The sequence below is a fragment of the Variovorax sp. J22R115 genome, from assembly GCF_030317005.1.
Taxonomy (GTDB): Bacteria; Pseudomonadota; Gammaproteobacteria; order Burkholderiales; family Burkholderiaceae_C; genus Variovorax.
Window position 1 is genome coordinate 1 of record NZ_JASZYM010000022.1, and the last position, 107,425, is coordinate 107,425.

Genomic DNA, 107,425 nt, shown 5'->3' on the forward strand with positions numbered 1-107,425 from the left:
CCCAAGGTGCCGGTGTGACGCCTTTTTAGACTTCGTCGTCCCCATGGGCTGTCGCGAAGCTTCGCGAGGAAACACCTCGCGCTCGCTTGACAAAACGGGCCATATCAGCCCTTTCTCACCACCGAAGTGGCAATGGCCTGTGTGATGGTCATCTTCATCTGGTCGCCGACCTTGACGCCACTCAGCATCGACGGATCCTTCAGCTTCACTTCGGTGAAGTGACCGAACGGACCCCGGACCATCACGGTGCCCTTGGCCTGGTCGATCGCCCAGATGTTCGACAGTAGCGTTGTCTGCTTCATTGCTGCTCCGCCGGGAAGCTGTCCGACCTGGGCGCGGTCGACAGCGCTCGTTTGTGTCGCCACACGGATCCCGTCGCCCTTCTGGAAGTCGAGCGCCACGGACTGGATGTAGGTGGCGTCCACCATGTCGCCGACCTTGACCAGGTTCAGGTTCTTGACCCTCGCGTCGACCATCACCGCGAATTCATTCCCCTCTGGCCCCTTGAGGGTCACGATGCGGTTCTTCGGGTCGATCGCCGTGACCAGTGCGGAGATCTGGATCTCCTTCATGATCTCTCGGACGTCCAGCACCTTGGGATTGGCTGAAGGTGTGTTGGGCTGCGCCAGCGCCGGCACGGTGAACGTCAGGGCCGAAGCCAATGCCAGAAGTGCGTAGTGGGTCGCTTTCATTTCACGTTTCCTTTCACGTTCAGGTAGATCGGGTGGACGGAACGCGTTCGCCACGTGCGACTTCGACGAGATCGGACCTCCGGCGCAGTGATCGCTTGCACTCCGGTCGATGATTCTCACCATTGCCGCGCGTCGCGCCATCCGCACGGCCACGCACGAACACGTACGTGCCGGGGCTCGGCCTTTCAAGCGGACTGAACCAGGCGGGGCCATTCCAGTGCCAGGGCCTGGCATTCGCGTATCGCCAGGTCCGCCGCCGGCGACAGGGTGCGGCCGCTCAGCCAGATGACGTGGATGTCCGCGAACAGCGCCGATTGCGCCGCAGCGATGGGCAATCGGCGCAAGTCCATGCCGAAGTCGCCAGTCAGTCCTTGAGGGAGCAGTGCCAGCAGGTCGCCCTCCAGTGCCAACCTGGACAGCGTGTGCAGATCGTCGCATTCGACCGCCAGTGGAAACGTCTCGATGTTGTCGAAGCCGAGCGTTTGCGCGACATGAAGAAGAAGGTCCGACCTGGCAGAGACCATTCCGATGCCATAGCGGCGCAGGTCCTCGGGCGTTGCCGTGCTCTGCTGCAGGAGTGGATGGTCGGGCCGGCCATACAGCCCGCCGACAATCTTCATGAGCGGCACCATGTCCAGCCGGGTCTCGCGAACGATCAGGCGTGGATCTGCGACGAAGAAGTCGATCGCTTCGGCCTGCAGTAGCGCCAGCAGGCTTTCGACGTTGCCGTTGCGGACTCGCGCGATCACCTTCGGGGCCTTGCGGCGCATCTCGGCGAGCAGCCGTGGCACCAGGACAGCGGCCGGAATGGGCCCGACGCCGAAGCAGAGTTCGCCCAGTTCGCCCTGGCGCAGCAACTGGGCATCGCGTTCCAGGCACCGGCTGTCGAACATCAGACGTCGGGCCCGTTCGACGAGGGTACGGCCGGCCGGCGTCAGGGTGGCGCCCTGCGGCCCGCGTTCGAACAGACGCAATCCGAAATGCTCTTCGAGCGACTGGATGCTTCGGCTGAAGGCGGCCTGGCTGAGATGCACTCGCTCAGCCGCGGCAACGAATCGGCCTTCGTCGGCCAGCGCGATCAGATGGCTCAGTTGCCGCAGATTCATCATGCGCTCCACGCAATGAATGCTTCTTCATTATGCATTGGACGCCTGCATGTCCTTTCGGCATTCTTCGGGGCTACGGCCCGGACAGCGGCCCCCAACAGACTATTCAGGAGACTTCCATGACGCCATTTCTCAAGGCGCCGCTCGCGGCGGCACTCATCCTCATGCTGGGCGCTTGCGGCCAGGGCGGTGGCGCAGCGTCGGGCGACGCGACGGCTCCGACCATCGCGGCCAACGCGGTCTTCGAGGAGATCCTGCCGTTGAACGAGCGGCAAAGCTTCGAAGACGCGCAGCGTGGCTTCATCGCCCGCCCCGAAGGCAAGATCATGGGCGCCGATGGCAGCGTGCTGATCGACTTCGACGCGTTCAAGTTCGTCGATGGCCCCGCGCCGTCGACCGTCAACCCGAGCCTGTGGCGCCATGCCCAGTTGAACGCGCAGATCGGGCTGTTCAAGGTCACCGATGGCATCTACCAGTTGCGTGGCTTCGACATCGGCAACATGACGCTCGTCGAAGGCAAGACCGGCTGGATCGTCATCGACACGCTGACCGCCAAGGAAACGGCGGCGGCCGCGCTGGCCTTCGCGCGGAAGCACCTGGGCAACAAGCCCGTCACCGCGGTGGTCTTCTCGCACAGCCACATGGACCATTTCGGCGGTGCGCTGGGCGTGATCTCTCCCGAGGAGGCCGCTGCGCGCAAGGTGCCCATCGTCGCTTCGGCCGGGTTCATGGAAGAGGCGACCAGCGAGAACGTGATGGTCGGCACGGCCATGGGGCGGCGCTCGAGCTACCAGTTCGGCAAGGACCTGGAGCGGTCGGCCAAGGGCCTGGTCGACACGGGCCTCGGCAAGGCGGTGGGCTACGGCACCTTCGGCATCCTGCCGCCGACCACCCTGGTCACCCAGCCGACCGAGGCGATGGAACTCGACGGGGTGCGCTTCGTGTTCCACAACGTGCCGGGCGCCGAGGCGCCGGCCGAGATGACCTTCTCGATCCCGGCGCTGAAGGCCTACGGGGGCGCCGAGAACCTCGCGCAGACCATGCACAACCTGCTGCCCGTTCGCGGCGCGAAGGTGCGCGATTCGCTGCGCTGGGCCGACTACATGCAGGAGGCGCTCGACCAGCTCGACGGGGCCGAGGTCTACTTCGGCCAGCACAACTGGCCGATCTGGGGGAACCAGCGCATCGTCGACTTCATCACCAAGCATCGTGACGTCTACAAGTACACGCACGACCAGACGGTGCGCCTGATCAACGCCGGCCTGACGCCGCGGGAAATCGCCGAGAAGGTGAAGCTGCCGAAATCGCTGCAGACTCACTTCGGGGCGCGGGGCTACTACGGCGACCTTCGCCACAACGTGAAGGCGGTCTACCAGTTCTACCTTGGCGCATACGACGGCAACCCCGCCAACCTCGATCCGCTGCCGCCGCAGGAATCGGCCAAGCGCTATGTCGCGCTGGCCGGCGGCGCCGACAACGTCATGAAGGCGGCGCAAGCAGCCTTCGACAAGGGCGACTATCGCTGGACGGCCGAACTGCTCAATCACGTGGTGTTCGCCGACAGCGGCAACAAGGCTGCAAAAGAGCTGCTGGCGCGCACCTACGAACAACTCGGCTACGTGGCCGAGGCTTCCACCTGGCGCAACAGCTACCTGAGCGCCGCGGCGGAGCTGCGCCAGGGACCGCCGAAGAAGGGCGTCGATCGCTCCGGCTTCGTCGACATGCTGACGCACACACCGGTGGAGCGCTTCCTCGACGCCATGGCGGCCGGTCTCGACGGCCCTGCCGCCGAGGGCAAGGACATGAAGATCAACCTGGTCTTCAGCGACACCAAGGAAAGCTTCCAGCTCTGGATCGAGAACGCCGTGCTGCACCATCGCAAGGCCGCGCCGGCCTCCGATGCCAACGCGACGCTCACGCTGACCAAGCCGATCTTCGTCAAGATGATGGCCGGTACCGCGGGCGTGAAGGACACGCTGCTGTCCGATCAGCTGTCGATCGACGGCAGCAAGATCGACCTCGTGCGTTTCCTGTCGCTGATCGACAAGGCGCCGGGCACCTTCCAGATCGTCACCCGGTAGTCTTCCTGGCCATGGCCGGCGCAAACCGCTGCACCAGCAAGGGCCCGAGGATGGATGTGACCGTCCACGTACGTGCTCGATCGGGCCCGAGGCTGCCGGCGAATGCGCGTCGGACGAACAGGATGAATCGCCTACGTACGTGGTGCTGCGTGGCTGCCGGGATAGGCATATCGCGTGGTAGAGACCACCATTCACGGGGTCCAGTTCGGCAAATGTGATTGGAGAGCCGGTCTCCCTCTACGCCTCGCGAGACGAACGCCTGAAGCCATGTCCACCATCGTCCACGTCTTCGGTTTCAAGCCGGATGAGCGCGTGTGGATCGAATCGGCACTCGGGCGAAGCGTCGAGTCCGTGGCCTTCGTGGATGACGGCGAAGCGTTGCTTTCCAGTGTGCCGGGCGCTGCGGGCCACTGCCTGATCGCGTCGGCCGATGTCGACGGGGCGGCAACGCTCAAGCTGGTGCGTGACTTGAGGAACCGCGGCGCGTCGCTGCCGGTGATCGTGCTGGGTCCGCATACCGCCTTTCGCACCGCCATCGACATCGCGCGACTCGACGCGACCGACTTCCTGGAACGACCGGTGAGCGTGCGCCAGTTGCGATCGGCCGTGCGACGCGCGTGCATGGATGCCAAGTGAGGAAGGACGAATCTAGGCTGGAACCACCGGGGAGATCGACATGCCCGAAGTGAAGTCATCGGTGCCTGAGCCCCTCAAGTACCCGGTCATCTATGTCAGGGGCTTCGCGTTCAGCGCCGACGAGCGCGACGACACCGCCGCGGACCCTTACTGCGGCTTCAACGTGGGCTCCACCGTGTATCGCGCAACTGCGGACAAGGAAAAGCCGAAGTCCTACTTTTTCGAGTCTCCGCTGGTGCGCCTGTCGTCCGAATACGGCTACCACGTCCTCTACAAGGACGGCATGGAGATCGTCGATCCGGCGTTCGCAAGCGGCGAAGCGGGAAAGAAGCGGCTGGAAGAGGGCATTCCGATCGCATCGATCATCATCCATCGGTTCTACGACGCGGGGTCGAGGCTGCGTGGAACGGGGCAGACCTCCTCGATCGAAGACTACGCCAAGGAGTTGGCGAGCCTGATCGCCATGGTGCGGGAACTCGTGCGGCCCACGGCGCGCGCCGTGGCCAAGGCCGACGGGCGGAATGCGACGGACGAGGAACTGGGCGCCGCATTCCGCTGCTATCTCGTGGCGCACTCCATGGGCGGGCTGGTGGTGCGCACGCTCATGCAGAACGACAGGAACGACGTACCCGAGCTCGAGATCGACGAGGTCAGGAGGATCTATCCGAAGGTGAGGGGCTGCGTCGCAAAGGTCTTCACCTATGGCACGCCACACAACGGCATCGATTTCGCGGGCCTGAACGTCCCGGCATTGCCAGGCTTCCTGAAGGACGTAGGCACCTTCAATCGCGACACCATGAGGGCCTATCTCGACCAGGTGCCCATCGGCGGCAAGGTGAACTACCTTCCTGCCGACGTGATCCCGCCGCCATCGCATTGGTTCTCCATGATCGGGACCAACCGGATGGACTACGAAGTGGCAAAGGGCCTGCCCGCACCTTCGTGGGCCGGGGAAGCGACGGACTCGTGCGCATCGACAACGCAACGCTCTGGTATCAAAAGGAAGGGGCGGGAAGAAAACGGAGGAGCCGGTGGCCTGCGCCTATGCCTACCGCTGGCATTCCGGCTACTTCGGCATCGTCAACAGCGAAGAGGCCTACCAGAACCTGGTCCGCTTCCTGTTCGGGAACTTCAGGGTGGACCTCTGGCTGGACATCGAGGGAGTCACCTTGCCCGATGGCGTGCAGGCCGAGGAAAAAAAAGGGCGGAAGGTCGATGCCGTCTACCAGATCGAGCTGGTCGTATCGACGCATGGCAAGACGTGGTCGCTGAGCAGGCGAAAGGCGGAGGAAGACTCGCCCGCGTGCAGGACCTACCAGGGGTTGAAGGCCCAGGCGCCTGCTGTCGACCCGGTCCACCTTTCGACTGTCTTCATGATGAAGGCGGCCAAGGTGAAGGCGGACAAGCCGGGCATCTCCTACAGCGTCACGCTCGGCATCAGGGCTCCGGACTACGAAGTGGCCAAGGCGTTCTGGCCCGATGGTCACTTCGAAGGCGTCTCGCTGTTTCGCGATTCACTCATCGTGACCTTGTTCGACCCGGATGACCTGCGACAGCTGGATCCGAACCAGGGCCCCGCGAAGGACTGGATGGTGCGCTACACCTGGGCTGAGCACGGCGGCGCCGTGGACAAGCGCTTCACCCCGGTCGACATCACGCAGCCCATCGTCGTGGAGGTTTCCTTGCCCGCGCCCATTGCGGCCGTTGTGGCACGCAACGGCGCCGTGACAGCCAAGCTGAGGATGGAAGCCCGCGCCTGGCGATAAGGGGCGTGCCCGACGGCGCGCCAGCATCGCTGCGCTCAGAGCGCCATGCGAATGATGGTGAAGTCGTCCTCGAGCGCCCCGGGGCCATGCACGTCGCGCGCGCAGTCCAGCAGGCCATCCAGCTCGGACTGCCCCTCGCGCACCGGCCGCGTGAGCATCTCGGCGAAGGCGGCGTAGTCGAGCATCGAGCCATCCGGCCGGGTGATTTCGTAGGCGCCATCGCTGAAGACGAAGAGCCGGGCCGGCGAAGGCAGCACGCACTGCTCGTCCTGGTAGCGGGCCGCCGGGGAAATGCCGACGCACGGGCCCGATGCCGGCAAGGGTCGGCCATCGCCGATGGCGTCGCAGGGGCCGCTCACGAGGATGGCCGGCGGGTGGCCGGCGGAGGCATAGCGAAGTCGACCGGTCGCACGGTGATAGACGCCGTACCAGACGGTACAGAACAGCTCGCCGTGGCTTTCCATCTGGTAGGCCAGATTGAGTGCGGCGAGGACCTCCGCGGGGTTGCGGAAGTCGGTGCGCGCCAATGCCTCCGAGCGAAGCGTGTCGGCGACCGCTACCGAGAGCAGGGCGGAGCCCACGCCATGGCCGCAGACGTCGATGAGATAGAGCGCGAAGTGCTCGTCGTCGATCCAGTGGTAGCCGAAGGAATCGCCGCCCAGTTCGGTGGAGGGAACGAAGCGCCAGTCGACGGCCAAGGGCTCCGACACCGGCGCAGGCAGCATCGCGCGCACGTAGCGTTCGGCGTCGCGCAACTCTTGCTGCAGCCGGTCGTGGGTGAGCTGCAGGGTCTCGCGGGATGCGGCGAGTTCGCCGTGGGCGCGCGTCAGTTCCTGGTTGGCGGATTCGAGCTGTGCGATGAGCCGGGCCTCGCGCTGGCTCAGCAGGGTCATGTCATAGGCCTTCTGCTGCACCAGCCGGGCTTCTTCGTATTCCGCCGTGACGTCGAGCAGCAGGACCCATACGGTGCCGTCGTCCGCGAAGAAATGGATGTCCGCCACGCGGCCGCTGGGCATTTCCATGGAGCGGATGAGGAAGGGCGTTTCCACGAGCGGCAGCAGGCCTTCCAGGAAAGGAATCTGGTCGCTCGCGGGGCCGCCGGATTGCAGGCCGTCCAGGCCGTAGTGTTCGAGGTGTCCACCAGCCTGGACCAGGTTCTGCGCATCGTCGATGACCAGATGCGCAAGCACGCGCTGCGCATGCAGCAGCATCAGCAGCGAGTCGGAAATCCGCGGGGGCAGGTCGAGCATGACGGGATCGCCGACTAGCGCGCCAGTTGGGCCGCCAGTTCCGCGAAGGTCTCTTCGACGCCGTCGCCCGTCTTGGCGCTGGTGCGGCGAAAGGTCCAGCCCGCAGCCTCCAGCGTCGCGATGCGCTCGGGCGGGATCGCCCAGTCCTCCTGCAGGTCTGCCTTGTTGAGCAGGGCGAAGAACGGCACGGCGCCGATCTCGGCGTTGACGCGCGACTGGATCGAGGCCGCGGTGTCCAGCGTCTCGGGTCGCGTGCCGTCGACCACGAGCAGATAGCCAGCCGCGCCGCGCAGGTAGCTCACGCGCACGGCCGCGACCTCGTCCTCGCCGGCGATGTCCCAGAGGATCAGCGCCACTTCTTCCGCGCCGACGGTCAGCACCTTCTTGTCGATCTTCACGCCCACCGTCGTCAGGTAGGCATCCGAGAAGATGGTGTGGACGTAACGGCGCACGAGGCTGGTCTTTCCCACGCCGAACGCGCCGAGCAGGCAGATTTTCTTTTGCATCATGGCTATTCGCCGGAGCTGACGACGAAGGAAACGCGCCGGTTCATCGACAACTCGTCCTCGCTGGCGCCAGGCTTCAGCGGCTCCAACGGGCCGGCGCCGCGCACGGCGAGGAATGTCGGGTCGACGCCGCGCGTGCGCAGCATGGAGCGAACGACTTCCGCGCGCCCCAGGCTGAGGGCGAGGTTGGAGTTTTCCTTGCCGGTGGCATCGGCGTGGCCGACGATCGTAACCTTCACCGGGAATCCGAAAGTGCGCGACACCTGGATCAGCTCGCGCACTTCGGCGGCCACGGCGTCGAGCATGCCTTCCTGGTTGGGCGCGGGCCGCGCGACGTTGTTCTCGAAGTGAATGAGGCGGGCCTGGATCGCGTCGTGCAGGCGGACGTATTCCGGATCCTGCACATCCTGCAGTGCACTCAGATCAACCTTGGGCGCGCCGGCAGGCAGGGTCAGCAGGAAGGCACGCGCCTTGTCCATCCAGTAAGGGGTGGCGCTGCCCGTCGCGCGGACACCGCCCGCCTCCTGTGTGAGGGTGACCGTCGGCGGTGGGTTGAGGGTCGCCTGCAGCCGCTTCAGGATGATGGCCGGATGCAGCGCCTGGTAGGGCTCCCAGCGGCCGGCGACGCGCGACGGGTCCAGGCGTGTCTGCGCCAGCAAGCTTTCCGGCGGCGTGGCGAGCGGGTCACGCAGTCCGGACACCAGCCACTTCCCGTCGCGGCGCTCCGAGCCTGTCACGACGATGCCGGGCTGGTCCTGCAGCGCCGCGATGTAGGCGTTGACGCGCTGGCGCTCGATGACCCGCTGCGTGATCCAGTAGCCCAACGCCACCAGCAGCGCCAGCGGGATGGCCCAGAGCAGGGGCGAAACTTTCCTGCGGGACTCCGCGTCCTGCGACAACAGGCAGGGGCGCAGCCGTCCGGCGGTCTCTTCGAAGGGTGCGGTGTCGCCGTTGAACTCTTCGAGCGCCGTGCGCCATTGCTCGTGGACGGCGCCCAGCGTCTCCCCCAGTCGCGTGCGAATCATCGCAGGGGGATTGCCGTGGATCACCGCGGCGAGAAAGGCCTGCGGCCCTTCCTCACACCACAGGAGCAGATCGCCGAGGCGCAGGCTGTCGATGCTGCGGCCGCTGGTGCCGCCGGTGCCCGATTCATCGAAGGAATCGCGCACGAAATCCTGGATCGCGGAGAGCATTGCGGACACCAGCTGCGGGTCGCGTGTGGTCGCATCGTCGCGCGCGACGTGCGTGAGCAAGAGGCCCGTCTTGCGGTGGATCAGGAAGAGGTGTTCGACGCGGAAGACGGCCGTGTGCTGGAGCACCACTTCGCCAAAGGTGCTCCCGCTGCGCCAGGCCTCGATGCGCCATTTGAGGCCGCGCCATGAGAGGCTGTGCTTGAGCGCCTGGTTGACCGATTGCAGCGAGCCTTCGACGCTCTCCGCAATCGCCTTGCGGATCGCCGGCCCCATGACCGGGTACAGGATGTCCACCATGGTGCCCGGGTTCTTCTGAATCGACGCCTGGGCCGCGCGCTCGACGGTGGGAGCGATCGCATGGCCGAGTTGGGCGTCCTGTGCCGCCAGCGTGAAGGCGGCGGGCAGCACGGCGCCCACCGCACTGGCGAACTGACGCGGGTCATCCACCTTGTGCTGCAGCCTCGCGAGCGCCACCTGCTCGCGTTCGAACAGCACGCCGCGCATCGCCTCCAGCCGCGGATCTTCCTGCAGGCGGCTCGGGACTTTCGCGGCCACCTCCGGATCGACGCAGCGCGCCAACTCCAGCAGCAAGCTGGCGAGCCGCTGGTTCGGGTCTTCATCGGAAGCGCTGCCGGGCGCACTCGTCGCGGTCAGCGACAGGCGCGCGTTCACCGCGCCTCCGCTCCGGCGCGCGATCGGTCGAGTCGAGCTGTCGCGCCGGCAGCGCGCATCAGCCGCGCTCGATGCCGTTGCCGCCCTTGGGTGTGACGTCCTGGTTCAGGCATTTGGCGATCTCGACGAACAGGCCCGCGAGCAGGTTGCGATCGGTCTTGACGTTGCTGAGCTCGGCGAACATGCGCTCGGTGGTGGCGCGGCTGTCGTCCTGGCGCCGCTTGATGTCCTCGCGCAGCGCCTGGACCTCATGGCTCAGCCGGTCCGTGAACTCGCGCTCGTGCCGCGCGAGCTGCTCGGACACCTGGGCGAGGCGCTTCTCCAGCGCCTGCGTGTGATCGCGCAGGCTGCGCTCCAGCTCCTTGTCGGCATCGGAGCGCAGGTCCTTTTCCTCGCGGAACTGGCCGGCGACCGACTCGAGCTGCTTCTTCATCGTCGATTCGAGGCTGCCCAGGCTGCGGGTCGACTCCGCCTCCAGGTCGCGCAGCCTTTGCTGGAAGCGATCCTCGAGGATGGAAAAGCGCTTGTCGTAGTCCTGCATCTGGTTGCCGAACAACAATTCGCGCATCTTGTCGACGCCGGAGCTTTCGCCCGCGCCGTTGGGTTGGCCGGCGGCGAGCGCCGCCTGAGCCGCCAACGCGCTTTGCGCATCGATGGTGGGTGAGTTTTTGGCTGCCGTTCCCATTTGAGAAGTCTCCTCGGTGGTGATTGACGGGGTTGGTGAAAGTCGATCAGTGCGGCGGCGACGCCCGGAACAGGAGCGTCAGGCAATTGCGTCCGTCTTCGTGGCGGTAGCGCACGCCATCGGAGAAGTGGCGAACGATGGGAATGCCCCAGCCGCCGATGCGCGCGTCCTGAAGTTTGGTGGGCCGAGGCGGCTCGGGGACCTGCCTCGGATCGAACTCGCCGCCCTCGTCCTCGACGTCCAAGGCCACGTCCTCGCCTTGCCAACCCAGGTGCAGAAAGATGCGCTGCGCGCCTTCGCTGCAGGCGTAGGTCATGATGTTCGTGAGCACCTCGACGGAGCAGAGGTCAAGGTTCTGCGCGACCCGTGCTGGAAGGTGCTGATGCTCGGCCCAGTCGTGCACCCAGGCGCTGACGCGCGGGAGTTCGCGCAGCTCGCTGCCGACGATCAGGGATGCCTGCGGCTCCCCGTCGATGGAGGACATCAGCGGCTTTCGGCTGCCGCCATCAGCGCGCTGCAGGCGGTATCGACATCGGGGTAGACAGGAATGATCGTGTCGATCCCTGCCATCTTGAGCACCTCAGCCACCAAGGGCTGAGGGTTCGCGAGCGCCATCACGCCACCGCGCGAGGACTGGGCCCTCGCATTGATGACAAGGGTGCGAATACCAATGGATGCCAGAAAGGACACCTCGGACATATCGACCACGGCAAGAAGCTTTCGGGTGGCGACGAGTGCGGCGAAGCGCATATCGATGTCATGGCCGCCGATGCTGTCCATGCGTCCGACCAGACTGATCTTCTCGACGCCGTCGGCCAGTTGCTCGCTTCTCAGGTCCATACGTTCTCCGCAATCGATATCGATGGGGTCCGAAGTGGTTCTTGCTGCAAGAACTGTCTCGTTTGTGAGTTGTTCTTGTTTCTAAAACCAAACAAGATCGCCTTACGAGCAACAGATAGAACCTTTTTCTAGCTTACGCCCAAATTGAGGGCGCGTCGACAAATCGTCCTACACCGAAATGTGGATGCGTCCGATGGTCGGATCGACCGTTCAGCGATCTTTGCGCGCAGGCACGTTGTGCAGGGCCTCGACCAGGCGGTCGACCCGGATCGGCTTGGTCAGATAGTCGTCCATGCCCGCCGCGAGGCACATCTCCTGGTCGCCCTGCATTGCATTGGCGGTCATCGCCACGATGCGCGGGCGCTGCGCCGGCGCCAGCAGCGTGCAGATCTGGCGCGTGGCGTCGAGCCCGTCGAGTTCGGGCATCTGTACGTCCATCAGCACCACGTCGTAGGTCTGGCGCTGCACCGACTCGACGGCTTCGATGCCGTTGGATGCGAGGTCCGCGCGATAGCCCATCTGCTGCAGCAGGCGCATCGCGAGCTTCTGGTTCACCGCGTTGTCTTCGGCCAGCAGAATGCGCAGCGGATGGTGCGTGGCCATTGCCGGATCGATCTGCGGCTTGGCCGCAACGCTCGGTGCGGGCCGTGCAGCCGGCTCGTGTGCCAGCAGGTTAACGAGTGTGTCAAAAAGTTGTGACTGGTGAATCGGCTTCGACAGGTAAGCGTTGAACAGCGATTCGGCATCGCCCGCTTCGCGCCGCCCCAGCGAACTGAAGAGCACGAGCGGCAGCGTCTTGTCGTTCACGCGGATGCGCCGCGCCAGATCGACGCCATCCATCTCCGGCATGTGCATGTCGAGAATGGCGATGTCATAGCGCTCGCCCTGTTCGAGCCAGCGAAGGGCTTCGGCAGGCGATTCGGTGTCGCGTGAATCCATGCCCCATCGGCCGGTCTGGAGCGTGAGCACGCGGCGGTTGGTGGCGTTGTCGTCGACGACGAGCACGCGCTTTTCCTGCAGGTCGACCTGCACGCCGGTGACGGCGGGGCGCCTGCTCGGCGGCGTGTCCGCGATCTGCGCATCGATGGTGAAGAAGAAGGTCGAGCCGGTGCCCGGACCATCGCTCTCGACCCACATCGTCCCGCCCATCAGTTCGGTCAGCCGCTTGCTGATGGCCAGTCCCAGGCCGGTGCCGCCGTACTTGCGCGTGGTGCTGGAGTCGGCCTGCGAGAAGGACTGGAACAACCGGCTCATGCCCTGGGGCGACAAGCCGATGCCGGTGTCCCGCACCGCAAAGGTCAGTGCGACCTTGCATGCGGAGACGGGCTCCGCGCTCACGGTCAACACGACCTCGCCGGCCTCGGTGAACTTCACCGCATTGCTCAACAGGTTCAGCAGGATCTGCCGCAGGCGCGTCAGGTCGCCGTTCACGCCCACCGGAACCTCGCCTTCGAAAACGTAGGCGATGTCGAGGTGCTTCTCGGTTGCGCGGGAGCTGACGAGGTCGAGTGCCGACTCCACGCACTCGCGCAGGTCGAAGGGGTGCTCCTCGATGTCCATGCGGCCCGCCTCGATCTTGGAGTAGTCAAGGATGTCGTTGATGAGCGTCAGCAGCGCATCGCCCGAATCGCGGATGGTCGAGACATAGTCCTGCTGCTCGGCGTCGAGTGGCGTGTCGAGCAGCAGGCCGCTCATGCCGATCACCGCATTCATCGGTGTGCGGATCTCGTGGCTCATCGTCGCGAGGAAGGCGCTCTTGGCCTCGTTCGTGGCCTCGGCGGCAGCGCGGGCTTCCTTGGTCTCGTTGAACAGGCGCGCGTTCTGGATGGCGATCACGGCCTGGTCGGCGAAGGTTTCGAGCAGCCTGATTTCCTTGTCGGCAAAGGGCCCCGGCGGCTGGCGCGCGACGTGGATCGAGCCGATGTAGCGGCCCTCCCAGGTCAGCGGGGCAATCAGGACCCCGTAGTCGCCGATCTGCTCGGCGACCTCGCGCATGAACAAGGGAAGCTGCGGCTCGGCGAGCGCATCCGGAATGTGGACGACCTCGGGGCCGGCCATGGCATCTCCGATGGGCGAATGGTCGATGGGCCGGGGATAGAAGCGCTCGAGCGTTTCGCGGGCGGAGCCGCGATGCGCGCCCAGGTGGACCAGCCCGTCGTCGCCGATCAGCGAAATGCCGAGCTGGGTGCCGGAGAACAGGCGCTGGCAGCTCTCCAGGATCTTGTTGAACACGGGCTGCGCGTTCTCCATCGATTCGCTGATGACCTGCAGCACGTCCGCCGTCGCGGTCTGGCGTTCGAGCGCCTCACGGGTTTCGTGGATCAGCCGCACGTTCTCGATCGCGAGCACGGCCTGGTCGGCGAAGAGCTGGAGCAGGTCGATCTGGCGTTGGGGCGTTTCGCCGGGCGCGGGCCAGGCGGTGGTGATCGCGCCGATCGGCACGCCGTCCTTGAGCATGGGCGCGCAGATCATCCGGCGCCGGTTGCCGCTGTTCGCCAGCCGGCGGTCGTAGGTTGGGTCGGACCACGCGTCCTCGATGCTCAGGGGCCTCCGCTCCAATATCACGCGGCCGTTCAGCTGGCGCGGGTCCGGCGGCGCGGGCCACACGGTGCGCGCTGCCTCCAGCGCCTCCGGGGACCAGTTGCGGGTCGCGGCCAGATGAACCATGCGGCCGTCGAAGCTGAAGATCGCGGAAGCCGGGCCCTCGAACAACCACATGGTGCAGTCCAGGATGGCCTCGAACACCGGCATCACGTCGGTGCGTGATTCACTGATGACGCGCAGCACGTCGCTGACGGCGGTCTGGTATTCGAGCGACTCGGTCAACTCGGCGGTGCGGACCTCGACCTTGCTCAGCGCCGCCTGTGTCTCGTTGAAAAGCTGCGCGTTCTGGATCGCGATGACGGCCTGGTCGGCGAAGGTCTTGAGCAGCGCGCGCTCACCGGGCCGGAACGGACCGACCTTGGTGCGCTGCATGCTCAGGATGCCGATGCCGCGGCCTTCCCAGATCAGCGGTGCGGAAAGGTTCGCGAAGCTCATTCCCGCCACCTCGGCATTGCGCCGCAGTACCAGCGGCGCCGCGGGGTCGTCGAGCACGTCGGCGAACTCCACGAGATCGCCCGTGCGGAACGAGAGCTCGGCCGATGTACCCGAGATCGGCATGGGGTAGTTCGACTTCATCGACGCTCTGATTTCGGCCAGCCGTTCCTCGCTGATCGCCGCGCGTCCGGCGGCCGTCATCACCCACCGCGTGAGCGCGAGCTGCCCTTGGTCGTCGACCATCATCAGGGCGAAAGAACTGACGTCGAACAGCCGCTCGCAGCACTCGAGGATCTTGTCGAACACGGGGCCGGGGTCGGCCACGGAACTGCCGATGACCTTCAGCACCTCGGCGGCGGCGGTCTGGTGCGCGAGCGCCTCGTGCATCTCGCGGCCGTGGCGCTGCGTCTCGTCGAAGAGGCGAGCGTTTTCGAGCGCGAGGCCCATGTTCGCGGCCACGGTTTCGAGCAGGCGGATCTCGTGCGGGCCGAACGCATATTCGCGCTCGTGGTTCTGCAGCGCGATGATGCCGAGGGCGCGGTCGCTGCCGATGATCGGCACGGCGGCGATCGAATGCGCCCAGTCGGTTCCCGGCGCGGGATGGAGGCCGACGCGGGTCTGCTCCTCGCGAGTGTTCGCGACGCCGATCTTGCGTTCGAGCAGTATGCGTACCAAGGGTTCGCCCGGCTTCAACGGGCGTGCCGGCGGAAGCGGCAGGGGCCGGTTGTGCTCGTAGCGGTACAGCACCTGCACGAGGTTGGTCTTGTCGTCCCACCACACGATGTTCAGGTCGCCGGAGCCGAACAGCTCGCGCAGCCTGTCGCCCACGAGGTCGACGATGGCCTGAAAGCCCAGCTTGGCTGCCATGCCCTGTTGGATGCCGTTCACGAGCGTCAATTCTTCGGCGCGCTGCATGCGCTCGCTCTTGCAATCGGACAGCTCGCGCTGAAGGCCTTCGCTCATACGGGTGTGGGCCAGGGCGCCGGCGGCCTGGCGCGCCAGTGTTGCGAGCAGGTCGCGATGCACCTGCTCGAAGCGATCGAATCTGCCTTCGATGTCGGCGTAGAGGTAGCCGATCAGTTCCCGCTGCGCGACCAGCGGTGCGATCAGGCAGGAGCGCTGTTCGGCCTCGGCCGCACCCTCGGGCCCGTGCCGCAGGCTCGGCTTGCGGGTGCGGCGGGTTTCGTCGAGCCATGGCGCGATGGCGCGGAGCAGGTCGCCGGCGTCTTCGGCGGGCGGGAGCATCGCGCCCGCATGGCGCAGGCCGCTTTCGGTGTCGAGCACCAGCAGCACGCGCTGGGCGCCGATGAGTTGGGTGGCTTCGTCGACCAGGAGGTCGCACACCTCGCCGGTGCTTCGCAGTTCGTTCAGCCGCACACCGGCGTCGGCTAGCCGCTCGAACGGGTCGCGCAATGGGCTGCCCGCACGCGGCGCGTGCTTCGACAGGGGTCGAGACCGGGACTCAGCCATGGGCATTTGCCTTCAGCGATCAGCGGGTTGATGCGCGATCGGCGCGCGCCACGGCGTGGAGTCTAGCGGTGAAGGGGCAATCTCTGCACGCGGGCGCTCGCCCCGCTGGGCATTGGCCCGCTCAATCGAAGTTCAGCAACACCTTCATCGCCTGCGACCGGTCCGCCGCCAGGGCGAAGGCGCGCGCCGAATCGCGGTACGACAGCGTCGCCGAGATCAGAGGCTTGACGTCGACCAGCCCCTTGTTGAGCAACTCCACCGCGACTGCGAATTCCTCGTGGAAGCGGAAGGCGCCGCGCAGGTCGAACTCCTTGGCGACGATCGTGTTGATCGGCAGCTGGATCTCGCCACCGGCCAACCCGAGCTGCACGATGATGCCTCGCGGGCGCAGCGCCTCGAAGGCGCCGACCAGGGCCCGCGGGTTGCCGCTGGCCTCGAGCAGCACGTCGAAGCTGCCCTTGTCGGCCGTGAAGCGCCGCAGGCCCTCGGGCTCTTCGGCCACGTTGATCACCTCGTCGGCCCCGACCTTCAGCGCCTTGTCGAGCGTGAGGGTGCCGACATCGGTGGCCACGATGTGGGCGGCGCCCGCGCGGCGAGCCGCAATGATCGCCAGCGCGCCGATCGGCCCGCAGCCGGTCACCAGCACGCGCCGGCCCAGCAGCGGCCCCGCGCGCCGCACCGCGTGCAGCGCCACGGACAAGGGCTCGGCCATCGAGCCCTCGCCATCGCTGAGCGAATCCGCGAGCTTGTGCGCCTGGTGCGTCTCGACCACGATCTGCTGGCGGAACGCCCCCTGCACGTGCGGCGTGCGCATCGCGCTGCCGTAGTAGCGCATGTCCAGGCAGTGGTTCTGCAGACCTTGCTGGCAGTAGCGGCACAGGCCGCAAGGCCGGCTCGGGCTGATCGCGATGCGCTCGCCGGCTTGGAAGCCCGTGACGGCCGAACCCACCGCCTCGATCATCCCGGCCACCTCGTGGCCCAGCACCATCGGCTGCTGGATGCGCACGGTGCCGAAGCCGCCATGCTGGTAGTAGTGCAGGTCCGAGCCGCAGATGCCGCCGCAGCGCACGCGCACCTGCAGCTGGTCCGCGCCGAGCTCGGCGGTCTCGATCTCCTCGACGCGCAGGTCGCCGGGGGCGTGGATGACAAGTGCTTCCATGGTCTCTCTCAAAGGGTTGCGGTCACGCCGCCATCGACGTACAGGATGTGGCCGTTGACGAAGTTGGAGGCATCGCTCGCCAGGAACACAGCCGCGCCCACCAGGTCTTCCACATCGCCCCAGCGCCGCGAGGGCGTGCGGCCGACCAGCCACTTGGTGAACTCCTCGTTGTGGACGAGCGCCTCGGTCAGCTCGGTCTTGAAGTAGCCGGGGCCGAGCCCGTTGACCTGGATGCCGTGCTGGCCCCAGTCGATGGCCATGCCCTTGGTCAGCATCTTCACCGCGCCCTTGCTGGCGGTGTAAGGCGCGATGCCGGGGCGGCCGAGCTCGCTTTGCACCGAGCAGATGTTGACGATCTTGCCGCGCCCGCGCGGGATCATGCGCTGCGCCACCGCCTTGCCGACCAGGAACACGCTGTCGACGTTGGTCTTCATCAATTCGTGCCAGTGGGCTTCCTCGAACTGGTCGAGCGGCCCGCGGCGCTGCATGCCGGCGTTGTTCACGAGGATGTCGATGGCGCCGACCTCGGCTTCGATGCGGCCGATGGCGGCGTTCACCGCATCACCCGAGGTCACGTCGAAGGCGGCGGTCAGCACCTGCAGGCCCTCGCTGCGCAACACCTCGGCAGCGCCTTCGAGCTTCGCCGCATTGCGCGCGTTGAGGATCACGCGGGCGCCGGCACCCGCGAGGCCGCGCGCGAGCGCGAAGCCGATGCCGGCACTCGATCCGGTGACGAGCGCGGTGCGCCCGGTGAGGTCGAACTTCTTGAGGATGGATTGCAACAGGATCTCCAGCAGTGAAAGAGTTCAGGAAGAAAGCCCGGCCGCCCATCGGGCCACACCGTCGAGGACTTCGGTCAGCACCTCGTCATCATCGCGCCCCGAGCGCTTGAGGACGTGGAAGGAATGGTCCGCATGCTCGATCACCATCAGCGTGGCGCGTGAGTCCAGTTTCGCGACGACCGGGCGAAGGTGCTCCAGGTCCGCCAGCTTGTCCTGCGTGCCCTGGACGAAGAGCATCGGTATCTGCACCTTGGAAAGATGGTCCGCGCGCGAAGTCGCGGGCACGCCGGAGGGGTGCAGGGGAAAGCCGAGGAAAACCAGGCCTTCGACCCGGGGCAGCGGCTCGATCGCCTGCGCCTGAGAGGTCATGCGGGCACCGAAGGACTTGCCGCCGGCCAGCAGGGGCATCGGCCCGAACATCTGCGCCGCGTACGCCACCGCCGCGCGAACCGCGGCGTGGGCCGTGGGCGGCAGGTCCGGGCGCTTCTTGCCGAGTTCCATGTAGGGGAACTGATAGCGCAAAGTGGCGATGCTGCGTTGGGCCAGGCCATTGGCCACGGCAGTCATGAACGCATGGTCCATGCCCGCGCCAGCTCCGTGAGCGAACACGTAGCAGGCGCTCGGGTTCGGCGGGGCCTGCACGATGCCCGAGACGCTCAGGTCATCGTTGATTCGGATCGAGACTTTCTGCATGTCGGGTCCAGTGTCGTGCGGATCAGTTGAGGCGGGCTTCCTTCAGGCGCTGGAGTTCCGCCTGCTCCTCGGCGAGTTTGCTCCGGCGGCGCGCGATCTTCTCGGCGCTGGCGTTGCGTTCGGCTTCCCTCAGCTCGCGTTCCCTCGCGGCGACCTTCTTCTCCTGTTGCGCGACACGACGCTGATGCTCGGCCTGCAGCTTCTCGTCGCTGCAGTTGCGGTTGACCTCCTTCAGCGCGCGCTCCAGGCCCCGGACCCGCTGCTTCTGGCCCTTGGCCTTGGCATCGTCGAGGTCGCGGCTGATGGCCTCGTGCTTGGCGCGACAGGTTCCGCCCGGTGCCGCTTGCGCAGCGGCCCCGAAAGACGATGAGGCGAGCGCTGCGGCCAACAGGAAAGTCGGGATCTTCATGGATGCTCCGTGTGCGGGGTGCCGAAGCCTCCATCATGAATAATGGAAGTTCTGTAACAAGGAGTTTCAAACGTGACTTTGAGGATCCCTCCCACTGGCGTCGCCATCGCAGCCGCCGTGACGGTCTTGCTCGCTGGCTGTGCCGCACAGCACGCGCCTTCCGAGGGTGCTGGACCCGCTCCCGCGCCGGCGCCCGCCCCGGCAGCCCCCGTTGCCGACACCATCGCCCGCAAGGGTCCGGCCGCCATGACCTACGGAGAAATCACCCAGACGGTAAGCGACGGCGCCGCCAAGGCGAAGAAGGCGCTCGTCGGAAAGGTCGTGGCGCTGAACCTCACGAAGGCCTCGACGAAGGGTCTCCCGGCGGGCTTGTACGAAGTCCAGGCGGATGACGACACCTATTTCCGTTGCAAGGCCTCGGCTTCGGGATTCAAGGGTGGCGAAGTCACGGCCAAGGTCAGCAACTACAGCTTCACGCAGAAGACTAACCGGTCGGTCGTCGAACTCGATCGCTGCGCGGTGACCGTGGCCGAAGCAAGCGCCCCGGTGGTGGCGGCAGCGCCCGCACGGGCGGCCGCGGCTCCCGCGCCGGCAGCGGCGCCAGCGCCTGCACCCGCCGCTGCAAAGGGCGGCGCCAAGCCCGGTATGGACGGCCAGGGCAACGTGATCGATTCCACCAAAGTGGAGGCAGGCGGCGGACGCACCGTCAAGGGCATGAACGACTACGAGGGCGAGATCACCGGCAACCCGGCCAGGAACTCGAAGTTCACGCAACTGCAGATCGGCATGTCGTGGAAGCAGGTGGTGGACCTCGCCGGCGAGCCCACGGACAGCGGTGCCTACATGACCGGCAAGGCGTGGATCCCGTTCTACTTCGGCGGCGACCGCCATCGCCTTGAGATGACCTACAAGGGCCAGGGCCGCCTGATCTTCGCGGGCGGCAGCCTGGGCAACGTGTCCGGCGGCAACTTGATCTGGATCATCCACAACCCGAACGAAACCGGCTACCGTTGATTGGGCGCGCTAGCATCCTCGTCTGGTAGGCGACCCAGCCTGCCTTCCAGCACAAGGATGTGTGATGCGATACCTCGATCTTCCCGGCGGTTCGTCGATCCCTACGCTGGGCCTCGGCACCTGGCACATGGGTGAAGCCGCCGGGGACCGCAAGGCCGAAGTGGCCGCGGTGCGCGCCGCCATCGACATGGGCTACCGGCTTATCGACACCGCCGAGATGTACGGCGAGGGCGGTGCCGAGGAAGTCGTCGGCCAGTCCGTGGCCGACGCTCTTCGCGCCGGCGACGTCCGGCGCGAAGACCTCTTCATCGTCAGCAAGGTCTACCCCCACAACGCAAGCCGCAAGGGCACCCCCGCGGCCTGCGATCGGAGCCTGTCGCGCCTGGGCCTCGACCAGATCGATCTCTACCTCCTGCATTGGCGCGGCGAGCACCCATTGACCGAGACATGCGACGCTCTGCGCGCACTGGTCGCGAAAGGCCGCATCCGCCATTGGGGCGTCAGCAATTTCGACATCGACGACATGGAAGAACTCGCCACCGTCTCCGGCGACGTAGCGGGCTGCGCGGCAAACCAGGTCTATTTCTCCGTCAGCGAACGCGGCCCCGAGTTCAGCCTGTTGTCCTGGCTACGAGAAAGCGGAATGCCCCTGATGGCCTACAGCCCCATCGACCAGGGCTCACTGGCCGCGGACGCAGGCCTCTTGAAGATCGCGCAGCGCCTCGGCGTCACCGCCGCGCAAGTCGCGCTCGCATGGGTACTGTCGCGACCGGGCGTTGTCGCCATACCGAAGGCCGTGCGGGAAGCCCATCTCCGGCAAAACCTCGCGGCCGCCGACCTGGAACTGAGCCCGGACGACCTCGCGGAAATCGACCTCTTACACCCACCCCCGCGCCGCAAGAGCCCACTGGCAATGATCTAACCCAAAGGCCGGCGAAGCCCGGCCGCCCCTTCGTGAAACACCGCGGAACCGGCTTCGCCGGGCCGCAGGTGTTGCCCCCGGCAGGGGGCGGGCGGCTACACGAAGTGAGCAAGGCTGGGGGCGAGCAACAGTCAATGCGCTTCGGCCTGCTTGGCCGCAGCGATGATCGCCGTCTCGTCGTGCTTCGCGCCATTGAGGAACAGGTTGAGCAGCACCGCACTGATCGACGCCAGCAGGATGCCCGATTCCACCAGCGAGTGGATCGCGTGCGGCATCCACTGCTTGAAGTTGGGTGCGATCAGCGGAATCATGCCGATGCCGATCGACACCGCGACGATCATCGCGTTGTGGCGGTTGCCCTTGAAGTCCACGCCGGAGAGGATCCGGATGCCGGTGGCGGCCACCATGCCGAACATCACCAGGCCCGCGCCGCCCAGCACCACCGTGGGCAGCGATTCGACCAGCGCCGCCATCTTCGGCAACAAGCCAAGCACGATCAGGATCACGCCACCGGCCACGCAGACGAAGCGGCTTTTGATGCCCGTCACCGCCACCAGCCCCACGTTCTGCGAGAAGCTGGTGTAGGGGAAGGTGTTGAAAACGCCGCCGATCAGCGTGCCGAGACCGTCGGTGCGCAGGCCGCGGGCCAGGTCCTGCTGCGTGATCTTGCGGTCGGTCATCTCGCCGAGGGCCAGGAACATGCCGGTCGACTCGATCATCACCACGATCATGATCAGCGACATCGTGAGGATCAGGATCGGGTCGAACTGCGGCATGCCGAAGTGGAAGGGCATCACCACGTCGAACCACTCGGCCTTGCCGACCTTCTCGAAGGTCATGAAGCCGAAGATCGTCGCGACGACCGCGCCGATCACGATGCCCAGCAGCACCGAGATGTTGGCGATGAAGCCCTTGGCGTACTTGACGATCACCAGGATCGACACCAGCACCAGCGCGGCGATGCCGAGTCCGCCGAGGTCGGCGTACTTGGGGTTGGGCACCGAGGGCACGATCGACAGCCCCTTGGGCACGGGCGGCACCGAGGAGCCCGGCGAGGTCACCTCGGCCAGCCACTTCGCATAGACCGGATCGACCAGCGCCGGTGCGGTGGGCCCGACCGGGTTGCCGAAGATCCAGTTGATGCCCACGCGCATCAGGCTGATGCCGATGACCGCGATGATCGTGCCCGTGACCACCGGCGGAAAGAAGCGCAGCATGCGCGACACCATTGGCGCGATCAATATCGAGATGATGCCGGCGCCGATGATCGCGCCGAACAGCAGTTGCGCGCCGGCCTGGCCCGGGTTTGCGTTGGCGATGGCGACCATCGGCGCGACCGAGGCGAAGGTCACGCCCATCATCACCGGCAGCTTGATGCCGAACCACTGTGTGGCGCCGAGCGCCTGGATCAGCGTGGCGACGCCGCAGCAGAACAGGTCGGCGGAGATCAGCAGCGCAACCTCCTGTGGACTGAGCTTGAGCGCGCGGCCGACGATCAGCGGCACGGCGACCGCACCGGCGTACATCACCAGCACGTGCTGCAGGCCAAGAGCCGTGAGCTTGCCTGCCGGCAGGCGCTGGTCGACCGGGTGGATGGAAGGCGAGGCAGCCGTCATTGCGTGATCTCCTGATGCGTCGGAACTTTAGCGAGATGATGGGGCGGAAGGTGTGTGCAGACAACCGTCCACCGTTCTGTACGCCAAACTGTATACACATCAGGCGTCGCGCTGTATGGCGGAAAACCCGGGGCGACCGACGTCCGGCAGGTCAGGCCCGCGTTGTCGTGCCGGGGACGACAATGCCCCGATGAAGGCACCCGCAGGCCCGTCCGGTGAAGTTGCTCGCCCAGTGAGCGGCGCATGGCACCGTGCATGGCTCATCTCCGGCATCGTGCTGGCGATGATCGTCCTGCTGCTTGCCACGGCCGTGGTCGCGCTGCGGCGGGCCTATCCGCCGGATCGCTTGGCTGCCCTGCTCTCCGAACAGGTGACGGCCGCGACGGGGCGCGCCTTTCGGATCGACGGCGACCTGTCGATCCATCTGCTGCCGACCATCGCGGTGAAGGCGAACGACATCGTGCTCGGCAATGCCGAGTGGGGCTCGCAGCCGGACATGATCCGGCTCCGGCGCGCGGCTTTCGAGGTGTCCCTTCGGGACCTGCTGGATGGGCAGATCCGCATTCTCAGCGTCGACATGGAAGAAGCGGACGTGCTGCTCGAATCTGACGGCGCCATGCGGTTCAACTGGCATCTGGCCCCGCGCCGGTCATCGGGCGGCAAGGCGGCAGAACGGGTCGCGCTGGAGGGGATCTCTGTCTCTGTTTCCAACGCACGCATCATCTATCGAGACGGCAACAAAGGCGTGCTGGGCACGGTCACCATCGACATGCTCGACGTCCATGCGCAGGGCGGGCAGACGAGTTTGAGCGCGACCTTCAAGCTCGGATCCCGGCCATGGAAGGCCGAAGGACAGATCGGGGCCATGGGTGAGTTGCAGGCGGGCAAGGGGGAATGGCCGTTCGATCTTCGTTTCACCACGGATGGCACGACTGTCTCGGCGGCAGGCAACATGGGGACGGGGCCGCGCGCGGGGCTTCTGGAGGCCAGGCTATCGGCTCGCCTGGACACCGCAGCTGCGCTTTCCGAGTTTTCCGCTGCCGCAGCCAACTTGCCGATGCCCGTCGAGGCCAGTGCGACGGTGCGGCGAGATGTCAGCGAATGGCGAGCAGAGTCGATGCAGTTGTCGATGGGCGGACAGATGCTGACCGGCCAGGTCAACTTCCACACCGGACCGTCATCGCGTCTGGATGCGGATCTGTCGGCGGCCTCCATCGATCTCGCCAAGTGGCACATAGGCAAGGCCGGGACCAGGACGCCGGCGGCGGCTTCCGCGCAGCGGGCGCAGTTCTTCGGCGACACGCCGCTGCCGTTCGATGCGTTGCCGCAATTCCCCATGCAGATTGCGCTGAAGGTGGCGCGCCTCGACATGCCCGGCACGCCGACGCTGTCGGCGCTCAACCTGCGGTGGGTGTCGGAAGCGGGGCGGGCGACGGTCGAGCCGCTGTCCTTTGCAGCTGCGGGCGGCGAGGTCCGGGGCCGGATAGACGTCGCGCTGCCAAAGAATGCGCCGCCGCGCACCGACCTGCTGGTGAACGCCAAGTCGCTCTCCGTCGAGTCGCTCGATGCGCAATGGGGCGGGGGCACGCACTTCAAGGGCGGTCGCGCGAATCTTGATCTGAAGCTGGCCATCACAGGACGCACGCCGCGAAGCCTTGCTGCCTCGTCGACCGGTGAGGTGCACTTGACGATGCGCGAGGTCTCCCTCACGGGCAAGGCAGCCGCGCTCGATCGCGACATCGTGGCGCGCCTGCTCGAAATGCTGGTGCCTAGACAGGGAGGGCGTCCGGATCTGATCGTGCAGTGCGCCGTCGCGCGCCTGCCCTTGCGCAATGGGGTTGCCGTGATCGACCGGTCGATCGCCATGGAGACGTCGCAGCTCGCCGTCACGGCCAGCGGCGAACTGAATCTGGCGAAGCAAACGATCGAGCTGGCGTTCCGGCCGAGGGTGAAGAAGGGACTGGATCTCAACCCGGCCAGCCTGGTTCAACTCATGCTGGTGAGGGGACCGCTGGAAAGGCCCGAGTTGAGCATCGACCCGAAGGGCACCGTGCGCCAGGCCGCTGACTATGGCGTGGCCGCGGCGACGGGCGGCCTGTCGCTGCTGGCGCCCGCCTTGCTGGGAGGGGGCGCCGAGGCCGGAGGGTGTGATTCGGCGGCCAAGGCGCCCGGCCCCGGTGCCAAGCCGAAGACGTCGACCGCGAGCCGGGGTCTGAAGCTGCCGCGGCCTTTCTCGGGCCTCAAGCAAGCAGCGCCTTGAGCCGGGTGGCCCGAGCGGCCGCGTTCAGTGCGAAAAAGCAAAGTAAGAAGAAAGTCCAGGAAATATCTTGTTACTTCGCTGCAGATTAGGCACAATGTATTACATGGAATCAGAGAATTTTTCCAAGCTGCAATGGTCCTCGTCGGGGCTGCTGGGGCTCCTGCGATCCACCCTGCAATCCGTCGACGAGGCCGCGGCGAAGCGGGAGGTCAGCGCGCCTCCCGAGCGTCTCAGCAACGCCCAGCTGTCCGAAGTAGCCAATGAGTGGCGCCACCGCGCTTCGGATGGCGACCAGGGTGCCGAGTCCGTGGCACAGGCGCTCGAACTCGTGGCGAGCCATCGTTCGCAGGAAAAGCAGAAGCGGATTCACGCCATGGGGCGTCGACTGTCCGAATTCATGGGCTTGAATTGAGCTGCCCGTTGACCGCCCGCGTCCGGCAGCGATTGGGCAGAATCCGCCGATCACGATTCCCTGAAAACTCTTCGACGCACATGAAGACTCAAATCGAAGCAATCCATGAAGGCTACGACGTCGACTTGTCAGGCCCCGGCCGGCCCATGGGTGCGCGCGGCAAGTATCCGGAGTTCGAAGTGATTCCATTGCTGACGGACATGGAGGCGGAACTGCTCAACACGCTGAGCCTCATCCGAAAGCTGCTCACCGAGGGAACACCGACCAAGGAGTCCCAGGAGGGCGTGGTGCTCGCGATCGACGGACTGCTTTCCGTCGCCCGTTCCTGAAGCGCCGACACTTCCTTCCAGGGAACAACCATGAACACCTATCCAACCGCCAGCCAGGCGACCGGTGTTGCCCGCACCCTCAGCAAAAGTGCAGCCTGCACCATCGTCGTGTACCAGGCGGGACCCGGCAAGTACGTGACCGCGCGGCCCACGGATTCGGTCCGTGGGCTCGTGATCGGCATCTACCGCAACGGCTACCTCATGCCGAGCGGCCAGCGCGCGGCCTGAGCCTCAGCCCATCAGGTCGCTCAGTGTTCGTGCGATGACCTTGGTCGCGCGCCGCAGGTCTTCCAGCACCACGCGTTCGTCGTTTCGCTTGGCGTGCGATTCCAGCACCGTGCGCGGCCCTGCGCCGTAGATCACGCCGGGGATGCCGGCCTCGCCGTAAAGGCGTACGTCGGTGTAGAGCGGCGTGCCCATGGCCTTGATGGGCTCGCCGAAGATCGCCTGGCCGTGCTTCTGGATCGCATCGACCAGGGGCTTGTTGCCGGGCAGCGGCTTCATCGAGTTGGCCAGCAGCATGCGTTTGATGTCGACCTTGATGCCAGGCATCTGCGCTGCCGCATCCGCGATGACCTTGCGGATGTTGGCTTCGACCTCGACCGGATTCTCTTCCGGGATCATGCGACGGTCGAGCTTGAAGACGACCTTGCCCGGGACCACGTTGGTGTTGGTCCCGCCTTCGATGCGCCCCACGTTGAGGTAGGGGTGCGTGATGCCCTCGACCTTGGACGTGACCTGCTGGTACAGCGCATTCTGCGCATAGAGCGCATTGAGGATGTGCACCGCGGCCTGCAGTGCATCGATGCCCGTGGTCGGTATGGCGGCGTGCGCCATCTTGCCGTTCACGGTGACTTCCATCTGCAGGCAGCCGTTGTGGGCCGTGACCACTTCGTAGCTGAAGCCCGCGGCGATCATCAGGTCGGGCTTGGTCAGGCCCTGCTTGAGCAGCCAGCCCGGGCCGAGGATCCCGCCGAATTCCTCGTCGTACGTGAAGTGCAGTTCGACGCTGCCCTGGGTGGGCTTGGCGACCGCTTCGAGCGCGCGCAGCGCAAAAGTGAAGCTCGCGAAGTCGCTCTTGCTGACCGCGGCCGCGCGGCCGTAGAGGCTGCCGTCGTCGATCTCGCCGCCGTAAGGGTCGTGCGACCAGCCCTCGCCGGGCGGCACCACGTCGCCATGCGCGTTGAGCGCCACGGTGCGGCCGCCGCTGCCGTACTTGCGGCGCACGATCAGGTTGGTGATGGATTCGAGGCCGTAGTCTTTCACTTCCTGTGCGGGCACGGAGTGCTTCTCGGCGTCGAAGCCGAAGGTGTGGAGCAGTTCGGCCGTGCGCTCCGCGTGCGGTGCGTTGTTGCCGGGCGGCGTGTCGGTGGGCACGCGCACCATTTCCTGCAGGAAACGCACCTCCTCGTCGAAGTGGGCGTCGATCCAGGCGTCGAGTTGCTTGTAGTCAGTCATATCAGTTGTTCCACGGTGGGCGGCCACGCGAAGTGGGGCAAGCCTGGGGCGAGATTCATTCCTTGAGGTTGTCGAGAAGCAGTTGGAAGGCTTGTACCGCCAGCTGCATGTCGTCGTTGGTGCTCGATTCGAGCGGGTTGTGGCTGATGCCTGAATTGATGCCGCGCACGAAGAGCATCGCCTGCGGCATGACTTCGTGCAGCTTCATCGCGTCGTGGCCGGCGCCGCTGGGCATGCGAAAGAGCGGCACGCCGAGCGTGTCGACGGCCTGCTCCCATCGCTTCTGCCAGTCGGGTGCGCTGGGCGCGGCGGCGGCGCGCATGGTTTCCTCCAGCGTGTGCCGGACGCCGCGTCGCTCGCAGATCTCCTTGAGTGCGTCGACCACATCGGTGGCCAGCGCATCGCGTTGCGCGTTGTTCGGCGCGCGCAGGTCCAGGCTGAACTTGCAGCGGCCCGGCACCACGTTGATCGAGCCGCTCGGCACTTCGAGCATGCCGACGGTGGCGACCGAGTCGCCATCCTTCGCTGCGCGCCGTTCGGCGAACAGGATCAGCTCAGCCACGGCCGCGGCGGCATCGCGGCGGCGGTTCATCGGAGTGGTGCCGGCGTGGCTCGCCATGCCGATCACTTCGCCCACGTAGCGAACGCTGCCGTTGATGGAAGTGACGATGCCGAGCGGGAGGTCCAGCTCGGTGAGCACCGGGCCCTGCTCGATGTGCACTTCGACGAAGCCGAGGTATTTCGAAGGATCGCGTTGCACCTTGGGGATGTCTTCGTCCTTGAGGCCCGCGTGTTGCCGCGCCTCGCGCATGGTGATGCCGTCGGCGTCCTTCTGGTCGAGCCACTTCGGGTCGAAGTGCCCGATCAGCGCACCCGATCCGAGGAAGGTGGCCTTGTAGCGCTGGCCTTCCTCTTCGGCAAAGCCCACGACTTCGAAGGCGAAGGGCAGGCGGCGGTTCTGCTGCTTGAGTTCGCGAACGCAGGCCATCGGCACGAAGATGCCAAGACGGCCGTCGTACTTGCCGCCGTTGCGCACGGTGTCGTAGTGCGAGCCCGTCAGCAGGGTCCTGGCGCCGGGCGTGGCACCTTCATAGCGGCCGACCACGTTGCCGACCGCATCGATGTGCACGGTGTCGAAGCCGGCCTCGCGCATGTCCTGCGCGATCTGCTGCGCGCAGGCACGGTGCGCGTCGGTGAGATAGGTCACGGTGAGCTGGCCCTTCTCGGCATAGCCCGGATCGGTGTGCACCGACAGCTTCTCCTGCCAGTCCCAAACTCGGTTGCCGAGCGTCGGCTCGGCGCCGAACTTGTCGTCGAGGCGAATTTCCGCGATGCGATGGATGTTGCGCAGTGCCTCGCCGAGCTCGAAGTCAGGGTGATGGTGTAGCCGGCGCTCGAAGGTGTCGATGATCTCGCGCTTGGCCAGTCCCGTGCCGCGCGGCCCGCGCACTGCGAGGATGAACGGAAAGCCGAACTTGGCGTTGTAGTCGGCGTTGAGCTGTTGGATCTTCGCGAATTCTTCGGGCGTGCAGTCGGTCAGGCCCGCCTTGCTCTGCTCGTGGGTCGATTCGGCGGTGAGGTTCTTGCTGACCATCGCCTTGCCTGCGAGTTCGGGGTGGGCGCGGATCAGGCCGAGCTGCTCGTCGGTCGATGCGCTGGTCACGACCTTGACCAAGGCGTGCTTCAGGTGCGGCAACGAGCGAAAAGGGCGTTCCGACAGCGCGCGCTTCGCGATCCACGGCGAGTGCTCGTATACGCCGTCGAGGAGTGCGACGGCTTCGTCGGCCGAGGCGGCATTGAGTTGGTCGATGGTCAGGGCCATGTCAGTCTCCGTTGTAGGGGTGCGTCGCCTTCCAGTGGCGCGCAATATCCAGCCGGCGGCAGACCCAGACGCGGTCGTGCGCGGCGATGTGATCGAGGAAGCGCTGCAAGGCGGTGATGCGACCCGGCCGGCCCAGCAGGCGGCAGTGCATGCCGATGCTCATCATCTTCGGCGCTTCGTCGCCTTCGGCGTAGAGCGCGTCGAAGGAGTCCTTCATGTACTGGAAGAAGGGATCCGCGTGCGAATAGCCCTGTGGCAGCGCGAAGCGCATGTCGTTGCAGTCCAGTGTGTATGGCACGATCAGCTGCGGCACGACGTCGCCGTCGGTCTTCCGAACCTTCATCCAGAAGGGCAGGTCGTCGCCGTAGTAGTCGCTGTCGTACTCGAAACCGCCGTAGTCGGCCACGAGCCTGCGCGTGCGCGGGCTGTCGCGGCCGGTGTACCAGCCGAGCGCTCGCTCGCCGGTGAGCTTCTCGATGGCCTCCATGCCGAGTCGCATGTGCTCGCGCTCGGTGGCTTCGTCGATGCCCTGGTAGTGGATCCAGCGCCAGCCGTGGCAGGCGATCTCGTGGCCCAGTTCCTTGAAGGCGACCGCGAGTTCGGGATAGCGCTCCAGCGCCATCCCGACGCCGAACACCGTGACCGGCAGATTGCGCTTCTCGAACTCGCGCAGGATGCGCCATACACCGGCGCGCGATCCGTATTCGTAGATCCCCTCCATGCTGATGTGCCTGTCGGGGAAGCTCGCGGGATTGAACATCTCCGAGAGGAACTGCTCCGAGCCGGCGTCGCCGTGCAGCACGCAGTTCTCGCCGCCTTCCTCGTAGTTCAGCACGAACTGCACGGCGATGCGCGCGCGTCCGGGCCATTGCGCATGCGGCGGATTGCGGCCGTAGCCGACCAGATCGCGCGGATAGGGCAGGGTGGTGTCGTAGGTGCTCATGGGCGGGTTCAGGCCAGTGCCAGTGAGATGTCGTGGGTCGGGACCTTGCGGTCGAAGGTGAGGTTGGCCTCGACATGCTCGAGGTGCTCGGTCATCAGGCGCACGGCGCGTTCCTCGTCCTTGGCGGCCAGCGCCTTCACGATGTCGGCGTGCTCGTCGTTCGAGTGCTCGGCGGCGCTGGCGCTCTGGTACATCAGCGTGATGAGGGCGCAGCGCGAGATCAGTTCGCCGAGGATCTGCGCCAGCACCGTGTTGCCCATCAGCTCGGCCATGCGCACGTGGAAATCGCCGAGCAGTTCGGTGCGGCCCGAGACGTCTTCGCCGGAAACGGCGGCTTTCTCGAGCGCGACGTGTTCCTTGAGCGCCTTGATCTTGGCCGGCGTCACGCTGCGCACGAAGGCGCGCGTCATCTCGGCCTCCAGCATGCGGCGCACCGCGAACACCTGCTTCGCTTCGTCAACCGCCGGTGCCGCAACGAAGGCGCCGCGGGCGGGCTCCAGGCGGATGAGCTTGTTCTGCGAAAGCTGGAAGAGGGCTTGCCGAACCAAGGTGCGCGACACGCCGAAGTGGTCCGCCAGCTTTTGCTCGGCCAGCTTGCTACCGGGTTGAAGCCGGTGCTCCACAATGGCCTTGGTGAGTGCGTCGACGATCGCGCGGGTGGTGGTCGAGTCCATGCTTTTCATGATAGACCCAAAGGCAAGAACTGTATACACTTTTGTCGACCGGAATTTCCCCAATGCACTGAAGGAGCACATCCATGGGCCTGAGCACCCACGTACTGGACACCATGCACGGTAGCCCCGCGGCTGGCATGGAGGTCGCGTTGTTCACCACCGACGGCACTGGCGAGGACGCGCGCGCCACGCTCGTGCGGCGCTTCACGCTGAATGCGGACGGGCGCAGCGATGGCCCGCTCTACGACAACAGCACGCTGAAAGCAGGGACCTACCGCCTGGTGTTCGATGTGGCGGGCTACTTCAAGGCGCGCGGCGTCAAACTCCCCGAGCCGAACTTCCTGAATCGCGTGGCGCTGGATTTCGGTGTGGCGCGTACCGACCAGCACTACCACGTGCCGCTGCTGGTGAGCCCATGGAGCTACTCGACCTATCGTGGATCATGAGATGTCGATTTCGTTGGAACGCCGCGGAACCGGCTTTGCCGGGCCGCTGGTGTTGCCCCCGGCAGGGGGGAGGCGTAGCGACACGAAGTGCGCGCAGCCTGGGGGCGAGCTAAAGCTAGAGCTGCCCTTCGCTGAGCGTATCGAGCTGGAAATGGCCGCCTTCATCCCACAGCCATGTGTCGGTCCACGTGACTTTGCCCAGTTGCGTGGCGACGGGGAAGGGCGCGGCGCTGAGCACCGTGCGTTCGATCTCGGCGATCACTTCGGGCGCGTGCGTCGGCGCCCTCATCCAGTGCATCGAGAGCACCTTGCCGCTGGTGTCGAGGTTGACCTGCAGCGTACCGACCGCATAGAGCAATGGCGGCAGCTTGCCGCTGTAGACGCGTTGCTTGTTGATGTCGTAGACGTGGCGCGCCGCGTCGCGCCGATAGTCGCGCGGGGTTGCCGCGCTGGATGCGCGAGGCTTGGGCCGGCTGCCGTCGCTCGGGTCGGGCGTGGCGTTGCTGAGTTGGCCGGGGACGGTTCCGGTACGGGATGTCGGGCTGGTGCCGCAACCGGCGAGCCACAGGCTCGAAAGAAGGGCAGCCGCCAGTGCGAGGCGGCGCGTCGTGGACTGAAAATTCATCGGCGCGGTTATACCGTGCCCGCGGCGCGATCGCGCAACCGGAGGTTTCGGGCATGACCGGCGCCGTCGACGAACTGCTCGCGCGTCTGCAGCGTGAGAACGGCGTGCTCGTGCGCGTCGAATCGACCCAGGGCTCCGCACCGCGCGAGGCCGGCACGTGGATGGCCGTCTGGGGCGATGGCCTCACTGCCACGATCGGCGGCGGCCAACTCGAATTCCAGGCGACCGATGAAGCGCGCGTCTGGCTCGCGGGCGGGCCGGCCATCGAAGGCGTTCGGCGCTATCCGCTCGGCCCCAGCCTCGGGCAGTGCTGCGGCGGCGTGGTGTTCCTGTCGTATCGGCGAATCTCCGCGTCGAACGCTAAGGCGCTTCAGACCGAACTGCTCGCGCACCTGGAGCCGGTCGCGCTCTTCGGCGGCGGGCACGTCGGCGCGGCGCTCGCGCGGCTGCTGTCGACGCTGCCCTTTACCGTGCGCTGGATCGACAGCCGAGACGGCGTGTTTCCCGACGCGCTGCCCGCGCAGATCGAAACCGAGCATTCCGAGCCCGTGCAGCAAGCGGTCGCGCAACTCGCGCCCGGCTCGCGCGTGCTGATCATGAGCTTCAGCCATGCGGAAGACCTCGACATCGTGATCGCCTGCCTCAAGCGGCTGCGCGATCGCGACGATCTGCCCTACGTCGGGCTGATCGGCAGCAAGACGAAGTGGGCGACCTTCCGCCATCGCCTGGAGGCGCGCGGTTTCACGGCCGCCGAGATGGACCGCGTGACCTGTCCGATCGGCGTGCCAGGCATCACCGGCAAGGAGCCCGAGGTGATCGCGGTGGCCGTGGCGGCACAGTTGTTGCAATCGCTTCCATCCGCGTGAAGGTGATCAGGGTTTTCCAGCACACCGAGTGACGCAAAACCCGAGAAAGACCCTGCAAAAGTGTATACACTTCAGTCCACAAGCCGCAGCGGAGCGAGGCCCATTCCATGGCCTGCGTTCGCGGCACTATCTCTGCTTACAGCGCCCGCAGTGGTGAGCAGGCCGGAACTCCACGGCGCCCCCACGCGCCGACAAGGTTGAGCGTCAATGGAAAGCTACTACCTCGACTGGGCCAATCTGCTGCTGCGCTGGGTCCACGTCATCACTGCCATCGCATGGATCGGCGCCTCCTTCTACTTCGTGATGCTGGACAACAGCCTCGAGAAGCCGCAGGACCAGGAATCCCTGGACAAGGGTGTCGGCGGCGAGCAATGGGCGGTGCACGGCGGCGGCTTCTACAACATGCAGAAGTACGCGCTGGCGCCGAAGAAGCTGCCGGACCACCTGCACTGGTCGTACTGGGAGAGCTATTCCACCTGGATCACGGGTTTCGCGCTCTTCACGATGTCGTACCTGTGGAACGCGAGCACCTACCTGATTGACAAGTCCAAGATGGACTGGCAGCCCGGCGCCGCCATCGGCGTGGCGCTGGCTTTCTTCGTCGTGTTCTGGATGGTCTACGACGGCATCTGCCAGGTCTTCGGGCGGCGCAAGAACGGCGACACCATCGTGGGCGTGCTGGTGGCGGTCTTCATCGCCTTCGCGGCCTGGCTCGCATGCCAGTGGTTCGCCGGCCGCGCGGCCTTCCTGCTGGTGGGCGCGATGATGGCGACGACCATGAGCGGCAATGTCTTCTTCTGGATCATTCCCGGCCAACGCAAGAACGTGGCGGCACTGCGCGAAGGCCGGCCGGTCGATCCGATCCACGGCCAGCGCGGCAAGCAGCGCAGCGTGCACAACACCTATTTCACGCTGCCGGTGCTGTTCACGATGCTGAGCAATCACTACAGCTTCACCTACACGCACAAGTACAACTGGATCGTGCTGCTGCTCATCATGCTCGGCGGCGCGGCGATCCGGCAGTTCTTCGTGGTGCGCCATCGCTTCAAGCTCGGCAATGTGCGCAATCCGATTCCCTATGCGCTTTTCGGCATGGCCGTGCTTGGCCTGACCATCATCTGGATGAAGCCGGAGCCGGTCGCGGCGCCTGCCGCTGGTGCGGCGCCGCAAAAGGTATCGTTCGGCGAAGTGCAGAAGGTGCTGGAGCAACGCTGCTACATGTGCCACGGCGCGCAAGTGCAGATGAAGAACGTGCGGCTGGATACGCCGGAGCAGGTCACTGCACATGCGCAGAGCGTGTATCAGCAAGCCGTGGTCACGAAGATCATGCCGATGAACAATTCGACCGGCATGACGGATGCAGAGCGCGCGCTGATCAGCAAATGGTTCCAGGGCGGCGCGAGTACCAAGTAGTCCCGTCGCGGGTGGGCGGGGCGGTAGGGAGACAATAGTTGGAGACCTAGGCAGAACATGACCTCATCGAACCCGCAGCAAATCCCAGACCCGCGCGGCGCGCCACGCGAGTTCCTCGAACACATCTACCGCGTTGCCGTCGAGCGTGCATTGCCCTTGGCAAGCATGGGCCCCTGCCTTCCCAGGCCGCCCAGAGGCCGGACGCTGGTCCTCGGCGCGGGCAAGGCCGGCGGGTCGATGGTGCAGGCACTGGAGGCGCTGTGGCCCGCCGATGCAGAGCTTTCGGGGCTCGTGGTGACGCGCTACGGACACGTTCCGCCGCGGCCCGAAGGTCTCGCGCAGCGCATCGAAGTTGTCGAGGCCGCGCATCCCGTGCCTGACGAAGCGGGAATGAAAGCCGCCGAGCGCATCCTCGCGCTCACGAAGGGACTCACGGCCGACGACCTCGTGCTGTGCCTGATCTCCGGCGGCGGCTCGGCCCTGCTCACGTTGCCGGCCGAGGGCTTGACGCTGGCCGACAAGCAGCGCATCAACAAGCAACTGCTCGAATCGGGCGCGCACATCGGCGAGATGAACTGTGTGCGCAAGCATCTCTCGCGCATCAAAGGCGGGCGTCTCGCGGCCGCGTGTGCGCCGGCGCAGGTGGTGACGCTGACCATCAGCGACGTGCCGGGCGACGATCCCGCCGTGATCGCGAGCGGACCCACCGTCCCCGACGCCACGACCTGCGCCGATGCGCTCGCCATCCTCGATCGCTACCGCATCGAGGTGCCTCCGTCCGTGCGGGCGCAACTCGAAAGCGGTGCGCTCGAAACGCCCAAGCCTTCCGATCCGGTTTTCACGGGCCATGCCACGCACCTGATCGCCACGCCCCAGCAGTCGCTGGAAGCGGCTGCCGCGGCGGCGCGTGCGGCCGGCATCGAGGCTCACATCCTCAGCGATGAGATGGAAGGGGAATCGAGGGAAGTCGGCAAGGTTCACGGTGCGCTGGCGCGTTCGGTGTCCTTGCGCGGCGCGCCGTTCGCCAGGCCTTGCGTGATCCTGTCGGGCGGCGAAACGACCGTCACCATCCGTCCACGTCAGCCCGGACAGGCCAAGGGCCGGGGCGGACGAGCGGGCGAGTTCTGCCTCGGGCTTGCGGGCGCGCTGGCGGCGCGAGAGGACGTCTGGGCTCTCGCGGCCGACACCGACGGCATCGACGGCGTCGAGGACAACGCCGGTGCCTTCGTCGCGCCGGACACCCTGCGCCGCGCCGAGGCCGCCGGCTGCAAGCTGGCCGATCACCTCGATCGCAACGATGCGTACGGCTACTTCGATGCCATCGGCGATCTGCTGGTCACCGGGCCGACACATACCAACGTCAATGACTTCCGCGCGTTGTTGATTCTTTAGTTCGGGTTTGCGGTTCAGGCGGTCAGCAGGCATGCTCGGTGCCTGACAAGACCCACAACGCCGAATTCATGAATCAACCGATCGACCTGTATCTCGGCCTGCTCCCGTCGCAGAACTGGACCGCCGAGATCGGTCTGAGGATTCGCCGGCACTTGTTCCTGAAGGTGGTTGGCACCACCGCATTCACCTGGCTCTTCTTCATCGCCTATTTCCACTTGCTGCGCGAGCCGGTCTTCCCGACGACGGTGATGCCGTTGACCGCGCTCGATCGTGTGGTTCCGTTCCAGCCTCAGGCGCTGATCGCGTACTTCTCCCTGTGGGTGTATGTGGGCGTCGCGCCGGGGCTGCAACTGACCTTCAAGGAACTGGTCGTCTACGGCTTGTGGGTCGGCGCGCTCTGCCTGACCGGGCTCGGCTTCTTCTACCTGTGGCCGACCCAGATCCCGCCCATGCCCACGGAGGCGACCGACTTTCCGGGCTTCGCGATCCTGCAGGGCGTGGATGCGGCCGGCAATGCGTGCCCGTCGATGCACGTGGCCGTTGCGATATTCACGGCAATCTGGGTGGAGCACATCCTGCGCGGGGCCCGCGCGCCGGTGCTGCTTCGCCTCGTCAATGGCCTCTGGTTCGCCGCCATCGTCTACTCGACGCTGGCGGTCAAGCAGCACGTGGTGCTCGACGCGCTGGCCGGCGCGGTACTCGGCATCGCCTTCGCCATCCCGTCCCTGCGCTGGCGACCCGGGAGGGCATCACGCCCGCTGGGGCCGAGCGGATATCATGGAACGTCACTGCCCGCGGGCCGATTCGACGGCCGTCCCAGGAGGGGTTGATCTGCTGGCAGGCCATACCAACATCACCATCGACGCGGATCGGTCGGTGGCCAGAACGACACCGGATACCCGCACCATGAGTTCGCTGAAGGAATTGCAGGACCTGATCCACGAGAAGTACGGCATCGAAGCCTCGGAGCTCGACCCTCAGGCCTCCATGCGCGAAAAAGGATTCGACTCGCTGGCGCTGGCCGAGTTCGTGTTCGCGATCGAGGACCGCTTCGCCATCACGGTCCCTGACGACGACCCGAACATCGACACGCTGGCCCAACTGGCCGCCGTGGTCGACAAGGTCAGGGCGGCGCAAACAACGTGAGCCGGGTCGCCGTCACCGGACTGGGCGTGATGGCACCGCACGGCGACGAACCCCGTTTGCTGTTCGAGGCCCTCCTGCGCGGGGAATCGGCGCTCGGGCCGATCTTTCCCGAGTTGCCCAGGCCGGCCGCGGCAGCGACGGTGGCCTTCGACGAATCACGCTGGTTCACCAAGCTGCAGCTCGCAGGCGTCGATCGAGTCAGCCAGCTTGCGGTGGCCGCTGCCGACCTCGCGATGCGCGATGCCGGCATCCACGGCGACTTCGATCCGGAGCGCATCGGTGTCTACGCCGGATGTGGCATGGGCGGCGCGGCGGCGCTCGATGCGGCCTACCGCGGCGGTGGACGCGTCCCGCCGCTGACCATTCCCGCCTTCATGCCCAATGCGCCGGCCTCGCACGTGGCGATGCGCCAGGGCGCCCAGGGTCCCGTGCTCACCTACTCGGTGGCCTGCGCCTCGTCGGCCATCGCGATCGCCGAGGCCGCCAAGGCGGTGCAGCGCGGCGAGGTCGACGTAGCCATCGCGGGCGGCAGCGAGGCCCTCATCGTTCCAGGCGTCGTGCTCGCGTGGCAGGCCATGCAGACGCTCGCCAGCTTTGCGCCCGGCGAAGAGGCGACGTCGGTCCGTCCGTTCGCGAGCGATCGCAATGGTTTCGCGCTCGGTGAGGGCGCCGCGTTCCTCGTTCTCGAATCGGCCGATCGAGCCCGCCGGCGCGGCGCACGGATCTACGCCACCCTCGATGGCTGGGGGCAAAGCTGCGACGCCACTCACCTGACCAAGCCCGATGCGCACGGCCAGGCACGTGCGCTGCGCCAGGCCCTGCGCCAAGCCGGTCTTCAGCCCCGGGACGTGGGCTATTGCAACGCCCATGGCACCGCCACACGCATCGGCGACATGGTCGAGCGCGATGCACTCGCGCAAGTGTGGGGAGATGAACTCGAGCACCTGAGGGTCAGTTCCACCAAGGCGTTGCACGGCCACCTGCTGGGCGCCGGCGGTGCACTCGAAGCGGTGATCACGGTGCTCGCGCTGCATCGCCGGGAGTTGCCTCCCAACGGACATCGCGGCGAAGTGGACCCGGCTTGCAGCCTCAATCTGGTTCCGGAATCCGGCGCCGCCGCACCCGGACTCGAAGCCGCGATCAGTAGCTCGTTCGCCTTCGGCGGAACGAACGCCGTACTGTTGTTCGGCCGCGCCTGAGCACCGCTAAACTGACTTCGACGTTGCAGATCGCTCGTCAGCCAACTTTCATCAACAGCCTCTGGAGTCAACATGATGGGACGATTTGCTGCGCTGGGATTTGCCGTGTTCCTGTCGGCTTGCGCGAGCACGCCGACGAATGTCAAGACCGATTTCGACCCCGGCACGAACTTCGCCCGCTTTCGCACCTACAGCTGGATAGCGAGGCCGGAAGGTGTCGCTTCGCCGCTGGTGCAGCAGCGCATCGTCGACGGCGTCGATTCTCGCCTGCAGGGCAATGGATGGAAGCTCGTACCCAACGGCGACGTGCACGTTGCCGCGCGAGTGACCACCTCGGAGCGGCAGACCGCCAACACCTCCAGTGTCGGCTACATCGGTTGGGGCGGCTTCGGCCCTCCCGCAACGGGGGCGCGGGTCGATACCTATGAAGTGGGCACGCTGGTGGTCGACATGTACGACGGCTCGCGCAAGCAGGCGATCTGGCGCGGCTCGGCGAGCGGAACGCTGGACAGCGATCCCGCCAGGACGACGGCCCTGCTGCAAGCGGCGCTCGACAAGATGTTTGCCGGCTTCCCGCCGGGCAGCACACCGGCGAAATGACCTGACGCCGGGCCGCGGTCCCATCGGGATAGGTGGCACTACGTACGTGCTAGGTAAGTGCGCGGACCGCTTTCGCGCGCGCGTTCCGCGCCTACCATTCATCGGAAGGCCCGCGCTCGGGTCATCGGATGGTCCATCGCATGTCCCAACCCATTCCCCCCATCCCGCCCGTGGCCGCGGAAACGGAAACTGTGCCGGGACGGACGGCAGCGCCCGCAAGTTCCGCCCAGCGCACCGAGCAAGCGCAAAAGCAGGAAATGCGACGCATGGTGTTCGGCCTGGTCAAGCCCTACCGCGGCTGGCTGGCTATTGTGCTTGCCGCGATGGTGGTCGAGATCCTCATGAGCCTGGCATCGCCCTGGCCGCTCAAGCTGGTGCTCGATGACGCGCTCGGCAACCACCACCTGCCCTCGTGGCTCGAGTGGGCGCACCAGCTCGGCATCGGCCGGCACACTCTGGGCGTGGCGCTTTTCGCCGGCATTGCCACCCTGATGATCGCCATCATCGGCGGCATCGCCACCTACATCGACAACTACTACACCACCAGCATCGGGCAGTACGTTGCCAACGACCTCCGCCTGCGAATCTACGAGCACCTGCACCGGCTGTCGCTCGGCTACTACGACAACGCCAAGACCGGCTCACTGATGTCCACCATCACCAGCGATGTCTCGACGGTGCAGAGCTTCGCCTCCTCCTCGACCCTCGGCATCCTGGTCGACGTCGTGACGATCGTCTTCATGCTCGGCTTGATGATCTGGCTCGATTGGGACTTCACCCTCATCGCGATCGCGGTGATGCCTTTCCTGCTGCTGTTCGTCTTTCGCTTCAAGAAGGCGGTGAAGGAGGTCACGCGCGAGGTGCGCCTGCGCCAGAGCGAGATCGTCGCCGTCGTTCAGGAAGGGCTGGGCCAGGTGCGCGCGGTCAAGGCATTCGGCCGGCAGGATCTCGAAGTGACCCACATGGAAGCTGCGAGCCTGGCCTCCACCGAGGCCGCGTTGCGCGCGCGCCGCATCAAGTCACTGCTGTCGCCGGTGGTCGCGGTGGTGGTGGCGCTGTGCACCGGCATCGTGCTCTGGAAAGGCACCGCGCTGATCGTCGCTGGCACCATGACGGCGGGTGCGCTGACGGTGTATCTGGCCTATCTGAGCAAGTTCTTCAAGCCGGTGAAGGACCTCGCCAGCATGGCCAGCACGATCGCCCAGACCACCGTCGCACTGGAGCGGATCCAGAAGATCCTCAGCGCCGACAACATCATCCACGAGCGTCCGGACGCCACGGAGCCGGGTCGAACCCGCGGCGAGATCACCTTCGAGCACGTGGCCTTCGGCTACGGCGACGAGCCGCTGGTGCTGCGCGATGTCTCCTTCAACATCAAGCCGGGCCAGGTGGTGGGTATCGTCGGGCCGACGGGCAGCGGCAAATCGACGGTGGTGAGCCTGATGCCGCGCTTCTACGACCCGAAGGGCGGGCGGGTGCTGATCGACGGCGTCGATATTGCCAGCCACAAGCTCTCGGGCCTGCGCTCGCAGATCGGCTTCGTGCTGCAGGAGACGGTGCTTTTCCGCGGCACCATCGGCGAAAACATCGCCTATGGCAAGCCCGGCGCGAGCAGGGAAGAAATCATTGCCGCCGCCAAGCTCGCCAACGCCGACGAGTTCATCAGCCGCATGCCGCACGGCTACGACTCGCTGGTCGGGGAGCGCGGCGACACGCTCTCGGGCGGCCAGCGCCAGCGCATCGGGATCGCGCGTGCCGTGATCCGCAACAGCCCGATCATGATCCTCGACGAGCCGACCGCGGCGCTCGACACCGAATCCGAGCGCCTCGTCATCGAGGGGCTGGAGCGGCTGATGCAGGGCCGCACCGTGATCATGATCGCGCACCGCCTCAGCACCCTGCGCAACGCTGACAAGATCATCGTGCTGAAGGACGGCATCGTGGTCGAGGAAGGCACCAACGACGAACTGGTCGCGCTCGGCGGCGTCTATGCCGAACTGCACCGGATCCAGTACGAAAACCCGGCCGCCCCTGCGGCTGCTTCTGCCTGAGGCCATCATGTCCCACCGCCTGATCGTTCTGCCCGACGACACCGCCAAGCCCATCCTCGACGCCATCAACGCGGCCAAGGATGCGCTGCAGATCCGGATGTTCCTGTTCACGGACGAAACCTTGCTCGCGGCGGTGATCGCCGCCAAGCAGCGCGGCGTGAAAGTGCGCGTGATGCTGAATCCGGCGCGTCGCAGCGGGGAAAGCGAGAACGAGGAAGCGCGCAAGGCATTGATCGATGCCGGCATCGAAGTGCGCGACAGCAACCCGAAGTTCGATCTCACGCACCAGAAATCGATGGTGGTCGATCATCAGGTCGGCTTTGTCGAGTCACTCAACTGGGAGCCCAGGGACCTGACCGAGACGCGCGACTACGCGGTCATCACCACCCATGACCTCGAAACGAAGGAAATGGTGGCCTGCTTCGATGCCGACTGGGAGCAGCAGGACTTCAAGCCGCACCCGGAGTCGCCGCTGATCTGGTGTCCGGACAACGGCCGCGTGCGTGTCGCGGCATTCATCGACGGGGCGAAGCATTCGCTCTGGGTGCAGAACGAGCGTTACCAGGACACCGTCATCATCGAGCGCCTGGTGCGCGCCGCGACGCGGGGTGTCAAGGTTCACATCCTGACCAAGCCGCCGCATTCGCTCAAGGCGGAAAAGCTGATCGAAGGGGTCGGCGGCCTGCGCATCCTGCAGGACGTGGGCGCCAAGGTTCACACGATGAAGCACCTCAAGCTGCATGCCAAGATGATGCTTGCCGATGGCAAGCGCGCGATCGTCGGCTCGATCAATCTGGCGCCGGGCAGCTTCGACGGCCGTCGCGAGTTGGCCATCGAGACCGACCATGCCGGCACCGTGCAGCGGTTGGAGGAAACGGCGCGCGCCGATTGGGAACTGTCGCACCGTATCGATCTCAGCGACGAGGGGCTGATGAAGGATCTCGCGAAGCGCGAACTCGATCCCGCCAAACTGGTGCTGGACGGCAGCGCGTCCCGCGAGAAGAAGCACAAGTCCAAGGGCTGACTCCGAAGGCATCGATGGCCGTCGCACCGTCATTGAAAGCGTGGTCGGGTGCGCTGCTCGCTGCGGTCGCCTCGGCATGCGTCGCACCGGCGGCGCTGGCAGCTGGCGGCGCCGAGTACGCGCTGCGCTGGGCGCCAGCCGACGGCGGCCCCGGCAGCATCGAAGAAGTTGCCACCCTGCTGCGGCTCCCGGCGGGCAAGCACGAGAAGTTCGAGGTCCGCTATTTCTCCACCGCGCAGGCCTCCGACCTGCCGCCGGGCGCCAGCGTCATCGTGCGAGAGCGCAGCAGCGGCTCCAAGACCGAATCGATGTACAAGCTCCGCAGTGCCGCGCCCTTGCAGGGCAATGAAGTGGGCACCGCCTTGCGCTGCGCCTTCCCGGCGGCAACCAAGCGCAAGAGCGAGGTGGATGTGGGCTGGACGGCCGAGGGCGCTCTCAAGAAAAACTATTCATACAGCTGCACGGCCGACGGCCTTGTCCGCACCGTCGCGCCGCCGGGCTTCGAGGCGCGGCCGACCGGCTGCAGCAGCAAGGTGCTGCGGATGGAGGCCAAGGACGTCAAGATCGAACGCTGGAGCTTGCCGGGCGGCGCACTGGCGCTGGAGGTTTCGTGGAACGGCGAGGACACGCCCAAGGACCTGGACCGATTCACCACCCGGGTTGCGCAGCCCTTGCTCGCCCGCGGCGTCAAGCCGCTGCAGGAGAGCAAGACCGAGCTGGGTAGCCGATGCTGACGGTGCTCGCGCGGACCTAGTGGTTGTCCCGCGGAATCCCGAAGGTCGCGTGAATCTTCTGGTACTTCACCGCAGGCTTCAGGACCATTCCTTCGGACAGCTCATCGACGATGCCGCGCTGGATTTCCTGCCACGGCGTCTGGCTCGCCGGGTACGGATAGCCGCCCGCAGCCTCCAGCCTGGCGCGGCGCTTGGCCAGTTCCTCATCGGACACCAGCATGTTCGCCGTGCGCTTCTTCAGGTCGATGCGTACGCGATCGCCCGTTTGCACCAGCGCCAGTCCGCCGCCGGTCGCCGCTTCGGGTGAGGCATTGAGGATCGACGGCGAGCCCGAGGTGCCCGATTGCCGGCCGTCGCCGATGCAGGGCAGGGCCGTGATGCCCTTCTTGAGGAGGTACGACGGCGCGCGCATGTTGACCACCTCGGCCGCGCCCGGATAGCCGACGGGCCCGACACCACGCATGAAGAGCACGCTCTTCGGGTCGATCTTCATCTTCGGGTCGTCGATGCGTCGGTGATAGTCCTCCGGCCCGTCGAACACGATGGCCGTGCCCTCGAAGGCCATCGGGTCCTTCGGGTCCTCGAGGTAGCGCGAATGGAACTCCGGCGTGATCACGCTGGTCTTCATGATCGCGGAGTCGAACAGGTTGCCCTTGAGGTTGAGGAAGCCGGCGTTCTTCTTCATCGGCTTCGCGTACGGAAAGATCACCTTGCGGTCGCTGGTGAACTGGCCTTCGCAGTTCTCGACGAGCGTCTTGCCGTTGGCGGTGAGGGCTGGCTTGATCTTGCCCTGCGCGATCAGCTCGGCGACCACTGCGGGCACACCGCCCGCACGGTAGTAGTCTTCGCCGAGGTACTCGCCCGCCGGCTGCAGATTGACAATCAGCGGGATCTTGTAGCCGTGCTTCTCCCAGTCGTCCGCCGTCAGCTCGACGCCGATGTGGCGCGCGATGGCGATCAGGTGCACCGGCGCGTTGGTCGAGCCGCCGAGCGCGGAGTTCACGACGATCGCGTTCTCGAAGGCGGCGCGCGTGAGGATGTCCGAAGGCTTCAGGTTCTCGCGCACCATCTCGACGATGCGCTTGCCGGTCAGGTAGGCCATTTCCTGGCGGTCGCGGTAGGGCGCCGGAATGGCGGCGCTGCCCGGCAGCGTCATGCCCAGCGCCTCGGCGAGGGAGTTCATCGTCGACGCCGTACCCATGGTGTTGCAGTGCCCGGTGGACGGTGCGGACGATGCGACCAGCTTCAGGAATTCCTGATAGCCGATCTTCCCCGCCGCCATCATCTCGCGCGCGCGCCAGACGATGGTGCCCGAGCCAGTGCGTTCGCCCTCGTACCAGCCGTTGAGCATCGGCCCCGAGTTGAGCGCGATCGCCGGAATGTCCACCGTCGCGGCGGCCATGAGTTGGGCCGGCGTGGTCTTGTCGCAACCGGTTGTCAGCACCACGCCGTCGATCGGATAGCCGTACAGCACTTCGACCAGCGACAGGTATTGCAGGTTGCGGTCGAGCGCGGCAGTGGGGCGCTTGCAGGTTTCCTGGATGGGATGGATCGGAAACTCGAAGGCGATCCCGCCCGCATCCCGAATGCCCTCGCGCGTGCGCTCGGCCAGCACCAGATGATGGCGATTGCAGGGTGCGATGTCCGAACCGGTCTGCGCGATGCCGATGATCGGCCGGCCCGACTGCAACTCGTCGAAGCCGAGGCCGAAGTTCATCGTGCGCTCCAGGTAGAGCGCGGTCATGTCGGCGTTGGCCGGATTGTCGAACCAGGCTTGGGAGCGCAATGCCAGCGCGCCCTTGGGTGAGTTCTTGGCCTTGTTCTTTGTCTTCTTGCTTGTGGGTTTCATCAGGACATTCCCTTCAGGGTCTCGCTAGCATTTGGCAGGGCCGCGCAGTCGTCGATGTACTGCTGGACGATGTCGGCGAAGTTGTCATGCGGATGCAGCCCGAGCCGCGCGGCGCGTGCGGCCGACGCGCCACTCGGCCAGTTGGCCACGATGCCGGCGATGCGCTCGTCGCGCTCGAAGCGAACGCGGGCGCGTACGGCCGGGCCCGCCACCTTTTCGAGTGCATCGAGCATGTCGCTGACACGCACGTTGAGCGCCGGCAGATTGAGCGCGGTGCGGCCGCAGAAAGCATCGCGGCTGGCTTCGTAGACGGCGATCAATCCATCGACCGTGCGCGACGGCGACGACACCGGATGCGACACGTCGGGTGAAACGGGGCAGATCGAGTCCACGCCCGCCAAGGGCTCGCGGATGATGCCGCTGAAGAAGGACGACGCTGCGCCGTTCGGCCTGCCGGGGCGCACGGTCACGGTCATGAGCCGCGCGGCGCGGCCGTCGACGTAGCCCTTGCGCGTGTAGTCGGCAATGAGGTGCTCGCAGATCAGCTTCTGCGTGCCGTAGGACGTCTGCGGCGCGGGCAGGGTGTCGTCGGCCACGATCTTCGGCAGCGGCACGGCCGGGTCGGGCCCGAACACCGCGACCGAACTGGAGAACACCACGCGCGGCATCTTGCCGCCGGCATTGACGTGCGCCCGGATGGCATCGAGCAGCGCACGCGTGCTGTCGAGATTCGAGCGCAGGCCCAGGTCGAAATCGAGCTCGCATTCGCCGGAGACGGCAGACGCCAGGTGGAAAACGCCATCGAAGGGCTCTTCGCGCAGCGCGTCGGTCTGCGCCAGCAGGGGTCCGGTGCGCGCTTCGACGCGCGCATCGGCGAGCAGGTCGGCCGGCGGTGGGGCGATATCGGTCAGGACGAGGCGATCGATGCGCTCGCCCGCCAAGATGCCGCGCTTCAGCAGCGCGCGTGCGAGGCGCGCGCCGACGAATCCGCCGCCCCCGGTGATCATGAGTTTCATGGAGTCTCCTTCATTGCTTGCGAGGTCGTGGGGTGGAAGAGACCGCAGCGCGCACGGCCCTGGCCGCTGCCTGCCGACGGCGGCCATCGATGATGCCGCCTTCGACAAGCCGCTGCTCTCCGCGGATCAGATGTTCGTTTGCACGAAGTCGCGCCGCGACGGGGTCGTGCGCGGCAATGGCCTCGAAGATGGCGCGGTGCTCGCCCTGCACCGCAGTCATGAAGTCGATGCGCCGGGCTTCATTGCCGCGCGTGATGCGCATGCCTTCGCGCAGGTATTGCTCCAGGAAGCCGAGCAGCAGCCGGAACTGCGGGTTGCCGGTCGATTCGCCAATCACGCGGTGGAAGGCCAGGTCCTCGGCCACTCCGTCGCGGCCGTCCGCCACGGCCTCGTCGATGGCCTTGAGCGCCCGGCGCAATGCCGCGATCTGCGCGCGGGTGGCCCGCTCGGCGGCCAGCGCGGCGATCTCGCCTTCGAGCACGCGCCGCACCTCGACCACGTGGACGACGGCCTGCACGGAGGTCAGCACGGTCGGGTCGAAGGCCAGGGGCAGGTTGACCGGCCGCGGCGCCACGTAGACGCCCGAGCCCTGGCGCGACTGCACCATTCCCTTGGACTTGAGTTGATGCACGGCCTCGCGGACCACCGTGCGCGAGACGCCGTGCGCCGAGGCCAGTTGCTGCTCGGTCGGCAGCCGATCGCCGGGCTGCAGGGTACCGGACTCGATCTGAGCGCTCAACAGCGCCGCCAACCGATCCGACAGCCGATCGACGATCAACTGCAGGGGCTGGGATGGGGCCGAAGTCCGGACGGCGGTGGAGGAAGTGAGCTCGGTTATCAGGTCATCATACAAATTTACGGGGGTTAATGCGTACCGGTTTGCCCTGATGCGCGGGTTTGTCGCAATGCCAATACTCCGCGGTTGCGACGTGGAGCCTTCCGTGTCGTTGCGTCGACCCGCGAACTTTCAGGACTTCAGTGCATGGCCAGTGTCACGATCCAGGCAGTCAAGAAGAACTTCGGTGATGTGCCCATCCTCCACGGGGTGGACATCGACATCAAGGACGGCTCCTTTACCGTGCTGGTGGGCCCGTCGGGTTGCGGCAAGTCGACGCTGCTGCGCATGATCGCCGGACTGGAGGAGATCAACGGCGGCGAAATCCGCATCGGCGACAAGCGCGTCAACGACCTGCCGCCGAAGGAGCGGGACATCGCGATGGTGTTCCAGAACTACGCGCTCTATCCGCACATGACGGTGCGCGACAACATGGCCTTCGCACTGGCGCTGGCAAAGACCGACAAGCCAACCATTGAGGCCAAAGTGGGCCGCGCGGCGGAGATCCTCGCGCTCACGCCGCTGCTGGAGCGCTATCCGCGCCAGCTCTCGGGTGGCCAGCGGCAGCGGGTGGCGATGGGCCGGGCCATCGTGCGCGACCCACAGGTCTTCCTATTCGACGAACCGTTGTCCAACCTCGACGCCAAGCTGCGCGTGGCGATGCGCAGCGAGATCAAGGAACTACACCAGCGCCTGAAGACCACGTCGATCTACGTCACGCACGACCAGATCGAGGCCATGACCATGGGCGACAAGATCGTGGTGATGCGCGACGGCCGCATCGAGCAGACGGGCAGCCCGCTCGAGCTGTACGACCATCCGTCCAACCAGTTCGTCGCCGGCTTCATCGGCTCGCCGGCCATGAACTTCCTGCCGGGCACGCTGCGGCGCAGTGCCGGCGCGGCGAAGGTCGAACTGGCGGACGGCACGCACCTCGATGCTCCATTGCTTGCGGGTGGCGTCGACGGCCAGCCCGTCGTCTATGGCACCCGCCCCGAGCACCTGAGCCTATCGGACAACGGCGGCATACCCGCAAGAGTGGTCGTGCTGGAACCGACCGGCATGGACACCTTCGTCGCATGCCGTCACGAAGGCGCCGAGATCTCGGCGGTCTTCCGCGAGCGCTACGACTTCGCACCGGGCAGCACGATTCGCCTGCAGCCCGACCTTCAGCGAGCGCACCTTTTCGACGCAGGCACCGGCCAGCGGCTGGTGGCTTGAGTTTCTTTCTGGCCGTTCAACAACAGGAGACATGAATGAGTGACTTCAATCGCCGCAAGATTCTGAAAAGTTCGGCCGGGATTGCCGCCGCTGCCTCGCTCGGCGTCGGCACCGCGATCTTCTCGCCGCTGGCGAATGCCCAGACGCTGACTTTCAAGCCCGAGAAGGGCGCCAAGCTGCGCGTGCTGCGCTGGAGCCGCTTCGTGCAGGGCGACATCGACGCCTACATGGCGAACGTCAAGAGGTTCACCGAGACCACCGGCGTCGAGGTGCGCGTCGACAACGAAGGCTGGGAAGACGTGCGGCCGAAGGCGGCCGTCGCAGCGAATACCGGTGCCGGCCCGGACATCATCCTGTCCACCAACGACGACGCGAACCTGTATCCGGACAAGCTGCTCGACGTCACAGACCTCGCCGAATACCTCGGCAAGAAATACGGCGGCTGGTATCCGGCTGCCGAGATGTTCATGCGGCCGGACGGCAAGAAGTGGATCGGCCTGGCGCTGGGCGCATCCGGCTCGCTGATCGTCTATCGCGAGAGCATGGTCAAGGCGGCAGGCTTCGACAAGTTTCCGACGAACACCGACGACTTTCTCAAGCTCTACAAGGCGATGAAGGACAAGGGCACCCCCGGCGGCATGGCGCTCGGCAACGCGACCGGTGACAGCGTGTGGACCAACTGGCTCATCTGGTCCTTCGGCGGCAAGCTGGTCGACAAGAACAACAAGGTGGTGATCGACAGCCCCGAGACGCTCAAGGCACTGGAATACGCCAAGGAGCTCTATGCCAACTTCATCCCCGGCACGCTGTCGTGGCTGGACCCGAACAACAACAAGGCCTTCCTCGACGGGCAGATCGGCGTCACCAACAACGGCATCTCGATCTACTACACCGCCAAGAACTCGTCCGATCCGAAGGTCAAGGAGATGGCCGCCGACATCAACCACGCCGTGTTCCCCGTCGGGCCGGTGGGCGTGCCGACCGAGTCGCATCTGTTCTTCAACCAGATGATCATGAAGTACACCAAGTACCCGCAGGCCTCCAAGGAGTTCCTGCGCTTCATGATGGAGCGCCCGCAGTTCGACGACTGGCTCAAGGGCGGCGGCGGCTATGTCGCGCAGCCGCTGCGCGCCTACGAGGCGAACCCGATCTGGACGTCGGATCCGAAGAACACGCCCTACCGTGACTCGGTCAAGAACCTGCGTCCGGCAGGCTACGAGGGCAAGCTGGGCTACGCATCGGCCGGCGCTGCAGCCGACTTCATCATTCCCAACATGGTGGCCGAGGCAGCGAGCGGCTCCAAGACGCCCAAGGAAGCGGCGGAGCGCGCTCAAAAACGCGCCGAGCGTTACTACAAGGTTTGAAGCCTTCCGACGGGACTCGATGACCACGCGACTGGCCAAGCTCCAGAACAGCCGCAACGCCCTCGGCTTCATGTTCATGTTGCCGGCGGCGGTGCTGTTGCTGCTGTTTCTCACCTATCCGCTCGGGCTCGGCACCTGGCTGGGCTTCACCGACGCCAAGGTCGGCCGGCCGGGCGAGTGGATCGGGCTGGAGAACTACCAGTTCCTCTGGAACGACGCCGTCACGCGGCTGGCCTTGTTCAATACGCTCTTCTACACGGCAGTGGCGAGCGTGTTCAAGTTCTTCCTCGGCTTGTGGCTGGCGGTGCTGCTGAACAAGAACATCCGCTTCAAGACCTTCTTCCGCGCCGTCATCCTTCTGCCCTACATCGTGCCCACCGCGCTGTCGGCGATCGCGTTCTGGTGGATCTACGACTCCCAGTTCTCGATCATCAGCTGGGCGCTGATGAGGATGGGGTTGATCGACAAGTACATCGACTTTCTCGGCGATCCGTGGAATGCGCGCTTCGCTGTCATCGCCGCCAACGTGTGGCGCGGCGTGCCCTTCGTCGCCATCACCTTGCTCGCGGGCCTGCAGACCATCTCGCCGTCGTACTACGAAGCATCGGCCATCGATGGCGCGACGCCGTGGCAGCAGTTCCGCCACGTGACCATGCCGCTGCTCACGCCGATCATCGCGGTGGTGATGACTTTTTCGGTGCTGTTCACCTTCACCGACTTCCAGTTGATCTACGTCATCACGCGCGGCGGGCCGCTCAATGCGACGCACTTGATGGCGACGCTTTCCTTCCAGCGCGCCATCTCGGGCGGTGCCCTGGGCGAAGGCGCGGCCATCGCGATTGCGATGGTGCCTTTCCTGCTGGCCTGCATCATGTTCAGCTTCTTTGGCCTCCAGCGGCGGGCGTGGCAACAGGGGGGATCTGACAAATGAGCACGAAGCCCGGCCAAATCGACGTTGTCGGCATGAGCTATCTGGAGACCGTGCCGCGCAAGGCGATCACGGTGTACCTGCCGCTGCTCGTGTTTCTCATCGTGCTGCTGTTCCCGTTCTACTGGATGGCGATCACCTCGGTGAAGCCCGAAGCCGAACTGCTGTCGCGCGAAGGCAATCCCTTCTGGGTGATCGGGCCGACGCTCGCGCACTTCCACAAACTGCTGTTCGACACTGCCTATCCGGAATGGCTCTGGAACACCGTGCTGGTCTCCGTGGTCTCCACCTTCTTCTCGCTGGCGGCGTCGGTGTTCGCTGCCTATGCCATCGAGCGGCTGCGCTTCAGGGGCTCGCGCCAGACCGGGCTCGCGATCTTCCTGGCCTATCTGGTGCCGCCGTCGATCCTGTTCATTCCGTTGGCGAACGTAGTCTTCAACCTCGGCCTCTTCGACACGCGCCTGGCGCTGATCCTGACCTATCCGACCTTCCTGATTCCCTTCTGCACCTGGCTGCTGATGGGCTACTTCCGCTCGATACCGGCCGAGCTGGAGGAGTGCGCGCTGATCGACGGTGCCAGCCGCTGGCAGATTCTCGTGAAGATCGTGCTGCCGCTCGCAGTGCCGGGGCTGATCTCGGCCGGCATCTTCGCCTTCACGCTGTCGTGGAATGAATTCATCTACGCACTGACCTTCGTCTCGTCGTCCGAGATCAAGACGCTGCCCGTGGGCGTGGTGACCGAACTGGTGCAGGGCGACGTCTACCAGTGGGGCCCGCTGATGGCCGGCGCGCTGCTGGGGTCGTTGCCGGTGGCCTTCATCTACTCGTTCTTCGTCGAGTACTACGTCTCGGGCCTGACGGGCTCCGTCAAGGAGTAGGGGCAGGGGAAGGGCCGGACACAGCCCTGCGCTTCGTCGCGAGCACGATGAGCGACAGGGGCGCCACCTCGGTGTCTTCCAGCACGGCCTCGCGACGACCCGGTGCCGTCCCGGCCGTCGGCTCGCCCAGTTTCTCGATCGCGAAACCGGCGCCGACGACAAGGTCGATCCACTGACTGAGCGTCCGATGGAAGATGGGCGTCTGGAACGGCGCGACCTTCTGCCGCTGCTTCCTGGACAGCATCGAGAACCACCAGGTGTCCACTCTTCCCGTCGTCGTTGCGAAGTAGTCGCCGATCTCGATGGCGCGCGTCTTGCCATTGCGCCGGCGCAGCACCTTGCGATGCGGCGGCACAAAACAGGGATGAAGAATGGAAAACTGGAGAAAACCGCCGGACCGCAGCACCCGGTTCGCTTCCCGCAAGGCGCGCTGAGGGTCGGGCATGTCCATCAGCGACATGAAGGCCGTGACGAAATCGAAGGACTCTTCAACGAAGGGCAGCGCCATGCCGTCGCCGACGCGGAATTCGATGCCCAGCGGATCCTTGCACTCAGTCTCCTGCGCATGCCGGACGAAGGTCGGGGCGATGTCGACCGCCATCATCTTTGCGCCGCGCCGCGCGAGTTGCCGTGTATTGGAGCCTTCGCCGCATCCGACGTCCAGGCCTTCCCGCCCCTGGATGGCCGGCAACTGGGCCATGAAGGCGGGCGTGTTGACCGCATCGCGAAAGATGTCGAAGCCGCTGCGGGCCTGCCGGGTCCAGGCTTCGGCGTTGGCTTCCCAATGTCTGGCTACGTCGGTTGAATCCAAGGCGCGTTCCCTTTCAGAGGGTGGGGTCTGTGTGTCTCCGTTCGCCGGTGGCCACGCATTGCGCCGCGTGTTGGTGGCTCGGCCGGTGATGATGTCCAGCCTATTGGGAAGCCCGGGGATGAGGACGTCATCCTCCAAAGTGTGGACGGTGTCGTTTACTTTGTTTCGCACTGTCTGCGCGTTTGTACGGAACCCTTGCGCTTGCGACCTGTCAGAGGAAGGCTGAACTTCAAGAAGGAGGGCGCCATGTCCAGCCCCTTCAGTTTCGCGGCCGTCGCGATGCTTGCCACGTGCGCCAGCGTCGCTGCACATTCGGCGGATCTGTCCGTCGTCTTCGTGCATCCGGAAACCTTCAGGGATGCCATCTACTCGCGCCCGTATGGCGGCGAGCAGGAGCGCGCACCGGTGCTGCGCGATATCGAGCGCCACCTGAGGCAGCTCGCCGATCGCGGTCTCCCGCCGGGCGATTCGCTGCGTATCGAGGTGCTCGACATCGACCTTGCCGGCTGGTTCGAGCCTTTCCGGTATCGCACGTACCCCGATATCCGCATCCTGCGCGAAGTTACTTGGCCGCGCATCCAACTGCGCTACACGCTGACGCGCGGCGACCAACTGCTGTCGAGCGCGGAGGAGCGAGTGTCCGACCTGATCTATCTGATGACCGTCAACCGCTATCCGGTCGGCGACCGCCTGCGCTACGAGAAGGCGATGCTGGACGACTGGTTCGACCGGCGAATCGTCAAGCCGGCGGAACACGGCTGATCCTGCGTAATCCAACCAATTGCCGCTTGGCGCGCTCCGCGGTCTGTCCGGCGGCAGGAGGTGTGTCATGAAGCGACTGAAGCATTGGCAGGATGTGGTCAATGCCCTGCTGGGGGTATGGGTTGTTCTATCGCCCTGGGCGCTGGGCTTTCAGGACGTGGTGGCGCCCACGGCCAACGCCGTGTTGGTGGGCGTGGCGCTCATTGCGGCCGCGCTGGGCGCGATGATCGTGCCGCGCGCCTGGGAGGAATGGACCGAATGCGCGCTGGGCGTGTGGCTGGTTATCTCTCCCTGGGTTCTCGGTTTCAGCGCGCTGCAAGTGGCGATGCTGGCCGCGGTATTCAGCGGCATCGTGATCGCTGCGCTGGCGCTCTGGACGCTGTACACCGACAAGGACTACAGCAGCAGCTGGCAACGGCCAGTCCACTGAGCCTGCGACGGGCAGCTTCGCCGGCCAGCCCGCCGGCGTCGCCCCCCGGCCGAGCGACGCGTGCATCGCACGCCGGCCGCAATTGATGACCAGCGCGATGAGGCCATCGGGGACGCGCCGTCGAGCCTGCGGCCGCGCCCAAATCCTACAAAGGGTCTGAGCGTGCAGGGGTAGGTTAGGGTTCATCATGACCACTTCCGCGTTCACCCTCTACGGCGCCCCGGGCTCCGGCGCAACGCCTGTGTACGCCGCATTGAGCTTGATCGGCGTGCCCGTGAAGCTGGTGGACGTGGCCCCTTGGGAGGGCGACTCGGAGCGCGAGAAGCTGGACCCGGTCAATCCGATGCGGCAGGTCCCGGTGCTGGTTCTGCCTTCGGGGGAAATCATGACCGAGAGCGCGGCGATCCTGATTTGGCTTGGCGACCGATACCCCGAGGCCGCCCTGGCGCCTCGTCCCGACGACCCATCGCGCGCGCAGTATCTGCGATGGATGGCATTCGTCTCCGGGGCCATTTACGCGATGTACTGGGTGCGGGACGATCCGTCCCGGCTCGCCGACTCGCCGGATGCAGAGGCCGTCGTTGCGGAGCGGAGTGCAGAACGTATCGCGCAGTGCTGGCGGATCATGGACGCGCAGATGCCTCACGGGCCGCGCTACCTGCTGGGCGATCGCCTCAGCGTGCTGGACTTGTATGTGACGGTGGTCTCGCGCTGGCAGCCTCGCCGCCTGCGCTTCTACCGGGAGGCCCCGCGAATGGCGGAGGTCGTCAGGCGAGTCGATGCGGAGCCACGCCTCGTGGAATCGTGGGAGGCGCGCTACCCGTTCACGGCCGGCTGGGAGAAGGACGGGCCTTGAACTTGCTGGACCTCGTGCAATGGCCTGCTTTCGCTGTCTCTCGCTACCGGCATCGGTAAACCAATAGCCGCCGGACGCGCAGCGTAGGAAGTTGCTGACATACAGCGCGCGGCAGTCGTGCAAAAAGAGAGTTTCGCTGTCTTTCAGGGGGTTGATGTCAATGTCGGAGTCGGTCGTTTGTAGCGCCTGCGGAAGCCCCAACCGGGCGAAAGCCAAGTTCTGCACCGGATGCGCGCGTCCCTTGCCCGGCTTCGAGCCGTCCGGGCCGTCCGCGCTCGACCCTGTGATGTCGCATCGCCCGGCTTCCGGCGCGTCGGCGGGAGGCAACGCGGCCGTGCCGGTGTTGCCTGCGGAGACGGCAGCCTTCTGGCTGAAAGCGGGTTACTGGGGCATCGCCATGATCGTCGGCTTCACGTTGTGGTGCCTGTACGTCACGAACAGGCCTGGTGCGCCGCCACTGAAAGCGGAGATCATGGGCTTGCTGGCTCCGGTCATGAACATGTTGCCGAGTTCGTCGGCACCTGCAGCGCCGGCGCCCCCAGTTGCCGACGGCACGGCACCGGCGGCAATCCGGCCCGACGAGTCCACGTCGCCCCTCCATGCCTTGCTTCCGGGGCGCGGCGCCGCAGGCGGCTCTTCTGAATCGTCCTCACCGCCTGCCGAACAGCCTGTTGCCATCACGCCGAGCGTCAGGACCGAGGCTCGCCCCACTGCGCGTACTTCGAAGGGAAGCTCCTATGCGGGCAGAGCCCGCCGGGATCGCGACGACGACCCACCCATCAGCGCAGTGGCACCACCGCTCGAGCGTCGTAGCGGGGAGCCTGACCCCGGTCCGCCGATCGCCGCCGGTCCTGGCCCGTTGTACGACTATTCGCGTTTGCCGCCCGGCGCACCGGTTGCCGCTGGCAGCAGTCCGGCGCTGCCCAGGCAGGCAGTCCCGGATCCGGGGCCGCCGATCGTTCCCGGACCTGGACCGAGGTACGAGCCCGTGCGCGCACCTCCCCAGGCCTCCTCTTTGCCGAGCAATGATCCGGGCCCGCCGATTGCCGTCGGCCCGGGCCCTCTGGTGAACTATTCGACGCGCGGGGCGGGGACGCGATAACTACGATCCGCTCGATCGCCAGAACGCGAACGCGATCGAGACGAACACCACGACGATGCCTGTGGCGAGGGCCAGCCGGTCGGCGAACAAGCGGCGCATCGGAACCTCCTAGACGAAGCTGTAGCGCTCCGAGTGGTATTTGGAGAGGGGCACCTTCATCTCGCCGAGCGCCGCTTCGATGGCATCCATCATCACGTTCGGGCCGCAGATGAAGTACTCGTGGTCGGCATAGCCCGGCGGGAGGTGGCGCCTGAAAATCTCGGCGTTGATGTAGCCGCTCTCTCCGACCCAGCCCTCCGGAGGCAGCGAGAGCACATGCACCACCGTGAGGTCGATGCGCTTCTGCAGCGCCTCCAGTTCCTCGCGAAAGGTCACGGACTCCCAATCCTTGCTGCCGTAGAGCAGGATCAACGGTCGCTTGTCGCCGCGGTCGGCCAGCGTGCGGATCATGCTCACCATCGGCGTGATGCCGATGCCGCCCGCGATCAGCACGTGCATGTCCGCCGGATTGCCGATGGTGAAGGCGCCGTAGGGCCCGTCGAGGTACACGCGCTGGCCGACCGGCACCTTGGCGATCGCGCTCGTGAAGTCGCCGAGGTTGCGGATCGTCATCTCGACGCGGCCATCGTCGGCCTCCGCGCTCGACGAGAACGAGAACGGGTGCCCGGTGATCTTGAACGGGCTTCCCCACAGCGTCAGCCAGCCGAACTGGCCGGGCCTGAAGCGGAAGCCTGGATGGCCTTCGGGCCGCATCACCAGCGTCGTGGTGTCGCCGCGTTCCTGGCGCACCTCCGCCACGCGGTACGGCCGGCGCAACATGAAGAGCGGCTTGACGAGGCGCACATAGAGCAGCAGGCCGATCCAGAAGATCGTCATGCCGATCCACAAGGCGCGCTTCCACGGATCCGCAAGGTAGAAGCCCCATCCGACCATGTGGACCAGCCCGCCGCCGACAGCGACCACTGCGAGCACGATGTGGGCGATGTGCCACAACTCGTAGCTGATCTTCAGACGGGTGCGCCACAGGGCCATGATCACCAGCGTGATCAGAGAGCCGATGGAGATCACCGCGAAGACCGCGCCAAGTGGCACGTCCCGGAGCGATTCGGGCGGTGCGAGCTTCTCGGATCCGGCCGCAATCAGGATGAGCGGATGCACCACCACCAACCCGACCGCGATCAGCGAGATGCGGCGATGGAAGTGGTAGATGACGTCCTCGCCCCACGGATCGGTGACGTGGCGGAAGCGCGCCGTCAGGCCGAACTGCAGGCCCATCATCGCCAACCCCGAGTAGCCGAGCGCGACCGAGAACTCCGTCCAGAAATTGCGGCTCGGTGGCAGAGCCCCCGTGAGCAGCGCGAGCAGCGGAGCCAGGATGAATAGCAGATAGATCACGGACCACACGGCTTTGCGCACGAGATCGCGAAAAGGCATGGGTCACCTCAAATGCATGTGGTGAGCAGCAGCGGGGGCCCGAGGGCGAGCACCCCACTGGCGAAGGCGGCAATGGTCGCCCAGACGATGGCGTCGTGCAGGAAGCTGCCGGTCTTGCCCGTGGCGGGGTCGGGCGATCCCTTGGCGAACTTGCTCCACATCCATCCGATCACGGCGAGGTGCGCGAGGAACACGATGACGAGACTCCAGCGCAGCGCGCCGGCTGGCCAGCCGAAGGCGCAGCCGATGGCGTGCAGCGCGTAGAGCACCACGAGCGCGATGCACCAGACGACGAAGCCGGCCGTGAGCCACCAGAGACGCCGCGGTGGTACCCAAATGGCGCTCATTGGACAACCTCCGTGCTCCGCACTGCAGTGCGAGCTTGCTTGGGGCGGTCCGGCGCGTCGCTCATGGCCGCACTCCAAGCACCGTCACCAGCGCAGGCAGTGCGAGCACCAGTCCCAGCGCGATCACGCCCGTCGCCAGCGTGTAGTCGATCCACAGGCGCGTCAGTCGCAGGTCCGTGTGCCGCCTTTGCGAGACGAAGCCGGCGCCGATGCGCAGCACGTTGCTGATGAGGAAGAGCAGGCCGATGAAGGCATGCAGCCCCACGTAGCCGAGCAACGCCGCAGCGGTCGACCCGAGCGCATGTTCGGTGGGACGCGGCGCGAGGCCCATGATCAGGCCCACGGTGGCGACGATGGTGGCCAGCAGCATGAGCGCCGTCAGGCCGATCCAGCCCATCGCGCTGCGCCCCGCGATGACCGCCTTCAGCGCGCCGCGTGACGCCACCGCCGCGACCGCGAGGCCGGCGATGGCGCCGAAGGCCAGCAGGCGGCTCGGTTCGGGCGGCGTCATCGTCTGCCAATGGGCACCGGCGAGCCACAGGTAGAAGGTGCCGAACACCAGCGAAGTGAACAGCGTGCCGTTGGCCACCAACGAGCAGATAAGCGACAGCCAGGCCGGCGAACTGGCCACCTCGGTGTGGGGTGGCACGGAGACGCCGAGCCCCACAGGCAGCGGGCCGTAGTCGCGCGGCAGGCCGGCACGCTGCCCCGCGAAGATGAACAGACCGAAAGTGACCAGCGCCAGCGCGAGCGACAGGAAGTAGAAGCTGAACAGCATCGCCAGCACGGCGCCCGCGGTGACGATGGCGGTGACCAGCGGCAGATAGGTCGGATTCGGCAGCACGACCAACTGGTCGGGCTTGCCGCTCGTCGCGTGCACGCCGATGGTCTCCTGCCAGCCGTTGCGCACGAAACCCAGATAGCCTTCGCCGCGTGCGAGGCTCAGTGCGAGATCGCCCGGTGCGACGCCATCGGTCTGCACGCCCACGTGCGGGATCGATGCAAAGGCATAAGGCGCCGGCGGAATCCGCATCGCCCATTCGAAGGTCTGGGCACGCCAGGGGTCGCGCCGCGCGCGGCGCCCGTAACGCAGTTGCACGATCAGGTCGATCACCAGCAGGCCGAAACCGATCGTCATCACGAAGCTGCCGACCGAGGACAGCAGGTTGAGCGCGTTCCAGCCTTCGTCACCGTTGTAGGTGTAGATGCGCCGCGGCATGCCCATCAGGCCGGTCAGGTGCATCATGAAGAAGGTCAGGTTGAAGCCGATGAAGATCAGCCAGAAGGCAGGCACCGACAGGCGGTGCACCGCGGCGCGCCCGGTCAGCAGCGGCAGCCAGTAGTAGAGCCCGGCCATCATCGGGAAGGCGAGCGCGCCCGCCACCACGTAGTGCATGTGGGCGACGACGAAGTAGGTGTCGTGCGCCTGCCAGTCGAAGGGCACCATCGCGAGCATCACACCGGTCAGGCCGCCCATCGCGAAGACGAAGAAGAAGCCGAAGATGTAGAGCATCGGCACGTCCCAGCGCGGCTTGCCGTGCGACAGCGTCGCAAGCCACGCGAAGATCTGCACCGCGGTGGGCACCGCGACGATGGCCGACCCGGCGGAAAAGAAGGCAAGCGCCAGATGCGGGATGCCCACGGTGAACATGTGGTGCACCCAGATGCCGAAGCTCAGAAAGCCGAGCGCGATGATCGCGACGACGATTGCGCGGTAGCCGACCAGCGACCGGTTGGCGAAGACCGGAATGATGGTCGACAGCACCGCCGCCATCGGCAGGAAGATGATGTAGACGTCCGGATGGCCGAAGAGCCAGAACAGGTGCTGCCACAGCAGCGAGTCGCCGCCGCGCGTGGGATCGAAGAAGGGCAGGCCGAAAGCACGCTCGATCTCGAGCAGGATCGAGCCCAGGATCAGCGGCGGGAAGGCCACGATCATCATCATCGCCGTCACGAGGATGTACCAGGCGAAGATCGGCATGCGATCGAGCGACATGCCCGGCGCGCGCATCTTGAGGATCGAGACGGTGATCTCCACCGCGAGCGACAGCGCCGAGATCTCGACGAAGGTGATGCCGAGCAGCCAGACGTCGGAGTTGATGCCCGGCGTGAAGGCTCTGGAGCTCAGCGGCGTGTACATGAACCACCCGCCGTTGGGCGCGACCCCGGCGATCAGCGACCAGGTCAGGATCGTGCCGCCGAACAGATAGCACCAGTAGCCGTAGGCGGTCAGCCGCGGAAAGGCGAAGTCGCGCGTGCCGAGGATCTTCGGCGTCAGGTAGACCGCGAAGCTTTCCACCATCGGAATGGCGAAGAGGAACAGCATCATCGAGCCGTGCATCGTGAAGACCTGGTTGTAGGTCTCCGGGTCGAGAAAGCCTGAGTGCGGGGTGGAGAGTTGCACCCGCGTCAGCATGCCCAGCACACCGGCGATGGCGAAGAAGACGAACGACGTGACCATCATCCGCACGCCGATGACCGAGTGATTGACGGCGGCGAAGCGCTGCCATCCCGGCCCGGTGGCCCAGATCCGGCTCAGTTGCCGGTGCAGGCGCAATGCGCTGCCCTCTGCCCGCGCGTCGTCGGTTCCGCTCATTGCTTGGCCTCCGGTGCCGTGGTGGCCTGCGTCAGCGCGGCGGAGAAGTCCTCCGGTCGATGCACGATGATGACGAAGCGCATGCGCGCATGGCCCGTGCCACAGAACTCGTCGCAGGTTCCTTCGTAGCGTCCCGGCTCGTTGGCCTGGATGCGCAGCCGGTTCACCTTGCCGGGCACCGCATCGATCTTGCCGGCAAAGCGCGGCACCCAGAAGGCATGGATCACGTCCTTGCTCGTCACCACCATGTCGACCGGTGTGCCGGCGGGCAGGAGCAGGACGTTGCGCGTCTCGATGCCGCCGCGCTCGGGATAGCGGAAGGTCCAGGTCCACTGCTGCGCCACGGCCTCGATGCGTTGCGGCGGCGCGCTGCCCGGCAGCGGCAGCAGTCGCTCGCCGACCACCAGGCCATACGCCAGCAGAGGCAGCAGCACCACGGCCGGCAGCACCAGACCGCCCATCACGATCCAGCGCGTGGGCGAAACGCTCGATCCCCAACCCGGACGGCGGACGACCTGAATGAACAGCGTCATGAGCAGCAGGAAGAGAACCCCGGCGCCGATCAGCATCACCCACCACATCGTGGCGATCGAAGCAGCGGCCGGTCCCGAGGGGTCGAGGGTAGACAGTGGACCCTTGCAGCCCGCGAGCGCCGCCATCGATCCGGCTTGGAGCATCCGAAGCAAGGGACTACGATGGTTCCACATCCGCCGCACCCGGCGCGAAGGAGGAGAACCATGGCGAAAGGCGACAGCACCGCACCTCCCAGCGAGGTTCTCCTGGAACTGAACCGGCTCGACATCGGCTCGGCGGTGGCCCTCGTCGGGCACCCGATCCACGTGATGATGGTGCACTTCCCGGTCGCCTTCGTCGTCGCGACGCTGGGCGTGGATGTCTTTTACTGGTGGACGGGCGATGCGTTCTGGCTGCGGACGGGACTCTGGTCGGCCGGCGCCGCTTTCTGGACCGGCGTGGCCGCCAGCATCGTCGGCACGGGCGAACTGCTGCTCGTGCGCGGCATCCGAATGCTGGAAGCGAGCTGGTCCCATGCCGTGGCGGCGATGACCCTGGTTGCAATCGCGGGGGCCAACTGGGGCTTGCGACTGGTCGACCCGGTGTCCGTCCTGCCGCACGGGCTGGCCCTGTCGGCCCTGTCCTCGGTGATGGTGGGCTTTGCCGGCTGGCATGGAGGCAAGCTCGTGTTCGATCATGGCGTCGGCATCTTGGTCACGCCGAAGGATTGATGCATCCATCGGCCGAGCGCACCGGGCTCGAAGAGGTGCGCGGCGAACGTGTTCGAGTCGAAGTGCGGCTTGGCCAGCACCACCCAGAGAATCCCCGCGATCACCACAACGTAGGCGCTCATCAGTGCCGCATAGGAAAGCCGCCCGAACCGGCCCGTGGGTGAGAAGAGCTGCAACAGCACGAGACCGGCCAGTACGTGCAGCATGGCCATGACACCGACCAGCACCATCTTCACGGAGAACCATTCCACGAAGGTGGCCTGCAGAAAGATCAGCGCCGTCCCGGTGCCGATCGCGATGAAGGCAGCGGGCGAAGTGAGCTCCACGAAAACCAGACGCGTGATGCGATGCAGTCGATCGAGATCCGGACCCGCGGTGAGCGTCCTGCGCTGCCAGAACAGGAAGGGCAGGGCGAGCAGGCCGCCCGACCAGATCGCGATCGCGGCGAGGTGGGCGAACTTGAGGAAGGTGGTCACAGCGCCGGCTCTCTGGGGCGAAGGCTGGACCACGCGATCCACAGGCCCACGCCAAGATAGGGCAGCATCGCGGGCACCCACATCAGCAGCCCGGCCAGTTGCTGGTCGGTGAGCGGCGTGAGTCCCCACGACGCCGTGCTCGCGATGTGGACCGCATACAGCGGCACGGACGCGAACACGATCACCGCGCCCAGAAGACCCATCTGCCCGATCGTCGCCGCGAGCGCCAGCAGGGCAGGACCGGAATGCACCGCGGGCGCCAGGATCGCCCGCCACATCAGCCAGGCGCTGCCGAGCAGCGAGATCTGCATCAGCCAGTAGGCCGGCACGCTGGCCAGGCCCCAGGCGTAAGCACCGGGCGCATGCCAGAGCCACAGAATGACGGCATGTGCCGCGACCAGCGTTGCCAAGGGCACTCGGTTCGCCCGACGCTGCGGGAAAGCGCGCGCGAGCAGAGGCGCCACGGCAGAGATCAGGATGATGTGGTGCAGCACCCGCGCCGAGAACAGCGCCGACGACAGCGCGCAAAGCGGCGAGACGAAGACGATCCCCATCAGCGCGATCGCGCCCCAGCCGGCGCGGGCATCGGACGAACGCCCGCTGGCCACCGCGAATGCCAGAACGGAGAGGGCGACCAGCAGCAGCGGATCGCTATTCCAACGCGACCAGAAGTCCTCCGGGACCGCGGCAGGGCCGCAGTAGGCGATCATGAAATCCATCATGGCGCGACGTCCTCTTCCCGTTTTGCGGCCACGCCGTGGCGTGGGGCCGGAACTGTCTCCGGAACAGGATAGTCGCGGTCGTACCGGGACTCAAGTGCTTCGTCTAGGCGTTGATCAAGTCAGCAGCTACTCGCACAGTCGCCTGACCTGCGGCGGAATCGGCACCGCCCGGATGCCGCCGCCCTCGCGCTTGGCCGCGAAGATCCGCACCTCCTCGCATTCGAGGATCAGATCCTCGCCGCGCGTCACGCGGTAGCGCTGTACGAAGCTCTTGTCGCGCCATTCCGGGATGGTGACGGCGATGCTCAGCGTGTCGCCATAACTGGCGCTCTTGACGAAGCGGGTGTGGGTGTCGACCAGCGGCGTGCCGATCACGCCGAGCGTCTCGGCCGTTTCTTCCCAGCGCGGCACGCCGCGCTCCGCGAAGAAGTGGCGCGAGGCCGCGTCGATCCAGCGGAAGAAGTTGGGAAACCAGACGATGCCGGCGGGGTCGCAGTCGCCGAACTCGACGCGAACGGTATGGATGACTTCGATGTTCATCACCCCATTCTCGTTGGGAGCCACAAGGCAATGATGGGAAACGCGATCAGGATCACCAGACGAATGATGTCCGTCAGGATGAATGGCAGCACGCCCTTGAAGATGGTCGTGAAGCTCACATCCTTCACCACGCTCTTGATGACGAAGACGTTCATCCCCACAGGGGGATGGATCAGGCCCAGCTCCACCGTCATCACGATGATCACGCCGAACCAGATCGGGTCGAAGCCGAGATGCACGATCACCGGGAAGATGATGGGCACGGTCAGGATGATCATCGCCATCGCGTCCATCAGGCAGCCGAGCACGAGGTACATCAGCATGATGAGCGCGAGCACGCCGTAACGGCCGATGCCCAGGCTCGTGAGGAACTCGGTGAGCTTCTGTGGGCTCTGCGTGATGGTGAGGAAGTAGCCGAACAGGAGCGCGCCGATCAGCACCGTGAACACCGCCGCCGCCGTGCGCGTGGCCGACAGCAGGGCCTCGCGGATCTTCGGGCCGTCGAGCTTGCGTCGCAGCAAACCGAGGATGAAAGCACCACTCGCACCCACGCCGCCGGCCTCGGTGGGCGTGAAGAATCCGCCGTAGAGACCGCCGATCACGAAGACGAACAGCACCAGCGGCGCCCACACGTTCTTCAGGTCGGCGATGCGATCCTTCCAGGGCTTGACCTCTCCGCCGGGGAGCCAATCGGGCCGGACCTTGACGATGAGCACGATGGTCAGCACGTACATCGCCATCGCCAGGATGCCGGGGACGATGCCCGCCATGAAGAGCTTGCCGATGTCCTGCTGCGTGAGGATGGCGTAGACGGCCAGCACCGTCGACGGCGGCAGGATCGCGCCCAGCGTGCCGCCCGCCGCGATGACGCCGGTGGAGAACGACTGCGGATAGTTGAAGCGCCGCATTTCCGGATAGGCCACCGCGGAGAAGGTCGCCGCCGTCGCAACCGACGAGCCGCAGATGGCCGCGAAGCCACCGCAGGCCAGCACCGTGGCAACGCCCAGGCCGCCGCGCAGGTGACCGATCATCGAGTTGGCCGCCTTGAAGAGTTCACGGCTCACGCCGGAGACGGAGACCAGCGCGCCCATCAGCATGAACATCGGGATCACGCCGAATGTGTAGTCGGTCACCGTGCGCATGGAGGTCTGGCCGACCAGCTTGAGCGCGGGGCCGGGGCCGACGATCCATGCGTAGCCCGTCACACCTACCAATCCCATCGCCATCCCGACCGGGACGCGCAGCAGCATCAACGCAAACAGGACGACAAAGCCGAGAACGGCAATTGCATCGGTGCTCATTCGTCCGCTTTCATTTCAGGCTTCTCGTCATGGAGCAACTCGGGGTGGAAGATCAATCGATAGGTGCGAATGGCGATCAGCACAACGGCCGACACATCGCCGAGCCACGCCACTGCGTAGAAGGGCCAGGTCGGGATGTTCATGTCGTAGGTCAGCACGTGGTCGACGTAGGTCGCGCGCACCTTGTCGAACAGCGTGGCGGTCTGCACCGCGACGACGAACAGCAGCACGAGCGTGGCGAACACGTCGATCCAGCGCTTCATGCGCGGGCCGGCCGCGGTCCAAACCAGGTCGACCGTGATGTGGCCGCCCCGGTAGCTGGTCGCGGCGATGCCCCAGAAGATCAGGATGCCCAGGAGCATGCGGCCGAAGTCGTAGGAGTCGGGGATCGAGGTGTCGAAGAACTTGCGCAGCACAACGGCAATGAAGATGTTCAATGCCACGATCCCCACGAACATGGCCGCCAGCCATTCGATCGTGTTGATCATCTTGTCCATGACGTTTTCAGCACGCTTCGTCATTGCAACTCCATCGCACGATCGACGGGCAACCTACAGATCACAGTGCCGATTTGTTCTTGGCCAGGCTGGCCTTCAGCGAATCCATCACCGCCTTGGGATCCTGCCCGACCTTCTTCACGCCTTCAGCCCATTGCGCTTCACCGGGCGCGGTGGCCTTGCGCCAGGCGTCCAGCTGGTCCGGCGTGAGCTTGTAGATCTCATGGCCCGGCTGCGACCCGATCTTGGCGCGGCCGGAGAATTCGAAGTCGGCCCACGGCGTGGCGACCTTCTGCGCCCATTCGCTCGTGCAGTGGTCGTCAATGACTTTCTTCTGCGCGGGCGACATGCTGTCGTACTTGCCCTGGTTCATGGCCCAGACGAAGGGCGTGACATAGAGCGGCACGTCCATGTGGAAGCTCACCACCTTGTCGATGCCGAACAGGCCGATGGAGCCCCACGGGAAGGTGATGGCATCGGCCACGCCGCGCTCCAGCATGTCGCGCGATTCGGGCGCCGAGGCCTGTACGTTGGTGCCGCCGAGCGAGGTGACCATCTGGCCGATGGTGCTGGTCGCGGGGCGGATCTTCATTCCCTTGATGTCGGTGGGCAGCGTGATCTTCTTGCGCGCGTGGAAGGTGCCGGGGTCGTGCACGAAGGCGAAGCAGAACTTCACGTCCTTCATTTCCTTGGCGGCGTACTGGCGGTACCACTCGTCGATCGCGGCGGAACCGTCCTTGCCGTTGGAGAACAGGAAGGGCAGCGAGGCGCCCGCCATGATCGGGAAGCGGCCCGGCTGGTAGCCAGGGTTGATGTAGGCGAAGTCGGCAATGCCGTCGCGCGCCATGTCGTAGTGGTCGAAGGCCTTGCCGAGCTGTTCCGACGGGAACAGCGTTGCGGTGATCGTTCCGTTGGATGCCTTCTTGATGTCATCGGCCCAAGCCTGCAGCGACGGATTCAGCGGATGCTGCGCCGGCACCCAACTCGACATCTTGAGATTGACGGGCTTGTCCTGCGCCTGCACCGGCGCGGCGGTCAGGGCCAGCACGGCCGAAAGGGCCAGCACGGCGCGCATGGCGGCCGAGGTCGTGAAGCGGGTTGTCGACATGGGTTTGTCTCCTTGCGAGTGGGATGGAATCGAGATCCGTCGATGCGCTTTGTCTTCGTCTTTGTGCAGTGCGCAATCGATTATTTTTTATAAGAGTCAGGTGCGCCGTAAATCGGCGTTTACCTTGAGTCAGCGTGCACGCCTTGTCGAGTCCTGCTGGCGCTTCATCCAGCGGATCGGCTGCGCCTTCACGGGGCGGGGCGGTGCGCCATGGCGCACCAGCGCGGCATCCAGCGCGGTGCCGGCATCGTCGGCGAGTGCGGCCTCGCGCGCGGCGGCAATCGCGGTCGCTCTTGTGGAAGGCGATGCGTCCGGTAGCGGCGCGACTGCGAGGTGGTCGATCACGTGCAGCAGGTTGTGCTTGCCGCGCTCGTTGGTGCTGCCGTAGCCCTTGATGAGCCGGCCGCACGACGCAAGCTCGTGGCCGAGGCGCCAATCCTCGCGCGTGCCGCTGACCACGGCATCGAGCCAGCGGCCGATCAGCGCCTGTTCCTCGGCGAAGCGATTCCCGCGCTTGCGCAGCCAGCGCAGTGAGGCCAGCACGCGCAGCGAGGCCATGCCCAGCACCGAATGACTGCCTACCTTGAGTGGCAGCGCCCACGGGGTCTTGCGGCGACGGTCCCAGGCCGTCACGCGATGGGCGAGCGAGGCCGGGAGCAGTGCCGCGAACTCGGGTGCACCGGGCTTGAAGTGGTCATAGACCTTCACGATGTCGCCGTCGGTCGCCTTGACTTCGTTGCGTACGCGCTGCGCACGGCTGGCACGGCTCTTCAGCTCGGCGACGCGCACGATGTCGTCGAAAGCCATCCACAGCGCGAGCCAGCGCGCCATCTCGCGAGTGATCGCGAAGCCTTCGGCGCCCGCAGGATCGACGGCACCTTCGGCAGCCAGCACCTTCTGCAGCCGTTCGACGTACAGCATGGCGTAGTCGGCGTCCTGGTAGTCGAGCACGCGCGCATGGCCGAGCGCGAGCATGTCATGCACCGACGGTGGAAAGAGGCATGCCACCGCCGGTGACAACGCTTGCGGGGAGGGCACATCGTTCGCTGTCGTCGCCAGCAGGCTCGTGACGAGCGCAGCCTGCTGTCGCGGTGTGTTGACGGTGTCGAGAGCCTTCGCGAAGCCACGCAGGCTCGCCTCGGCCGCCTTGCCGGGCTTTTCGGGCGCGCCGGTGTCGCCGCCGCGCACCACGCGCTCGTACGCTTCGCGCGGAAACGGAAAAAGCCCGCTGCCGGCGATGGCGCCGAGCATCACGGCGCTGACCACCGTGCCGGCTTCGCGCGCCGCGGTGCCCATGTCGAACACGTGATGCTCGCGGCTGAAGGCCTTGACGACATCCAGCAGCCGCTGCGCGTCGGCGCGGCCGTCGCCGGGCTGCACGCGCTCTGCCGTGGTGAGCGTCCGACTGGACGAGGTGATGACGAGGGTTCGTTCCGGCGCGCTCATGCCGTTGCTGATCTGGCGTGTGGTCTCCAGCAGCTCCGACGAGATGATGGCGTCCAGCGTACCCGGCACCGGGCTCAGGCTGAAGACCGGCTTGCGTCCGCCCAGTTCGGCCAGCGGCACCGGGAACACTTCGACGTAGTAGGTGGTGGCGCCCGTGCGCTGTGCGACGCCGGGGATCGAGGTGCTCTGCGCCGCATAGCCGGCATGGCGCGCTGTGTCGACCAGCCATTCGGTCAACACGCCGCCGCCTTCCCCGCCGAGGGCGCAGACCAGCAGGGTGACGGGTTGGGTGCGGTTCATCGCGTCAAGCCGGTTGAAGTGCACGGACCACCGCACCACGCAGGCTGTGCAGAAGCCGTTCGTGCCACTTGGGGTTCTGCACCACCTCCGCGCGATAGAAGCTCGGGCACAGGGTGGCCGCATGCGCATTCGCGCCGCACAGTCCGCAGCCCACGCAGCCGTCGATGACCACCGCCACGGGGTCGAATTTCAGCGGGTCCGGATTGTCCTTGATCGTGAGCGTGGGGCAGCCGGACAGGCGGATGCAGGCATGGTCGCCATTGCACACATCTTCGTCGACGCCGTACTTCACGCGCACCACGCGCTCGCCGCGCTGAAGCAGGCTGGCGATCCACGGCTTGATGCGGCGCTGGCGCTCGAGCTGGCATTCGCCCTCGGCAATGATCACCTTCAGCCCGTTGAAATCGCTGGTGAAGGCGTCGTTGAGCGTCTTGCGCATCCTGTCGACGTCGTAGGTGTACACCGTGCGCAGCCACTGCACACCGAGGCCCTTCAGCGTCGACTCGATGGTCTGGTTCTTGTCGACCAGGCTCTGCTGCTTGTCGACCGCGCGCTCCTTCACCTCGTCGTCAGGCGTGGAGATGATGTCCTGCGTGCCGGTGGCCGAGGTGTAGCCGTTCTTGAAGATCAGCAGCACAGCGTCGTCGTCATTGAAGAGCGCACTCTGTACGCCGGTCAGTAGTCCGTTGTGCCAGAAGCCGCCATCGCCCATGATCGACAGTGCCCGGCGCTGCATCATCGGCGACACGCCCGCGCGGCTCGCGAGGCTCATGCCGTAGCCGAGGATCGAATGGCCCATCGAGAAAGGCTCGAAGGTGCCGAAGGCATGGCAGCCGATGTCGGCCGCGATGTGCACCGGCCCGCTGTCCTGCTGCGCGAGCTTGAGCGCCGCGAACACAGGGCGCTCGGGGCAGCCGATGCAAAAGCTCGGCGGGCGGTTGGGCAGCGGCGCCTGGAGCTTCGTCGCGACGGCGGCGCGGCGATCGCGGTTGCCCATGAGCCAGCCCTTTGCCGAGTCTTGCGCGTGCTGGGGCAGGTAGCGGGCGGCGAATTGGCTCAGGCCCGTCGCGAGCACCTCGACGCCGTACTCGCCCGCTGCCGGCAGCATGTCGCAGCCGTGCAGCGGCGTCTGGACGTCGCGGCGGCGCAGAAGGGTGGCGATCTCCTGCTCGATGTATTCGGGCTGGCCTTCCTCGACCACCAGGACCGCGCGCTTGCCCACGCAGAAGTCGGCGACCTGCTCGGGCACCAGCGGATAGGCGACGTTGAGCACCAGCAAGGGGATGTCCGTCGCGCCGAAGGCATCCGCCAGGCCGACCTGCTGGAGGCTGCGGATCAGCGCGTTGTAGAGGCCACCTTGCACCACGATGCCGAGGTCGGCATGCGTGCCGGGGACCAACTCGTTGAGCCGGTGTTCGGCGATGTAGCGCCGCGCGGCGGGCAGCCGCTCCTCCCCCTTGAGCTTCTCGTGGCGGAAGGTCACGGGCGGATGTGCGAGGCGCATGTAGTCGAAGCCGGCCGGCTCTTCCATCAGCGCGCGGGTGGAGACCGGTGGCGGCACGTTGTCCTTGCATTCGAAGCTGCCGCGCACGTGGCAGGTGCGGATGCGCAACTCCATCATGCAGGGCATGTTCGAGTGTTCGGAGAGGCGAAAGCCGTGCTCCACCATGTTCACCATCATGCCCAGGTCGGGCCGCGGATCGAGCAGGCACATGCTGGACTTGAGCGCGTAGGCATGCGTGCGCTCCTGGATGACGGAGGCGCCCTCGCCGTAGTCCTCGCCGACCACGATCAGCACACCGCCCTTGACGCCAGGCGATGAAAGATTGGACAGCGCATCGGCCGCGACATTGGTGCCGACGATCGACTTCCATGTTACGGCGCCGCGCAGCGGATAGTGGATCGACGCGCCGAGCATCGCCGCCGCCGAGGCCTCGTTGGAGCAGGCTTCCACATGCACGCCGAGTTCGTCCATGTATGGCTTGGCCTGCACCATCACGTCGAGCAGGTGCGACACCGGCGCGCCCTGGTAGCCGCCGACGTAGGCCACGCCCGATTGCAGCAGCCCCTTGGTGATGGCGAGGATGCCCTCGCCGTGAAAGGTGTCGCCCGCACCGAGGCGCAGTGCCTCGATTTCCTTGCTGAATGAAACTTCCAAGCGTCTTGACTCCGTTGGCCTGTGTTGTCGTGGGTTCGGGTGCGCGGAGCTGGCGTCGTGACCGTGCCGACGCCGCTTTCCTCGATCCGCTCCTATTTGCCGGCTGGTTTGGCTGGTGCGCTGGGAAAGTGCGCCACGTAGTAGGCGATGGTGTCCAGGTCCTCGGGTGGGATACGGCTCACTGCTTCGCCCATCGCCTGCGTGTAGCCCGGTCGCTTGCCCGACTTGAACTCACGCAGCGTCATCTGCAGGTAGTCCTCGCGCTGCTGCCCGATGCGCGCCACCTGCTGCCCGCCGCTCAGGTCGGCACCGTGGCACATCACGCACCGGTGCTCCTGTGCCAGGGCCTGTCCGCGCGCCATGCGCGCCGCGTCGGGCGGCGTGGCAGGCGCAGGGGCCGGTACCGGCGGCAAGGTGCCGATGTAATCGGAGAAGCCGCGCAGGTCCTGGTCGGTCATGGTCTTCGCCACTGCAGTCATCGCTTCGTTGGCGCGACGGCCTTCACGAAACAAAAAGAGCTGCGTGATGGCGTAGAAGGAATGCTGTCCGGCCAGGGCCGGCGTTCCCGGCATGTCGCTGCGCCCATTGGCGCCATGGCACGCCGCGCACAGCGACGCGAATCGCTGTGCATAGCTGGCGCTGGCGGGACTGCCAGTGCCCTTGCCCTGCTGCGCGCTGGCGGGCAGCGCCGCGAGGCTCAGGCACGCCGCCGCCCCTAACGAAATCGCGAGTCGTGCCCCTCGCCTCATTTGCCGCCGTAGCTGATGCGGTAGATCGCACCGGCATGATCGTCGCTCACCAGCATCGATCCGTCCTTGAGCACGAGGAAGTCGACAGGCCGGCCGAGGTAGGTGTTGTTCTCGACGAATCCGGTCATGAACGGCTCGACCTTGGCGCCGCCCTTGCCGTCGGGCCAGGCGACCGCGACGTCGGCGTACTTCACCGAGCGGTTCCAGGGGCCATGGCGAGCGATGAACATCGCGCCCTGGTACTTGGGCGGGAACATCTTTCCGCGATAGAAGGTCAGGCCCAGTGCGCCGGCATGTGGGCCGAGTAGCGCGGCGGGCTTGGCGTAGTCGTTGCAGCTCTTGCCCCAGCCGAATTCGCTGTCGAGGATGTTGCCCTGGTGGCAGAACGGATAACCGAAATGCTGGTCCTTCGCTGTGATCTGGTTGAGCTCGTCGTTCGGCAGGTCCTCGCTGAACCAGTCGCGGCCGTTGTCGGTGAACCAGAGGTTGCCTGTCTTCGGGTCGAAGTCGAAGCCCACCGTGTTGCGCACCCCTTGCGCGACCGTCTCGATGTTGCTGCCGTCGAGGTTCATGCGGAAGATGCGCGCGTGCCGTTCATCGGGGTTGCAGAGGTTGCAGGGCGCACCGACCGCGTAGTAGAGCTTGTCGTCGTGAACGCGCAGGTAGCGCCAGCTGTGGTCCTGGCCGCCAGGCAGCTTGTCGAACAACACCACCGGCGTGCCCAAGTTGTCGAGCTTGTCCTCGGCGTTGTCGTACCGCATGATTTTTGTGTTGGTCGCGACATAGAGCGAACCTTTGTAGTACTCGATGCCTGTGGCCATCTCCATCTTGTCGATGATGGTCTTGGGCTCATGCGGGCCCTTCTCGGGGATCGCGTAGACCTTGTTGCCGACGAACAGCGTGCTCACGAACACATTGCCCTTGGCGCCCTGGCGCAGTTCGCGCGCGTCGAGCACGCCCGACGCCCAGGTCTCGACCTTGAAGCCCGGCGGCAGCTTGAACTTCTTCGTCGGCAGTTGGTCGACTGCGGTCGGTATCGGAAAGGCCGGCACCGGCGCCAGGCGGTTGGCGGCTTCGGTTTTTGGTCGGCCCTTGGCCCAGCCGGGTTCATCGGCCGGTGGCTGTTGGGCCCATGCGGCGGTGGCCGCGCAGAGCAGTGCGGCAATTGCCGCATACGGACGGATGGTGGCCATGTCGTGTCTCCTTCTCGTTGTAAGTCGGCTGGATGCCGCTTGCGAGTTTGCGGTCGCGGCGAATCGGCTTCAATAGAATAATCGAGCTAAGCAACATGAATGCTATGCATATCGATGCCATCGACCTGAACCTCCTGCGCCTGTTCGACGCCGTCTACCGCGCCCGAAACGTGAGCCGGGCGGCCGAGTCGCTCGGGCTCACGCAGCCCGCGGCCAGCCATGGCCTGGGCCGGCTGCGGCTTTTGCTGAAGGACGCGCTTTTCATCCGCGCGCCGGGCGGCGTATCGCCGACGCCGCGTGCCGACCGGCTGGCGGTGGCGGTGCAGTCGGCATTGGGCACGCTGGAAGTCGCCTTGAATGAGCCCGACCGCTTTGAGCCGGGCGACTCGCGCAAGACCTTCCGCATCCACATGAGCGACATCGGCGAGGGCCGCTTCCTGCCGTCGCTGATGGCCCGGCTCGGCGAACTGGCGCCCGGCGTGCGGCTGGAGACATTGCCGCTGCAACCCACCGAGATCGCCCCCGCGCTCGACGGCGGCCGGGTCGACTTCGCTTTCGGCTTCCTGCCCAAGGTAGGGGATACGCAGCGCGTGACGCTGCTGAAGGATCGCTACATCGTGTTGCTGCGCAAGGGCCATCCCTTCGCGCGTTCGCGGCGCAACGGCCAAGCGCTGCTGGCATCGCTGCAGAAGCTGGAGTACGTCGCGGTGCGCACGCATGCGGAGACGCTGCGCATTCTTCAATTGCTGAATCTCGAAGACCGCGTGCGCCTGACGACCGAGCATTTCATGGTGCTTCCGGCCATCGTCCGCGCGACCGACCTGGCGGTCGTGATGCCGCGCAACATCGCGCGCGGCTTCGCGGAGGAGGGCGGCTACGCGATCGTCGAGCCGGCGTTTCCGCTCAGGGATTTCACCGTGTCGCTGCACTGGAGCAAGCGCTTCGAGGCCGATCCGGCGAACCGGTGGCTGCGGCAGGTAATCCGGGACCTGTTCATCTAGCGCCGCGAAGCGATCCCCCGCGTCGGCGGCGCGCAGCACTGTTCCCGGAGCTCTCGCGGGAACACAATGGAACTCGGCCCAAGGGTTTTCCCGAGCGTCACATACCAACCCCCACATAGGCGCTATGGCCGCGACCGTATGCATTCGGCGCGCCAAAGCACTAACTTCCAGTTGGCCCGATTTTTGATCGCGATAACCAAGCCCCCACGAGCATGAGCATGACCCCGAGCACCCAACCCATCCGCTTCTTCCACCGCGGCCGGATCGTCGATGTCAGCGGCGTGCATCCGACGCGTTCGGTGCTCGACTGGCTGCGCGAGGACGCCCGCTGCACCGGCACCAAGGAGGGATGCAACGAGGGCGATTGCGGTGCGTGCACCGTGGTGATCGGCGAACTGGCCGACAACGACGAGAAGGGCGCCATCGGCGGCCTGCGCCTGTCGACGGTCAACGCCTGCATCCAGTTCCTGCCGACGCTGCACGGCAAGGCGCTGTTCACGGTCGAGGATCTCAAGGCGCAATGCAGCCACGGCCACGACCCGCAGCAGCACGACAAGCACCCGGTGCAGCGCCTGCATCCGGTGCAGCAGGCGATGGTCGACTGCCACGGCTCGCAGTGCGGCTTCTGCACGCCGGGCTTCGTGATGTCGCTCTGGTCCACCTACGAACACCACCAGGCCGACGGCACGCGGCCGACGCGCCAGCAACTGGCCGACGATCTCTCGGGCAACCTGTGCCGCTGCACCGGGTACCGGCCGATCCTCGACGCCGGCCAGCGCATGTTCGACCTGCCCGACGTGCGTCTCGAAACGCAGCCCGTGGTGGATGCGCTTTCCAGCCTGCGGCACGACCAGACCTTCGAATACGCCGCCCCTCTGGGCCAGCGCCTGGACCGCTTCCATGCCCCGACCACCCTGGCCGAACTCGCCGCGCTGCGCGAAGCCAAGCCGACGGCGCAGCTCCTCGCCGGCTCGACCGACGTGGGCCTCTGGGTCAACAAGCAGTTCCGCGATCTCGGCGACATCATCTTCGTCGGTGACGTGGCCGAGATGAAGACAGTCGAGGAGCGCGGCGACGCCCTCTATATCGGCGCCGGGGCCTCGCTGGAGATCGCCTTCCGCGCGCTGACCCAGCGGGTGCCGAGCCTCACGGACGTATGGCTTCGCTTCGCATCGCCACCCATTCGCAACGCCGGGACGATGGGCGGCAACGTCGCGAACGGTTCGCCCATCGGCGATTCGCCGCCGGTGCTGATGGCGCTCGATGCCGAGATCGAATTGCGCCGAGGCGAGAAGGTGCGCCGCATGCCGCTGCCGGATTTCTATGTCGACTACATGAAGAACCGGCTGGAGCCTGGCGAGTTCGTCCAGGGACTTTCGGTTCCGCTCGCAGCGCTCCAGCGCCAGGTGCGGGCCTACAAGATCAGCAAGCGCTTCGACTGCGACATTTCCGCGCTGTGTGGCGGCTTCGCTGTCGAACTGGACGGGGACGTCGTCAAGGAAGTGCGCCTCGCCTTCGGCGGCATGGCTGCAACCGTGAAGCGCGCCGCGCAGGCCGAGGCTGCGCTGCTCGGCAAGCCCTGGACGCAGGCCAGCGTGAACGCCGCCAAGCTGGCGCTCGCGCAGGATTTCAAGCCGCTGACCGACATGCGCGCGAGTGCGGACTACCGCCTGCAGGTGGCGCAGAACCTGCTGCAGCGCCTGTGGCTGGAAACACGCACGAACGATCCGTTGCCGGTGGAGGCCACCAGCGTCTGGAGCGTGATGCCCCACGAAACGAGCGTCGAAGGAGCATGAGATGAACAAACCCCTCGATCCCAGCCTGTTCAAGTCGGCCGAGGCCTTTGCCGACTACCTGACCAACGCGGCCGCGCGCATCGACGAACGCGCTGAAGCGAAGGCACACGGCGACGGCGCGCGCGTCGGCATCAGCCGGCCGCACGAGTCGGCCCAGTTGCACGTCGCGGGTGAAGCGACCTACATCGACGACATTCCCGAACTCGCCGGCACGCTGCATTGCGCGCTGGGCCTGTCACCCGAGGCCAATGGCCGGCTCAAGGACATGAAGCTCGACGCCATCCGCGCCATGCCGGGCGTGGTTGCCGTGATCACGGCAGCCGACATTCCGGGCAGCAACGATTGCGGATCGATCATCCATGACGACCCCATCCTGTGCAGCGGCGACATCCGCTACATGGGCCAGCCGGTCTTTGCAGTCATCGCCGAGACGCGCGACGCCGCTCGTCGTGCCGCAGCCCGCGCCAAGGACGCGCTCGACATCGAGGCCGCGCCGCCCGTGCTCACGCCGCAGGACGCGCACGCCAAGGAGCAGTACGTCGTGCCGCCGATGCACCTCGTGCGCGCCACGAACGAAGGCGGCGCGCAGGCCGCGATCGTGAAGGCGCCGCACCGGCTCAAGGCCGAGCTCGATGTCGGCGGTCAGGAGCAGTTCTATCTCGAAGGCCAGATCAGCTACGCCATCCCGAAAGAGGGCGGCACGATGCACGTGTACTGCTCGACGCAGCACCCGAGCGAGATGCAGCACCTGGTGGCGCACGCGCTGCATCTGCACGCGAACGAGGTGCACGTCGAATGCCGTCGCATGGGCGGTGGCTTCGGCGGCAAGGAATCGCAATCGGCGCTCTTCGCCTGCGTGGCATCGGTCGCCGCGAACAAGCTCAAGCGCCCCGTCAAGCTGCGGCTGGACCGCGACGACGACTTCATGATCACCGGCCGTCGCCATTGCTTTTGGTACGAATACGAAGTCGGCTACGACGACGAAGGCCGCATCCTCGGCGCCGAGATCACGATGGTTTCGCGTGCCGGTCATTCCGCCGATCTGTCGGGCCCGGTGATGACGCGTGCGCTGTGCCACTTCGACAACGCCTACTGGCTGCCCGACGTGGCCATGCACGGTTTTTCGGGCAAGACCAACACGCAGAGCAACACGGCCTTCCGGGGCTTCGGCGGTCCGCAGGGTGCGATCGCGATCGAGAACATCCTCGACAGCGTGGCGCGCGAGCTCGGGCGCGATCCGTTGGATGTGCGGCGCGTCAATTTCTACGGCAAGGGCGAAAACAACGTCACGCCGTACGGGCAGATCGTGAGCGACAACATCATTCACGAACTGGTGGCCGACCTCGAAGCGAGCAGCGACTACCGCACGCGTCGCGAAGAGATCGCCACTTTCAATGCGAAGAGCCCGGTGCTCAAGCGCGGCATCGCGCTGGCGCCGCTGAAGTTCGGCATCTCGTTCAATGTGAAGCACTTCAATCAGGCCGGCGCGCTGGTCCATGTCTATACGGACGGTTCGATCCTCGTGAACCATGGCGGCACCGAGATGGGGCAGGGGCTCAACACCAAGGTGGCGCAAGTGGTGGCGCATGAGCTGGGCGTGAGCTTCGACAGCGTGAAGGTCACGGCCACCGATACGCAGAAGGTCGCCAACACCTCGGCCACCGCCGCATCGACTGGCGCCGACCTGAACGGCAAGGCCGCGCAGGACGCCGCGCGGCAGATCCGCGAGCGGCTCGCCGCCTGCGCCGCCAGCCGCCATGGCGGGGATGCGTCGGCGGTGCGCTTCGCCAACGACAAGGTCGAGGTCAACGGCCGCACGCTCTCCTTCAGCAGCGTGGTGGGCGAGGCCTACCTCGATCGCGTGCAGCTCTGGTCCGACGGCTTCTACGCCACCCCCGGCCTGAGCTGGGACAAGGACAAGATGTTCGGCCGCCCGTTCTTCTATTACGCGTACGGCGCGGCAGTGAGCGAGGTGATCGTCGACACGCTCACCGGCGAATGGAAGCTGCTGCGTGCCGACATCCTGCACGACGCCGGCAAGTCGCTGAATCCGGCGGTCGACATCGGCCAGGTCGAGGGCGCCTTCATCCAGGGCATGGGCTGGCTTACGACCGAGGAATTGGTGTGGCATCCCAAGACGGGCCTGCTGACCACGCACGCGCCGAGTACCTACAAGATCCCGACGGCCAACGACTGCCCGCCGGTGTTCAACGTGCGGCTGTTCGAAGGCCAGAACTTCGAGGACTCGATCCACCGCAGCAAGGCCGTCGGCGAGCCGCCGCTCCTGCTGCCGTTCTCGGTCTTCTTCGCGATCCGCGACGCGGTGTCGGCAGTGGGGGATCACAAGGTCGATCCACCGTTGCGCGCGCCTGCCACGAGCGAGTCGATTCTCCGCGCGATCACCGCGGTCCAGAACACCGCCGCCTGAGGGCACCTCCATGTGAATGCAGCGCTGTATAACTGCCCGCACATTCCAGACCACCGTGGGCAGCTATGAGAGACCAAGCGCTTCTCGACAAGATCGATCTTCATCTCATCCGGGTTCTACACACCGTGCTCACCGACCGCAGCGTCTCGCGTGCCGCCATCCGATTGGGGATGTACCAGCCCGCCGTCTCCGCAGCCCTCAAGCGGCTGCGCGAACTGTCGGGCGACCCGTTGCTGGTGCGCTCCGGGTCGGGCATGGTGCCGACCGATGCGGGCCTGCGGATGATCGAACCCGCGGCGGCGATCCTGCGTTCGGCCGAGGTGCTGTTCAGCGATGCACGCGGCTTCGATCCGCAGACGGCGGCCACCACCTTCCGCATCGCGGCGAGCGACTACATGGACCCGATCTTCCTGCCGCAGCTGGTGGCGCAGATCAAGAGCCAGGCGCCGTTGTGCCACATCGAGATCCATCCGCTGACCTCCGATTCGGACTATCACGCGCACCTCTCGCTCGGGCAGGTCGACGTCGTCATCGGCAACTGGCTGAAGCCGCCGGAAGACCTGCACATGGCGCGCCTGTTCGGCGACGAGATCGTCTCGCTGGTCAACAAGGACCATCCGGCCGTGCGGCGCGGCTGGGACCTGGAGAGCTGGCTCGCGGCCGAGCACATCGCACCGACGCCGACCCATCCCGGCGCGCGCGGGATCATCGACCAGATGCTCGACGAGATGGGCCGCCAGCGCAACATCACGGCACGCTGCGCGCACTTCGGTCTCATCCCCGACATGGTGGCGTCCAGCCTGCTGGTGTTGACCACCGGCCGCCAGTATTGCGAGCGCTTCCTCGACCGGCTGCCGGTCGCGATCCTCGAATGCCCGGTGCCGCTGCCGCGCCTCATGTACTACCAGCTCTGGCATGAGCGCACGCATTCGTCGAGCTCGGCGCGCTGGCTGCGCGAGCGGGCGAAGGCCGTGGCGGCATCGCTGCGGCCCCAGGCGGTGGCGGGCGGCCCCGAATAGATAGATCTCGCGCCGGCGTCGCGAGCAAGGACAGACAACGCCATCGATCCATAAAGACTCGGAGACAAGACGATGAACCGGACAGAACAAGTGCTCGACATCAAGGAGCACGGAGCCCCAGCGCAGCCCGCCTCGACAGGCTTGCTGGAACGGGTGTTCAAGCTCAGGGAGCACAACACCACGATTCGCACCGAACTGGTGGCGGGCCTCACCACCTTCCTGACGATGGCCTACATCATCTTCGTCAACCCGTCGATCCTCGGCGACGCGGGCATGCCGAAGGACGCGGTGTTCGTCGCCACCTGCCTGATCGCCGCTTTGGGCACGGGCATCATGGCGCTCTACGCCAACTACCCGATCGCCTTGGCGCCGGGCATGGGGCTCAACGCCTACTTCGCCTACGTGGTCGTGCTGCAGATGGGCTTCACGTGGCAGGCAGCGCTGGGAGCGGTGTTCGTCTCGGGCTGCCTCTTCCTGCTGGTCACGGTGTTCAAGCTGCGGGAGCTCATCATCCGCGGCATCCCGCAATCGATCCGCATCGCGATCACGGTCGGAATCGGTCTCTTCCTTGCGATCATCGCGCTCAAGAGCGCTGGCATCGTGGCGCCGTCGAAGGCGACCTACATCACGCTCGGCGACCTGCACACGCCGCAGGTCGTCCTGGCGACGCTGGGCTTCTTCCTGATCGTGGTGCTCGACCGGCTCAAGGTGCCCGGCGCGATCCTGATCGGCATCATCGCGGTCACCGTGCTGTCCTTCTTCTTCGGCGGCAACACCTTCCACGGCATCTTCGCGGCGCCGCCGTCGATCGCGCCAACCTTCCTGCAGTTGGACATCAAGTCGGCGCTTTCGGGTGGCATCCTGAACGTGATCCTGGTCTTCTTCCTGGTTGAGCTGTTCGACGCCACCGGCACGCTGATGGGCGTGGCCCGGCGTGCCGGCCTGCTGGTCCCGGGCAAGATGGATCGGCTCAACAAGGCGCTGCTGGCCGACAGCGGCGCGATCTTCGCGGGCTCGCTGCTGGGCACCTCCAGCACGACCGCCTATGTCGAGAGCGCTGCGGGCGTGCAGGCCGGCGGCCGCACGGGCCTCACGGCGCTCACGGTGGCGGTTCTGTTCCTCGCGGCGCTGGTCATTTCGCCGCTGGCTGGCGCGGTGCCGGCCTATGCCACCGCACCCGCTCTGTTCTTCGTGGCCTGTTTGATGCTTAGGGAACTGACCGAACTCGATTGGGACGAGACGACCGAGGTCATCCCGGCTGCCGTGACGGCACTGACGATGCCTTTCACTTATTCCATCGCCAACGGCCTGGCCTTTGGCTTCATCACCTATGCAGTGCTCAAGCTGTTCACCGGCCAGGCCAAACAGGTGCACTGGATGGTGTGGCTGATCGGCGGCGTGTTCCTTTTCAAGTTCATTTACATCGGCGGACACTGACGACAATAAGGCGATCGCCCCGGGGGGCGATTCAGGGCTCGAACGACAACCCACAGGCCAGGCATAGGCATGACAATCCACAGATTACAGCTCGCGCACATCACCAAGCGCTATCCCGCGGTGGTCGCCAACAGCGATGTTTCGCTGACGGTGGCGCCCGGTGAAACCCACGCGGTTCTCGGCGAAAACGGCGCCGGCAAATCCACGCTGATGAAGATCATCTACGGCTCTGTGAAGCCGGATGAAGGCAGCGTGATGTTCAACGGCCAGCCGGTCAACGTGCGCAATCCGCAGGAGGCGAGGGCGCTGGGCATCAGCATGGTGTTCCAGCACTTCAGCCTCTTCGACACCCTGACCGTGGCCGAGAACGTCTGGCTCGGGCTCGACAAGAGCCTGGCGTTGGCCGAGGTGGCGCGCCGGGTGGAGGCCAAGGCAGGCGAGTACGGACTGGATATGGATCCCTCGCGGCCGGTCCACACCCTGTCGGTCGGCGAGATGCAGCGCGTCGAGATCATCCGCGCGCTGCTGACCGATCCCAAGCTGCTGATCCTCGACGAGCCGACCTCGGTGCTGACGCCGCAGGCGGTGCAAAGGCTCTTCGTCGTGCTCAAGAAGCTGGCCTCCGAAGGGTGCAGCATCCTCTACATCAGCCACAAGCTGCACGAGATCCGCGAACTGTGCACGGCCTGCACGGTGCTGCGCGGCGGCAAGGTGACAGGGGTGTGCAACCCGCAGAACGAATCCAACGAATCGCTGTCGCGCCTGATGATCGGCGCCGAGCCGCCGCCGCTTACGCACCGGCCGATCCACGCGGGCGCGGTAGCGCTGCAGGTCAAAGGCCTGACGCTGGCGCGCGAGGACCAGTTCGGCGTCGATCTCGACGGCATCTCGCTCGACGTGCGCGCCGGCGAGGTGGTGGGCATTGCCGGCGTGTCGGGTAACGGCCAGAAGGAACTGCTCTACGCGCTCTCAGGCGAAGACACGCGCGCCGAGGCGCCGATGATCCAGGTCTTCGGCCAGCCGGCCGCGCATTTCAGACCGCGCCGGCGGCGTGCGCTGGGGCTGCATTTCGTGCCGGAAGAAAGATTGGGCCGCGGCGCGGTACCGACGCTCGGTCTGGCGCACAACCTGCTGCTGACCCGCGGTAACGCGGTCGGCAAGGGCGGCTGGATTCGCACCCGCGCGCTGCAGCAGCATGCGAGCGACATCATCCAGCGCTTCAACGTCAAGGCCGGTGGGCCCAACGCGGCGGCACGCTCGCTGTCGGGCGGCAACCTGCAGAAGTTCATCGTCGGTCGCGAGATCGACGCGAATCCGAAGATCTTCATCGTCTCCCAGCCGACCTGGGGCGTGGATGTGGGCGCTGCGGCGCTCATCCGCGGGGAGATTCTTGCACTGCGCGACGCCGGTTGTGCGGTGCTCGTGGTGAGTGAGGAACTCGACGAACTCTTCGAGATCAGCGACCGGCTGCACGTGATCGCCAAGGGCCGGCTCTCGCCTTCGATCGACCGCGCCGCGGCCACCGTGCCGCAGATCGGCGAGTGGATGAGCGGTTTGTGGGACAGATCGCATCACGCCGCCACGGCGTCCGCGGAGGTGGCACATGCTTAAGCTCGAACCCCGCCCGCAGCTCTCGCGCTTCTGGAGCTACGGCTCACCGATCCTGGCGTTACTGGTCACGGTGGTGATCGGCATGGTGCTCTTCGCGCTGCTGGGCAAGGACCCCGTCAAGGGGCTCCTGGTGTTTTTCTGGGAGCCGATCAAGAGCGGCTATGCGCTGGGCGAACTGATGGTCAAGGCGACGCCGCTGCTGATCATCGCGCTCGGACTTGCGGTGTGCTTTCGCTCGAATGTGTGGAACATCGGTGCCGAGGGCCAGTTCGTTTTTGGCGCCATCGCTGCCGGCGGCGTTGCGCTGCTGGCCGACAAGACCACGGGATCGTGGATCGTCGCGGCGATCCTGGTCGCGGGCATCGCCGGCGGCATGGTGTGGGCCGGCATCGTCGCTTTCCTGCGCGACAAGTTCAACGCGAACGAGATCCTCGTGAGCCTGATGCTGGTCTACGTCGCGACGTTGCTGCTGGGCTACATGGTCTACGGGCCATGGAAAGACCCGCAGGGCTACAACTTTCCGCAGACCAAGACTTTCGAGGCGGTGACGCAGATCCCTCGGTTGATGAAGGGCTCGCGGGTGAGCATCGGCCTGCTGATCGCGCTGATCGGTTCGGCGGCGCTGTGGGTGTTTCTCTTCCGCACGCGCGCGGGCTTCGCGCAGCAGGTCGGCGGGTTGGCGCCGGCCGCCGCGCGCTACGCGGGCTTCTCGGCACGGCGCGCGGTGTGGATCGCGCTGCTGACCTCGGGTGGGGCGGCGGGCCTTGCCGGGGCACTCGAAGTGGCGGGCCCGATCGGCCAGCTCAACCCCTACGTGCCGGCCGGCTACGGCTTCGCTGCGATCATCGTGGCCTTCGTCGGGCGGCTGCATCCGGTGGGGATGATCTTCTCGGCGATCCTGATGAGCATGTTCTACATCGGCGGCGAGCTTGCGCAGTCGCGGCTCGGGCTGCCGAAGTCGCTGACGGGTGTGTTCCAGGGGCTGCTGTTGTTCACGCTGCTGGCGTGTGACACGCTGATCGCCTATCGCATCCGGCGCAAGTCGGCGCCCAAGGCTGTCGCGGCGATGCCGGGCACCTCGTCGCTGCAAGCCAGCACACCTCTCACCGCACCCGTTGCCCGTCCCACCGAAGGAGCCGCATGATGGAAAGCTACGCACTCCTCCTAGGGTCGACTCTCAGCGCCGGCACGGTGCTCGCCATCGCGGCGCTGGGCCTTCTGATCAACGAGAAGGCCGGCATCGTGAACCTCGGTGCCGAGGGCATCATGCTCTGTGCCGCCATCGCCGGCTTCGCCACGGTCGTGACCACGCACAACAACTGGCTCGGATTCCTTGCCGGCATGGCGGCGGGTGCGCTGCTGTCGGCCTTCTTCGGCGTGCTGGTCATCTGGCTCAACACCAACCAGTACGCGACCGGGCTGGCGCTCAGCCTTTTCGGCGTCGGCTTCTCGGCCTTCCTGGGCATCAACTTCGTGCAGGCCAAGCTGCCCCAGAGCGTGTCGTATGCGCTGCCGGTGCTCGGCGACATCCCGCTCGTCGGGCCGGCGCTGTTCAGGCACCACCCGATGGTGTATTTCGCGGTGCTGCTCACGATCGGGCTGATCTGGTTCCTCTACCGCACGCGCGCCGGGCTGGTGCTGCGCTCGGTGGGCGAATCGCCGGAGTCCTCGCACGCGCTGGGCTACCCGGTGCGGCGCATCCGCTTCATGGCGGTGATTGCGGGCGGTGCGCTGTGCGGTTTGGCAGGGGCCTACCTGTCGACCGTCTACACGCCGCTGTGGGTCGAGGGCATGGTCGCCGGTCGCGGCTGGATCGCGCTGGCGCTCACCACCTTTGCCACCTGGCGGCCGATCCGCGTGCTGCTCGGTGCCTACCTGTTCGGCGGCGTCTCGATGCTGGGGTTTCACCTGCAGAGCACCGGGGTCAACGTGCCCAGCCAGTTCCTCAGCATGCTGCAGTACATCGCGCCGATCGTGGTGCTGGCGCTGATCTCGCGCAACCCGGCCTTCATCCGCGTCAACATGCCGGCCTCCATAGGAAAACCGTTCTACCCCGGCTCATAATCGCGTTTCGTTTTGTTTCTCCGCCAACCTGTCCTTTGAGGATTTCAAACAAATGAATGATCTGAACAAGCGTTCCCTGCTCAAGCTGGCAGCCCTGACGGCGGTAGCTTCGGCCGCACTCATCGGCTGCGGCAAGAAGGAAGAAGCGCCGGCACCCGCACCCGCCGCCCCGGCCCCGGCGCCGGCTGCCGCGGCACCCGCCTCCGCAGCGCCGTTGAACATCGCCTTTGCCTATGTCGGCCCAGTCGGCGACGGCGGCTGGACCTTCGCGCACGACAACGGCCGCAAGGCCATCGAGAAGGAATTCGGCGACAAGATCAAGACCACCTTCGTCGAAAGCGTGCCCGAGGGCGCCGACGCCGAGCGCGTGTTCCGCGACATGGTGAGCCAGGGCAACAAGCTGATCTTCGGCACCACCTTCGGCTACATGGAGCCCATGCTCAAGGTCGCGGCCGACAACAAGGACGTCAAGTTCGAGCATGCCACCGGCTACAAGACCGCCGAGAACATGCGCACCTACGACAGCCGCACCTACGAAGGCGCGTACATGGCCGGCATCATTGCCGGCTCGATGACCAAGAGCAACACGCTGGGCGTGGTCGGCTCGGTGCCGATCCCCGAAGTGCTGCGCAACATCAACAGCTTCACGCTCGGCGCGCAATCGGTGAACCCGAAGGTCACGACCAAGGTGGTGTGGGTCAACGAATGGTTCAGTCCGCCGAAGGAAACCGAGGCGGCGACCGCGCTGATCAACGGCGGCGCCGACGTGCTGTTCCAGAACACCGACTCGCCGGCCGTGCTCAAGACCGCGCAGGAAAAGGGCAAGCGCGCCTTCGGTTGGGACTCGGACATGACCGCCTACGGCCCGAAGGCCCACCTGGCCTCGGCGACCATCAACTGGGCGCCGTACTACATCAAGGCAACGCAGGACATGCTGGACGGCAAGTGGGTCACCGGCCAGAGCTGGTGGGGCGTGAAGGAAGGCGCGATCGACCTGGTGTCGATCGCCGAAGACGTGCCGGCCGAGACCAAGGCCAAGGTCGAGGAAGTCAAGAAGGGCCTGAAGGACGGCAGCTTCGTGATCTGGAAGGGCCCGATCGTCGGCCAGGACGGCAAGGAACTGGTGGCTGCCGGCGCCGCGGCGGACGACAAGTTCCTGAGCGGCGTCAACTTCTACGTCAAGGGCGTCGAAGGCTCGGTGCCCGGCGGCGAGAAGAAGTAAATCCGTTACTGACGGAAGGAGTGGAGGGTTGCCAAGTGCAACCCTTTTCCTTTAATAGCCATCTCAGGAATGCCGTGGAACCGGCTTCGCCGGCCACTGGCATTGCCCCCGGCGAGGGGGTGGGCGGCCGCACGAAGTGGGCAAGCCTGGGGGTGAATCGCGACTCATGATGATTGAAAGACAACTCTGGCATCCGGTCGCATTGGCCGAGGATGTGGCGGCAGCACCCGTCGCCGTGCGCCTGCTCGGCGAAAGCCTTGTGCTGTGGCGCGACGATGTGGCAGCCGTTCATGCATGGACGGATCGCTGCCCGCATCGCGGCGCCCAACTCTCGCTCGGCCGGGTGGTGCAATGCGAGGGCGGCGCACGTCTTGAATGCCCTTACCACGGCTGGCGTTTCGAGGCCGGCGGTCGCTGCATGCAGGTTCCGGCCTTGCCAGAGTTCGTCCCCCCGGCCACGCACCGCGCCATGACCCATGCGGCGCGCGAGGCGCATGGCCTGGTGTGGGTACGGCTCGATGCCCCGGCCGACGGCGAGGGCGATGCGATACCCGCATTCGCGCCCGAGGACGACATGCGCCTGCGCAAGCTCAACTGCGGCCCCTACGACGTCGAGACCAGCGCGCCGCGCCTGGTCGAGAATTTCCTCGACATGTCGCATTTCGGCTTTGTTCACGAGGGCTGGCTCGGCGCGCGCGACATGACCGCGATCGACGACTACCGCGTCGAAGCCACGCCGCACGGCTTGCTCGCAACGGGCTGCAAGGCCTGGCAGCCGCAGTCCACCATCAACTCGACCGCGCCCGCGCAAGTCGAATACACCTACGAAGTCACCGCACCCTATACGGCGGTGCTCACCAAGATCCCCGAGGCGGCGAGCGTCGGCATCGACGACTACCGCGAATCGATCGCACTCTACATCTGCCCCATCGATGCCGAGCGCAGCCGCGTCTGGTTCCGCCTTGCCACCGCCGACTTCGAGCGCGACGACACGGCGCTGCGCGCCTTCCAGGACACGATCTTCCTGCAAGACAAGCCGGTGCTCGAATCGCAGCGCCCCAAGTGTCTGCCGCTGGACTTGCGCGCCGAACTGCACACCGTGGCCGACAAGGCCTCGTCCCTCTACCGCCGCCACCTCAAAATGCGCGGCATCACCTTCGGAGTCTGCTGATGAACACGCCCCGCCACACCGTTCGCGACGTTCCCGCGGACCGCCTCCCGGCGCTCCTGCGCGCCATGCCCAAGGCCGAGCTGCACATGCACATCGAGGGCTCGCTCGAGCCCGAGCTGATCTTCGCGCTCGCGCAGCGCAACGGTGTCACCATTCCGTATGCGAGCGTCGAAGACCTGCGCCGCGCCTACGCCTTCACCAACCTGCAAAGCTTCCTGGACATCTACTACGCCGGCGCCAGCGTGCTGCTGAAGGAGCAGGACTTCTACGACATGGCCTGGGCCTACCTGGAACGTGCCGCGACAGACAACGTCATCCGCACGGAGATGTTCTTCGACCCGCAGACGCACACCGAGCGCGGCGTATCGATGCAGACCGTGATCGACGGCCTGCACCGCGCCTGCGTCGATGCCAAGGACAAGCTCGGCGTCGATGCCGCGCTGATCCTGTGCTTCCTGCGCCATCTGAGCGAGGAGGATGCCTTCGCCACGCTGGAGCAGGCGCTGCCGTACCGCGATCGCTTCATCGGTGTCGGCCTGGATTCCAGCGAACTCGGGCATCCGCCCGAAAAGTTCGCGCGCGTGTTCGCGCGCTGCCGCGAACTCGGCTTCCACCTCGTCGCGCATGCGGGCGAGGAGGGGCCGCCGGCCTACGTGTGGAGCGCGCTCGACGTGCTCAAGGTCGAGCGCATCGACCACGGCGTGCAGAGCACCAAGGACGCCGCGCTGATGCAACGCCTCGCGCAGGACCGCATTCCGCTGACCGTGTGTCCGCTGTCGAATCTCAAGCTCTGCGTATTCCCCGACCTGGGGCAGCACAACCTGCGCGAACTGCTCGACGCCGGCCTGGTCGCCACCGTCAATTCCGACGACCCGGCCTACTTCGGCGGCTACATGAACCAGAACTTCGTCGAGACCTTCGCCGCGACCGGGTTGACGGCGCAGCATGCGTGGCAGCTTGCAGCCAACAGCTTCGAGGGCAGCTTCGTCGATGCGACGGCCAAGCGGGCTTACGTCGATCGGCTCAACGCGGCCTTCGACGCCTTCGCCTGACCGACGCTCCGAAAGGCTTCAAGGATCCGGCTTGCCGCCCTTGACCCGGACGACCCGCGGGCCATCGTCGCGATAGGCCTTGGCCTGTATCGGCCACCACCACAGGCGGCGCAAGTCACGCGGACGATGGAGGGTTTCTGGCGCCCGGGTAAAATACCCGCCCGGCGCTGCTGCCCCGCAGCGCCATTTTTCGTTCCGGGGCCATGTAGAGGACTACCATGTATAAAAACCTCGCAGCCGCGCTCGCGGCCGCCTGTTTTTTCCTTCCAGCTTTTTCCCAGACCGCGCCGAAGGCCGATCCACTCAAGATCGGCTTTGTGTACGTCGCGCCCATCACCGATGCCGGCTGGGTTCGTCAGCATGAAAACGGTCGCAAGGCCGTCGAGACCGCGCTCGCCGGCAAGGTGAAGACCACTTATGTCGAGAACGTCGCCGAGGGCGCGGACGCCGAGCGCGTCATTCGTGATCTGGCACAGCAGGGCAACAAGCTCATCTTCACGCCCAGCTTCGGCTACATGGAACCCACCATGAAGGTCGCGCGGGACTTTCCGGACGTGAAGTTCGAGTCGATCACCGGCTACAAGACCGCCCCCAATGTCGCGACCGCGAACGCGCGCTACTACGAAGGGCGCTACCTAGCCGGTGTCGCGGCCGGCCGCATGACGAAAACGAACGTCGCGGGCTATGTCGCAGGCTTCCCGATTCCCGAAGTGCTGCAGGGCATCAACGCCTTCACGCTGGGCATGCGTTCGGTCAACCCGAAAGCGCAGGTCAAGGTGGTGTGGCTGGATGTCTGGTTCGATCCGCCGAAGGAGCGCGACGCGGCCATGGCGTTGTTCAACCAGGACGTCGACGTGATCGCCTTCCACACCGCCTCGACCGCCGTGATGACCGCGGCCCAGGAGCGCGGCAAGATGGCTGTGGCCTACCACTCCGACATGCGCAAGGTCGCGCCCGAGGCGCAGATCGTCGCCGTCACCCACCAATGGGGCGGCTACTACACGGAGCGCGCGCGCGCCGTGCTCGACAGCACCTGGAAGAGCGGCAAGGTCTGGGGCGGCGTCAAGGAAGGCATGATCCGCGTCGGCGATTTCGGTCCCAAGGTGCCGAAGGCCGTGCAGGACGAGGTGCTGGCGCGGCAGCAGGACATCGCCGCTGGCAAGGTGAAGCCGTTCCAGGCCGCAGCCGATGTGCGCGACAACGAGGGCCACGTCGTCATCCCGAAAGGACAGAACCTCAGCGACGAACAGATCCTGAATATGAACTGGCTCGTCGAAGGCGTGCAAGGACGAGTCTCCCGCCGCGGGTAACCCGCGCTGAGGCTCCCTCAGTGGACGAAGCCGCGCTTCCGATTGAAGTACGCGGCTTCGGGATCGAGGCCCTTGACCTTGACCGCAGGCTGGCCGGCGTACACCGCGCATTCTTCGGTGTGGGCCTTGTTCAGCACCGAGCCCGCGCCGAGCACCGACCGGTCCGGCAGCGCCGCGCCACCCAGCACCGTGACACGCGTTCCGACCAGGCAGTAGGCGCCGATGCGGATCGGCTTGCAGTCCTGCCGTCCCTCCGCCACGTTGATGCCGTGCGTGATGAACTGCGAGTGGTAGCCCGCGATGGTCGCGAAGGGCCCGATCTCGATCTTGTCCGTGCAGTCGATGATGTGCGACTTGGTGATGGCCGCATGCTCGCCGACGACGAGCACCGGCTCGCGCTGCGTGCGGTGCGTGAAATGGGCGCCCTTGGGCGGATGGCCGGTGATCCAGTTGGAGCGGTCGATCACCGAGTGCGCCCCGCATTCCAGCTTGCCGAGATGGATGGCCACGTTGAAGTGCCCGATGTAGGCGCCTTCGCCCATGACCAGTTCGCCGGGGAAGACGTAGGACAGGCCGATGCGCGCCCCGTCCGCGATCCGGTAGCCCCAGAAGCGCCGCAAGACCCAGCGCTTCAGCTTCCAGGGGAGGAAGACGACACCCAGCGCCAGCAGCTTCTTCATGGCTGGGTCGCGGGCTGGGTCGTGCGCTCCCTGATCGCGCGCTGGTAGGCGGCCACGTAGTTCGCCGCCATTTGCGCCGAGGTGTAGTGCGCGGCGTTGTCGAGCCCGAGGCGGCGCATCTCACCCAGCCGCTGCGCGGCCTGCTCGATGGCCGCGGCCATGGCGGTCGGGTCGCCGGGGTCGACGTACACCGCGCCCTCGCCGCCGATCTCGTTCATCGGTGCGAGGTCGGACGTGAAGACCGGGCAACCGCAGGCCTGCGCCTCGATGATCGGCCAGCCGAAACCTTCCTGGAGCGATGGGAAGAGGAGGGCCGTGGCGCTGGAGTAGATCGCGCGCAGTTCCTCGTGCGATATCTTGTGCACGGTCTTGATCTTGTCGGCGACCCCATGCTCCTGAGCGAGCTTTGCGGATTCGGGCGACAACTCCGGTCCCACGAAGAGCAGTCGGTCCATCACCGGCGCGACGCCGGCCGCTGCCGCGCGCTCCTGCAGTGCGATGAACGCCTCGAGCACGCCCCGCCGGTTCTTGCGATCCAAGTCCCAGCCGACGTGCAGCAGGAACCTGTCCTGCACCGAGATTCCCAGACGATTCACAAGGCGCTGCGCCTCGTCCGGCGCCACGGGCGCGAAGTCGTCGTTCAGGCCGTTGAGCACGGTCGTGACCTTGCGCTCGTCCGCGAAGCCCATGGCCAGCACTTCGCGCCGGGTCATCTCGGACACGCAGGCGACGAGGTCGGCGCTGGCCATTCCATTCACGATCAGCCGCTGGAACAGCCTGCCGGTCCAGCCGACGTTCCAGCCGTCCACCAGGCCCTTGGCGGCCTGCACCGCGATCACGTCGTGGCAGGTGATCACGTTGGGCTTGGCCTTCACCCGGGGGATGTACATGCCGTTGGAGTGGTCGGCGACGTGCACCACGTCGGCCCAGCGCACGTTGCCCGCGAGCGAGGGGAGGAAGAGGATGAACTTGTCGACGTAGCCCAGCCACTTCCACCAGCGGGAGGTATAGGACCCCCGAAGCACGCGCTTCGGAGGGGAGACCACCCGCAGTTCGCAGCCGATTCGGGGAAGCTCGCGTTCCAGGACGCGTTTGAAGGCGAGCATGCTGGTCTGGCCGTCGGGCTCATAGTTCGCGATCAGAAGCACTTTCATCTGCACTGGGCGCTCTTCGCGGCGTCACGTGAAGGCATACTTTTCCTGTAATGAATTGGCCGGATTATGTTCGACTGCGGAGGGGGCCGGCCGGAAGTACGATCGTGCGATTCGCGCGGGGCGGCAGCGCTGCCGCCATATAGCGTCCATATGAGCTAGCACATTGCATACCGGCGTCGCTGCCTTACCCTCCGTGCCCATGCAAGCGTACCGTGCCTCCCTTTTGCGATTCGACGCCGCCGGCCAGCCGGTTTTCGATGAGGACGGCCTGTTGGTCGTCGGCCCCGATGCCGACGGGCGGCAACGCGTGCAGGATGGCGGCGACTTCGCCACCGTCGCGGCCCGCCATCCGGGCGTGGCCGTCACGCACTGGCCGGGGCGAATCCTTTCGCCGGGCTTCGTCGACATGCACATCCACTTCCCGCAGACCGACATCATCGGCGCGCCCGCGGATGGCCTCTTGCCCTGGCTCGAGAACTACACCTTTCCGGCCGAGAGCCGGTTCGCCGATCCCGCCCATTCGGCGGAAGTGGCGGAGGTGTTCTTCGACGAGCTGCTGCGCAACGGCGTCACGACCTCGCTGACCTTCGCGACCTCCCATCCGCAATCGGTGCAGGCCTTCTTCGAGGCCGCCCGGCGCAGGCAGTTGCGCATGATCACGGGCAAGGTGTTGCAGGATCGCCATTCCCCTGACGGTGTACGCGACCAGACCGAACAGAGCCTGATCGACACCGAATCCCTCATCCGCCAGTGGCACAACGTGGACCGCCTGGGCTATGCGATCACCCCGCGCTTTGCGCCCACCAGCACCGATGCGCAACTGCGCGGTGCGGGCGAACTGGCCGCGAAATACCCCGACACCTGGATTCACTCCCATGTCGCGGAGAACAAGGACGAGGTGAAGTGGGCGCGCGAGTTGTTCCCTCAGGCGCGCTCGTACCTCGACGTCTACGCGGGCTTCGGCCTGATGCGCGAACGCGCCGTCTACGCGCACTGCATCCACTTCGACGACGACGACCGCCGCTTGATGCGCGAGACAAAGACCGCCACGGCGGTGAGCCCGACCAGCAACCTTTTCCTCGGCAGCGGGTTCTTCGACTTCGAGGGCGCTGACCGTATCGGCTACCGCTACGGGCTGGCCAGCGACGTCGGCGGCGGCACCAGCTTCAGCCCCTTCGCGACCATGCTCGCGGCCTACTACGCGGGCCGGGAAGGCCAGACCAAGCCCGGCGTGAGCATTCCGCCGTCGCAGCTCTGGTGGCGCCACACGGGCGGCGCGGCGCGCGCGCTTGGCCTGGATGGCGTCATCGGCAACCTGCAGCCGGGCTGCGAGGCGGACTTCGTGGTGATCGATCCGAAGGCCACGCCGCTGCTGGCCCGCAAGACCGCGCTCGCGAACAATCTGGAGGAACTGCTCTTCGCGATGATCGTGCTGGGTGACGACCGGCTGATCGAGCGAACCGTGATCTCGCAGGCCCTGGGCAACTGAGCGCCGAAGGGGCAGGGGCGCCTGCTGCCTAGAATAGCGCCCCCGAGGAAGGACCCTGACATGAGCATCAAGAGCGACAAATGGATCCGGCGCATGGCCGAGAAGAGTGGGATGATCGAGCCCTTCGAGCCCCGCCAGATCCGCGAACAGGACGGCCACCGGATCATCAGCTACGGCACCTCCAGCTACGGCTACGACATCCGCTGCGCGCCCGAGTTCAAGGTCTTCACCAACATTCACAGCACGGTGGTCGACCCCAAGAACTTCGACGAAAAGAGCTTCGTCGACTTCCATGGCGACAGCTGCATCATCCCGCCCAACAGCTTTGCGCTGGCGCGCACGGTCGAGTACTTCCGCATTCCGCGCAATGTGCTGACCATCTGCCTCGGCAAGAGCACCTACGCGCGGTGCGGCATCATCGTCAACGTCACGCCCTTCGAGCCCGAGTGGGAAGGCTACGTCACGCTGGAGTTCAGCAACACGACGCCTCTGCCCGCAAAGATCTACGCGGGCGAGGGGTGCGCCCAGGTCCTGTTCTTCGAGAGCGACGAGGTCTGCGAGACCAGCTACAAGGACCGCGGCGGCAAATACCAGGGCCAGCGCGGCGTCACGCTTCCCAAGGCCTGAGGCCTTCGCAAAGCCTGCGGATCGGCTTCGGCGCGGTCCTACAGCGTCTAGCGGCCAGCGCGTCGGGTGCGGCGCGCCGCCGATCGGCAGCATCTCCTTCCATCCCACGCAGGAGGCGTGGCTTCAGGAGCGAGAACATGTCGATTTTCCAGAACGTGCGCGAGATGCACCCCTATCGCCGTCTGCTGCTCGCGGCCCTGGCCGCCATCGCGCTGGTGCAGGTCGTGGCGATGGTCGTGGTGACGCGGTCACAGGTGCAAAAGGCCGAGGCGCATTACGCGCAGGAGCGCGCCGCGCTCGCTGCAGCGGCCGCCGAAAGAAGCGCCGAAAAAAGTGCCGCCATGGCCCGCCCGGGCACCCATGACGGCGTCATGAATGTCGGATACGTGGTTTCCCGCTGAGCGCGTACCATCCTGCGAGCGCCGCCCGATAGCGGCAAGGAGAGCGAGATGAGATGGGAAGGCAACGAACAATCCGACAACGTCGAAGATCGGCGCAGCGGTGGGGGTGGAGGGGGCGGTTTTCCGATCGGAGGGCGCAGCGTAGGCATCGGCACCGTGGCCGTGGCGTTGATTGCCGGCTGGATTTTTGGCATCAACCCGCTCACGGTGCTGGGCCTGCTGAGCGGTGGGGAGCCGGCCCCGCAAGTGCAGCAAGGGCCGGCGCAAAAGCCGCCTGCCAGTGACCGCGAAGCGGCCTTCGTCTCCACCGTGCTGAAGAACACCGAAGTCGTCTGGAGCGACATCTTCCGCCAGCACGGCGGCTCCTACGCAACCCCTAAGCTGGTGCTTTTCCGCGGCGCGACGCCAACCGCCTGCGGCACCGGCCAGTCGGCCATGGGCCCGTTCTATTGCCCTGGCGACAAGAAGGTCTACATCGACCTCGGCTTCTTCGACACCCTCAAGAATCAGCTCGGCGCCCCCGGCGTCTTCGCGCAGGCCTACGTCATCGCCCACGAGATCGGCCACCACGTACAGGACGAGCTGGGCATCACCGACAAAGTCGATCAGATGCGCGGCCGCCTCAGCCAGGCGCAGAACAACGCCATCAGCGTTCGCGTGGAACTGCAGGCCGACTGCCTCGCCGGCGTCTGGGCCCACCATTCGCAGCAATCCAAGCAGTGGCTGGACCCCGGTGACATCGAAGCCGCCATGAACGCCGCCCAGAAGATCGGCGACGACGCCCTGCAGCGCTCCGCCGGCCGCGCGGTCGTGCCGGACAGCTTCACCCACGGCACCAGCGCCCAGCGCCAACGCTGGTTCGGCGTCGGCTACAAGAGCGGAAATCTCCAGGACTGCGACACGTTCGCCGCCAAGAACCTGTAGCAAGTAGGGTCACCAGCGAGGTCCAGAAACACCGCGGAACCGGCTCCGCCGGACCGCCGGAGTTGCCCCCGGAGGGGCGTGGGCGAAGCGACACGAAGTGCGCGAAGCCTGGGGGTGAGCCATAAATGCGACAATAGAGGGCTTCATGACAAGCTCCTTCTCCAATCTTTCCCTGGCCGAACCGCTGGCGCGTGCCGTAGCCGAAATGGGCTACGAGACCATGACGCCCATCCAGGAACAGGCCATTCCGGTGGTCCTGGCGGGCCAGGACGTGATGGGCGCGGCGCAAACCGGCACCGGCAAGACGGCCGCGTTTTCCCTGCCGCTGCTGCAGCGGATGCTCAAGCACGAGAACAGCTCGACCTCGCCTGCGCGCCATCCGGTGCGCGCCCTGGTGCTGCTGCCCACGCGCGAACTCGCCGATCAGGTTGCGCAGCAGGTCAAGCTCTATGCCAAGTACACCAATCTGCGCAGCTGCGTGGTGTTCGGTGGCATCGACATGAAGCCCCAGACGCTCGAACTCAAGAAGGGCGTCGAAGTGCTGGTCGCCACGCCCGGGCGTCTGCTCGACCATATCGAGGCCAAGAACGCGGTGCTCAACCAGGTCGAGTACGTCGTGCTCGACGAAGCCGACCGCATGCTCGACATCGGCTTCCTGCCGGATCTGCAGCGCATCCTCTCCTACCTGCCTAAGCAGCGCACCACGCTGCTCTTTTCGGCGACCTTCTCGCCCGAGATCAAGCGACTGGCCGGCAGCTACCTGCAGAACCCGGTCACGATCGAAGTGGCCCGGCCCAACGAAACGGCCTCCACGGTAGAGCAGCGCTTCTACAGCGTGAGCGACGACGACAAGCGTCGTGCGCTCAAGCAGATCATTCGCCAGCGCGGCATCACTCAGGCTTTCGTGTTCGTCAATAGCAAGCTGGGCTGCGCGCGCCTGGCGCGCTCGCTCGAACGCGAGGGCCTCAAGACCACCGCGCTGCACGGCGACAAGAGCCAGGACGAGCGCCTCAAGGCACTCGCAGCCTTCAAGGCTGGCGAGGTCGACCTGCTGGTGGCAACCGACGTTGCCGCCCGCGGTCTCGACATCAAGGACGTTCCGGCCGTCTTCAACTTCGACATTCCGTTCAACGCCGAGGACTACGTGCACCGTATCGGGCGCACCGGCCGTGCCGGCGCGTCGGGTCTCGCCGTGAGCTTTGCCAGCGGTGGCAACGACGTGCGGTTGGTCGCCGACATCGAGAAGCTGATCAAGAACAAGATAGAACTCGAGGCGATCGAATTCGAGGAAGACCGCCCGCGCGGCCGCATCAACGACGGGCGCCGCCATTGGCGCGAAGAGGGCGAGGCGGGCGATGCACGCGACGTACTCGACACGCTGGACCGCCCCCGCGAGCGCAGCGAGGCGCGTCCCGTGCGCGGTGGTCGTCCGCACCGCGCTCCGGCCGCGCCGCGCGATCCTTTCTTCGAGCAGCCCTACGAGACGCCGGATCGCGAAGCTGCTCCCGCGTGGGAAGCTGCGGCCAAGACCACGCCTGCGCGTGGCATCTCAAGCAACATCAAGACCAAGCGCAAGGTTCCGGCTCTTTTCAAGAGTGCCGAACCGAGCTGATCACCGGGCGTCTCAGCCCGGCTTTCGTGCCTGCGGGCACTTGACCTGAATCAGCTCTCGCTCCTGTGGCGTTGTGCCGATTCGCACGGCGCTCAGGCAGCCGCCCCACACGCAACCGGTGTCGGTCGACAGCAGGTCGGGTCGCGAGACCCAGCCCAGCGTCGACCAATGACCGCACGCCACGGTGGCTGCGGCCGTACGGCGGCCAGGCACGTCGAACCACGGCATGTAGCCCTCGGGCGCGGCACCGGCGCCATCCTTGGTCTCGAACTCCATCACGCCCTCGCGGGTGCAGAAGCGCAGCCGCGTCAATGCATTGACGATGACGCGCAGCCGCGCATCGCCGGTCAGTGCGTCGTTCCATTGCGCGGGCTCGTTTCCATACATCGTCTGCAGGAATTCGGACAGCGCGGGACCGCGCAGCACCGCTTCGACTTCGGCGGCGAGCGACAGGGTATCGCCGACGCTCCACTGCGGCAGCACGCCTGCGTGCACCATCAGCAGATCGTCGCCGCCGATCGTCTGGTGAAGGGCCATGTGCTGCTGGCGCAGCCAATCGAGCATCGCGTCCCGGTCGGGCGCCTCCAGCACGCTGGCGAGCGTGTCCTTGCGGCCGGCCTTGCGCGCGCCGTGGACCACGCCGAGCAGGTGCAGGTCGTGGTTGCCGAGCAGGCTCCGCGCCGATGCGCCCAGGCGCTGCATGCGACGCAGCACGTCCGCCGAAGCGGGGCCGCGATTGACCAAGTCGCCCAGCACGACCAGCGTGTCGCGACTCGGCGAAAAGGCGATGTCGTCGAGAAGGCGCTGCAGGGGCCCGTCGCAGCCCTGCACGTCACCGATCAAGTAAAGTGCCATGATCCCCATTCTCTCCCGCGTTCATGGATGTTTTCCTCCTGGCTTTGCTGACCACGCTCAACGCGTTGTTCGCAATGTCCGAAATGGCCCTCTCCACCAGCCGTCGCGCGCGCCTTGCTGCGCTGGCCGAAACAGGGGACGCGGGCGCCGCTGCGGCGCTCAAGCTCATGCAGGATCCGACGCAGTTCCTGTCGAGCGTTCAGATCGGGATCACCTCCATCGGCATGCTCAGCGGCATCGTGGGCGAGGCTGCCTTCGCGGAGCCGCTGGCGGCCTGGATGCGCGAGGTCGGCATGGGCGCCGGCACGGCCAGCGTTGCTTCCACGGCGGTGGTGGTGAGTTGCATCACGTTCTTCACGATCATCTTCGGCGAGCTGGTGCCCAAGCGCATCGGCCAGCTCTATCCCGAGCCTGTCGCGCGCTACGTGGCGCGGCCGATGCGAGGTCTGGCCACTGCGGGCAAGCCCTTCGTGCTGCTGCTGTCGGGAGCAACGGCCACCGTCCTCAAGCTGCTGCGCATCGACTCGAATGCGGCAAGGGTGGTGACCGAGGAGGAAATCTCCGCCAGCCTGGAAGAAGGCGTCGATGCGGGCGTGATCGAGATGCACGAGCACCAGATGGTGCGCAACGTGTTCCACCTCGACGACCGCCGGCTCACGTCGCTGATGGTTCCGCGCGCCGATATCGAATGGCTCGAAGCCTCCTTCACCATTGCCCAGTGCCTGCAGAAGGTCTCGGCGGCTGGTGCGCTCAACCTGGTCCATTCCTGGTATCCCGTGTGCCGCAACTCGCTGGACGACGTCGTCGGCGTGGTGAGCGTTGCGCAACTGCTTCGGCTCGGGCCGGACCATGAGGGAACCGTCGAAGAGGTCGTTCAGCCGGCCGTGTTCGTGCCCGAGACGCTGACCGGCATGGAACTGCTCGAGCAATTTCGATCGCGCGCCGGGCGGCTGGTGTTCGTGGTCGACGAATACGGCGTGGTGCAGGGCCTGATGACACCGCGCGACCTGCTCGAAGCAATCACCGGGGAACTGCAGGTCGCCACCCACGCCGAGGCCTGGGCGCGCGAGCGACCGGACGGCGTCTGGGAACTCGATGGCCTGATGCCCGTCTCCGAACTGCGCGCGCGGCTTGGAATCCGCGAACTGCCGGACGAGGACCGCGGGCGCTACAACACGGTGGCCGGCCTGCTGATGTCCGTGTCCGGCCAACTGCCGGAGGTTGGCGAGCGAATCGACTGCGCGGGCTGGTGCTTCGAGGTTGCCGAACTGGATGGCAGGCGGATCGACAGGGTGCTGGCCTATCCGGATGCGGGGGCGGCGGATCTGGCGCCCTGAGCTGGCGAATCCCCTCAAGACCTTCTCAAAATAACTGAAGGATGCCTTGGGTTTCCTGGGAGGATGCCCATGGACAATCTTCTCAACAAGCTTCTCGAAAAGAGCTGGCCAGCGGGGTCTGACCCCCGACTCCTATACTGGCCGCCCCCAGCCCCGGAGACCCCCCATGACCCTGCCCGCTACCACGCTCCAGATCCGCACTCTCGTCCGCAGCAACGGCGAACTCGAACTGTCGCTGCAGGAAGAACCGATCCCCCAACCGGCCGCCAACGAAGTCGTCGTTCGCGTCGAGGCCGCGCCGATGAACCCGTCGGACCTCGGACTGCTCTTCGGCGCCGCCGACATGCGGACCGCGAAGGCCTCCGGCACTGCTGCCAGGCCGGTGGTGACGGCCAGCATCCCCGAACTCGCCATGAAGAGCATGGCCGCGCGCCTGGACCAGTCCATGCAGGTCGGCAACGAGGGCGCCGGCGTGGTGATCGCCGCGGGCGCCTCTCCCGCAGCGCAGGCGCTCATGGGCAAGACGGTTGCGATGATCGGCGGCGCGATGTACACGCAGTACCGTTGCATCGACGCCGCCCAGTGCATGCCGCTGCCCGAGGGCACGACGCCGGCCGAAGGTGCGTCCTCCTTCGTCAACCCGCTCACGGCGCTGGGCATGGTCGAGACGATGCGCCGCGAAGGGCACAAGGCGCTGGTGCACACAGCCGCAGCCTCCAACCTGGGCCAGATGCTCAATCGCATCTGCATCCAGGACGGCATCGGCCTGGTCAACATCGTTCGCAAGAAGGAGCAGGAGGACATCCTGCGCGCCATCGGCGCCAAGTACGTGTGCAACGCCACGTCGCCCGACTTCATGCATGAGCTGACGGATGCGCTGGTCGCCACCGGCGCCACGCTCGCTTTCGACGCCATCGGCGGCGGCAAGCTGGCCGGGCAGATCCTGACCTGCATGGAAGCGGCCATCAACAGGACGGCCAAGGAATACAGCCGCTATGGCTCCTCGATCCACAAGCAGGTCTACATCTACGGCGGGCTGGATCGCGGCCCGACCGAGTTCACGCGCGGATTCGGCATGACGTGGGGCATGGGGGGCTGGCTGCTGTTCCCCTTCCTCCAGAAGATCGGCGCCGAAGGGGCGCAGAAGCTGAAGGCGCGCGTGGCGGCGGAACTCAAGACGACCTTTGCGAGCCACTACACCAAGGAAGTCTCGCTGGTCGAAGCGCTGGGGCTGGACGAGATCGCGGTGTACTCGAAGCACGCGACGGGCGAGAAGTACCTGCTCAATCCGAACAGGTAACGAGTTGGCAGGCGCGCCCCTCGGGGCACCTGCCGGGCGATGCCATCAGCCCAGGGCGAGGCGCGTGCCGTTGCTGGAGGTCTTGCGCACGCCGTCCGGACCATAGAACAACGGCACGCTGGACTGCAGGAACTGCAGCGCCTTCTGCGTGAAGTCGAGGTGCGTGTAGACGATCGTGCCGTTGCGCAGGTTGTGCGCGCGGGCGCGTTCGGCGAGTTCGAGCAGGACGGCCCAGGCCTGGCGGGTCGCTTCGCCACCGGCCGCCGCGGCGGCTTCCGCGCCGTCGGCACCGGGTTCGAATCCCAGGGCGGCCTGCGCGGCTTCGCGTTGGCGATCGAGTTCGGCGATGCGCTCCAGCAACTGGATCTTCTGTTCCGAGATCGACGCCAGTTCGCCAAAGTGGCCATTCGACATGGCCTGCTCTTCAGTGTCCAGGACCGTGAGGAACTCCTCGACGCAGGATTTCTCCGCGTGGAGGTAGAGCAGCATGGTGTTCATGGATTTTTCTTGGAGTCGAGCAGATCGCGAACGCTGTCCAGCAAGCCGCTGGCGATGCGCTCGGGGTTGACTTGGTAGCGGCCGGCGCGGATGTCCTCGCGGATCGCTGCGACGCGCGCCGCGTCGAAATCGCCGCCACCCGGTGCGGCCGGCAGGGCATGAATCTGGCCCGACACTTGTCCTGCCTCCTTGGCGCGCTCCGTGGCTTCGGCGCCGGACGCAGGGGCGGTGACCGCCTTGGAAGTGCGGGGGAGGGGCGTTGCCGAGGGGGCGGGTTGATCAATTTTCAAGATGGTTCCTCAAAGGGCTGACCCGTATATCGGCCGGCTGGACGGGATCTTTAGGCTCCGTATGTCACAAATTGCGAGTTCAGGCTACTGCGACAGCCGGATATGCCCATCTTCGCCGGCGATGCCCGTCAGCAGGCGGCCGTCGCGGGTCTTGGCCTGCACAGTGGCGCCGACTTCCGCCCGGGTCATGGCCTTGCCTTCGGTGCTGACGGAAAACCCCTGTCCCTGTGCAACCAGTTGCACGGTCTGCCCCTGCTGGATCACCACCAGGCCGCGCATCAGTTCCTTGCGCAGAGGCGCGCCGGCGCCGACGCGGTTGGCGGTCACGACTCCACGCAGCGCGGCAGCGTCGGTAATGACGGATCGCGGCAAGGCGCTGAGATCGCCCGTGCGCTCGGTGACGTCAGCGGCGCCCACGGCCTCGCCCGCCTCGATCGCGCGCGCGGCGACGAAGTAGCGGCCCTCCACGGCAACGTGGACTGGCACGAATCGCATCCACGGCTTCTCGCCGCGACACCGCAAGCCGATGGATACGCGCCCCCAAGGCGCGGTCCCGGCCGGCATGAAAGCCTCGAAATCCTCGCAAGGCGGAAGGGCGGTCGACGCGGACGCCTTGATGCCGAACGTCACCTTGCCCGGCAGGCCGGCCGTCTGCACCTGCAGAAGCTTGTCGATCGCGGAACGCGCCGCGTCCGGCAGCGCCGCGGCGGCCGATGCGGTCGCCGCGCCCACGCCCGCCATGACTGTCGGCAGGACGATGCACAGAAGGCGGTTCCAGGGCTTGCGTCGTTTCATCGCGGTCGATTCTAGGAAGGCACCCCTCCAGGCGAAGGTGCGAAGTGCTGGAGAAAACCCCCTTTGTTCGACCCATTGCAAAAGAGAGGCGTGCATAGACTCGCTTTCCATCAGTCGCCATGCCTTCGTGCGTACGCGATGCCTCAAATGGTGGAACCACATGATCGACAAGCTGGATGCAGCGCTTCGCTTCAATCGCGAAGCACTCAATCTAAGGGCGCAGCGCCAGGAAGTGCTGGGGGCCAACATCGCCCACGCCGACACGCCGAACTACAAGGCGCGCGACTTCGATTTCAACAGCCGGCTCACGCAGGCCGTGGAGCAGGGGCGACAGTCCCAGTCCGTCGCAATGGCCACCACGTCGTCGCGCCACCTGGAAGGCGTTGCCAAGGCGATGCCCGACCAGGACCTGCTCTATCGCGTCCCGAGCCAATCCAGCATTGACGGCAACACCGTCGAGATGGATGCCGAGCGCATCAACTTCGCCGACAACGCGCTGCGCTACGAGTCGAACCTCACGGTGCTCGGTGCCAAGATCAAGACGCTGTTGTCGGCGGTCCAGCAGTAAGCACCCGGAGACCCGCATGCCGTATCCCAGCGCCTCCATGAACATCTTCAGCGTGGCGGGGTCCGCCATGGCCGCGCAATCGCAGCGCATGAACGTGACCGCGAGCAACCTCGCCAACGCCGAAAGCGTCGCCGGCCCCGATGGCCAGCCCTACCGCGCCAAGCAGGTCGTCTTCGAAGTGGCCGCCTCGGGCCAGCAGGACATCGGCGGCGTCAAGGTCTCGAGCGTGGTCGAGGACTCGTCGCCCGCCAGGATGGTCTTCGATCCCAAGAGCCCGCGCGCCAATGCCGAGGGCTACGTGGCGATGCCCAACGTCAACGTGGTCGAAGAGATGACCAACATGATCTCGGCCTCGCGCAGCTACCAGGCCAACGTCGAGGTGCTCAACACCGCCAAGACGCTGATGCTCAAGACACTGACCGTCGGCCAGTAAACCCTTACAGGAAAGCCCTTCATGGCCATCGCAGACACCTCTTCCATCACCGGCTCCAACGCTGCCAGCGCGGCGGCGAGCACCGCCAGCGTCGCGAACGCGGACAGCGAGCAGCGTTTTCTCAAGCTGCTGGTGACGCAGCTCAACAACCAGGATCCGCTCAATCCGATGGAGAACGCCGAACTCACCTCGCAGCTCGCGCAGATGAGCACGGTCAGCGGCATCGAGAAGCTCAACGCCACGCTGTCGGGCCTGGTGAGCCAGACCGGCTCGAACCAGGTGCTGCAGGCGGCATCGCTCATAGGCTACAACGTGCTATCGCCCGGCGACACCCTCCAGACGACCGCGCCCGAGGACGGCAAGGATCCGGCGGTCCAGGCTTTCGCGGTGCAGCTGCCTGGCACGGCCGGCGACGTGGAAATCAAGATCGTCGATGCCACCGGCAAGACCGTGCGCACCATCGATGCCGGCTCCATGACCGAAGGCGTCAACGCCGTGACCTGGGACGGCAAGGACGACGCGGGCAACGTGGTGCCTGCCGGCGCCTATCAGTTCAAGGTGGCCGCCACCAATGACGGCGCCACCGTGGCAGCGACTTCGCTCACCTTCGCGCAGGTGGCCGCGGTCAAGCAGGGCGCGAGCGGCGTCACGCTCGAACTCGCATCGGGCAAGAGCATCGGCCTGTCCGACGTGCGCATGTTCCTCTGACACCCGTCCGGTCTTCTCCCCCGGCAGCAGCCAGGCGCTGCAGTCCGTTCATTCATCGCATTGAAACAAGGATTCCCTCATGAGTTTCTCCCAAGGCATCAGCGGGCTCGGCGTGGCCGCCGCGAACCTCGACGTCATCGGCAACAACATCGCCAACTCGGGCACCGTGGGCTACAAGTCCGCCGCCGCGACCTTCCAGGACGTCTACGCCGGCTCGCGCGTCGGCCTCGGCGCATCGGTGTCGGGCGTGGTGCAGAACTTCACGCAGGGCGTGACGCAGACCAGCAGCCGCCCGCTCGACGTCGCCATCGTCAACGGCGACGGCTTCTATCGCCTGGCCAGCGCCAGCGGTGAAGTCATGTACTCGCGCAACGGCCAGTTCACCAAGGACAAGGAAGGCTACATCGTCAACGCCTCGGGCCTGCGCCTCACGGGCTACGGCGTCAACGCCAGCGGTGGCATCAGCGGCGGCACGCCCACCGCGATCCAGATCCCGACAAGCGGGATGGCGCCGAAGGCAACCACCGGCATCCAGGCCGAGTTCAACCTCGATTCGCGCGAAGCGGTACCGACCAAGTCGCCCTTCAACGCGACCGACTCCGACACCTTCAACTACTCGAACGCGGTAGGCCCGGTGTACGACTCGCTCGGCAATCCGCACGACCTCGCGGTGTACTTCGTGAAGTCCCCTACGCCCGCCAACACCTGGAGCGTCTACGGCACCATGGACGGTGCCGCCATGAACGGCGGCGCTGCCCTCTCGACCCTCACCTTCGACGGCAACGGCAGTCTCACGGCACCCACCGGCGGCCTGATCACGCTGCCGCCGCAGACCTACACGACCGGTGCCAACGGCGCCAACATGACGGTCGACCTCTCGGGCACGACCCAGCGCGGCGCCATCAACGGCATGAGCGCCCTCGCGCAGGACGGCTACACCTCCGGCGAACTGACTTCCTACTCGATCAACCCCGACGGCACCATCACCGGCAAGTTCTCGAACGAGCAGACCCAGTTGCTGGGCCAGGTCGTTCTCTCGTCCTTCGCCAATCCCAACGGCCTGGAGCCCAAGGGCGAAAACATGTGGGCCGAGACGCTGGCCTCGGGCCAGGCTCTCACCGGCACGCCGGGCGAAGGCACCAAGCTGGGCTCGCTCGAATCCGGCGCGCTGGAGTCCTCCAACGTCGACCTGACCTCCGAGCTCGTCAATCTCATCGTCGCGCAGCGCAACTACCAGGCCAACGCGCAGACGGTGAAGACGCAGGACCAGGTCATGCAGACGCTGATGAACATCCGCTGATCCTCGCGCCTGAACACACGCAGTCCCCCATTTCCAGGAGCAAGCAGTGGATCGAATGCTGTATGTCGCCATGAGCGGCGCCAAGCAGGCCATGGAACAACAGGCCTCGGTCGCCAACAACATGGCGAACGTCTCGACGCCGGGCTTTCGCGCGCAGATCAACAGTTTCCGCGCCGTGCCCGTGGTGGGCGAGGAATCGTCGACACGCGCCTTCGTTGCTGCCACCACGCCCGGCGCCGACTTCACGCACGGTCCGCTGACTGAGACCGGCCGCGAACTCGACGTCGCGGTGCGCGGCGAAGGCTGGTTCGTGGTGCAGGTGCCCGGCGGCGGCGAAGCCTACACGCGCGTCGGCAACCTGCAGGTGGGTGCGGACGGGCAGGTAATGACCATGGGTGCGCGCCTGGTCGTCGGCGACGCCGGCGCCCTCGTGATCCCGCCCGGGTCCACCGTCACGATCGCGTCCGACGGTTCCATCGCTGCGCGCGGCGTCGGCGATCCGGCCACCGGGGTGGCCCAGGTCGGCCGGCTGAAGCTCGTCAACCCCCCCACCGCCGACCTCGTGCGCGGCGACGACGGACTCTTTCGCATGCGCGAAGGCCTGCCGCCGGCCGAAGCCGACCCGGCGGTGACCGTCGCGCCCGGTGTGATCGAAGGCAGCAACGTCAATCCGGTCGAGGCCATGGTCGCCATGATCGCCAACGGACGCAGCTTCGAAATGCAGATGAAGGCGATCTCGACCGCCGACACCAACGCGCAGTCGGCCAACAAGCTGCTGGCCTACGGCTGAGCCGGGCCCAGCGCGCAACCCCCGCAGGAGTAATTCAATGATTCGTTCCCTCTACGTCGCCAAGACCGGCCTCGAAGCCCAGCAGACGCAACTCGACGTGGTGTCCAACAACCTCGCCAACGTCGGCACCACCGGCTTCAAGAAAAGCCGCGCCGTGTTCGAGGACCTGATGTACCAGAACCTGCGCCAGGTCGGTGGCCAGACTTCGGACCAGACGCGCCTGCCTTCGGGCCTGCAAGTGGGCACCGGCGTGCGCGTGGTCGCTACCGAGCGCATGCACTCGCAGGGAAACATGACCAAGACCGACAACCCGAAGGATCTCGCCATCAACGGTGCTGGCTTCTTCCAGGTGCTGATGCCGGACGGCACGACCTCGTACACCCGCGACGGCAATTTCCAGACCGACCGCGACGGCCAGCTTGTGACGGCGAGCGGCTTCCCGATCCAGCCGGCCATCACCATTCCGCAGAACGCTACCAGCCTCACCGTGGGCCGTGACGGCATCGTGTCGGTCACGCAAGCGGGTAGTACTGCCACTGTGCAGGTCGGGCAGCTTCAGCTCGCGACCTTCCTCAATCCGACCGGCCTGCAGAGCATGGGCGAGAACCTCTACACCGAGACCGATTCGTCCGGCGCACCGAACCTGGTGAACCCCGGCGTCGACGGCGCCGGCATTCTGAGCCAAGGCTACACCGAGGCGTCGAACGTGAATGTGGTGGAAGAACTGGTCAACATGATTGCGACGCAGCGCGCGTACGAAATCAACAGCAAGGCGATCCAGACCTCCGACCAGATGCTGCAACGTCTAACCCAGCTGTAGACATGCACACCCCCAGTCTTCGCGCACTTCGTGTCGCTTCGCCAACCCCCTTGCAGGGGGCAACACCTGCGGCCCGGCAGAGCCGGTTCCGCGGTGTTCCTGGCTTGGGGCATTTCGTGCTCTTGTTCATCATCGTATTGGCGACGGGCTGCGCGCAGATTCCACGCGATCCGCTGGTGCACCAGCCGATGACGGCGCGCGCGGATGCGATGGCTGCGGTGCAGACACGGCCCGCGACGGGCGCGATCTTCCAGGCCGCGGGGCGCGACGTCGCATTGTTCGAAGACCGCAGGCCGCGCAACGTGGGCGACATCCTGACCATCGTGATCAGCGAGAAGCTCAACGCCAGCAAGAACTCCGGGGCCAACGCGAGCCGCAACGGAAGCATGGGCGCGACCTTCGAGGCGGTTCCCAAGGTGCTCGGCGGGCTGCTGCGGGACCAGGACGCCAAGATGTCCGGCACCAATGCCCTCATCGCGAAGGGCGGCGCCAATGCGGCCAACAACTTCAACGGCGTGATCACCGTCACGGTGACCGACGTGCTCGGCAACGGCAATCTGCTGGTGAGCGGCGAGAAGCAGATGGGCATCAACCAGGGGACCGAGTTCATTCGCTTCTCGGGCGTGGTGAACCCGCGCACCGTCACCGGCAACAACACCGTGCTGTCGACCCAGGTGGCCGACGCACGCATCGAATACACGGCCAAGGGCTACATCGACGAGGCGCAGCACATGGGCTGGATGCAGCGCTTCTTCCTGAACGTCATGCCGTTCTAGATATGAAACACCCCCAGTCTTCGCGCACTTCGTGTCGCTACGCCTACCCCCTTGCAGGGGGCAATACCAGCGGCCCGGCGAAGCCGGTTCCGCGGTATTTCTGGAAGTGGCCTCTCAACGGCTTGCTTCGTTTGGGATTTGCGGCCGCTTGTTCCGTTGCTTTGTTTTCGCCTGCGCACGCGGAGCGGCTGAAGGAGCTTGCCAGCATTCAGGGCATGCGCGACAACCCGCTGATCGGCTACGGGCTGATGGTGGGGCTGGACGGCACGGGTGACCAGACGATGCAGACGCCGTTCACGACGCAGAGCCTGAACAACATGCTGCAGCAGCTCGGCATCACGATCCCGCAGGGCGTGAACATGCAGCTCAAGAACGTGGCGGCGGTGATGGTCACGGCCACGCTGCCTTCGTTTGCGCGGCCCGGTCAGAGCATCGACGTGACGGTATCGTCCATGGGCAATGCCAAGAGCCTGCGCGGCGGCACGCTGCTGATGACCCCGCTCAAGGGTGTCGACGGCTCGGTGTATGCGATAGCGCAGGGCAACATGGTCGTTGGCGGCGCGGGTGCGTCGGCCAACGGCACCAAGGTCCAGATCAACCAGCTCAGCTCGGGCCGCATTCCCGCCGGCGCGCTTGTCGAGCGCGCGGTTGACACTTCCGTCGGCGGCGATGGCATGTTCGCGCTGGAGCTCATGCGCTCCGACTTCGGTACGGCACAGCGCGCGGTCGAGGCGATCAACCGCCAGTTCGGTCCCGGCTCGGCCGACGCCGTGGACGGCCGAGTGATCCGTGTGCGGGCGCCCGACACGCCGCAGGAGCGCGTCAGTTTCCTCGCGCGTCTCGAAAGCCTCGAAGTCACGCCCACGCAGGCGGTGGCGCGTGTCGTCGTCAATGCGCGCACTGGGTCCGTGGTGATGAACCAGGCCGTGCGCGTGGGCGACTGTGCGGTCGCTCATGGCAGCCTGTCGGTGGTCATCAACACCGAGCCGGTCATCAGCCAGCCGGGTCCGTTCTCGAGCGGCAGGACGGTGGCCACGCAGACCTCGGAAGTCTCGGTCAACCAGGCTGGCGGTGCGTTGCAGATGGTGCGTGGCAGTGCTTCGCTCGCGGACGTGGTCAAGGGGCTGAACGCACTCGGCGCCAATCCGCAGGACTTGGTGTCCATCCTCCAGGCCATGAAGTCGGCCGGCGCCCTGCGCGCCGAGCTCGAAATCATCTGAGGCCGCCATGGCGATTTCAGCAGCCAACCAGTGGACCGGCGCGGACGTGGCGAGCCGCACCGGCGCGCTCGACCAGCGCTTTGCGCTCGACGTGCAGGGGGTCGATGCGCTGCGGCGCACCGTCCGCGCGTCGCCCGAGGAGGGCCTGAAGCAGGTCTCGCGGCAGTTCGAGGCCCTCTTCATGGGCATGGTGCTGAAGAGCATGCGCGAGGCCTCGCCGTCCAGCGGCCTGATCGACAGCCAGAACGAGAAGATCTACACGTCGATGCTCGACCAGCAGCTCACGCAGAGCCTGTCGGGCCGCGGTGTCGGCCTGGCCGAGGCGATGCTCGCGCAGCTGCAGCGCAGCATCGCCGCGGGCGCTTCCGACGACGGTGCGGAGCCGACAGTCATGTCGCTGCTGCCGCGCGGCGGCATGCCGTTGCACGCGCAATCGGGCATTCCGCTCGGCTCCTCGCCTTCACAGCCCTCGCAGCCCGCGCCGTCTTCGTCGGCGGCACGGGTCGACCTGAGCCTCTACCAGGTCAACAACGACCGCTCGGGCAACGGATCGAACGCCACCGCGAACCTGCAAAGCCACGTCGACCAATTCGTCAACCGCATGGGTGCATCGGCGCAGGCTGCGAGCAATGCGAGCGGCGTTCCCGCGCCGCTGATCCTGGCGCAAGCCGCGCTCGAATCCGGTTGGGGCAAGCGCGAGATCCGCGCGGACGACGGCACGCAGAGCTTCAACCTGTTCGGCATCAAGGCCGATCGAAGCTGGCAGGGCCCGGTGGTCGAAACCACGACCACCGAATACGTGGACGGCGAGCCTCAGCGCATTCGCGCGAAGTTCAGGGCCTACGCCTCGTACGACGAGGCCTTCACCGACTACGCGCGCTTCATGACCCGCAATCCGCGCTACGCCAACGTGCTGGCCACCGACAACCCGACCGAAGCCGCACATGGATTGCAGCGTGCCGGGTACGCGACCGATCCGCAGTACGGGCAGAAGCTCGTTCGGATCATGCAGAAGTTCGGCTGATCGGCGACGGCCGGCTACTTCCGTTTTTGAACACCCCCTCGAGCCTACTCAAAGGACACCCATGGCAGAGATCACAAGCCTTCATCAACACGCGGGCCGCGCTGCCTCTGCGGTCCTCGCGAACGCGAACCGGCTGGAGGTGGTCACCTTCACGTTGGGCGAAGAGGAATACGGCATCGACATCCAGAAGGTGCAGGAGCTTCGCGGCTACGACGCGGTGACGCGGATCGCGAACGCGCCGGATTACATCAAGGGCGTGGTGAACCTGCGCGGGATCATTGTTCCGATCATCGACATGCGCATCAAGTTCGCGCTGGGCACGCCGAGCTACGACCAGTTCACGGTGGTGATCGTGCTGAACATCGGGGGGCGCGTGGTGGGGATGGTGGTGGACAGCGTGTCGGACGTGATCACGCTGGCGGCCGAGCAGATCAAGCCTGCGCCGGAGATGGGCTCGGTGCTGGACACGGACTATCTGATCGGCCTGGGCACGCTGGACGAGCGGATGCTGATCCTTGTGGACATCGACCGGCTCATGTCCAGCGAAGAAATGGGCCTCATCGAGAAGATGACCGCCTGAGACAACGAACACAACAGACGAATTTGGAGAAGCAATGAAGGACTGGAAGATTGGTACCCGCCTGGGTGGCGGCTTTGCACTGGTGCTCGCCCTCGTGGCCGTCATCGCGGGCACTGGCGTGGTGCGGCTGCAAGGCGTGGGCGAAGCCACGCACGAGCTGGCGCGGAGTTCGCTGGAGAAGGAGCGCCTGGCCGCAAGCTGGCTGCTCTCCACCAGCACGAACAGCGTTCGCACCTTTGCGTTGCTCAAGAGCAATGACCCCGAGGTGCAGGAATTCCTGCAAAAGAACATGAGCAAGACCAGCGCTGCCATCTCGGAGACGCAGAAGAAGCTCGAGGATGTGCTGTCGTCGCCCGAAGAGCTCGCACTGAGCGCCGACATCAAGAAGAAGCGCGCGGAGTACGTCGACCTGCGCAACGCGATCCTCAAGCTCAAGGCCGAGGGCAATCTTGCGGAGGCCACGCGGCTCAGCGGCGAGAAGCTGCTGTCCACGCTCGAGAACTACGACGCGAGCATCCGCGCCATGCTGAGCCACCAGCAGGCGCAGATCGACAAGTCGGCCACGGCGATCGAAGAGCTCTACCGTACGGGCCGTACCAACGTGATCGTCCTGGCGCTGCTCGCCATCGCGCTCGGCACGGTGCTGGCGTGGCGGCTGACGCGCAGCATCGTCCAGCCGATCGATGAGGCGCTGTTCATCGCCGAGACCGTCGCTTCGGGCGATCTCAGCCAGGAGTTCGAGACCCAGCGCGGCGGCGACTTCGGCCGGCTGCTGCGCGGCATGGGCGAGATGGAAGACACGCTCACCGACCTTGTGACCCGGATCAAGAGCGCGACCGATTCGATCGTGGTGGCGTCGAAGGAAATCGCAGCCGGCAACCAGGATCTCTCGTCGCGCACCGAAGAGCAGGCGAGTTCACTGGAGCAGACGGCCGCGTCGATGGAAGAGCTCACCAGCACGGTCAAGCAGAACGCGGACAACGCGCGCCAGGCCAACCAGCTGGCGGCCTCGGCCTCCGAAGTGGCGGTCAAGGGCGGCAGCGTG

General features: G+C 66.0%; 102 protein-coding genes. 58 read left to right on the forward strand and 44 right to left on the reverse strand.

The genetic code is table 11. The features are described 5' to 3' along the window. Window positions 1-104: 104 nt before the first annotated feature. Window positions 105-692: a hypothetical protein gene (locus QTI04_RS29480; protein ID WP_286603795.1), complete on the reverse strand. Its 588-nt coding sequence runs from the start codon at window positions 690-692 to the stop codon at window positions 105-107. 185 nt (window positions 693-877) lie between these two features. After that, on the reverse strand, window positions 878-1,798 hold the full coding sequence (locus QTI04_RS29485; RefSeq protein ID WP_286603794.1) for a LysR family transcriptional regulator: 921 nt from the start codon (window positions 1,796-1,798) through the stop codon (window positions 878-880). A 119-nt stretch (window positions 1,799-1,917) separates the two neighbouring features. Between QTI04_RS29485 and QTI04_RS29490 the strand changes: the two genes are divergently transcribed. The 3 genes from QTI04_RS29490 (at window position 1,918) to QTI04_RS29500 (ending at window position 6,281) form a co-directional block, all read left to right on the forward strand. Next, the gene (locus QTI04_RS29490; protein WP_286618779.1) at window positions 1,918-3,879 is read left to right on the forward strand and encodes an alkyl/aryl-sulfatase; all 1,962 of its coding nucleotides are present in this window, start codon (window positions 1,918-1,920) and stop codon (window positions 3,877-3,879) included. A gap of 267 nt (window positions 3,880-4,146) precedes the next feature. Further along, window positions 4,147-4,515: a response regulator gene (locus QTI04_RS29495; RefSeq protein WP_286618780.1), complete on the forward strand. Its 369-nt coding sequence runs from the start codon at window positions 4,147-4,149 to the stop codon at window positions 4,513-4,515. Between the two features lie 1,031 nt (window positions 4,516-5,546). Next, window positions 5,547-6,281 carry a hypothetical protein gene (locus QTI04_RS29500; protein WP_286618782.1) on the forward strand — a complete coding sequence of 245 codons (735 nt, stop codon included), beginning with the start codon at window positions 5,547-5,549 and terminating at the stop codon, window positions 6,279-6,281. 35 nt (window positions 6,282-6,316) lie between these two features. Here QTI04_RS29500 and QTI04_RS29505 read toward each other — a convergent pair whose 3' ends face one another. The 11 genes from QTI04_RS29505 to QTI04_RS29555 all read right to left on the reverse strand — a co-directional run bounded on the left by QTI04_RS29505 (window position 6,317) and on the right by QTI04_RS29555 (window position 18,979). Next, the gene (locus QTI04_RS29505; protein ID WP_286618783.1) at window positions 6,317-7,531 is read right to left on the reverse strand and encodes a PP2C family protein-serine/threonine phosphatase; all 1,215 of its coding nucleotides are present in this window, start codon (window positions 7,529-7,531) and stop codon (window positions 6,317-6,319) included. 14 nt (window positions 7,532-7,545) lie between these two features. Next, entirely contained in the window at window positions 7,546-8,040 is a 495-nt protein-coding gene (locus tag QTI04_RS29510) for a Rab family GTPase (RefSeq protein WP_286603789.1), read from the reverse strand. A 2-nt stretch (window positions 8,041-8,042) separates the two neighbouring features. Further along, window positions 8,043-9,902, reverse strand: coding sequence for an OmpA family protein (locus QTI04_RS29515; protein ID WP_286618784.1), 1,860 nt, complete (start codon window positions 9,900-9,902; stop codon window positions 8,043-8,045). Window positions 9,903-9,960: 58 nt separating this feature from the next. Continuing rightward, the gene (locus QTI04_RS29520) at window positions 9,961-10,587 is read right to left on the reverse strand and encodes a hypothetical protein (protein ID WP_286603787.1); all 627 of its coding nucleotides are present in this window, start codon (window positions 10,585-10,587) and stop codon (window positions 9,961-9,963) included. A 46-nt stretch (window positions 10,588-10,633) separates the two neighbouring features. After that, the gene (locus QTI04_RS29525) at window positions 10,634-11,071 is read right to left on the reverse strand and encodes an ATP-binding protein (protein WP_286603786.1); all 438 of its coding nucleotides are present in this window, start codon (window positions 11,069-11,071) and stop codon (window positions 10,634-10,636) included. Continuing rightward, on the reverse strand, window positions 11,071-11,427 hold the full coding sequence (locus tag QTI04_RS29530) for an STAS domain-containing protein (protein ID WP_286569115.1): 357 nt from the start codon (window positions 11,425-11,427) through the stop codon (window positions 11,071-11,073). The genes QTI04_RS29525 and QTI04_RS29530 overlap by 1 nt, the downstream gene beginning before the upstream one ends. Before the next feature lie 210 nt (window positions 11,428-11,637). Next, complete coding sequence (locus tag QTI04_RS29535) at window positions 11,638-15,936, reverse strand: GAF domain-containing protein (RefSeq protein ID WP_286618786.1); 4,299 nt, start codon at window positions 15,934-15,936, stop codon at window positions 11,638-11,640. Between the two features lie 121 nt (window positions 15,937-16,057). Further along, complete coding sequence (locus QTI04_RS29540) at window positions 16,058-17,095, reverse strand: L-idonate 5-dehydrogenase (RefSeq protein ID WP_286603783.1); 1,038 nt, start codon at window positions 17,093-17,095, stop codon at window positions 16,058-16,060. Between the two features lie 8 nt (window positions 17,096-17,103). Further along, window positions 17,104-17,877, reverse strand: coding sequence for a glucose 1-dehydrogenase (locus tag QTI04_RS29545; protein ID WP_286618788.1), 774 nt, complete (start codon window positions 17,875-17,877; stop codon window positions 17,104-17,106). A 24-nt stretch (window positions 17,878-17,901) separates the two neighbouring features. Then, a complete protein-coding gene (locus tag QTI04_RS29550; protein ID WP_286603781.1) occupies window positions 17,902-18,570 on the reverse strand; it encodes an alpha/beta family hydrolase in 669 nt (222 codons plus the stop codon). A 22-nt stretch (window positions 18,571-18,592) separates the two neighbouring features. Then, window positions 18,593-18,979 carry a DUF1090 family protein gene (locus QTI04_RS29555; RefSeq protein WP_286603779.1) on the reverse strand — a complete coding sequence of 129 codons (387 nt, stop codon included), beginning with the start codon at window positions 18,977-18,979 and terminating at the stop codon, window positions 18,593-18,595. Window positions 18,980-19,051: 72 nt separating this feature from the next. Here QTI04_RS29555 and QTI04_RS29560 point away from each other — a divergent pair, with 72 nt between their 5' ends. Both QTI04_RS29560 and QTI04_RS29565 read left to right on the forward strand, forming a co-directional pair. Beyond that, entirely contained in the window at window positions 19,052-19,993 is a 942-nt protein-coding gene (locus QTI04_RS29560) for a hypothetical protein (protein WP_286618790.1), read from the forward strand. A 64-nt stretch (window positions 19,994-20,057) separates the two neighbouring features. Beyond that, window positions 20,058-20,915, forward strand: coding sequence for an aldo/keto reductase (locus tag QTI04_RS29565; RefSeq protein ID WP_286618791.1), 858 nt, complete (start codon window positions 20,058-20,060; stop codon window positions 20,913-20,915). Window positions 20,916-21,046: 131 nt separating this feature from the next. On the opposite strand, the gene QTI04_RS29570 is transcribed toward QTI04_RS29565, so the two are convergent. Next, complete coding sequence (locus QTI04_RS29570) at window positions 21,047-22,531, reverse strand: nucleobase:cation symporter-2 family protein (protein WP_286603776.1); 1,485 nt, start codon at window positions 22,529-22,531, stop codon at window positions 21,047-21,049. Window positions 22,532-22,721: 190 nt separating this feature from the next. Here QTI04_RS29570 and QTI04_RS29575 point away from each other — a divergent pair, with 190 nt between their 5' ends. The 4 genes from QTI04_RS29575 (at window position 22,722) to QTI04_RS29590 (ending at window position 25,760) form a co-directional block, all read left to right on the forward strand. Continuing rightward, complete coding sequence (locus QTI04_RS29575) at window positions 22,722-24,791, forward strand: AsmA family protein (RefSeq protein ID WP_286618793.1); 2,070 nt, start codon at window positions 22,722-22,724, stop codon at window positions 24,789-24,791. Window positions 24,792-24,894: 103 nt separating this feature from the next. Next, entirely contained in the window at window positions 24,895-25,203 is a 309-nt protein-coding gene (locus QTI04_RS29580) for a hypothetical protein (protein ID WP_286618795.1), read from the forward strand. 80 nt (window positions 25,204-25,283) lie between these two features. Beyond that, window positions 25,284-25,532, forward strand: a complete 249-nt coding sequence (locus QTI04_RS29585; protein WP_286603773.1) for a hypothetical protein — start codon at window positions 25,284-25,286, stop codon at window positions 25,530-25,532. Window positions 25,533-25,562: 30 nt separating this feature from the next. Then, entirely contained in the window at window positions 25,563-25,760 is a 198-nt protein-coding gene (locus QTI04_RS29590; protein ID WP_286603772.1) for a hypothetical protein, read from the forward strand. A gap of 3 nt (window positions 25,761-25,763) precedes the next feature. On the opposite strand, the gene QTI04_RS29595 is transcribed toward QTI04_RS29590, so the two are convergent. From QTI04_RS29595 to QTI04_RS29610, 4 genes are read right to left on the reverse strand one after another with little or no spacing between them, the layout of a single operon-like run. Then, window positions 25,764-26,990, reverse strand: coding sequence for an ArgE/DapE family deacylase (locus QTI04_RS29595; RefSeq protein ID WP_286603770.1), 1,227 nt, complete (start codon window positions 26,988-26,990; stop codon window positions 25,764-25,766). Between the two features lie 55 nt (window positions 26,991-27,045). Continuing rightward, window positions 27,046-28,812 carry a 2-oxo-4-hydroxy-4-carboxy-5-ureidoimidazoline decarboxylase gene (gene uraD, locus QTI04_RS29600; protein WP_286603769.1) on the reverse strand — a complete coding sequence of 589 codons (1,767 nt, stop codon included), beginning with the start codon at window positions 28,810-28,812 and terminating at the stop codon, window positions 27,046-27,048. A gap of 1 nt (window position 28,813) precedes the next feature. Then, window positions 28,814-29,755, reverse strand: a complete 942-nt coding sequence (puuE, locus tag QTI04_RS29605) for an allantoinase PuuE (protein ID WP_286618796.1) — start codon at window positions 29,753-29,755, stop codon at window positions 28,814-28,816. Window positions 29,756-29,763: 8 nt separating this feature from the next. Next, window positions 29,764-30,438: a GntR family transcriptional regulator gene (locus tag QTI04_RS29610; RefSeq protein WP_286603767.1), complete on the reverse strand. Its 675-nt coding sequence runs from the start codon at window positions 30,436-30,438 to the stop codon at window positions 29,764-29,766. Window positions 30,439-30,512: 74 nt separating this feature from the next. On the opposite strand from QTI04_RS29610, the gene uraH reads away from it, so the two are divergent. Further along, entirely contained in the window at window positions 30,513-30,875 is a 363-nt protein-coding gene (uraH, locus tag QTI04_RS29615; protein ID WP_286603766.1) for a hydroxyisourate hydrolase, read from the forward strand. A 115-nt stretch (window positions 30,876-30,990) separates the two neighbouring features. Here uraH and QTI04_RS29620 read toward each other — a convergent pair whose 3' ends face one another. Continuing rightward, entirely contained in the window at window positions 30,991-31,500 is a 510-nt protein-coding gene (locus tag QTI04_RS29620) for a hypothetical protein (RefSeq protein ID WP_286618797.1), read from the reverse strand. Window positions 31,501-31,553: 53 nt separating this feature from the next. On the opposite strand from QTI04_RS29620, the gene xdhC reads away from it, so the two are divergent. The 10 genes from xdhC (at window position 31,554) to QTI04_RS29670 (ending at window position 41,925) form a co-directional block, all read left to right on the forward strand. Continuing rightward, window positions 31,554-32,366 carry a xanthine dehydrogenase accessory protein XdhC gene (gene xdhC, locus QTI04_RS29625; RefSeq protein ID WP_286618798.1) on the forward strand — a complete coding sequence of 271 codons (813 nt, stop codon included), beginning with the start codon at window positions 31,554-31,556 and terminating at the stop codon, window positions 32,364-32,366. A gap of 207 nt (window positions 32,367-32,573) precedes the next feature. Next, the gene (locus QTI04_RS29630) at window positions 32,574-33,779 is read left to right on the forward strand and encodes a urate hydroxylase PuuD (RefSeq protein WP_286618799.1); all 1,206 of its coding nucleotides are present in this window, start codon (window positions 32,574-32,576) and stop codon (window positions 33,777-33,779) included. 57 nt (window positions 33,780-33,836) lie between these two features. Next, window positions 33,837-35,171, forward strand: coding sequence for a glycerate kinase (locus QTI04_RS29635; protein WP_286618800.1), 1,335 nt, complete (start codon window positions 33,837-33,839; stop codon window positions 35,169-35,171). Between the two features lie 68 nt (window positions 35,172-35,239). Next, complete coding sequence (locus QTI04_RS29640) at window positions 35,240-36,001, forward strand: phosphatase PAP2 family protein (RefSeq protein ID WP_286618801.1); 762 nt, start codon at window positions 35,240-35,242, stop codon at window positions 35,999-36,001. Between the two features lie 76 nt (window positions 36,002-36,077). Next, complete coding sequence (locus QTI04_RS29645; protein ID WP_286603759.1) at window positions 36,078-36,317, forward strand: acyl carrier protein; 240 nt, start codon at window positions 36,078-36,080, stop codon at window positions 36,315-36,317. Next, complete coding sequence (locus QTI04_RS29650) at window positions 36,314-37,516, forward strand: beta-ketoacyl synthase (RefSeq protein ID WP_286618802.1); 1,203 nt, start codon at window positions 36,314-36,316, stop codon at window positions 37,514-37,516. Before QTI04_RS29645 ends, QTI04_RS29650 begins: the two co-directional genes overlap by 4 nt. 72 nt (window positions 37,517-37,588) lie before the next feature. After that, window positions 37,589-38,116, forward strand: a complete 528-nt coding sequence (locus QTI04_RS29655; RefSeq protein WP_286618803.1) for a DUF4136 domain-containing protein — start codon at window positions 37,589-37,591, stop codon at window positions 38,114-38,116. A 140-nt stretch (window positions 38,117-38,256) separates the two neighbouring features. After that, a complete protein-coding gene (locus QTI04_RS29660) occupies window positions 38,257-40,167 on the forward strand; it encodes an ABC transporter ATP-binding protein (RefSeq protein WP_286618804.1) in 1,911 nt (636 codons plus the stop codon). Window positions 40,168-40,174: 7 nt separating this feature from the next. After that, window positions 40,175-41,191 carry a phospholipase D-like domain-containing protein gene (locus QTI04_RS29665; protein WP_286618805.1) on the forward strand — a complete coding sequence of 339 codons (1,017 nt, stop codon included), beginning with the start codon at window positions 40,175-40,177 and terminating at the stop codon, window positions 41,189-41,191. Between the two features lie 14 nt (window positions 41,192-41,205). Next, complete coding sequence (locus QTI04_RS29670; protein ID WP_286618806.1) at window positions 41,206-41,925, forward strand: hypothetical protein; 720 nt, start codon at window positions 41,206-41,208, stop codon at window positions 41,923-41,925. Between the two features lie 16 nt (window positions 41,926-41,941). Here the strand turns inward: QTI04_RS29670 and QTI04_RS29675 are convergent, their stop codons facing one another. From QTI04_RS29675 to QTI04_RS29685, 3 genes are read right to left on the reverse strand one after another with little or no spacing between them, the layout of a single operon-like run. Continuing rightward, a complete protein-coding gene (locus tag QTI04_RS29675; protein WP_286618807.1) occupies window positions 41,942-43,774 on the reverse strand; it encodes an IlvD/Edd family dehydratase in 1,833 nt (610 codons plus the stop codon). Further along, a complete protein-coding gene (denD, locus tag QTI04_RS29680) occupies window positions 43,774-44,790 on the reverse strand; it encodes a D-erythronate dehydrogenase (RefSeq protein WP_286618808.1) in 1,017 nt (338 codons plus the stop codon). The genes QTI04_RS29675 and denD overlap by 1 nt, the downstream gene beginning before the upstream one ends. Before the next feature lie 10 nt (window positions 44,791-44,800). Next, window positions 44,801-45,643, reverse strand: a complete 843-nt coding sequence (locus tag QTI04_RS29685; RefSeq protein ID WP_286618809.1) for a FadR/GntR family transcriptional regulator — start codon at window positions 45,641-45,643, stop codon at window positions 44,801-44,803. Window positions 45,644-45,772: 129 nt separating this feature from the next. Between QTI04_RS29685 and QTI04_RS29690 the strand changes: the two genes are divergently transcribed. From QTI04_RS29690 to QTI04_RS29705, 4 genes are read left to right on the forward strand one after another with little or no spacing between them, the layout of a single operon-like run. Beyond that, window positions 45,773-46,846 carry an ABC transporter ATP-binding protein gene (locus QTI04_RS29690; protein WP_286603750.1) on the forward strand — a complete coding sequence of 358 codons (1,074 nt, stop codon included), beginning with the start codon at window positions 45,773-45,775 and terminating at the stop codon, window positions 46,844-46,846. Between the two features lie 35 nt (window positions 46,847-46,881). Then, window positions 46,882-48,210 (forward strand): ABC transporter substrate-binding protein, encoded by a 1,329-nt coding sequence (locus tag QTI04_RS29695; protein WP_286603748.1) that lies wholly within the window; start codon window positions 46,882-46,884, stop codon window positions 48,208-48,210. Between the two features lie 19 nt (window positions 48,211-48,229). After that, window positions 48,230-49,141, forward strand: a complete 912-nt coding sequence (locus QTI04_RS29700; protein WP_286603747.1) for a carbohydrate ABC transporter permease — start codon at window positions 48,230-48,232, stop codon at window positions 49,139-49,141. Next, complete coding sequence (locus tag QTI04_RS29705) at window positions 49,138-50,016, forward strand: carbohydrate ABC transporter permease (RefSeq protein WP_286603746.1); 879 nt, start codon at window positions 49,138-49,140, stop codon at window positions 50,014-50,016. Before QTI04_RS29700 ends, QTI04_RS29705 begins: the two co-directional genes overlap by 4 nt. Here QTI04_RS29705 and QTI04_RS29710 read toward each other — a convergent pair. Further along, complete coding sequence (locus QTI04_RS29710) at window positions 50,006-50,827, reverse strand: class I SAM-dependent methyltransferase (protein WP_286618810.1); 822 nt, start codon at window positions 50,825-50,827, stop codon at window positions 50,006-50,008. The two genes, QTI04_RS29705 and QTI04_RS29710, sit on opposite strands and share 11 nt — an antisense overlap. 246 nt (window positions 50,828-51,073) lie before the next feature. Between QTI04_RS29710 and QTI04_RS29715 the strand changes: the two genes are divergently transcribed. The 3 genes from QTI04_RS29715 (at window position 51,074) to QTI04_RS29725 (ending at window position 52,875) form a co-directional block, all read left to right on the forward strand. Further along, the gene (locus tag QTI04_RS29715; protein WP_286618811.1) at window positions 51,074-51,589 is read left to right on the forward strand and encodes a DUF3016 domain-containing protein; all 516 of its coding nucleotides are present in this window, start codon (window positions 51,074-51,076) and stop codon (window positions 51,587-51,589) included. Between the two features lie 67 nt (window positions 51,590-51,656). Then, the gene (locus tag QTI04_RS29720; RefSeq protein ID WP_286603743.1) at window positions 51,657-52,019 is read left to right on the forward strand and encodes an SPW repeat protein; all 363 of its coding nucleotides are present in this window, start codon (window positions 51,657-51,659) and stop codon (window positions 52,017-52,019) included. Between the two features lie 187 nt (window positions 52,020-52,206). Then, window positions 52,207-52,875, forward strand: coding sequence for a glutathione S-transferase family protein (locus tag QTI04_RS29725; protein WP_286603742.1), 669 nt, complete (start codon window positions 52,207-52,209; stop codon window positions 52,873-52,875). Window positions 52,876-53,256: 381 nt separating this feature from the next. On the opposite strand, the gene QTI04_RS29730 is transcribed toward QTI04_RS29725, so the two are convergent. The 5 genes from QTI04_RS29730 to coxB all read right to left on the reverse strand — a co-directional run bounded on the left by QTI04_RS29730 (window position 53,257) and on the right by coxB (window position 59,031). Next, window positions 53,257-53,463, reverse strand: a complete 207-nt coding sequence (locus tag QTI04_RS29730) for a hypothetical protein (RefSeq protein ID WP_286618812.1) — start codon at window positions 53,461-53,463, stop codon at window positions 53,257-53,259. Window positions 53,464-54,085: 622 nt separating this feature from the next. Next, complete coding sequence (locus QTI04_RS29735; protein ID WP_286618813.1) at window positions 54,086-55,411, reverse strand: ferric reductase-like transmembrane domain-containing protein; 1,326 nt, start codon at window positions 55,409-55,411, stop codon at window positions 54,086-54,088. 8 nt (window positions 55,412-55,419) lie between these two features. Beyond that, window positions 55,420-55,758: a hypothetical protein gene (locus QTI04_RS29740; RefSeq protein WP_286618814.1), complete on the reverse strand. Its 339-nt coding sequence runs from the start codon at window positions 55,756-55,758 to the stop codon at window positions 55,420-55,422. A gap of 61 nt (window positions 55,759-55,819) precedes the next feature. Then, window positions 55,820-58,354: a cytochrome c oxidase subunit I gene (gene ctaD, locus QTI04_RS29745; RefSeq protein ID WP_286618815.1), complete on the reverse strand. Its 2,535-nt coding sequence runs from the start codon at window positions 58,352-58,354 to the stop codon at window positions 55,820-55,822. Continuing rightward, the gene (coxB, locus tag QTI04_RS29750) at window positions 58,351-59,031 is read right to left on the reverse strand and encodes a cytochrome c oxidase subunit II (RefSeq protein WP_286618853.1); all 681 of its coding nucleotides are present in this window, start codon (window positions 59,029-59,031) and stop codon (window positions 58,351-58,353) included. The genes ctaD and coxB overlap by 4 nt, the downstream gene beginning before the upstream one ends. A 60-nt stretch (window positions 59,032-59,091) precedes the next feature. Between coxB and QTI04_RS29755 the strand changes: the two genes are divergently transcribed. Further along, on the forward strand, window positions 59,092-59,598 hold the full coding sequence (locus QTI04_RS29755; protein WP_286603735.1) for a DUF2231 domain-containing protein: 507 nt from the start codon (window positions 59,092-59,094) through the stop codon (window positions 59,596-59,598). Here the strand turns inward: QTI04_RS29755 and QTI04_RS29760 are convergent. The 10 genes from QTI04_RS29760 to QTI04_RS29805 form a co-directional block, all read right to left on the reverse strand. Next, window positions 59,562-60,074: a CopD family protein gene (locus tag QTI04_RS29760; protein WP_286618817.1), complete on the reverse strand. Its 513-nt coding sequence runs from the start codon at window positions 60,072-60,074 to the stop codon at window positions 59,562-59,564. The genes QTI04_RS29755 and QTI04_RS29760 overlap by 37 nt on opposite strands. Then, a complete protein-coding gene (locus QTI04_RS29765) occupies window positions 60,071-60,796 on the reverse strand; it encodes a cytochrome c oxidase assembly protein (RefSeq protein WP_286618819.1) in 726 nt (241 codons plus the stop codon). The genes QTI04_RS29760 and QTI04_RS29765 overlap by 4 nt, the downstream gene beginning before the upstream one ends. 126 nt (window positions 60,797-60,922) lie before the next feature. Beyond that, complete coding sequence (locus tag QTI04_RS29770) at window positions 60,923-61,336, reverse strand: thioesterase family protein (RefSeq protein ID WP_286618820.1); 414 nt, start codon at window positions 61,334-61,336, stop codon at window positions 60,923-60,925. Continuing rightward, a complete protein-coding gene (locus QTI04_RS29775) occupies window positions 61,336-62,637 on the reverse strand; it encodes a TRAP transporter large permease (protein WP_286618821.1) in 1,302 nt (433 codons plus the stop codon). The genes QTI04_RS29770 and QTI04_RS29775 overlap by 1 nt, the downstream gene beginning before the upstream one ends. Next, on the reverse strand, window positions 62,634-63,158 hold the full coding sequence (locus QTI04_RS29780; RefSeq protein WP_286603728.1) for a TRAP transporter small permease: 525 nt from the start codon (window positions 63,156-63,158) through the stop codon (window positions 62,634-62,636). The genes QTI04_RS29775 and QTI04_RS29780 overlap by 4 nt, the downstream gene beginning before the upstream one ends. Window positions 63,159-63,195: 37 nt before the next feature. After that, window positions 63,196-64,242, reverse strand: a complete 1,047-nt coding sequence (locus QTI04_RS29785; RefSeq protein ID WP_286618822.1) for a TRAP transporter substrate-binding protein — start codon at window positions 64,240-64,242, stop codon at window positions 63,196-63,198. 129 nt (window positions 64,243-64,371) lie between these two features. Continuing rightward, window positions 64,372-65,988, reverse strand: a complete 1,617-nt coding sequence (locus QTI04_RS29790) for an indolepyruvate oxidoreductase subunit beta family protein (RefSeq protein WP_286618823.1) — start codon at window positions 65,986-65,988, stop codon at window positions 64,372-64,374. A 4-nt stretch (window positions 65,989-65,992) separates the two neighbouring features. After that, window positions 65,993-68,146 carry an indolepyruvate ferredoxin oxidoreductase subunit alpha gene (locus QTI04_RS29795; RefSeq protein WP_286618824.1) on the reverse strand — a complete coding sequence of 718 codons (2,154 nt, stop codon included), beginning with the start codon at window positions 68,144-68,146 and terminating at the stop codon, window positions 65,993-65,995. Window positions 68,147-68,238: 92 nt separating this feature from the next. Beyond that, on the reverse strand, window positions 68,239-68,895 hold the full coding sequence (locus QTI04_RS29800) for a c-type cytochrome (RefSeq protein ID WP_286618825.1): 657 nt from the start codon (window positions 68,893-68,895) through the stop codon (window positions 68,239-68,241). Continuing rightward, complete coding sequence (locus QTI04_RS29805; protein ID WP_286618827.1) at window positions 68,892-70,088, reverse strand: sorbosone dehydrogenase family protein; 1,197 nt, start codon at window positions 70,086-70,088, stop codon at window positions 68,892-68,894. Before QTI04_RS29805 ends, QTI04_RS29800 begins: the two co-directional genes overlap by 4 nt. Before the next feature lie 95 nt (window positions 70,089-70,183). Between QTI04_RS29805 and QTI04_RS29810 the strand changes: the two genes are divergently transcribed. From QTI04_RS29810 to QTI04_RS29865, 12 genes are all read left to right on the forward strand, one after another. Further along, window positions 70,184-71,089: a LysR family transcriptional regulator gene (locus QTI04_RS29810; protein ID WP_286603722.1), complete on the forward strand. Its 906-nt coding sequence runs from the start codon at window positions 70,184-70,186 to the stop codon at window positions 71,087-71,089. Window positions 71,090-71,301: 212 nt separating this feature from the next. After that, window positions 71,302-72,885 (forward strand): xanthine dehydrogenase small subunit, encoded by a 1,584-nt coding sequence (gene xdhA, locus QTI04_RS29815; RefSeq protein ID WP_286603721.1) that lies wholly within the window; start codon window positions 71,302-71,304, stop codon window positions 72,883-72,885. Window position 72,886: 1 nt separating this feature from the next. Beyond that, a complete protein-coding gene (xdhB, locus tag QTI04_RS29820; RefSeq protein WP_286618828.1) occupies window positions 72,887-75,313 on the forward strand; it encodes a xanthine dehydrogenase molybdopterin binding subunit in 2,427 nt (808 codons plus the stop codon). A 65-nt stretch (window positions 75,314-75,378) separates the two neighbouring features. Then, window positions 75,379-76,332, forward strand: a complete 954-nt coding sequence (locus QTI04_RS29825) for a LysR family transcriptional regulator (RefSeq protein WP_286603719.1) — start codon at window positions 75,379-75,381, stop codon at window positions 76,330-76,332. Between the two features lie 72 nt (window positions 76,333-76,404). Continuing rightward, the gene (locus QTI04_RS29830) at window positions 76,405-77,769 is read left to right on the forward strand and encodes an NCS2 family permease (RefSeq protein WP_286618830.1); all 1,365 of its coding nucleotides are present in this window, start codon (window positions 76,405-76,407) and stop codon (window positions 77,767-77,769) included. A gap of 69 nt (window positions 77,770-77,838) precedes the next feature. Further along, window positions 77,839-79,380 carry an ABC transporter ATP-binding protein gene (locus tag QTI04_RS29835; protein ID WP_286603717.1) on the forward strand — a complete coding sequence of 514 codons (1,542 nt, stop codon included), beginning with the start codon at window positions 77,839-77,841 and terminating at the stop codon, window positions 79,378-79,380. Continuing rightward, complete coding sequence (locus QTI04_RS29840; protein ID WP_286618832.1) at window positions 79,373-80,524, forward strand: ABC transporter permease; 1,152 nt, start codon at window positions 79,373-79,375, stop codon at window positions 80,522-80,524. Before QTI04_RS29835 ends, QTI04_RS29840 begins: the two co-directional genes overlap by 8 nt. Next, entirely contained in the window at window positions 80,524-81,444 is a 921-nt protein-coding gene (locus QTI04_RS29845; protein WP_286603715.1) for an ABC transporter permease, read from the forward strand. The genes QTI04_RS29840 and QTI04_RS29845 overlap by 1 nt, the downstream gene beginning before the upstream one ends. 52 nt (window positions 81,445-81,496) lie before the next feature. Next, window positions 81,497-82,666, forward strand: a complete 1,170-nt coding sequence (locus tag QTI04_RS29850; protein ID WP_286618833.1) for a BMP family ABC transporter substrate-binding protein — start codon at window positions 81,497-81,499, stop codon at window positions 82,664-82,666. Between the two features lie 169 nt (window positions 82,667-82,835). Beyond that, on the forward strand, window positions 82,836-83,837 hold the full coding sequence (locus QTI04_RS29855; RefSeq protein WP_286618854.1) for an aromatic ring-hydroxylating dioxygenase subunit alpha: 1,002 nt from the start codon (window positions 82,836-82,838) through the stop codon (window positions 83,835-83,837). Beyond that, complete coding sequence (locus QTI04_RS29860) at window positions 83,837-84,889, forward strand: adenosine deaminase (protein ID WP_286618834.1); 1,053 nt, start codon at window positions 83,837-83,839, stop codon at window positions 84,887-84,889. Before QTI04_RS29855 ends, QTI04_RS29860 begins: the two co-directional genes overlap by 1 nt. Window positions 84,890-85,107: 218 nt before the next feature. Beyond that, complete coding sequence (locus QTI04_RS29865; RefSeq protein ID WP_286618836.1) at window positions 85,108-86,199, forward strand: BMP family ABC transporter substrate-binding protein; 1,092 nt, start codon at window positions 85,108-85,110, stop codon at window positions 86,197-86,199. Between the two features lie 17 nt (window positions 86,200-86,216). On the opposite strand, the gene QTI04_RS29870 is transcribed toward QTI04_RS29865, so the two are convergent. Together QTI04_RS29870 and QTI04_RS29875 are read right to left on the reverse strand one after the other, a co-directional pair. Next, a complete protein-coding gene (locus QTI04_RS29870) occupies window positions 86,217-86,879 on the reverse strand; it encodes an acyltransferase (RefSeq protein ID WP_286603711.1) in 663 nt (220 codons plus the stop codon). Next, the gene (locus tag QTI04_RS29875) at window positions 86,876-88,033 is read right to left on the reverse strand and encodes a glycosyltransferase family 1 protein (protein ID WP_286618837.1); all 1,158 of its coding nucleotides are present in this window, start codon (window positions 88,031-88,033) and stop codon (window positions 86,876-86,878) included. Before QTI04_RS29875 ends, QTI04_RS29870 begins: the two co-directional genes overlap by 4 nt. 199 nt (window positions 88,034-88,232) lie before the next feature. Here QTI04_RS29875 and guaD point away from each other — a divergent pair, with 199 nt between their 5' ends. The 5 genes from guaD to QTI04_RS29900 all read left to right on the forward strand — a co-directional run bounded on the left by guaD (window position 88,233) and on the right by QTI04_RS29900 (window position 93,086). Beyond that, window positions 88,233-89,522, forward strand: a complete 1,290-nt coding sequence (gene guaD, locus QTI04_RS29880) for a guanine deaminase (RefSeq protein WP_286618838.1) — start codon at window positions 88,233-88,235, stop codon at window positions 89,520-89,522. A 60-nt stretch (window positions 89,523-89,582) separates the two neighbouring features. Then, window positions 89,583-90,149, forward strand: a complete 567-nt coding sequence (dcd, locus tag QTI04_RS29885) for a dCTP deaminase (protein ID WP_286618840.1) — start codon at window positions 89,583-89,585, stop codon at window positions 90,147-90,149. 137 nt (window positions 90,150-90,286) lie between these two features. Beyond that, entirely contained in the window at window positions 90,287-90,550 is a 264-nt protein-coding gene (locus tag QTI04_RS29890) for a hypothetical protein (RefSeq protein ID WP_286603706.1), read from the forward strand. 48 nt (window positions 90,551-90,598) lie between these two features. Then, window positions 90,599-91,474, forward strand: coding sequence for a neutral zinc metallopeptidase (locus QTI04_RS29895; RefSeq protein WP_286603705.1), 876 nt, complete (start codon window positions 90,599-90,601; stop codon window positions 91,472-91,474). Between the two features lie 145 nt (window positions 91,475-91,619). Further along, on the forward strand, window positions 91,620-93,086 hold the full coding sequence (locus QTI04_RS29900) for a DEAD/DEAH box helicase (protein WP_286603703.1): 1,467 nt from the start codon (window positions 91,620-91,622) through the stop codon (window positions 93,084-93,086). Between the two features lie 12 nt (window positions 93,087-93,098). Here the strand turns inward: QTI04_RS29900 and QTI04_RS29905 are convergent, their stop codons facing one another. Then, window positions 93,099-93,941 carry a symmetrical bis(5'-nucleosyl)-tetraphosphatase gene (locus QTI04_RS29905; RefSeq protein ID WP_286618841.1) on the reverse strand — a complete coding sequence of 281 codons (843 nt, stop codon included), beginning with the start codon at window positions 93,939-93,941 and terminating at the stop codon, window positions 93,099-93,101. 23 nt (window positions 93,942-93,964) lie between these two features. Here QTI04_RS29905 and QTI04_RS29910 point away from each other — a divergent pair, with 23 nt between their 5' ends. Next, a complete protein-coding gene (locus tag QTI04_RS29910; RefSeq protein WP_286603701.1) occupies window positions 93,965-95,278 on the forward strand; it encodes a hemolysin family protein in 1,314 nt (437 codons plus the stop codon). Between the two features lie 166 nt (window positions 95,279-95,444). Beyond that, window positions 95,445-96,578: a zinc-binding dehydrogenase gene (locus QTI04_RS29915; RefSeq protein WP_286618842.1), complete on the forward strand. Its 1,134-nt coding sequence runs from the start codon at window positions 95,445-95,447 to the stop codon at window positions 96,576-96,578. Window positions 96,579-96,623: 45 nt separating this feature from the next. Here QTI04_RS29915 and QTI04_RS29920 read toward each other — a convergent pair whose 3' ends face one another. The 3 genes from QTI04_RS29920 to flgA form a co-directional block, all read right to left on the reverse strand. Continuing rightward, entirely contained in the window at window positions 96,624-97,076 is a 453-nt protein-coding gene (locus tag QTI04_RS29920; RefSeq protein ID WP_286618843.1) for a flagella synthesis protein FlgN, read from the reverse strand. Next, the gene (gene flgM / locus QTI04_RS29925; RefSeq protein ID WP_286603697.1) at window positions 97,073-97,366 is read right to left on the reverse strand and encodes a flagellar biosynthesis anti-sigma factor FlgM; all 294 of its coding nucleotides are present in this window, start codon (window positions 97,364-97,366) and stop codon (window positions 97,073-97,075) included. Before flgM ends, QTI04_RS29920 begins: the two co-directional genes overlap by 4 nt. Window positions 97,367-97,450: 84 nt before the next feature. After that, window positions 97,451-98,161 carry a flagellar basal body P-ring formation chaperone FlgA gene (flgA, locus tag QTI04_RS29930; RefSeq protein ID WP_286618844.1) on the reverse strand — a complete coding sequence of 237 codons (711 nt, stop codon included), beginning with the start codon at window positions 98,159-98,161 and terminating at the stop codon, window positions 97,451-97,453. Window positions 98,162-98,321: 160 nt separating this feature from the next. Here flgA and flgB point away from each other — a divergent pair, with 160 nt between their 5' ends. The 11 genes from flgB to QTI04_RS29985 all read left to right on the forward strand — a co-directional run. Continuing rightward, window positions 98,322-98,729 carry a flagellar basal body rod protein FlgB gene (flgB, locus tag QTI04_RS29935; RefSeq protein ID WP_286603695.1) on the forward strand — a complete coding sequence of 136 codons (408 nt, stop codon included), beginning with the start codon at window positions 98,322-98,324 and terminating at the stop codon, window positions 98,727-98,729. Between the two features lie 16 nt (window positions 98,730-98,745). After that, window positions 98,746-99,162, forward strand: a complete 417-nt coding sequence (gene flgC, locus QTI04_RS29940; protein ID WP_286618845.1) for a flagellar basal body rod protein FlgC — start codon at window positions 98,746-98,748, stop codon at window positions 99,160-99,162. A 21-nt stretch (window positions 99,163-99,183) separates the two neighbouring features. Further along, window positions 99,184-99,870 carry a flagellar hook assembly protein FlgD gene (locus tag QTI04_RS29945; RefSeq protein ID WP_286618846.1) on the forward strand — a complete coding sequence of 229 codons (687 nt, stop codon included), beginning with the start codon at window positions 99,184-99,186 and terminating at the stop codon, window positions 99,868-99,870. A gap of 79 nt (window positions 99,871-99,949) precedes the next feature. Then, window positions 99,950-101,170, forward strand: coding sequence for a flagellar hook protein FlgE (gene flgE / locus QTI04_RS29950; RefSeq protein ID WP_286618847.1), 1,221 nt, complete (start codon window positions 99,950-99,952; stop codon window positions 101,168-101,170). 46 nt (window positions 101,171-101,216) lie between these two features. After that, window positions 101,217-101,960 (forward strand): flagellar basal body rod protein FlgF, encoded by a 744-nt coding sequence (locus QTI04_RS29955; RefSeq protein ID WP_286618848.1) that lies wholly within the window; start codon window positions 101,217-101,219, stop codon window positions 101,958-101,960. A gap of 37 nt (window positions 101,961-101,997) precedes the next feature. Then, the gene (flgG, locus tag QTI04_RS29960; protein ID WP_286603689.1) at window positions 101,998-102,780 is read left to right on the forward strand and encodes a flagellar basal-body rod protein FlgG; all 783 of its coding nucleotides are present in this window, start codon (window positions 101,998-102,000) and stop codon (window positions 102,778-102,780) included. 116 nt (window positions 102,781-102,896) lie between these two features. Continuing rightward, window positions 102,897-103,556, forward strand: coding sequence for a flagellar basal body L-ring protein FlgH (locus QTI04_RS29965; RefSeq protein WP_286618849.1), 660 nt, complete (start codon window positions 102,897-102,899; stop codon window positions 103,554-103,556). Window positions 103,557-103,678: 122 nt separating this feature from the next. Then, a complete protein-coding gene (locus tag QTI04_RS29970) occupies window positions 103,679-104,776 on the forward strand; it encodes a flagellar basal body P-ring protein FlgI (RefSeq protein WP_286618855.1) in 1,098 nt (365 codons plus the stop codon). Between the two features lie 7 nt (window positions 104,777-104,783). Beyond that, the gene (gene flgJ, locus QTI04_RS29975) at window positions 104,784-105,800 is read left to right on the forward strand and encodes a flagellar assembly peptidoglycan hydrolase FlgJ (protein WP_286618850.1); all 1,017 of its coding nucleotides are present in this window, start codon (window positions 104,784-104,786) and stop codon (window positions 105,798-105,800) included. A 61-nt stretch (window positions 105,801-105,861) separates the two neighbouring features. Continuing rightward, complete coding sequence (locus tag QTI04_RS29980; protein ID WP_286618851.1) at window positions 105,862-106,380, forward strand: chemotaxis protein CheW; 519 nt, start codon at window positions 105,862-105,864, stop codon at window positions 106,378-106,380. A 34-nt stretch (window positions 106,381-106,414) separates the two neighbouring features. Next, window positions 106,415-107,425: MCP four helix bundle domain-containing protein (locus QTI04_RS29985; RefSeq protein ID WP_286618852.1), on the forward strand; the 1,011-nt coding region annotated here is incomplete at its 3' end.

What these genes read in the sequence shown, in the direction of transcription:
- QTI04_RS29575 (WP_286618793.1), top strand. Translation starts at nt 22,722, where the DNA reads ATGAAGGCACCCGCAGGCCCGTCCGGTGAAGTTGCTCGCCCAGTGAGC.
- QTI04_RS29505 (WP_286618783.1), bottom strand. Translation starts at nt 7,531, where the DNA reads ATGCTCGACCTGCCCCCGCGGATTTCCGACTCGCTGCTGATGCTGCTG.
- QTI04_RS29490 (WP_286618779.1), top strand. Translation starts at nt 1,918, where the DNA reads ATGACGCCATTTCTCAAGGCGCCGCTCGCGGCGGCACTCATCCTCATG.
- QTI04_RS29770 (WP_286618820.1), bottom strand. Translation starts at nt 61,336, where the DNA reads ATGAACATCGAAGTCATCCATACCGTTCGCGTCGAGTTCGGCGACTGC.
- QTI04_RS29860 (WP_286618834.1), top strand. Translation starts at nt 83,837, where the DNA reads ATGAACACGCCCCGCCACACCGTTCGCGACGTTCCCGCGGACCGCCTC.
- xdhB (WP_286618828.1), top strand. Translation starts at nt 72,887, where the DNA reads ATGAACAAACCCCTCGATCCCAGCCTGTTCAAGTCGGCCGAGGCCTTT.
- flgE (WP_286618847.1), top strand. Translation starts at nt 99,950, where the DNA reads ATGAGTTTCTCCCAAGGCATCAGCGGGCTCGGCGTGGCCGCCGCGAAC.
- QTI04_RS29875 (WP_286618837.1), bottom strand. Translation starts at nt 88,033, where the DNA reads ATGAAAGTGCTTCTGATCGCGAACTATGAGCCCGACGGCCAGACCAGC.
- flgA (WP_286618844.1), bottom strand. Translation starts at nt 98,161, where the DNA reads ATGAAACGACGCAAGCCCTGGAACCGCCTTCTGTGCATCGTCCTGCCG.
- QTI04_RS29630 (WP_286618799.1), top strand. Translation starts at nt 32,574, where the DNA reads ATGGAAAGCTACTACCTCGACTGGGCCAATCTGCTGCTGCGCTGGGTC.
- QTI04_RS29845 (WP_286603715.1), top strand. Translation starts at nt 80,524, where the DNA reads ATGGAAAGCTACGCACTCCTCCTAGGGTCGACTCTCAGCGCCGGCACG.
- QTI04_RS29665 (WP_286618805.1), top strand. Translation starts at nt 40,175, where the DNA reads ATGTCCCACCGCCTGATCGTTCTGCCCGACGACACCGCCAAGCCCATC.
- QTI04_RS29775 (WP_286618821.1), bottom strand. Translation starts at nt 62,637, where the DNA reads ATGAGCACCGATGCAATTGCCGTTCTCGGCTTTGTCGTCCTGTTTGCG.
- QTI04_RS29610 (WP_286603767.1), bottom strand. Translation starts at nt 30,438, where the DNA reads ATGAAAAGCATGGACTCGACCACCACCCGCGCGATCGTCGACGCACTC.
- QTI04_RS29835 (WP_286603717.1), top strand. Translation starts at nt 77,839, where the DNA reads ATGACAATCCACAGATTACAGCTCGCGCACATCACCAAGCGCTATCCC.
- xdhA (WP_286603721.1), top strand. Translation starts at nt 71,302, where the DNA reads ATGAGCATGACCCCGAGCACCCAACCCATCCGCTTCTTCCACCGCGGC.
- QTI04_RS29830 (WP_286618830.1), top strand. Translation starts at nt 76,405, where the DNA reads ATGAACCGGACAGAACAAGTGCTCGACATCAAGGAGCACGGAGCCCCA.
- QTI04_RS29805 (WP_286618827.1), bottom strand. Translation starts at nt 70,088, where the DNA reads ATGGCCACCATCCGTCCGTATGCGGCAATTGCCGCACTGCTCTGCGCG.
- QTI04_RS29790 (WP_286618823.1), bottom strand. Translation starts at nt 65,988, where the DNA reads ATGAACCGCACCCAACCCGTCACCCTGCTGGTCTGCGCCCTCGGCGGG.
- QTI04_RS29910 (WP_286603701.1), top strand. Translation starts at nt 93,965, where the DNA reads ATGGATGTTTTCCTCCTGGCTTTGCTGACCACGCTCAACGCGTTGTTC.
- QTI04_RS29810 (WP_286603722.1), top strand. Translation starts at nt 70,184, where the DNA reads ATGAATGCTATGCATATCGATGCCATCGACCTGAACCTCCTGCGCCTG.
- QTI04_RS29655 (WP_286618803.1), top strand. Translation starts at nt 37,589, where the DNA reads ATGATGGGACGATTTGCTGCGCTGGGATTTGCCGTGTTCCTGTCGGCT.
- QTI04_RS29570 (WP_286603776.1), bottom strand. Translation starts at nt 22,531, where the DNA reads ATGACGGCTGCCTCGCCTTCCATCCACCCGGTCGACCAGCGCCTGCCG.
- QTI04_RS29945 (WP_286618846.1), top strand. Translation starts at nt 99,184, where the DNA reads ATGGCCATCGCAGACACCTCTTCCATCACCGGCTCCAACGCTGCCAGC.
- guaD (WP_286618838.1), top strand. Translation starts at nt 88,233, where the DNA reads ATGCAAGCGTACCGTGCCTCCCTTTTGCGATTCGACGCCGCCGGCCAG.
- QTI04_RS29765 (WP_286618819.1), bottom strand. Translation starts at nt 60,796, where the DNA reads ATGATGGATTTCATGATCGCCTACTGCGGCCCTGCCGCGGTCCCGGAG.
- QTI04_RS29495 (WP_286618780.1), top strand. Translation starts at nt 4,147, where the DNA reads ATGTCCACCATCGTCCACGTCTTCGGTTTCAAGCCGGATGAGCGCGTG.
- QTI04_RS29555 (WP_286603779.1), bottom strand. Translation starts at nt 18,979, where the DNA reads ATGAAGATCCCGACTTTCCTGTTGGCCGCAGCGCTCGCCTCATCGTCT.
- QTI04_RS29785 (WP_286618822.1), bottom strand. Translation starts at nt 64,242, where the DNA reads ATGTCGACAACCCGCTTCACGACCTCGGCCGCCATGCGCGCCGTGCTG.
- QTI04_RS29550 (WP_286603781.1), bottom strand. Translation starts at nt 18,570, where the DNA reads ATGCAGAAAGTCTCGATCCGAATCAACGATGACCTGAGCGTCTCGGGC.
- QTI04_RS29735 (WP_286618813.1), bottom strand. Translation starts at nt 55,411, where the DNA reads ATGCCTTTTCGCGATCTCGTGCGCAAAGCCGTGTGGTCCGTGATCTAT.
- QTI04_RS29520 (WP_286603787.1), bottom strand. Translation starts at nt 10,587, where the DNA reads ATGGGAACGGCAGCCAAAAACTCACCCACCATCGATGCGCAAAGCGCG.
- QTI04_RS29620 (WP_286618797.1), bottom strand. Translation starts at nt 31,500, where the DNA reads ATGAATTTTCAGTCCACGACGCGCCGCCTCGCACTGGCGGCTGCCCTT.
- QTI04_RS29595 (WP_286603770.1), bottom strand. Translation starts at nt 26,990, where the DNA reads ATGACTGACTACAAGCAACTCGACGCCTGGATCGACGCCCACTTCGAC.
- QTI04_RS29485 (WP_286603794.1), bottom strand. Translation starts at nt 1,798, where the DNA reads ATGAATCTGCGGCAACTGAGCCATCTGATCGCGCTGGCCGACGAAGGC.
- QTI04_RS29660 (WP_286618804.1), top strand. Translation starts at nt 38,257, where the DNA reads ATGTCCCAACCCATTCCCCCCATCCCGCCCGTGGCCGCGGAAACGGAA.
- QTI04_RS29690 (WP_286603750.1), top strand. Translation starts at nt 45,773, where the DNA reads ATGGCCAGTGTCACGATCCAGGCAGTCAAGAAGAACTTCGGTGATGTG.
- QTI04_RS29865 (WP_286618836.1), top strand. Translation starts at nt 85,108, where the DNA reads ATGTATAAAAACCTCGCAGCCGCGCTCGCGGCCGCCTGTTTTTTCCTT.
- QTI04_RS29635 (WP_286618800.1), top strand. Translation starts at nt 33,837, where the DNA reads ATGACCTCATCGAACCCGCAGCAAATCCCAGACCCGCGCGGCGCGCCA.
- uraH (WP_286603766.1), top strand. Translation starts at nt 30,513, where the DNA reads ATGGGCCTGAGCACCCACGTACTGGACACCATGCACGGTAGCCCCGCG.
- uraD (WP_286603769.1), bottom strand. Translation starts at nt 28,812, where the DNA reads ATGGCCCTGACCATCGACCAACTCAATGCCGCCTCGGCCGACGAAGCC.
- denD (WP_286618808.1), bottom strand. Translation starts at nt 44,790, where the DNA reads ATGAAACTCATGATCACCGGGGGCGGCGGATTCGTCGGCGCGCGCCTC.
- QTI04_RS29895 (WP_286603705.1), top strand. Translation starts at nt 90,599, where the DNA reads ATGAGATGGGAAGGCAACGAACAATCCGACAACGTCGAAGATCGGCGC.
- puuE (WP_286618796.1), bottom strand. Translation starts at nt 29,755, where the DNA reads ATGAGCACCTACGACACCACCCTGCCCTATCCGCGCGATCTGGTCGGC.
- coxB (WP_286618853.1), bottom strand. Translation starts at nt 59,031, where the DNA reads ATGCTCCAAGCCGGATCGATGGCGGCGCTCGCGGGCTGCAAGGGTCCA.
- QTI04_RS29915 (WP_286618842.1), top strand. Translation starts at nt 95,445, where the DNA reads ATGACCCTGCCCGCTACCACGCTCCAGATCCGCACTCTCGTCCGCAGC.
- dcd (WP_286618840.1), top strand. Translation starts at nt 89,583, where the DNA reads ATGAGCATCAAGAGCGACAAATGGATCCGGCGCATGGCCGAGAAGAGT.
- QTI04_RS29890 (WP_286603706.1), top strand. Translation starts at nt 90,287, where the DNA reads ATGTCGATTTTCCAGAACGTGCGCGAGATGCACCCCTATCGCCGTCTG.
- flgC (WP_286618845.1), top strand. Translation starts at nt 98,746, where the DNA reads ATGCCGTATCCCAGCGCCTCCATGAACATCTTCAGCGTGGCGGGGTCC.
- QTI04_RS29780 (WP_286603728.1), bottom strand. Translation starts at nt 63,158, where the DNA reads ATGACGAAGCGTGCTGAAAACGTCATGGACAAGATGATCAACACGATC.
- QTI04_RS29565 (WP_286618791.1), top strand. Translation starts at nt 20,058, where the DNA reads ATGCGATACCTCGATCTTCCCGGCGGTTCGTCGATCCCTACGCTGGGC.
- QTI04_RS29800 (WP_286618825.1), bottom strand. Translation starts at nt 68,895, where the DNA reads ATGAGGCGAGGGGCACGACTCGCGATTTCGTTAGGGGCGGCGGCGTGC.
- QTI04_RS29590 (WP_286603772.1), top strand. Translation starts at nt 25,563, where the DNA reads ATGAACACCTATCCAACCGCCAGCCAGGCGACCGGTGTTGCCCGCACC.
- QTI04_RS29725 (WP_286603742.1), top strand. Translation starts at nt 52,207, where the DNA reads ATGACCACTTCCGCGTTCACCCTCTACGGCGCCCCGGGCTCCGGCGCA.
- QTI04_RS29850 (WP_286618833.1), top strand. Translation starts at nt 81,497, where the DNA reads ATGAATGATCTGAACAAGCGTTCCCTGCTCAAGCTGGCAGCCCTGACG.
- QTI04_RS29645 (WP_286603759.1), top strand. Translation starts at nt 36,078, where the DNA reads ATGAGTTCGCTGAAGGAATTGCAGGACCTGATCCACGAGAAGTACGGC.
- QTI04_RS29740 (WP_286618814.1), bottom strand. Translation starts at nt 55,758, where the DNA reads ATGAGCGCCATTTGGGTACCACCGCGGCGTCTCTGGTGGCTCACGGCC.
- QTI04_RS29640 (WP_286618801.1), top strand. Translation starts at nt 35,240, where the DNA reads ATGAATCAACCGATCGACCTGTATCTCGGCCTGCTCCCGTCGCAGAAC.
- QTI04_RS29715 (WP_286618811.1), top strand. Translation starts at nt 51,074, where the DNA reads ATGTCCAGCCCCTTCAGTTTCGCGGCCGTCGCGATGCTTGCCACGTGC.
- QTI04_RS29530 (WP_286569115.1), bottom strand. Translation starts at nt 11,427, where the DNA reads ATGGACCTGAGAAGCGAGCAACTGGCCGACGGCGTCGAGAAGATCAGT.
- xdhC (WP_286618798.1), top strand. Translation starts at nt 31,554, where the DNA reads ATGACCGGCGCCGTCGACGAACTGCTCGCGCGTCTGCAGCGTGAGAAC.
- QTI04_RS29525 (WP_286603786.1), bottom strand. Translation starts at nt 11,071, where the DNA reads ATGTCCTCCATCGACGGGGAGCCGCAGGCATCCCTGATCGTCGGCAGC.
- QTI04_RS29580 (WP_286618795.1), top strand. Translation starts at nt 24,895, where the DNA reads ATGGAATCAGAGAATTTTTCCAAGCTGCAATGGTCCTCGTCGGGGCTG.
- flgB (WP_286603695.1), top strand. Translation starts at nt 98,322, where the DNA reads ATGATCGACAAGCTGGATGCAGCGCTTCGCTTCAATCGCGAAGCACTC.
- flgG (WP_286603689.1), top strand. Translation starts at nt 101,998, where the DNA reads ATGATTCGTTCCCTCTACGTCGCCAAGACCGGCCTCGAAGCCCAGCAG.
- QTI04_RS29705 (WP_286603746.1), top strand. Translation starts at nt 49,138, where the DNA reads ATGAGCACGAAGCCCGGCCAAATCGACGTTGTCGGCATGAGCTATCTG.
- QTI04_RS29980 (WP_286618851.1), top strand. Translation starts at nt 105,862, where the DNA reads ATGGCAGAGATCACAAGCCTTCATCAACACGCGGGCCGCGCTGCCTCT.
- QTI04_RS29700 (WP_286603747.1), top strand. Translation starts at nt 48,230, where the DNA reads ATGACCACGCGACTGGCCAAGCTCCAGAACAGCCGCAACGCCCTCGGC.
- QTI04_RS29670 (WP_286618806.1), top strand. Translation starts at nt 41,206, where the DNA reads ATGGCCGTCGCACCGTCATTGAAAGCGTGGTCGGGTGCGCTGCTCGCT.
- QTI04_RS29870 (WP_286603711.1), bottom strand. Translation starts at nt 86,879, where the DNA reads ATGAAGAAGCTGCTGGCGCTGGGTGTCGTCTTCCTCCCCTGGAAGCTG.
- QTI04_RS29480 (WP_286603795.1), bottom strand. Translation starts at nt 692, where the DNA reads ATGAAAGCGACCCACTACGCACTTCTGGCATTGGCTTCGGCCCTGACG.
- QTI04_RS29825 (WP_286603719.1), top strand. Translation starts at nt 75,379, where the DNA reads ATGAGAGACCAAGCGCTTCTCGACAAGATCGATCTTCATCTCATCCGG.
- QTI04_RS29900 (WP_286603703.1), top strand. Translation starts at nt 91,620, where the DNA reads ATGACAAGCTCCTTCTCCAATCTTTCCCTGGCCGAACCGCTGGCGCGT.
- QTI04_RS29695 (WP_286603748.1), top strand. Translation starts at nt 46,882, where the DNA reads ATGAGTGACTTCAATCGCCGCAAGATTCTGAAAAGTTCGGCCGGGATT.
- QTI04_RS29840 (WP_286618832.1), top strand. Translation starts at nt 79,373, where the DNA reads ATGCTTAAGCTCGAACCCCGCCCGCAGCTCTCGCGCTTCTGGAGCTAC.
- QTI04_RS29855 (WP_286618854.1), top strand. Translation starts at nt 82,836, where the DNA reads ATGATTGAAAGACAACTCTGGCATCCGGTCGCATTGGCCGAGGATGTG.
- QTI04_RS29755 (WP_286603735.1), top strand. Translation starts at nt 59,092, where the DNA reads ATGGCGAAAGGCGACAGCACCGCACCTCCCAGCGAGGTTCTCCTGGAA.
- flgJ (WP_286618850.1), top strand. Translation starts at nt 104,784, where the DNA reads ATGGCGATTTCAGCAGCCAACCAGTGGACCGGCGCGGACGTGGCGAGC.
- ctaD (WP_286618815.1), bottom strand. Translation starts at nt 58,354, where the DNA reads ATGAGCGGAACCGACGACGCGCGGGCAGAGGGCAGCGCATTGCGCCTG.
- QTI04_RS29510 (WP_286603789.1), bottom strand. Translation starts at nt 8,040, where the DNA reads ATGATGCAAAAGAAAATCTGCCTGCTCGGCGCGTTCGGCGTGGGAAAG.
- QTI04_RS29540 (WP_286603783.1), bottom strand. Translation starts at nt 17,095, where the DNA reads ATGGAAGCACTTGTCATCCACGCCCCCGGCGACCTGCGCGTCGAGGAG.
- QTI04_RS29585 (WP_286603773.1), top strand. Translation starts at nt 25,284, where the DNA reads ATGAAGACTCAAATCGAAGCAATCCATGAAGGCTACGACGTCGACTTG.
- QTI04_RS29920 (WP_286618843.1), bottom strand. Translation starts at nt 97,076, where the DNA reads ATGAACACCATGCTGCTCTACCTCCACGCGGAGAAATCCTGCGTCGAG.
- QTI04_RS29720 (WP_286603743.1), top strand. Translation starts at nt 51,657, where the DNA reads ATGAAGCGACTGAAGCATTGGCAGGATGTGGTCAATGCCCTGCTGGGG.
- QTI04_RS29535 (WP_286618786.1), bottom strand. Translation starts at nt 15,936, where the DNA reads ATGGCTGAGTCCCGGTCTCGACCCCTGTCGAAGCACGCGCCGCGTGCG.
- QTI04_RS29905 (WP_286618841.1), bottom strand. Translation starts at nt 93,941, where the DNA reads ATGGCACTTTACTTGATCGGTGACGTGCAGGGCTGCGACGGGCCCCTG.
- QTI04_RS29675 (WP_286618807.1), bottom strand. Translation starts at nt 43,774, where the DNA reads ATGAAACCCACAAGCAAGAAGACAAAGAACAAGGCCAAGAACTCACCC.